Consider the following 115,343-nt stretch of genomic DNA (forward strand, 5'->3'; position numbering starts at 1 on the left):
ATTGTCGTAAAGTCTATCTTGTCGGCTGTAATAGACTTCTCTTTGATTGATTCAGCAGTAATACTGTCTTTGGCTATATTTTCGGCTCCTACAGCACCTTTTTTTAGAGAACCGTCGGTTTTATGAGATTCTAGCATTGCCTCAGCTAGGTCTTGCGCCCAGCTGGCAGTAGGACCAGCTTGAACAATATCTCCAACTAAGTTGCCATCATCTATTGCGTTATTCTGGATTTGTAAACTAATAATCTGACCAGTAGCCTTATTCGCCATACCCTTCCAGTCTCTCTGGCTACCTGGGACCACTTTACCTGTTGAGTCTACTCTGTATGTCATAAAGTGCATAGCAGTATCTTCACTCCAACCAGTTAGACTATCTACAGACAGGGTATCAGAGTTTGCAGGTCGTGGGGTAACTACTCGTGCTACGTTAGGATTGCTACCGTCTTTTACTTTTGTAATTTTGTCACTAACACTTGCCATTTTATTATTCCTCCTTTAGCTTTGGTCTTTCGTGCCAATATTTACGTATTCAAATACCACTCTCGATATGCTGTAACTTACGCCAGGGTCTGATGAACTCCAGCCGTATTGCACCCAGTGAGCGTCCTCATCTACTTCTAGTTCCACCTCTTCGCTAGCAGAGTTAAAGGTTTCAGGTACACCTCTCACTTCACTCCATCCGATAGAACTCCAACCAACGCCAGGTTCACTCCATCCAGTACGGCTTGAAGACGCTCCGAAAAATCTTGTCTCTGTAAACGTCTGTAATCCGTCTTCAGTTTTAATAGTGGCGGTAAGATTAATACGCCCCTGAGGTCTGAGTAGTACAAATACCACCTTCAATACACGCGCCCAATCCCTTCCAGTCTCTTCAAATCGTAATTGACCACTTTGTGCGCTAGTGTTAAACGGCTTTCCATCATCGACTGTAGTTGCACCCTTAGATAGCTCGACTATCTTGTTTCCTTGAACTATTAAGAAGTGAGTTATGCCTGAGTTATCGTTATACAGTGTCATCCAGTCAGCACGAATACTCCACGGTTTCATCCACGCACCTCTACGGTCAGTGTCATAAATCCATATCTGGTTGTTGTAGTCAGCGGCAACAGGTAACGCCCAATACACACGACCTTCAAATGCCAACCCTACGGCTTTTTCTATAGCTTTACTGTTTAGGTTGCTAATGGCGTCTTGAATGGTGTTAGTAATTCGTCTTGTAGATAGGACGTTCTGTAATTGTGGTAGAGTTCCTGTAGTATTAAATCCGCCACGGCTTGGATATAGTAGGTCGTTATTGTAAATGACTACAGCATCAGGGCTATCTGTACCATCAGCACCAGTATCTTCTTGTACTTGCCAGACAGTAATAGTATCTTCACCGTAAGTAATGTTTGTTGGTGTAATATAGAATCGTTTACCGGTACCGTTTGTACCGTTAGCTAGGACCGTTACTTTAGGGTCGCCTTTACCATCTCGATATGGTCGTACTGCAAATGGCACTTCCTTGGTACCATTCCCTACTGGCGTATATCCACCGCCATATCCAGGTGAGAAGTCTAGCTCATGACCATAATCACCACCACGCCATACATAGAATAGATTGTCTTTATCGCCAGTCATCCATATACGCCCATTGACTACATCGGCTCGTGTTGCTTTTGGACCAGCCGTGTTATTGTCTTTTGGTAGAGGTACTGACATGTCTAGGCTACGTGATCCATTATCTACAAATACTGTCTGATCCATTGGCAGCGCGGCAGCTAGACGATAAAGTGTAGGCTCTCCGCCGCCGTCAACACCAACACCACAGTAAATATTCCATGACTTAGCTTCTGTACTATCTGGACGCTTGATTGATAGGTTATGTTTTTCACCGTTCCACATATCTCGGTCTGTAGAGATAGCTTGAGATAATAGAGGCGATCCTGCGGTTTCACCAACAGTAGAGTTAAAGGTAACTGCATAAAACACCTTAAATCCTGTACCAGTTAGTCCTACGTTTTTATCTAGTATTGGCTTTGCTGGATCTGATATTTTCTGAAATGCTACAATCTTCTTTGTTGGTATATCCAAGTAGCTAAGAGTATCTTCTCCATTCATGACTAGAAGATTGTTGCGTATTTGCTTGAAATGACCGCGGGCGGATTCGTGATATTCTTTACCTTCTACAACTTGCCATGCTAGGTCTTCACCTTTAGCTATACATAGCTTTGTTTTGCCATTTATTCTTTGAAGACAAGCTAGCCAGTTTACGGATCCGTCTTTTGTAGTGCTACGAAATTCAGCCAATTCACCTAAGACTGTTCCTAGTGGCTGGGGACCATATTTAGCAGTACCATGTCGCACGGTAATGACAGAGTCCTGATCCAATATCATATTCTCAGATGACCTTAGGCCTCTTAGCGGTGAGCGACCGTCATCAAATGCAGTGACTACGCCGTTTGTCCAATCCTCAACCGACAGCCGCTGTATTTTTGGTGCTTTAGTATTGCTAGGGGGCTTTAGCATATGTCAGACACTCCTGGAATCATACTTAAAGGTGCATATCTAGCTTGACTAGCATTATTCTCTATCATTTTTTCCATTAGCTGGTTGGCTTCATTGATGAGATTGCCGTATTGGTTCTGCAAAAGAATATCGTTGCGAGCATATTCAGCGGCACACATCACCACTAGCCACATTGGATTGTCTACTGGGACCATATCGCTTGGGCTTGATAGCAGTGGGGCGTGTAAATATACAGGTATTGTTATTTGACCTCCAAATACTGGGTCTTCACTTCGTATAGGATCGATAAACACCAGCTTATTACCAGAGATAGTGCAACAGTCTTGCCCCTTATACATTCCCGCTTGCTCTGGTGGCACTGTAGTGTATTCTTTAATCTGATTGTCTTTTTTGACCTTTATAGTGTCGCCGTATACGTTGCTTATCTTGGCAACCTTAGTGAAGTCGATTTCATATTCCTGATTCGTTGATAGTGTTCCGATATTGTAATTAGGGTCATATAGAGACTGCCAATCGACATTAGGTTCACTTTGCCATACAGGGATATACATGTTAGCAATACCTAGTATTTTCTGGTATTTCTTGTCTGTTTCTGGTAGGTTGCGCACCTTACCAGTAGCTTTCAGCATGACTGCCGATATAAGTTGCGTAGTGTTCATGGCGTTTTTCCTAAATTAAAAACACGGAGCCGGCTTATTATTGCCAGACGCTCCGTGTTCTTTAGGTCACGCTGTTTTCTGCTTATATTATATCATAATTATCACTATTATGCTTTCTTAATGCGGATTCGCGTGTTTTTGCTGGTGCTTGCACCATTCCACTTTTTTAATGTGTTAGTTATCTGTTTTTGAGTGTTAGTCTTGCTTATTAGGTTTTGTCCGATTTGGTTTATACTTGTGTTTTTTGCGGATGATTCGTTAGCTTTTGGCGCAGAAGATGTTAGACTCATGCTCTTAGCGGTTGCAGAAGCTAATGGAGATGTGCTACCACCGCCGCTTGACCTACCACCTCTTCGTCCTCTACCTCTTCCGCTACCTGAGCGTCCAGAGCCACCTGAGGTATCTTTGGTTATCTTATTGCCGTCAGTGTCAAACTGAGTAGCATTAAGGGCGCGTGCTTCCTGTTTAGTGATGTAACCTTCTGCACGTAGCTTGTTGATTACACCATTTTTAGCAAACATTTGTCCTGTAATACTCTTTCGTCGACCATTGGCTAGTTCTTGTATTAGATCCTCGTGTGATGATTCTTGAGCCTTTTGACGCCAGTAATTGTCCATCAGACTTACTTCGTTATGAGATGTCATCGCGCCGTACTCAATTTGATCCTTTGTATATCCAGATTCTTTGTAGTAGCGCTCTTTTACCCAGTCTGGTAGGTCTTTGTATTTACCAGTCATCATATTGACGGCAGTTTTAGCTTTATCTACCTTCTCTGCGCCGTTCTGTAGCTTGTTTAACGTCGCATTAAATGAAGTGAACTCTTTTTTAATAGTTGATGTTTTATCAATGTCATACGCCTTCATCCAGTTGCGATAAGCTTCATCACCTTGTCCTTGAGATTTAGCAAGCTTTTTATATACACCTTTTTCTACGTTACCGTTCTTGTTTACCAGCAATCCGTCTTGGAATGTATAGTCGCCCTTCTTTAGTTTCTTTTTAATTGAAGCGGCTTCTTTCTTGTTTAGTCCTTGTAGGTCTATTTGATTATCTGTTGCTTGTTTTTGTTGTGGATTATTGTTGGTTGGCATGTTTATTTGCATACCATTAGACGCGTTAGCGACTAGACCGCCAGCCTTAAACATATTAACCCACGAGCTCTTTCCTTCTTCAACCTGTACTGGTATTAGCGCGTTTTTACCGAATAGAGCACCTTGGACCAGATTGAATGGATTGTCTTTTTCAAACTCAACCTTTGTCTCGCCATTACCGTCTTTTACTTCACCAGAGTGAGCTGCCGCAATACCCTGAATAGTTTTCTTTAATTGGCTACCTGCTGGTAATTGACCTAGGATGTTGTACATAGCGTCTTTGGTTTTCGCCTCTGCCTTATCGTCATCACCATCTTCACGTGCTTTAGCTGCCTCGTCCAATTTACCCTTAGTGTCAATCAATTTACGAGGTAAATCAACAACTGGTATTGTACCGTCGTAACGTCCTAAGTTGCTTTCTTTGCCGAATAGCTTCTTGCGGTCGTCTTTTGTTGTTGCAGTATTAACTACAGCTGTAGCTATAGGTACGGCTGTAACTGCCTGGCCAGCTACTTTTTGGATTGTGCGCTCCAGTTTAGCTTGTACCGAATTGTCTTTATCGTCATCATCACCACCACTTAGCCAGTCGCCTACAATCTCAATCAGTGTACCTAATGGGTCAACCCCTGGCTTATTTCCAGTTAGCGCTTCTATCGCACTATATGCAATTGCCGTATTAACAGCAAGTGCCACTCTTTGTTTATTAGTCATCTGGTTCCATACATAACGGTTCTGTTGTGTCACTTCTCGCGTGAACTGTAAGAATGAGGCAGGCAATAGTCTATTATATGCCCGTGGCGTACTTATCTGGTCGCGTAAGGTTACCGTGTCATTAATGAATCGTTCTGCGTATCTAACTGCATCTGCGTCACTTAGTCCATTATTGATTGCCTGATTGTATTTAGCTAAGAAGGTGTATTCAATAACGCCTCTTTCAACTACTTCCATAGGAATACCAGCAGTCTTCATGGTCTTTTCAAACTTGGTATCATCTGTCAGATTGTCATCTGCATATCTTAGCGCTAGAGCGTCAGACTTCTGTAATATAGCTTTACGGTTTTTTAGCTTGAATGCCTGTATTAATGCTTTCGGGTTGGTTGTAGAAAATAGAGCAGGTAGTGATGCCGTTTGAGCTACCACTGAATTCATATTGCCGACAATCTTAGATAGTGCCGCCTGCTTCATTAATGCTCTACCAGTTGCACCTAGAAACTTACTCCCAAGACTCGGTTCTGTATCGTTTACTAATCGTTGGAATGGGTCTGTCTTTCCAGCTAGTCGGTTTGCGTGTTCTTGGACAAATCCGACAAATTGAGTCAGTCCGTTTGCGCTATCAGACATCAGCTTCATAAAGTTTACGTCATTAAGCATCTTATCTAGGCTTTCAGCCATATTGTTGGTGGTTTCTTTTAGGCTATTTATATCTTTTGCGTCTAGTTTCTCTACACCAAACTTGTCAGCTTTTTTAACTAGACGACTTAGTTCTTGTATACCGTCTATTTTTCGACCAATTGCACGTTCTAATCCGTATAGTTTATTCCTTACTTGCGTTAGCTCTTCAGCATTAACATTGCCAGAAGCAGCCGAATTATATAGGGCGTCCACTCTGTCAGCTAGCTTTTGTATACCGCTAGTACCTTTACCTGCAAATTCTTGTCGTGCTTCGCTAGCTGCGCGCACCGCTACTTCCAGCGAGCGGTTCATTGTAATAGCATCTGTCATATGAATGTTGTGTAGGGCTATCTTACTGTATTCCATTAGTGGTGTAAATGGATCTGTTGGCTTTACGTCACCTACACGTTGCATAGCGAATTGATTAAACTTTTGGCTTGGCTTAAATAGTCCTGTACGACCTGCTAATTTAGCTGGTAATGATTTACGAGATTCAATAGCCACATCTCCGCCAGATAATAGATTCTTAGCACCGCCGTACATAGCCGCGATAGCTCCCTTGCCAGACTGCATTTCTCCTAGGTGCGTAATATAGTCTTTACGCTCCATAATTGGGTCTTTACCTAGCTCTACCCTCTTTTCGTTTTGGCGAGCTAGCAAGTTCTTGTATACAGCACGTAAGAAGCTGTTGTATTGATCCAGAGCTTCAGCAGCACTCTTTCCATAAACTTCTTCAAATACTTTCAAGCGTTCATCGTATGATGGTGATTTTTCGCCGCGTTTCGGACGTGATGGTTCAATTACATATACGGCGTCTTGTAGCATTTGGCGCTTTAGTGGACCGTGTTTTTTAGCTTGTTTTAGCAAGTTTTTGCGATAATCCTTTATCTGTTCACCGATAGCGTTGCCTTCTTTTACTGCGGCGGCGTTAGCTTGACGAGGTGTCTCAGACATAATATTCAGTAACGCCTCTTTGGTTTTATTGCCACCCTTCTTAAAGTAGTCAAGGCTATTGCTTCGCCTTAATGAGCCTGTTATACGGTCTATTATTCCTTCAGTAGTCCATGTTTGACCTGCACCAAAGCGCATTTCCTTAATCTTACTGAAGTCAATATCGTGCATATTCAGGTTCATCTTCTTTTTACCTGCATATATAGTTACGTTGCCATCAGGTGTCATTTCAATGTAATTACCTAGAATTTGACCAGTTTCTGCATCTACAACCCTACCAGATTCTATATAGTGCTTATCTGGATTGAATGTAACTAGTTTATCGCTTGGACGATATGCCTTTTTGTCTCCAGTTTGCATATAACCATCAAAAGCACTCACTAGTTCAGCATTTACACCCTTAGAGTTTTCTCTCCATATATACTGAATAGCTAGACCGTCATCAAATGCACGCTTAGCTTCATCATTAACTGCCTTGTCTGATCTAATATCGTCTATGAATTTCTTCTGTAGTGGTGAAGTTACTCTTGGTGCTTCGGCGCCTGTTCGTTGCCATTTACCAAAGATATTTCTGTATTCATAGAATGAATGGTATGCGCCCTTCTCATCCTTATAAATCATCTGTCGTGTATTGTGGGTAGCTGTATTTGCAGTAGTTGTAGGTGCTGGGACCGCGTGTTCCGCTCCAGGTAGTTTAATCTTTTCTTTTACTTCTGGTGCTATTTCGTCTATCGGGCGTAGTCGTCCATTTTCATCTAACATACTGCCAGCGCGTGCGTTGGTGTTCAGTAGTGCCCTTTCTCCAGTAATGTCATAGCCCTTTTGTTCAGCCAACTTAGCAAATTGTTTTGCAACGGCTTTTTCGTCAATACCAGTAGCTACACTAGCATTATGTACTATATCTGCTATTTTGTGCCTTGGACCTTCATCTAATCCTCTATTTAGTATTTCTCCTAATGCCTGCTGCTTTTCAATTCGCTCTTTTTCTGCCTTAGCCTCTTCAGCACGTCGTTCTTTTTCTGCCTTCGCTTCTTCTATTTTCTTTTGCTTCTCAGCCTCTACCTTAGCTTCTTCTGCGTGTCGCTCCGCAATCATCTTCTGAGCTTCTTGAATGACATCTGGATCCCTACGCCACTCTGCCAATAGGGCTTTTCGCTCTCTTTCTGCCCGACGTGCTTCAGCTACTCGCTTAATTTCATCGATAAACGTATCGATGTCGTCATATCCCATTTCCTGAGCTACTGTATCGATATCTCGCTTACCAGTACGGCGTTTATAGTTAGACGGTAGATCTCCAGCCAACTCCTTTCCTAGGTGGTGTCGTAGGTCGTCTACATGCAGGCGTGGGATACTCCACGTCAATCCATGACTTCCGAGGATATTTGTGTCATTATGCTCTAAGAATAGTTTTGGATCTATATTCTCATATATAAACTCGTCTATAGCCTCTCTTAATTCTCTAGTCATTCTAGGCTTAGGGTTGGCTTCCATTTCGTTAATAGTTTCTTGAAGAGGGTGCTGGAATTTATCACTATTGACATCTTGAGGATTGTTTGCTATAGTGGAGTTGTTAACATCCCCTCCCCTTAAGAGGTTCATCCTCTGAGGGGATGTTTCTTTTATGGATGATATATCGTATAGGGTTTTATTACCGTTATTCCAGTTCTCTATATTAACCCTCACCGTAAACTGTCTATCGCCAATCTTTACGGCAACATCACCGTACGTATATGAAGCAACATTGGGTTTTTGTGTCTTCTTCAAATTAGGTGCGTGTTTAATGCGTGTCATTGAACTCATCAATTCATCAATTTGATGTGCGGCGGCTGCCTTAGTTCTGTAATCCTCATAGCCCATAGTAGACTGCTGATGAGATATTTCGTTCTTGCTTCGAGCTGTAACTTTTGCTACATCTCCAGTATCACCAATTGGATAAGCATTGCCCTGGAACCTCTCCTTGATAACTTCACGCACCTTACGAGGAATATTTTTTGCAGGTATTCCTTTTAGCGGATTCCCCTCAATTTCTACTAGCCTTCCATTTGGCGTTTCATGGATTTTATAAGATGCCCCGCTATTTAGCTGGTTAGTATTCTTTGCCAACTGTTCGGGATTTCCGAACAGTTCAGTTCTGAACTTCCCCGTTTCCATTTGGGCGTAGAATTGTTTAATGGCATCTTGTTTACCAACAAGTCCCATAACAGCTTCAGTAATTCTGTCGTATATTGCTAAGACTTTTTGAGGAATACCTAATCTAGTACCTAGACGTACTTTATCTTCACCGTTTAATCTTCCGTTATAATAATCGCTGAATCCGTCGGCTAGTTGTTCTTCTGCTAGTAGGTTCAGGTCATTTCCATATTGACTGCCATATTTGTTTATTAAATAGTCATCTCCATAAGATTCACGGATAGAGTTTAATAAGTCTTGTTTGTTTTCTACACGTGTAAGTAATTTATGTCCTAATTCGTGGTTTAGAGTGTCTTCTGTAAGCTTGTTTAGGTTGATTTGGTCAGTCTTTGGATCGTAGTAGCCTAATGCTTTCCTCTGCATTTCATTTTGCCACTCATTGAATACAAGGTTCTCATCGCCCGTTAGTTGTAGGTGGCGTGCTAGTAGTTCTTTTGATTGTTGAACTTCCTGTATTTTAGCCTCTGCCTGACGCTTAAACCGCATATCTGGATTGTCTGTTGGGTTGAGATTGTTGGTATATTTAGTTTGGTTTGGGCTAAAAGTAATTGCCATATCGTCCATAATCACACCATCTTTGCCAGTGGTATCTTTGATGTCTTGAGCATATTTTTTCCATTGCCCGTTGTCAGTAATATCCCACAACAAATCCATGTCGTTATCGTACATATCATAATCTTCACGATATGCTGGCTCGCCGTTATTTACCCGTCGATGTAGGGCATCATACTGATCAAAGGAGATTGTCTTTTGTTTATCGCTAATTGGAGATGTAATATTTGCATACATCTCTTTTAGATTGACTCCGTAGCCGTTAGCCATATCTTTGTCATATGCTAAATAGTTACCCTCGCCCCACCTATTTCGTGTGCTACTTGATGAACCGGCTAATGGACTAAATTGGTCGAACTCACTATTTGTACCGTGGTATACAGTCTTCAGATTGCCATTTTCGTCTCGGATCTTAGAGTCCTTGAAGAACGTTTCTTGTTCTGGGCTTAGTTTATATTTCAATCCATTCTCATCTACTTCACCTATATGATCTCTGGCGTATATAGCCTGCTCTTGAGCTTTACGTAGGTTAATCATGGCTGGAGCATTTTCACTCATTCCTTGACCACGCAAGTATTCTTCACGTTGGCGTAAACGTGTTATATGCTCGTTATAAGCTATCACCTGGGCTTCATGCTCTGGATTGAGTTTGTATTTCATTTCTGGTCTAGCTAAGTTCTGTACGTCTTTTGTAGCTTGTTCTATCAGATAGTTTTCTAGTCTTCCTGTCGTTTGTTGACGTGTGGCAACAGCATTTACATCACCGTGCTGAATATCTGACATATTCTGGGTAACGGCTTGTTTTAGTGCTGGACTAGCGTTAGGTATAGTATTCTCTACTGCTGGGGCTACATTCACCGCCTGAATTGGGTGTAATTGATTGTTTTGGTTATTAGTTGCATTTACTTCTGCCGCTTGTTTTAGTGAGGTATTGTCTGATGATTGACGCGCTTGACGTTGAGCTATAGCCTCTTTTTCTAGTTTTCCAGTAGCTTCATTTTGATTCATTCGTGCAGTCATTGCACTTGATGGTTGATTGCCAGTCTGTCGCATAGCACCAAAATTAGCCATTCCAGCTGGACCACCAAGGACCGCACCCATAAGACCACTTTTAAGCACACCCTCTTCATATTTACGATTAGGATCGTATGTATGCTTAGCAATTGCATTCTCTGCAAATTGTTGGGCGGCTTCTTCCGAACCTTCTGCTATAGCACCTGTTATAAACTTAGTCAGACCTTTTTTGCCGATAGGCGATAAGACCTTGTCTAGTCCAACCTTCTCTATTCCCGCCTGAACTGCCGCGTTACCATACGCATATGGCAACATCTCACGCGTGCTCTTACCTTTAGCGTTTGCATTAGTAATAAAGTCCGCCGCATTTTCTACAAACTGACGTGCTACGGGTATAGTACCGCCAGTGACTACACCCGTACCTATATCTTGAGCTAGTCTTTGTGCGCTTTGACCCGCCTCGTAAGCTGTTGCAACATCTGTGTCGTTCTTCTTGAATACGCCTAGGTCTCGATCGTATTGAGCGTTACGTTGCTTACCTTGTTCTACAATATATTTTCGTATTCTGTCATATGACTCATCACCAGTAATGCCATACATGGCGTCTGCGACAGCTAGAGATAGTTTATCGCCTGAATCACCAACTGTACGGCCAGCACCGTCAATAGCACCTTTAGTGAAGCTAACCACTGAACGTGTTGGTAAAGTAGCCAGTCCTGCCATCTGTGCAATATTGCTATCACGTCTAGCTTTGTCTTCTGATAAATAAGCTCTGTTCTCTGCGTCAATACGTACTTGGCGGTTCTTGGCGATTTCTGGCTCGCTAACACCCCTTGCTCGCATAATGTTGTCTAGTTTGTCGTTGCGTGCTGCCTGATCCGCCTTATATTTGTCACTCTCTTGTTTTGCTATATCTAGGGCGCGAGTTAAGCTGTCCTGATTTTGGGTAAATAAAGGATTTCTTCCAGGATTAGGAAAACTTGGGGCTATTTGTGGTCTATTCTGTTGTTGAGGTTGAATAGCCACTGGTGCAGGTTTAGGTTGTTGCTGTTGGACCTGAGATTTAAGTATCTGAGTAGGGTTGTTTATGACATTCTGGATTTGGATCTGCTTATTTTCTTTGTTTACCCAATCTTGTTGCCCTTGAGGGGTTAGTACTTTAGGGGCGTCATTGACAGTCTTTTCTGGGATTAATGGCTTTGGCTGATTATTTTGGTTTAGCTGTTGTGTTGCTTGATTAGCCTGTTGAAGGGGATTAGGATTTACTTTTTGCTGAGCTTGGCTGAATATATTAGTACCACCACCTAACCCAGGTGTATTTACACCATATAGACCATTTAGTCTGTTAATGTTAGGTTGCTGTACTTGCTGTAATGGCTGAGGGCGTGGTTGAACTGGCGCTTGAACTTGTTGCTCTTTACGTCGACGTTCATCATCGCTTACCCAACCCTTACCGCTGAAAAAGTTGCCTACTCTCTGGAAAAAGTCCATTATCTCTAATCCCCTCCTAATTTATTTACAGGTATTGATTCTGACGTTTACGCTCGTCTTCTTGCTTTAGGCGTGTGTTGTAGATGTTTAGTGTTGGGTCATTACCTGCTGCTTGTGGATCTGAAACACCAACTGCTGTATCACCTTCTACCTTGTAGCTGTCTAGGTCTTTTGCGTTGTATTGGACCTTATTGCCGCTGTATGTACTTTGCTGACGTCCTAGGTTATCAATCTCGCTTGATAGAGCGTTTGCTCGTCCAAGGTCTGCACGTGCGGCATTAGCACCGTTAGCACCTTGTGCGGCGGCTTTCTGGCTCTTCATCTGAGCTAATTGAGTTAATAGGTTCTGACGTGTAGTTTGAGATGACTGACGTGCGGCGTTATCTTCGTTTGCTTTCCAGTCGTTGAGCTTCTTGTCTTCATCCGCGTAATCATTCTTAAACTGACCCCACGTGGTGTCGATTTGCTTTTGGTTCTGTGCGTAAGTCTGTCCTGCGCCTGTTCGTTGCTGGTTAGCTTGGTTCTGAACTGCGCGACCTGCTAATTGCATGTCTGAACCTACTGCACCCATACTTCCTAATGAACGCAATAGTCCTCGTAAGCCAACTGCTGAGCGGTCATTGATGTTATTGATGTTTGTACGTCGCTGTTGCTGATTTTGACGGGTCTGGTCGTTAAATTGACCTTCTGCCCTATTCCATGAACTCTTTAATTCATTCTTTTTGGTATTGTACTGGTTGTTAATATTGCCTAAGCGTACACCTAATTGGTTATCTATACGTCCTAGTCCATGTTCTAGCTGTCCAATACCTTGGTCATATTCTGCCAACTGAGCAGCACTGGCACGGTTACCACCGCCCATTCCGCCACCGCCACCGCCGCCTCTGCCTCCGCCGAGGTCGAGGTTGAGGTTCGCGCCACCCTGTTTTTGGCTATGTTGCCAGTTAGCATATGAGTTCATCCACCATGGATTGACTGAACGGTTGAGGGATGACGCAGTGTAGCCATTAGACTTTTGTTCTCCGATAGTTTGACCTTTATTGTTAGTGCCGTTACCCATCAGGAAGTAGCCGTTAAGTCCACCGTCATCTCCAGTAACATTAAGAAGGGCTTGAGCTTCTGCTCGTTTGGTTGCTGACGGGTGATTGTTTGCGTGATATTGAAGGTACTGACGATATGATTCATTTCCTTGCATAAGAATAACACTCCTTTTTGTAACTTGGAGTGTTATTGACAAATCTGATGATTTCAGTTATACTGTCGGCGTGAAAAAGACTAAATTTATTCTTGTCATTTTTGTTAGCATCGCAGTAGTCGTTGGCGCAGTTGCTGCCTATTTATTTGTTGCTCAACGTAATACAGAGATAACAAAGACAACTCCTGTCGTAGAATCGCCTTCGTTTCAAAATCCCAACAAATTATCTAATAGCAAAAAGATAGAACCGCCGACAGAGCTGTCAATACTGAACGCTGTCAATACTGAACGAGCCAAAGTCGGCGTTGCACCATTAAAACTGCACCCAAACTTATCTAAGACCGCTCAAATGAAAGCCGACGACATGATAGCTAGGAATTATCGCGGACACTACATGCCAGACACGAACCAACCGCTTACAGAAGAAATGAGGAGACTTCAAGTTGCCGCTTGCACAAACGCCAGCGAAAACTTGACTTGGAACGATAGCGGAACAGATACAAAGCAATCTATAGATTGGTGGCTTAGTTCACCGCCGCACAAAGCTGCCATGCTCGACCCCAAGTACACCTATACTGGTATTGGCGTCGGGGACGGCAAAGTCGTTGTACAGCATTTTTGTGTAGCACGCTAGAATAACGCTACATACAAAAGAAATATAGACACTGCAATAATACCGATAAGGGACAGGACCATCCCATAGGTATATTGCATAAAGTGGCGAATGGTAAATTCTATCCATCCCCCATTACCAGTTGCATCCTCCGCTAAGTATCCATACTTTTTGAGCCTATAAAATGCTTTTTCTGGTGCCGAATAACTATGTCCAAGTGTATATATTACTGTAGCAATAACTAAAGTAAATGGAACAGTAACAAACTCTATTGGAATACTACTTATACATTTTTGACCAAGCAAAATGAATGCTGGTATGGAAAAGGTACTGGCAGCCAACTGACGCAAAGCACTCCATGAAAACATCTTTATAGCAACATCGTTATCATCAACTCCATATGGTGACGCCAGCGTATATAGCCACATTATTTGTTTCCAGGTTATGACTGAATATACAGAAATAAATGCAGCGGTGCCATAGAAAAGCCACACGTGCCAATCACTCATACAGCCACTCGCTTACTCCACCATGATGTGAACATGCCCCTCTTCCAGTAGCATGTGATTGCCAACCGTCACGACAGATTGCTCCGACACGATAGTGTGATTGCTGCTGTACTGGTTGCGGTGCAGGTTTAGGTGTACGGACGATAACGTGGTTTACAGGTTGAGTTATAACCTCCACTTTATCTTCATACCCTGGCTTGCTTGGTTTACAAATCTTTTTGCTACCAGCTACACCTTGTTGCTTTATAGTTTCAGTGTAGCCATATTGACCTGTTTCACCTTCGTACTGTGTTTCAAACGGTATTTCTTCCGTTCTACAGTCTGAATATGTTACAGGTTGTACTACTGGCGCTATAGTCTGCTGTGGCTGACTATTATTTGCAGCTCCAGCCATACCTGCTACTGCAGCTACGCCAATAACAGCACCAATAGTGCTTTTGATGATTTTGTCCTTAGATACCATTTTAGTAAAGCCTCCCATTCACTTACTAAAGTACCTATAGTATACACACAAACCCCAAATCTCTCAACAACACTCCAAATTGTAAAAATACTATTAAATTGGATAAGAGCTATCGTCTGTTGTCTGGTCACCAAGAGGGCCTAGTTCTTCGCTCCATACTGACTTGGGCGGCTTCGTATTTGTCTCAAACGATCACCTCAGATTGCTACTTATACAACGCTGCGACGCACGCTTCCTTCTTTTTTGGATGACAACGCGCTCTCGTTTTTTAGAGTCACACTTCGTGCTTAATTGTAAGGTTATTGTATCATATATCAAGCAAAAAAACCATTTCGTTGACGTGAACGAAATGGTCTGATCCGTTTATGTTGTAGTCGCTATCTATAGCCTGCACGCCGTGAGTATTCATGTATCTCTTCGGTTATTCTCTCTACGGCGGCATCATCGTCTGCAATGTTGGCTCGGATTAGCCTACGACGTAATTCGGTGAGTTTTTTATCTTTTAGCTGGCGTAATATCTTGTTGAATGTGTCGTGGGCTAATCTGCGCTCGTGACGAGACTTAAGAGGGTCATTAAACACCTTATGTAATCTAGTTAGATCGCCCTCTCTCGTCCAGTCCATAATCTATTAAGCTCCAATCCAAGGATCAGTAACTTCAACCTCTGGGTCTTTGTCATCCCCTGATGGTACTGCTTCTTCAATGACTGCAATAACCTTCTGCATATTGTCGTCGTTTGTGTTGCCATAAAATTTCTTAGCAACCTCTAGGTGACTTAATCCGCTGTTATATGCTTCGATGATATCTTCCTTAGATACGCTACGACTTACGATTTCACCGCTAGTTGCAGTTTCTTTTGCGCTAGCGATAATCTTTTCAGCCTCTTTTTTAGCGTTGGCGATAATCTCTTCGGCTGTAAGCGCAGTTGTATTTTTCTCTGCCATTTTATCGTTTCCCTTCTTTGGTCGTAAGGGGCAGTGTTTAACCACCCCTTACTGTTATTAAATACTAGTCTTTAGCACCAGTCTTAACGTTGATAATCCACTTTGGATCAAGGATTGCTGACGCAAATGCCTCAGCCTTCCAACCAATGGTCATAAACTGGTTGAGTGGGTTAGATGTATCACCCTTGTCTGACTGCTTGATGATAATTTTCTTCAAGCCGCTACCAGCTAAGTCGACAACGCCGAATGCTTCTTGACCGTGAATGAAGTTTGAGTAGACAGTTGTTGTACTTGTCTCATCCTTCTGGTTGCTTGATGCTTCGATAAAGCGGACTTTGTGCAAGCGACCTAGTTCACCCTTGTATAGTTCTGCACGGCCAGTGTACTTCTGAGCGTCAATCCAAGCTGTATCACCAGTAATGTTGTATGCAGTATCTGGACCAACCTTACCAATGAAGAATCCGTCTGCGTATGGGATTGCGTTGTTTTTCTTCAATGTACGTACGGCCTTGCGGATTTCTGCTACCGTCAGGATATCGTCGGCAGTAATGGTGTTCAATGCAGTTTTCTTATTTGCAAACTGTACTGTAGCACCCTGATGCAATACGTCACGGACCAATGCGTCGATTGTTTCGCCTGCATTTTGACCCATAGTTTCAATCGTCTCTTTCATCTCGCGGTCGATTGAAGTGTTGTACAGCATGCTTGAGATTTTAGTCCACTTACCGTAGCCACGTAGAGTAGCAACGACTTTGTTGCTTCGGATAGCTTCGTCTTGTGGGTTTTCACCTTCTGTCAATGGCGTTGTAGCCAAGCCAAATGGTGATCGTTTTGTAAAGGTAACTGTTGTACCAGAGTTTTTTCCTAGAGTTTTCTTTTTAGCACCTTCTAGGTGAATTGTGCGGGCTTCGCTTCGCTCCAAGAATTTTTCCTCCAGGTATTGGATCATCTCGGCAGAAAGCGTTGCGGTTGTGTTTGTTGCCATGTTATTAACCTTTCTTAAATATCATGTCCTTGTCGACGGAGATATTCTTCCTTCTCTTCTGTAGTAAGCTTGGCGAATGGTTTAACGATCCTAGTGCCGCCTCCGCGGAAATCACCAGCGTCATTAATCACAGCGCGTTGCTTAGGTGTTTCACCGTCTTTGTGGAATGACTTATATAATTGATATATATCTGTACTTGAGCCAATGACTTTGCCGTTTTGGTCGTAAACAAGTACACTTTGCAGATACCCGTTTACGGCGTTATCAAGATGTTCATCGTATTGATCAGATTCTGGATCAAACTCTGGGAAATCCCTGAGCGCCATATTTGCCTTATACGACAAATCACTTCTTGATGTTTCGACTTGGGCTTTATAAGCCACTTCCTCCTGAGCTTGTTGCATATTATCTAGTCGCTGCTGCAACTGTAGGTTCTGCAATACCGCCTTAGCTTCAAATTCTGTGAAGAAGTCACCAGTCTCTGGATTCTCCATCTCCATAATCTGATCTATTGTTGGCAATTGTTGTGGCTGTGGCTGTACAGGTTGAAATGTGCTTTCGTTCTGTGCGTCAAGCTCCAATTGCTGGCGATAAGCTCTAGTTTCGTTCCGTTTAGCAACTAATTCGCGAATGACTCGGTTATCCTCCTCTAAGTCGCGTTCTAGTTGTTCACGGCGCGCCTCTTTGCCCCGTTTCGGCTTCCTGTCTTCGTCTGACTCGTCATCAGAATCAGCGTCTTTGCTTTCTTCCTTAGACTTATCGACTTTGACATGTACCACCTCGCCGCTATCTGAGATAACTGCTTTGGTTTCTGGCTCTGAAGAAGCCTCAGAGTTTTGTGTTTCAGCTGGCGTCGACTCAGCGTGGGTAGACTCTTGCTCTACCTCTGTATTAACGACTTCTTGGTTTTCTGCGTCTGACGGCACAGTACCCCTCCTTCTCATTAGATTGTTTAAGCGTCGATTGCAGGTGACGAACCTGGGTTGCGTGAGATGCGCTCCTTTGGTTAGCCAATAGCGAGGATAGCTAACCAAAGCAGAGTACCTTACTACGCCGCTTGGTCAATTACACTTTCTAAGAAGCTCCTCTCCTCTCTTAAAATCTCTACAATACGTTTGTTTGCCGATATATAAATAGCTAGCTTCTCTTTATCTGTAATTACTTCTTCTGGTATAGCGTCAGTAGACTTGTAGAAGGTAATGCGCTCGTCCCAACGGTCAAGTACCTTTTGCAACTTATTCATATCTTGCTTAATAGCATTGATCTCGGCTTGTTTAGCCTCCTCTACCCTCTTGTCTTCTTCCTCATTTGGCTGGTAATATTCTGTACTACGCGGATATAGATTTTCGTCCATTATTCACCCTCCTTTTGGATAACTCCCATAATCGATGCGATTATTTCCTCTTCTGTAAATCCTTTTTGAATCATGCTTGGTACTTCAGCAATTAGGTTTTCTGGTGTACCTATCTGTCGTAATTCATCTACAATACTTGGCTCTATATCTTCTTGTGGCTCTACTGGGACTTCAGCAACCTGAGCCTCGTCTTCTGCGGGCTGTTCCGTCTCGGCTGTAGCTGTTTCATCGGTAGCAGGGACCGCGGCTTGAGTTTGCGCCTCCTGCATTTCTTTCATTTCTTCTTCTGTAACCTTTAGCTCGTCCAATCCATCAATACCAGAGTTGGCAACAATAGCGTTCCATGCAGCTAGTTTCTTATCTACTGGTACTACTTGGTTCAGTGATTGGCTAGAATCTAGCGTCTGAATCAATGTCTTCAGAGAATCTAGCTGTGCCGCTTCGCTGTTTACTTTCGTTGTTGACGCGTCAATCTTAAACTTCAGTACGCCCTTAGCTTTTGAGAAGTCTACAGTTGCCTTATTATCGTCATCTAGGACTACACCATCTAGTACATGACCTTTTGCTTCTAGGTCTCGCAATCTCTGTGCAGTGTCTGTGTCTAGTTGGATTATTTCTACACCTTCACGCTCTGCAAAATACAAGTTAATAGCCGTTTCGCTCCACTCCTCAAAGAATGCTTCAAATCCTTTACGTAATGCGTTGTCGTCAATAGACAATTGAGCCTGTTGAGTCTTGAGCGCTTGTGGTGTTTTACCGAATCCTGGATTGCCAACCTCTGCGCTAATTGAAGTGTCTGGACTATTGACCAGGTTGAGCATCTGAGACTTCTGCAAGCCGTATAAGTTCGGATAGTCGCGGATTGCTGAAGTATCTACAGACATCGCTTCAATACGTACATTCGGGTTCTTAATTTTGTTAAGACCGTTTGGCTTGAATTCAAGGGTTCGCTCGTTTACATCGCCGTATACGTTAATAGTTGGACGCAATGCGGCGGCACGGTTGTATTGATAAGCCTGCATATCGCTATCGATCAGGTTCTGTAGAGGACCAATTAGCTCTAAGACGCTACGGCCCAGAGGATTGACCCCATCGGCGTCATAAAAATACCAGTTTAAGGGTATCTTAGCCCTTGGGTCTTTATTTTTCTTACGTCGTACAATCTTTTTAGTGGCTGGGTTGAAGGTAAAGAAGGTTGCGTTATGACCAATTTGAAAACCAGTTATAATTTCAATACCTGATGGATCAAGTGAGTACTGTTGCTCTGCTTCGCTCTGGTCTTTAGAATCTTTAGCGACAATAGCTTCTTTTATTTCTTCTAGTGCCTTCAAATCCCAAGTTGGTTCGTATAGTGCACCCTCTTTTTTGGCAGTGCGGCGTCGTTCTTTTTCGGCATCAATAAGCTTGTCTACGTCAGTCTTTTGCCACCACGTGCGTACAAATAAATAGTCGCTGTCACTAGCAGATCTTTTGCCAGGTTGAATAAATACATCACGCCATGAAACGATTAAATAGTCTGGAAGTAGCTCGTCATCGTTGTAAGCTACTGGCGTAAAGACACATTGCGACCCAAACGACTCACCATTTTCAATAGTTATCCACACTTTATGGATCAGGTCATATTCGGCGTTGGCGTTAGGTAGGATTTTTTCTAAGTAAACAAATTCAGCAATTATTGGCCATGGACTGTACTCATCAGAAGTAGAGACTACGCCAGTCGGCAATTGTTGGACGGCACGGCGTGCAGACTTAATGATAATTGAAGCTGCTGTACCGTCTGTAGTTTTAGGAAAAGCTTTAGGTATTTTAGCGTGTGGCTTATTTCTGGCAAGACGGGAATACTCCTCAAAAGGCTGCGTAAGTTTTTCTGTATAGTCTTTTGAGGCGCTACATAGATCTAAAATGTTTTCTTCTGTTAAAAAAGAGAAAGCCACTGATTACTCCAAAGATTACTGTTGTTTCAGTAAACTCTGGTTTGTTTCAGTGGTTTACGCTTGTATTATATCACATTTTTAATCAGTTGTGAAAATAATCATTTTACCTGCTTAATTTTGGTATATTCAAACACGACATCAAATGATCCTTTGTATGATATTCTAGCGCGGCCATCATAACGGATTGACGGATTGATAAGACTGTCGTCGTTTTCAATCCTTAGTGTTAGCTCATCAACCTTATCACGTGCTTCTGCCATAGATGCAACTCGAAAACGTTCTTCATAGTGTAGCTTAGTTGCTATAACAGTGTGATTTTGATAACTGTTTTCAACTACTACAGACGTCTTATCGTCTAGCTGCTGTTGCTCTTTGACTTTTCCAAATTCTGGCACAAATTTTTTCATATTCCCCCTAATTAATTCCACATTGCTGTTAAGTCGCTATCTGCTAATGATTGATTGTATGAGACTGATCCTACGTCATCTTCTGGTCGCTGAGCTAGTTGTACTTGATATGCTAGAGAGTCGCTCGCGTCGTCATTGGTTGCTTTAGGAAACATACTCAGTTCAAGCTCTAAGTCTTTGCATAAGTTAGCGTCGCCATGTCTTATATGATAAATTCCTCCGCGTTCATATCGTGGCACTAGCGCTTCAATTCTCAATGCTTTACTGTGTCCGCCATGCTTCAATAATTCAACGTCTAGATAAACTCCGCGGCGCATCATCTCTTCATCCCAAACAGACTTCAAGGCTTGAGTAAATTGGTTGTCTTCAATTCCGATCTTGTGTAGGTTGTATCTCTTCCAGTTTGTAAACATGAGGTCGACAAGGTCGGTCGCGGATAGTTTTGTGCGATAGCATATTACATTCCATTTGCCCTCTCGGTCGATAAAGTTAAGGGTTACGCCAATGTAGTCAGTGCCTTGCTTTACATCGTCTGTGCCTCTCGGGTCAATCGTCATAACGTTGTACGTGTCAAGCTGTAAGACGTTGCTGAACTCGCGATATTTGTACCATGCTTCCTTAAATTTGCGATTCTCTTCATCAATTGGGTTCTGCTGATAGAGCGCTGAGAATTCATAACTACCCATTTCTGCCCGTTTTTTTAATAGCTTCTCAAGTGAAAACTTCTCTGGCCAGAGAGCCTCGCCAGTTTTACGGTGCTCGTCGTCTTCAGTGGCGATAGCTTTATACTCGATTATCTTCCAATCATCGTATGCTTCACCTCTAGCCTTAGCTTCTCGTGAGGCTTTGAGAACTCGGCCTGCTAGGTCATCGTCGTGCCAGCGCGTAAGAATAAATACGATCATTGAATTACCTTCCTCACGTGTTGAGAAGGTTGACTTATACCAGCCGTCGCGTGCTTCGCGGATTACTGGGCTATCTGCTTCTTCACGGTTCTTGAATGGATCGTCGATAATACCAATTTTGAATCCACGACCCGTCAATGCACCGCCAACGCCAACGGCAGTGTAGCCACCGCCTTGCTTTGTAATCCAGCGACCTTTTGCTCTAGCGTCGGCTCGTAAGCGTGTAGAAAACATCTTAGTGTAAGTAGCGGATTGCATTATGTCCCTAGTTTTTTGACCAAAATCTGACGCAAGCTCTGCAGAGTAAGATGAGACTACGATTGGAATATTCGGGCTTTTTCCTAACACCCATGACGGGAATTTCTGCGTGGCTGTATCGCTTTTGCCGTGGCGCGGCGGCATAAAAATCATCAATCGGACATCTTCGCCAGCTAGCAACCGACGATATCCTTGCTCCAACTCTTTAGCAATCTCGGCATGGAACCACTCTAGTTGGTACTTTGGATCTATAGCAATGCAGTATTCGGCAAAAGAGCCGTTATCTGCAATTTCTCTAAGAATCCCGACGGTCTGCTCTGGCTTTAAGTAGTTGCTCTGCTTGTTTTGCACTTAGAGCTACTCCTATGTCATTACCGTTTGTAGTCATATCCAGCTTGTCGCCATAAACTTTTGGATTCATCTTAGACATCAGCCACTTGCGTGTGTCAATTCTTAAACGTGACCTCTGAACATTTTCGCTATTGAATATATATCCATCGCCTTCCAACTTCTCCATGTAGTCGTTAGTAGCGTTATCTGCAATTTCAATAATTTCTTCAGCTTGCGCGTATGATCGTTCTTTACATGCTTGCGCGTATTGCTCACGAAACTTATCATTTTCTCGTAACCATCGAAAAAGTGTCTGCATAGAGACTATATCTTTTTCTTTGCATATAGATCGTACTGAATAGCCTTCTGCTATTTTCTGACATATTCTATCCGCTAGCTTATCGGAATATTTCGTAGGACGCCCGTTCTTTTTAGGTGTTTTTGTAGGCGGCTTTTTAGAAGACTTAGGCTTGCTTTTGGCTGTAGTTTTGGACATAACCAACATCCTCGCTAGTCGCCTGCGTCTTGTGAGTTAATTAAATTATATCATATTAATAAAATATCAAAAATCTTTACAAAAAGTATTGACATTGTAAATACCTTTTGCTATACTGAGGACAGTTAGATAAGAAGCGGCGCAAAAATAACTAAGGCGCGACAGCACAACCCTCTAGCTACAACGGTTCAACTAAATAAAGGGAGTAAGAAAATGAAATTTATTAATCTTGCAAAAGCTGCAAAAATCTACAACGAGCCAACTTTATATTGTGCTGGTGATATTACGCGGAATATTACAGATGACTATACGAATCGTAAACTTTCCAAAAAAGGCATTTGGATTGGCGTGACAGATAATAACGAATTGAAATGTGGACGTGGTATTGTATTAGACGGCAGCAATCGGCTTCTAGACAAAATAGCTCATGATTTTGCGAATGGGAAGATCAAAGTAGAGGATTTACAATAGATGGTATAATTTTTCTATGAGTAAAGCACTAAAAACAGAGTATATACAAGTTAAGGTTTCCCCAGAAGATAAAGTTAAATTACAAAAACTTGCAGACGAGCATGGATTGACCGTTAGTGCTTATCTTCGCATAATTATTGTTAAAGAATTTAAGAAATTAAACTTGAAATAACGGTTTGGTTGGGCTATTATTAAATAGCTCCAACCTGAACCGTTGTAGCGAAAGAGATCGCGTAAAGCGGTCTCTTTTTAGCTTAATCTTCTAGGAATTATTGAGACTTTTATATAATTCTACAATCGCTCGCTTTAGATCGTAGTTACTCATATTTTCAATATCAGACCGACCACCCAACTCTATGTATATGTTTCTCAAATTTGATAGTCCTTTGACGTCAGTGACCGCCTTCATGATCTTGCGCTCATAATCTTCATCATCTAGGAATAAACACGACTTTGGCTCAGACTTACTCATCTTACGATCAGGATGTCTTAAGTCCATAATCTTGGATTTTGTATAAATTGGATCTGGGCATTTCAAGCCAACACGCGGCAGGATGTCTCTTGCGAATTCGATATGAGGACGCTGATCTTCGCCAACAATTACTCTATCGTAGCCTGCAATATCTAGAGCCATCATCACTGGATATACGTACATTAGCGCGGTCTTTTCTTTAGCCTTATATTGTGGCATGGCATTCAGTAAGTGGCTAGGTGTTACGGCTAGCAGCTTAGCTAGTAAGGCGACATCCAATTTTTGCTCAACAACTTGACTACTCAACTTGAACATTCTGAGTACGCTCAACGCTTGCTCCTCATATTCAGGTTCTGACAGTGGCGCGTGATGTTTAGCTATCAGGATATCTGCCTTGTATTCTATTGCTGGCTTTATCACGCTGACATAATGCCCTAAATGCAATCTACCTGACGGCCGAAAGCCTACTATAGTATTTTTATGCATAACTTTCTCCAAAAATATCTTTTATATATCATTATTTCTAATATACTTATGCTCTGGATTGTATAGAGCGTTAGCATAGTCATGCGCCTCACATGCTTTGCGAACCTCCTCTCGAGTACTTGCAAACATAATAGCATTTTTGAACCGCTTGTTTATTTCTCTTACATATCCGCTACATTGATGAGCAAATCCATATGCACCACGAGATTTTATGGTTCTTCCACACTTATCGCAGACTATAGTTGTAGTATCCTGTTTCATTATTTATTCCTCCTTCCAATTCCTTAAGTTTTTCAGCAACAGCTTTGGCGTATCCACCATAAGTATCCTTGCAATGCTTATCTAACAACTTAATTATTTCTTCTAGTGAATAGATGCATTTCGGATTACGCTCTTCTAGCGGACCATAGCAGCTACAATGACCTAATTCTATAAACATAAACTTACCATTTATATCTTTAAGGACTGCCGCACCTTCGCCCGACCACATATCCTGAGCATAACTACAGATAATATACTCGTAGTCTTTTTTATCTAGATATTGCAAATCATCGTCATCTATCTTGCTAGGTTCCGTGTCTGGATCATACGCTTCCTTGCGTTCTACGTTATAGATTTTCATGCTTCTCCTCTACTACAATCTCACCTTTTCCATCTTCTTTCCCTACACATTTTACAGCATCTCCAACCTTATATACTTCTTCAATTTTATATAGGATATTGTTTCTGCCTATGTAAGTAAAATTTGGAGCAGCACCTCCGAATAATCTTTGAGTAGACTGCATCAGATCGATTATGTCTGGTGGTCTATTTTCTGTTATCTTTTTCTCAAGCTCAGTAACCATGTCCGATGCAGAATTAATGCCACGGACATACTCTTTTTCTAACAGTTTCTGAATCTGCTTCTTCGCTTCAGTGATTTCACCGCCAACTTTGCGCTTCTCGCCACGTTGAACCATGGCTTCATGTTCTCGGCCGAGTTGATATTGCGCGAATAGAATGTCATCTAGTGTCATTATTTTTCTCCTTATTTTTCCGCTTAAACGCACATTGCTTCTTATATAAAGCCTTACGAGCATCGGCGTTATGCTTTACGCTATCTTTCAGTGCTTTACGAAGGTGTTTGTCATCCGTGGTTTCAAGAATAATCGATAATTGTCCTGCGACAGCGTTTAATTGTTCCTCCTCAATTAAAAGACTCAGTAGTTCACAATACCAATCTATACACTCTATTTTGGCACGATTAGAGCGTGGCTTTTCGTCAAAAGCAATAATATCCCTCACGAAATTCTTCAATACAGACCTTGCTACTGATTGGGGGAATGTGATTATTGGGATATACATTAGATTTCCTTCCCGTCAGGTAACAGATGAGCTAGTCGTTTTATCGTCTCGCTCATGATTTTATTTCTGAGTTTGCGGCAGCCAGATTCATGAGCCCCAGTTGCTAGGTGTCCGCATTCGCAGAAAAGGTCATGAGCATCTGACAACTCCTGCTCTACTTTTGCATGAGTTTTTATCCACTCACGCAAGTGATTTTCCTGTAAGTAGTCTATCTTTTCTAGTTTTTTCATATTTCTCTTCCATCCTTGTAACATTTCAAATAGCCCGTCTCGCCACCAATTGTTTTACATCGAGCCTTAGTTTCTGTTCTTTGCCTGTCTTCACTCATGTCAACTATAGTTATCCAACCAATTAATACGAAACCAACAACAATTGCTGCTATTAAAACTATTTCCAGAAACATCTCTGTTTTCGATAATTTATAGTCCATCTTCTTCATCCTTGTGTTTCTCTGATTTGCCTGTCCATTTAGATTGCCGCAATAACAATTAAACAAGCAAGAGCAATTGTAAATATAAAAATTATTCCAGAAAATAGTTCTAGTTTTGATATTTTATCATTCATCTTTGTCATCCTTACGTTTGTCGAATACAATAAACATACTCCAGTCATTACTGTTGAATAACTCTTCAACGGTCTCTTCGTATAGCAACTCTTGAGGATAACAATTGTCGCCCCCTACATGTTCACAATCGGCGAGAATAGATATGTCATCATTTTTATAATAAAACGCATCTAGACTGTACTGAAAGAACCTCACTTTCGTGTTTCTGTATTCTTTTGGGAGTTTGTTTTTGATATCGCTGCTAGCGTCTATGACTGTGATTTGTTTCATTGATTTCCTTTCTAAGGTTCAACCGCAGAACTGGTGCTGGCAACCTGTAAGGTCGACAACGTGGTACGCTAAGCGGCTGATTGCTCGCACCGCCCTCGCACCCCGAACACGTTACCAGAGTGGCTATATAAGGTGATGATTTGCCGAGTTTTAATTTCCTCGAATGTGAGGGAATTAGGTTTCGTAAAGTCACATCACAGTTACGCAACTGACTTTTCCCTATTTTACATTATGCGGCTTTTTGCTTTCATCCCAGGGGTCGTATTTTCATACGAGGCTTAGTCTAAGCTGTCAGTTAATCTTTACCTATTCCGCCACTTATATAGCCAGTTGACAACACCAATTTGTATATCATTAAGTGAGTTAATTACTTTAAGGTTTGATGTTGCCAGTTGACAACACCAGATTGAGCCGATTTCCACCTGCACTCAATTCTATAGACAAATGAAAAGTCTAGACACTGATGTTGCCAGTTGAACAGATGACTCGGGTGGGCAAAAATAGTCATCTGTCCAGTTCTACGGTTGATGTTAATGTTCGTTCAAGCACAGGTTGCTAGCGACAGAGCATTTTTCAAAGACACGATACGTATACTCGGGTTTTCCCTCTTTGTGCTCTTGCGGTGCCGTTGCAACGGTTTCTGGTTTGTCATAACCATGAAAAGGACCACCTTATCGCCAGCATTCTGTGCTTGAATTGTTAATGTTCTAAACCAATTTCGACAAGTGTCGAATATGGTTTTCAACTGGGTACGATTTATACCCGTTTTACTTTCGTTTGCTTATACGACCGCCCTTTTTACCAGCACACTTTTTTACAAAGTGAGGACCGTCAATTAGGTCGCAATCGCATTCAATATCTTGTGCGAATCCCTTATAACTTCCGTGACTTGCAAATGTAGCAGAGCCACCTTTTCGTCCGATTTCAGCATAGAAGTTAGGGTTGCTTGCTAAGTTTTTCTGAGCGGCTTTTAGTCCGCCCTGCTTGGTTCCTGACATTGTTTCCTCCTTACCCCCGTAGGATACATTTAGCTTTCATTTGTATCGGACGGGTCTCTCCACTCGTCTAAATCTATATCTTCACCATCCACTGCTATCTCACAGTCTAGGATAGATAAGTCCTTGTGTTGCTCTGGTGCGCCATTTTGGTATGCCCAGTACATGGTGTCATCGGCAATTTCATAAGCTTCATCTTGATTGCTGGCTTTCACTGATAAATAACAGTCTAAGGTTATTTTTACTGGAATACTAAACTCTTTCATTTTTCCTCCTTAATTCCAAAATAAATCTTCCAGTCTCGCTCATTTTCTTTGATAGATTTCTCAGCGTCTTCCTCTGTCGCATAGCGCACTGGTTCGCCAACATCGGTGCGACAAGCTGGCATAGAATATAATTTTCTATATAAATAGTTATAAAAAACAGCATAGCCGCCATTCCCGCTCTCAAAGTCTGGATTAAAATCTGAGGTTCGTTGTAGTCTAACTTTGGCTAATCTTCGTTCGCGTGCTAGCTCACACTCGCCTGAGGTACGATAGGTATTACCAAACTCAAAACGGCTAAGATGATATGAGTCATCTTCATCAAAATATGTAAAATTAGTATTGCCATTCTCATCAAGATACCAAATCTTATCACCTCGCTGAGGCTTCCAGTTACTACTGTTTGTCGGTTCTTTTATTTCCTCGAACCACTCTGTGAGGATATTCGGGAACTTTTCAAGCGTCGATTGGGCGTAAGCCATAACACCAAAACCGCCATCATCATAGACCAAAGCACCATATTCAGATATATAGAATAAACCTCCAGCTTTGAACGTTGGTAAATCTTTAAGTAGTTTATAACGTTTCATATCTCTCCTTAAAATAGCTCCAATTGCGTGGCGTAAATTGCACGGCTAGCTAATATCTGATTTATACGATGAATAGTGCGTTCACTTTCGTTTAAGTCGTTTAATGCACCCTCTTTCATTTCTAACAAATCTGCTGTGTCGACTTCATCTAATGACTGGTAGTCGTCCTCATAATAAGGTTTTACTTCTTTTTCCATTTTTCCTCCTTCATCCATTCTTCGTCTTGCTTAGCTATGTTGTACTCTGAGATAGCTACAAGAATAAGAATAAACATCACAAATAGTATCCAAATTAGTGTGAACATTGTGTTTTCTCAATATCTGTAATAAGTTTCTCTAGCTCGTCATCTGGTACAATACCCTCAAAGATATTCTTTACGAGTTCCTTTGATTTTTCATTGATAATTTTTCCTGATAAATCGCCTAAAGCTTCTAGTGTAGCAAGAGTAGCCTCTACATCGTCAGAGTCTATACTGACGAAAGTGTTGGCTTTGTAATGACCATTTTCACTAGATATCTTAATATTTACTTCTGCTACTGGTTTTTTCATATATCACTTCTCCTTGTAATGGATGTATTACATTGTTTTATGGGAAGAAAAGTCTGGCTGTTACTAGATTTTTGATTAAGTAGGAGACTTTATGGAGTCTAGTCATTTAACCACACACTTTACAAATTTCTACGCCAATGGTACAAACGCAGATCTGGGCACCAGACTATTTAATAATTGTCAGATAGTGCGCTAATCCACTCTTTAACTACCTTCATGTCAGACTCTAAGTCATTTATCCATTGATCAGCAGAAGGTATATCTTCTCTGTTGATTATGAGTGAGTCTACAGTATTGCTCATGGCTTTATATAGCCTCCATAGTGCAAGTACTGCTTTCTTTCTTTGAGTTATCATCTAGACGCTCCTTTTCGCTTATAACGCTTGCTACTCTTCTGATATACGACTTCATATGTATATTCAGGGTGGGCTGGTAACCACACCTTTTCTAGGATCTTACGACGCCATTTATAGTCATCAGTTTCTACGCCTTTTGCTTCGCGTAAAGTGAATGATCCGTCTAGATTATGTATTCTAAAGTCTACTTTGTGACGATATGGGAATGCTGGATTGCCGTTTTCGTCATAGACCCAACCTTCTATTCTGTATTGAGTGTCATAGTCTTTTATCTGGCCGAGATTCTTTTCGATTTCTAGCTCGGCGGCTACTTGTGCTTCAAACTTTGAATCGTATATCTTGCCATTCATCTCAGTGCGCTTAGCACCATATTTATTAGTCTTACCAAGTCTGCCTATCTCAGTACCACAATTACGACAAGTGAGTCTTCCTCTGGATATCATGAGGTGCTTAGATTTACACTCTGGACAAGTGGCTACAGACTTAATGCTATCTAAGTCAAACTTCTTGTGAGTTGCTCTTATATACATTACTGTTTGCCCTTTTGTTTACGACGCATACGATTGCGCCAATTGCGAAGACGCTTTATTAAGTAGTCTTCACTTTCTAGTCTTTCATACTCTAGCTTCACTCCAGCTAGTAAACTTTGCTTATCAGCCATTATAGATTCTCCTTATACGCCCCTGTGCGATATGTAGTCCACGCTTTATAGCCTTGAGACCGCCAAACTCGATAAGCAACTCTTACAACTGTTGCGGTGTCGTTTCTATCATCGTGAGGTTGAAAATGCAGACAGCCAACCTGCAATACACCATAGCTACCAACACATACTCCGTGATTTTCAGAGTTGGTAAGATTATGATTAAGCGGATTACAGCTTCTATTCTCAGCCTTAGCGATAGCTAGCATTAGACTAACATCCCATCCTGAATATTTTGACAGCTCCCGTCGAACCAATTCGCAGCCCGATACCGCAACTGATTTTGGTTGCGGCACGGTTGGTTCGACTTTCGGATCTGTCCTTGCAGCGCTTTTATCTATCTCGGAAATAGCTGCGGACTTCCGAGTTACTTTTTTAACTGTAGTGTTGCTTGACGGACCTTATTATCCACTTCCTCTGTCTTATTGATCTGATATTGAATACCCGCGTAAAATGCTATAGCGGCAGTAATCATGATAATTAATAAGATTGATTTAGCTTTTTCAAGCAATTGCTTCCAGTTGATATTATTCTTTTTTGATTCGTTGATATTTTTTGTATTATTTTTCATTTTATTTCTCCTTTATTGTTCGCTTAGCGACTGAGTTAGTGGGTGGCGGCTTTTCTTAAATTTATAGATACTCACGAGACGCACCCACCGACACAGCCGCTAATAGTTTATTGATGCCCTAATTGTTAAAGATCACTTTCTGACATATTTGCTTTGATTGTTCTAGCTAATCTCCGTCACTCCTATAATTCTCGCTATTGAGTCGGATTGAGCTATATCTTTCAATGCAGTCAGTGTAGTTGTTCTGTCTACAAGAGGTCATCAATTTCAGATTGCCAACCTCTTCAAACAGAAAAACCCGCTGGCTCTCTACTTCCAGCGGGTTTTGCTATACAACAAAAATCGTCCTGACAAACATCAGAACGACTTATAAGAATTTAATTTTCCAATCGTAGGAACTTGGTGAGGTGCGCCTCCCCATAACTACGACTGTCCACCACAACAGTTTTGTCTTGAACTGGCACCTCACCTATTCCTGGATGTGATAATATCATAGTTCCACCCGGTTTGAGTAGTCTCATTAACTTGGAAACTGTGGAAAACTGTGGATTGTGGTACGGCGGATCGGCAAAAATAATATCGAACTCCCCTGTTGAACTCGCACTTTCTAGCCAATTTATTATCGTTGTTTTTATTACAATAGATTTTTCTTCGACGCCCAAAATGCTTATGTTTTCAGCAATTACTCGCTGAGCGACTCGATCTCGCTCCACGAAAACCACCGACTCTGCGCCGCGACTTAATGCCTCTAGTCCAACAGCACCAGACCCCGCAAAAGCATCCAAAACCCGCGCGCCGCGTATCGATCCACCTAAAGAATTGAACATAGCTGAACGTACTCGCTCACCCATAGGATGTGTAGTTGAGCCGGACGGAGTTTTTATGAATCGCCCACCAAATTCGCCAGAGACAATCCTAACTCTCACTTTTTTCTGCCTCAAGTTTCCAAATAGACGCCAGCCAGCCCAACATCACCGACTTTATAATAATCGGCATCAGCTCGTGATTTGTCTGCCAAGCAAGGTCCGTCGTCCAACCACTCTTACTAAAATTGTCATACATTTTCATCGATGTCACGGCGTGAACTTGGCTCAAATAATACTCACGATAGCCGTGATTTTTAACTTGCAATATCTCATCGTTACTCGGAATTGCGTCCTTAAAACGTGGATATGCCACCACGCTAGCTACGCCAGCCTCAAACGCCACGTGCGTCGTCATCATACCTTTGGCGCCCCAGAATTTCCAGTTGTTCTTAATCAGTTCAATTCCATTATCGCCCTTCATGAGATTTTTCTTCAAAATTGAGGTTCGCGTCTCCAACCCTTCACCGCCGCGAAGTTCCGCCATAGCCTGCTCCAGAGGAAAATGATGAGCCGGAGTCAAACCGTCGGTAATCGCGTGTGCCATCCAAGCCGCCTCAAATGCTGCTCGCTCGGAATTATTTGTTCGCAGCGCCTCGGCTAAATTGCCAATATGCCCGTCAATCATCTCCAAAAGTGCAGTGTCATTTGGATCGTCCGGATTTATAAAGTGCCACGGTTCGTCCACGGCTGGACTTTTTCGTTTAACGCCATCAGGGCCATTCTTGCCCTCAAAATGAAGAATATTTTTAATGTCAGGAAAATCACACCAATCCGGAAGAATTGGTTCTATATTTCTCCTTGCGACTCGATCTATTTTTTGGTGGACGCCAATAAATCGACCAGAGCTATCCCTAATTGTTGTTCCTGCGTACATATTAATTTAAAACAGTTAATCGCTGATAGCGACTGACGGCGTGCGCCAGATGATTATATTGTAGCAAATCTTGCCCCTCTTTGACAAAGCGTTCAGCTTCGGCTTGAGCGCGAGCAATTAGTGCCGCATCCGCCAGTGAGGCAATTTTCAAGTTCAAATCCCCGTGTTGCATTTTGCCGTAAATCTCGCCAGGTCCACGCAATTTCAAATCAACCTCCGCCAAATAAAATCCGTCTTGCGACTTCTCAATCTCCCGAAGTCGTTGGCTCGGCTTGTCGTGACCACTCATCATCAAATAACAAAAGCTCTGACACTTCCCGCGCCCAACTCGTCCGCGCAATTGATGCAATTGACTCAATCCAAAATTGTCCGCATTCTCAATCAACATCACCGTCGCATTCGGCACGTTCACACCAACCTCAACCACAGTCGTACTGACTAGCATATCCAGCTCACCATCCGCAAATTTCTGCATCACTTCAGCTTTTTCTTCGGCAGGAAGCTTTCCATGCAACAAACCAACTCGACGATGGCTGAAAACAGTCTTAGACAATTTATTATATTCCGCCTCCACCGATTTCTTATCATTATCTGGATTATCATCAATCAACGGACAAATAACGTAAGCTTGGCGACCTTTAGCTAGTTCATTTTCAATCGATTCGTAAAGCTTCGGAGCTGATGCTGGTGACCAAATCTTAGTCTGAATCGGCTGACGACCAGAGGGCAACTCGTCCAGAATAGAAATATCCAATTCTCCATACAATGTCAGCGCCAGACTGCGCGGAATCGGCGTGGCGGTCATACTTAAAAGATGTGGCATAAAATCAGACTTTTCTAACAAAGCTTGCCGCTGCTTCACGCCAAATCGGTGCTGTTCGTCGATCACCGCAAAACCCAATTTATGATACGCAACCTTTTCCTGAATTAGAGCGTGAGTACCGACCACAACGTCAATGTTACCGCTAGCCAAATTGTCCAACAATTGACTGCGCGCCGCACCTTTCACGTGGCCCGTCAGAAGCGCAACGGACATACCAAATGGCGACAATAACTCGTCAAGCGTCTTCGCATGTTGCTGCGCCAAAATCTCCGTCGGCGCCATAATTGCCGTCTGGAAACCATCCTTCGCCACTTCCGCAGCCACCAATCCCGCAACGACAGTTTTTCCCGAGCCAACATCTCCTTGCAATAACCGATTCATCGGATGATCAGACTCCAGATCTTGCAGAATTTGCCACGCAGCTCGGCGCTGAGCATTCGTCAAGGGGAACGGTAATTGATCGACGAAACTCTTCACGACCGACTTATTAAACGGAATTTTCCAGCCTGTTAATCTAGTCTGTTCTTGCTTGTTAAATTGTGCCGCCAATATCATTTCGAACAGCTCCTCAAACGCCAGGCGCTCACGACCGCGGGAAATTTCCTCGTGAGTTTTTGGCGCGTGAAGAAATTTAACCGCCTCAGAACGACTAACCAATTTTTGGCGCCGAATAATGTTTTCCGGCAAAGTCTCGGGCAAAAAATCCATAATTGGATGAATATTTTTCATCAAATCTTGCACAGTTTTTGGGCGGAGATTTTTGATCGATTTATAAATCGGCTGAATTCCAGATGCGTTTTCTATCGTTGTCTTAGCAACTTCTTTTGCTAACTCGACGGACGGATTATTGATTTGATAGCAATTATATTGCATACCAAATTGACCAGAAAAAATAAATTCCGCATCAGATTTTAATTGCGTTTCGCGGTAAGGCTGATTAAACCAAACTGCCTTAACCTTGCCTGATTTATCCGCCAAAACCGCGGTCGTGATTCTAAGTCCTCGCCGAACAATACGCGTCGAAACCGACTCGCAGCGCGCCTTAACAGTAACTTTTCCCGGCTGAAGATCTGCGATATTAACCGCGGTCGAATAATCGTCATATGCTCGCGGCAAAAAATCCAAAGCGTCGGAAATCGTTTTAAGACCGGCCGCTGCTAAAGCCTGAGCAGTTTTCGGCCCGACGCCTTTAATTTGCTCAAGAGGAGTTGTTAGTTTCATCTACGAAACGGCGTTGATACCTTCCAGGGCGTAAGCCGTATCTTCCCAACCTCTCACGCCGATTGAATCTACGCCCATTTGCTTCACTGGAAAATCATTGCCGCCTTCTTCAATTTTGTCACCAAAGAACAGCGTCTCCTCTTTCGACCAGCCATTCAGTTTAAGCAACCTGCCAATTCCATAAGCCTTATCAATTCCCGGAAGCGTGATGTCAGTGCTAGTCGTACCACCAATTCGCACTTCAAGCCCAGGTAACTTCTCCGCAACCTTGTCGCGATATATCGGACGGACATCCTTATATTTTTCAGCCCACTCATATTTATCTTCAGGCGTAGCTTGCTGCCCCAAAGCCGACATAGTAATCTGGCTATGTCGATCTTCAATTATTTCACCCGCAGGATTCTCGCACCAAATGCCCATTTCCTTCGCAACTTCTTCCAACGCCGCAGTTATCTGAGTTTTTTGCTCGTCAGACAAATCGTTTGCATACTGAATTTTCCATTCATCATCAGCGGCGTCAAATCGATAATATCGAGTTCCGCAAGTCGGCATCGCGTGGAACTTCTGAAGTAACTCCGGAGTAACATTCAATCTATCAATCACCTGCTTCTTTATCTGCTGAAACGTGCCACCAGTAATCACGCAAACGTCATAGTTCTCAAGCAATCGACTAAGAATCTCCGCCATACGGTCGCTAATTGGCGATTTTGTAATTGCTAGCGTATCGTCCAAGTCAAAACCGATAATTTTCTTCATTATTCATCCCCTTCCATAATTAATACGAACGTGTTTTTACCCTTCTTTAATAACGACGTGTCATTGACGACTTTATTTTCGGCAAGTTTTTCTCCGTTTAGGCTAATAGCTCCAGATTTTAACAATCGCTTTGCTTCGCCATTAGAGCCAACCGCCCCAGATTCTACCAGCGCTTCAATCACATCAATGCCAGCATCAACGCAAGGAATTTCTTCAGCCAAAGCGCCTAAATCATCGTTCGACAATTTCTTAAAATCGCCGCCACCAAACAAAACTTCAGTTACGCGCTCAACAGATTCACGACGCGCGCTACCGTGGACAATGTCAGTAACTTCACGAGCCAAAACCTTCTGCGCCGAACGAGCACCAGGATTTACGGCATGATTTTCAGCAATAGCTTCAATGGTGTCGCGGTCCAACATCGTAAATATCTTCATATATTCAATCGCGCTCTCATCATCGACATTCAGCCAGAATTGATAGAATTTATAGACGCTGGTTTTATTTTCATCAAGCCAAACCGCGCCACCTTCAGATTTACCGAATTTACGACCAGTCGACTTATTGATAAGCAAAGGTGCAGTCATTGCGTAGACTTCGGTGTTTTCTTTTTTACGAATCAAATCCACGCCAGATAATAAATTACCCCATTGATCCGATCCACCAATTTGCATATTCACGCCATATTGATTAAATAGATGCCAAAAATCATAGCCCTGAAGTAAAGTGTAAGTGAACTCCGCAAAACTCAAACCTTTGCCGTTGTTAATGCGCGCCTTGAAAAATTCGCGGCTCACCAAATCCGCCATATTGAAATTTTTACCGATATCGCGAAGAAACGGCAGTAATTCCAGATCAGCCAGCCAATCAGCATTGTCAACCAAAGTAAAATCTCGTCCAGCAAAAATTCGCGAAACTTGGGATTTTAAGGCTTGCTTGTTATGCTCAATTTCCTCGTACGGAAGCAGGTTTCGCTCTTCCGTGTCGCGCATATCGCCAATCATTCCCGTGCCGCCACCGACGAGCAAAAACACTTTATGTCCGCGCTCCAAAAAATGCCGAACCATCATATAGACTGCCAAATGACCCACGTGCAAGCTGTCCGCCGAAGGATCCGTCCCCAAATAGAGCGTGAAATTCTCCGAATCGATAAGTTTGTCGTCAGTAAATGTGGTCTGGTTCCAGAATCCACGCCATTGTAATTCTTCTGATAATTTCATATCACTCCTTTTCTATATATTAGTATAGCAATTTTACAATTGAAGCGAAACATATGCGTGATATAATAGAATTGTGAAGAAAAAGACTACGATAAGCACCGCCGGACACGGCTCAAGCGATAAGAAATCTCCGTCGAAACGGATGAACTTATATGCCAATTTGGCGCAGAAACATAAGACTAAAAAAGATAAGGACGCGCGTGAACGAGCGGAATATTTGGCGACTTTGCCGAAACATCCCGTAAAGCGATTCTTTTATCGGTTACATCCGAAGCGACTAGCGAAATATTGGTTCTCCAAGCGCGGCGGACTGATGGCGCTGAAAATTCTTGGTGTCAGTATCTTGTTGATGTTGCTACTTATCGGCGGAATGTTCGCCTATTTCCGTAAAGACCTCGATAAAATTCGCCCTGGCGAGCTTGCTAAGCGCGTCCAGACGACCGTCACTAAATATTATGACCGCAATGACAATTTGCTTTGGGAAGATAAAGGCACAGGTAATTATCAATTGGTTGTTGAATCTGACCAGATTAGCGACTATTTGAAAAAAGCCACTGTCGCAATTGAGGACCGAAACTTCTATAATCACCACGGCATCAGTATTAGCGGTATGTTGCGCGCGATGCTCTCAACCGCTTCACGACGCCAAGTTCAGGGTGGGTCAACTCTGACACAGCAGCTAGTCAAGCAAGTCTTCTTCGCAGACGAGGCCGGCGACCGATCAATTAGCGGTATTCCTCGAAAGATCAAGGAAATCATCCTAGCTATTGAAGTTGAGCGAATGTACAGCAAAGACCAAATTCTGTCATTATATCTGAATGAATCTCCGTACGGCGGTCGTCGTAACGGCGCAGAGTCTGCCGCTCAGACATATTTTGGCAAGCATGCTAAAGATCTGACGCTGGCGGAAGCGGCGTTAATTGCTGGTATTCCACAGAATCCAACTTATTACAATCCGTACAACACCGCTGGAAATAAAGCTTTGATTGCCCGACAACATACAGTTCTGGATTACATGGCCGAGCAAGGCGTTATTACCAAGGATGAGGCTGAAAAAGCTAAAAAGATTGACATTTTAAGCACGCTAAAGCCGCAGACCGAGCACTTGGAGAATATTAAGGCTCCTCACTTCTTACTAATGGTTCGCAATCAGTTGAGTAAAGAGCTTGGCGAATCAGTCGTTGGACGCGGTGGATTGACGATTAAAACCACCCTCGACTGGCGAATTCAGGAGAAACTTGAAAATGAAATGAAATCGTTCTTTGCAACTGGTCGACCAGATTCTGTGCGAATTAGTAACGGCGCCGCAACAGTCGAAGACGTTCAGACTGGACAAATCGTAGCACTTGTTGGTAGCCGTGACTTTAATTACACTGGCTTCGGTCAGGACAACGCCGCAGTTTCCTATATTCAGCCAGGCTCTACGATTAAGTCGCTTGTCTTTGCTCAATTGTTCGACAAACACGACAGCAAGCAAGCATACGGTAGCGGCACCGTCTTAGCCGATGAAAATATCGATAAACTGTACGGCGCAACTCTAAGAAACTGGGACAATAAGTTTATGGGTGCCATCAATATTCGAAGAGCGCTAGCTCTATCTCGAAACGTCCCAGCCATTAAAGCCGCTTACATCGTTGGCGACGGATCCGCTAAACCAGTCGTCGAGGGAATCCGCAGGATGGGCGACACCAACTATTGCCGCCAGGAAGAAAATGCCGGCGGTTACGGACTCGGTGCAGCAATTGGCGCATGTGGAACCAAGCAGACAGAATTAGTAAATGCCTACTCAACGCTGGCGCGAATGGGAGTCCAAAAAGACATTTCAAGTGTTATCGAGGTGAAGAACAGCCAAGGTGAAACTCTGAAAAAATGGAAAGATGAAGGCAAGCAAGTTATCGACTCGCAATCAGCGTACATTGTGAACGACATCTTGTCCGACCGAACTCCTGGACTTCACGGCTGGATGGGCGTCAATGGCGTTCGAACCTCTGCAAAGACTGGTACATCCGACAAGGGTTCGCAGCCAAAAGACCTCTGGATTGTTAATTACAGCCCAGCTCTGGTTATGGGAATGTGGCTCGGAAACTCCGACACCAGCGTGATTGGTACATCAGCTTCCAACTACGGTATGCCGGTGATTAGAAGCGTTATGGAATTTGCCCACACCCAAGTTTACGCCAAAGAAGGCAAATGGAAGTCAGGTCAATGGTATGAGCGACCAAGCGGAATCCAGACTGTCAACGGTGAACTCTACCCGTCATGGTGGAATAAGAGACAAAGTCAGTCTACAGAGAAAATTACCTTCGATAAAGTCTCTAAGAAGAAGGCGACAAACTGTACTCCGGATGGCGCAAAGGAAGAAATTGAAGTGACAAAGATTATTGATCCTTTGACTAAGAAAGAATCAATCACCGTTCCTTCAGGCTACGACGCAAACGCAGAAGATGACGTTCACAAGTGCGACGACACCAAGCCACAAATTGGAGCGATATCATACACCAATAGTGGTAAGAAATATACGATAAGCGTTGATGTTACGGCAGGAACTTGGGGCTTATCGGCAATCGAAATTACCGTGGACGGAAAGAGTATTAAGAGTTCAGAAATTACTTCAAGCGGCAAGCAGACCGCCACGGTAGAACTTGATACGGTAGGAGCACACACAGTTTCTGTAACCGTAAGAGACTCTGCATATTACACCGCCACTTCAACTGGCAGCATTCAAGTTCACTAAATAAACTATTGTTTATTTACCAAATTAATCAGCTCAGCCTCGTGTTGAGCTGATGTTTTTGAGCGACCATTTGTGCGCTTTTTAGGAACGCTAGTCTTCTGCTTTACAGGTTTTTTCTGTTCAACAACAAGCTTCGCAAACATCATTTTTCCAGCGTCGGTCTGCAAACTTCGGATAATCTCAATTTTCTTCGTTTGCCCAATGTAGCGCTTGGCGTTCTCAACAACCACCATCGTTCCATCTTTCAAATAGCCAACTGCCTGATGAGAATCTTGCCCCTTCTGCGACAGCTCCAGATCCAGCTCGTCACCAGGCAAATAGCTCATTCTCAAACTTTTCGCCAGCTCATTGATATTCAAAACCTTAACGCCGTCAACTTGCGCCACCTTATTCAAATTGTAATCAAGCGTCAATACTGCCGCATCCATCTCCTTCGCCAATTTCAGTAAGCGCGAATCCACGCCTTCAGGGACGCGAATATTGTCATCGTAAAGCTCGAATGAAGACTTCAAAATATCCTTAAGCTCCTTCACGACATCCATACCGAATCGCGCTCTTTCACGCTTGTCGTGGTCTGCACCGTCGGCTAGTAATTGCAATTCTGTCAATACGCTCCTTGGCACAATAATTTTACCCAGCAGAAATCCAGTCTTAGCTAGCTCAATCACTCGTCCGTCCATAAGCACTGACGTGTCGATCAAAATCGGCGCCGCGCCTACCGACAAATTTCGTCGCGGTTTCGCCAAGAAATAGACCTCAGCCGCCAAGCCAAGCAACATTATAATTATTATCAATCCGTAAAAATCTTTCATTTTTTCCCTTTCTATTGTAAATAGTCAATCAGCGCCTGTCGCATATCGCTGACGCCTTTTATAAATTTATCTTTATGAACTTTTGGCGCAATCGCATAAGTGAAGCCCAGCTTCTTCGCCTCTTTAATTCGAGCTTGCCAATTCGTCGCCGAGCGAACCTCGCCACCCAAACCAATCTCGCCAAACACTACAGCACCTTCGTCCAGACTTCGCCCAGCACTAGCGCTAGCAATCGCCATCGCCACAGCCAAATCGGCCGCTGGATCATTTAGTTTCAGACCGCCAACCACATTGACATAAATATCTTTGTCCGCCAATTTCAACTTCGTTCGCTTCTCTAAAACCGCCACCAACAGATTCAATCGATTCAGATCAAAACCACTCGCCGTGCGCTTAGGATAGCCAAAATTCGTCGGATTGACCAGCGCCTGAATCTCTACCAAAAGCGGACGTGCGCCTTCCATAGTCGCCAGCACGATTGACCCATCCAGATTCTGACGCTCCGCCAGAAGTTCCGCCGACGGATTCTTCACGATTCTTAGCCCCTGCTCGTCCATCTCAAAAATCGCCGCTTCATTAGTTGAGCCGTATCTATTTTTCTGCGCACGAACGACTCGAAAACCGCCATATCGATCGCCCTCAAAATTCAGCACAACGTCCACCAAATGTTCTAATATCTTTGGCCCAGCAATCGAACCCTCTTTGGTAACGTGACCAACCAAAATCACCGCCGTGCCCGAAGCTTTGGCGGCACGAATAATTACATTTGACGAGTTGGTGATCTGACTAACCGACCCCGGAGCGGAGGAAATCTCGCTGAGAGAAATTGTCTGAACCGAATCGACGATCGCAAGATCATACCCGCCCTGCTGAATTGACGCCGCAATATCTTCCGCGCTATTACTGGACGCCAGCTGCATTTTTTCCGAATCAGCCGCACCCAAACGCTCCGCACGAAGCTTCACTTGAGAAACCGACTCCTCACCGCTTACATATAACACCGATTTTGTCTTGGCGATATGTGCCGCAACTTGCGCCAGCAGCGTACTTTTCCCAATTCCTGGCTGACCCGCCACCAACACCACGCCGCCAACCAAAAATCCACCACCCAAAACAGTATCCAAATCGTCAATTCCAGTGCTTAATCTTTCTAACCCAGACTCAGAGGCAGCTTCACGAATGCTAGACGTTTTCAAGACTTTACCGCGCCCGGCAGATTTATCGACAACGGACGACCCGCCAGAAGAAACGACCTGCTCGACTAGCGAATTCCATTCCCCACAATTTTCACACCTGCCAGCCCACTTTGAAAAGCTAGCCCCGCACTGCTGACAAACAAATTGACTTCTAGCTTTCGCCATTATTTCGCCCCCTCCAAACTATCCAAACTTTTATTCAATTCATCAATCTGCACACCCAACTCCCTGAGCCGCAAAACATCAGAATTGTAAGAATTGATCTCAGAATTCAAATTGACACGCCTTTCGTTCAACTCCGAAAGCTCCGCCTTCAAGGCTTGGCGTTGGCTATAAAAATCACTCTGCGACAAGAATCCGCCGCTAATGCCCGCTCGCCGATTAAAGTCCGCCACGCGACCATTATAATCCGCCAAATCAGTCGAATATTGCGATAATTCTCTGTTCAATTTTTCCTTCCGAACCTTCAACGACTCACTCAACTTCTGCGCTTCATTTTCTCTGGATTCAAATTTTTCTTGATATTGCGCGTGCAATTTCACGACTTCGGATCTATCAGTAAAATACCGCCGATAATATTCTTCCAGCTCGTCGCCCAAATTGGCAAATTCCGTCCCTAAAATTGAGTGCAACTCGTTAGCTCTCGTTCCAGGTTGCGCACGATCATAATATTCCATCCGCTCGGACAATTTCTTATTTTTCACATTATTATAAGCCTGCTCCAAAAGCTCGCTCAAATGAGATTTCTCCGACGCGCTCAACCTTTCCCAAGCAGCGTGCAGCATCTCATGCGCCGCCGTCACTTCCTTCACGCCGTCAAGCTCAGAATTGGTCACGTTGTAGATATAAATATCTCTAGACGACGGATTGTAACAACCCAAAATTGCATTTCCCTTTTCCACGCGACGACAATCTTCGTTAAATTCGTTCGCCGATTTGATTTGCGGATTAGAAACATAGAACATTTTCCTGCCAGTGTCTGACATTTTCACGCGGTCAGCAATAGCGACAATTTCTGCACTTGGTTTATATTGCCACAGCGTAATCTCGTCAATAATTTGCTGACGATTCGCCATCACAAAAACCGCAACAGAAAGTACAATTATCGGCGTGAGGACGCTGAATAGTTTACGCACGATTGACATTAATCACCACCTTATCATTATCAATTTTAGCCTCCAGCGTGTCGCCAGATTTTGCTTTATTGGACAATAAAACATCACTCAACGGATCCGCCAACTCCGACTGAATTGTTCGCCTCAAAACTCGCACGCCGCGCTGCTCGTCAAATCCCCGATCGATCAACCAACGCTTCGCCGAAGAAGTAATATCAAGCTTCATTCCATGTTGAGCGACAGCCTTGACCAAATCAGACGTGAGATTGTCAAAAATCTTTCGCACGGCAGAACGAGAGAGTGACTTAAATGTAATCACGCTATCAAACCTGCCAATCAATTCTGGACGCAAAAATTCCTCAAGCTCACGCAGAGCGGCACGCGAATTTTTCTCGTGACGATTTTCGCTAGCCGACTTTTTCTGCCCAGACGCGCCAAATCCCAGCTCCGAATCCTGAATCATTTGCTCGGCGCCAACGTTGCTCGTCAAGATGATAATCGTCTGCCGAAAACTCACCGTTCGTCCGTGAGAATCGCTTAACTTGCCGTCCTCCAAAATCTGCAAAAGCAAATTCAGAACGTCAGGATGCGCCTTTTCAATCTCATCGAACAACACCACGCTATATGGTCGACGACGAACTTTATCCGTTAATTTCCCGCCGTCCTCATAGCCAACATAACCAGCCGGCGCACCAACCAGCTGACTAGCCGTGTGGCGCTCAGAAAACTCGCTCATGTCAATTTTAATCAAGCTATCCTCGCCGCCAAAAACTTCCCGCGCCAGAATTCGTGCCAATTCCGTCTTGCCAACTCCAGTCGGACCCAGAAAGATAAACGACCCAAGCGGCCCACTCTGACGATTTAGTCCAGCTTTATTGCGACGAATCGCGCGCGCCAGTTGCTCAATCGCTTCATTCTGACCAAGAACGCTCTGGCTCAGTCGCTTCTCCAGGCGAATCAAATCCTTCATCTGATTTAACGATAATCTGTCAATCGGAATATTCGTCATTGCCGAAACCGCTTGACGCAAATATTCATCAGTCAGCACCGGCTCATCACTGGCTTCATCCTTCAGCGCTTCGGCTTGCAATTCCAATTGCCTCATTTGCATCTTAAACTCTGCGGCTTTTTCGTAATTTTCAGCCTCGACCGCCGCGTCAATTTTTCCAGCTAATCGCTTAATTTGGCGAGCCAACTTGTCCTTACGCGACAATTTTATTGGCGAGCTAGACTTCAATAAGCTCGCTGCCTCGTCAATCACGTCGATCGCTTTATCTGGCAAAAATCGCTCCGTCACGTAACGCTGGCTCAAATCCACCGCCTCAGTCAGCATTTCGTCAGGAATTTGAACTTGATGATGCTTAGTCAAATTGACACTTAAGCCGCGCATCATTTCCACTGCCTCTTCTGGTGATGGCTCATTAACCGTTACCGACTGGAAACGCCGCGACAACGCGGCATCTTTTTCGATATGTTTTCGATATTCATCAAACGTCGTCGCACCAATTAGTCGCACCTCGCCTCGCGACAACGCTGGCTTCAATACATTCGCTGCGTCCATCGAACCTTCGGCCGAACCAGCGCCAACTAACAGATGTAACTCGTCAATAAACAAAATAACTTCTTGATGTTTTTTAGCGACCGCCAGAACTTTTTGCAATCGCTCCTCAAATTGCCCGCGATATTTCGTCCCAGCAATCATCGCCGTCAAATCCAGTTGAAAAAGTCGCTTGCCCTTCAAAAATTCGGGAACTTTATTATCAGCAATCCTTTGCGCCAAACCCTCGACTACCGCAGTTTTACCGACGCCAGGTTCGCCAATCAGCGCTGGATTATTCTTACTCCGCCGACCCAAAATCGTGATCATTCGCTGAATTTCCGAGGTTCGACCAATCACCGGATCCAAAAATCCTTCGCTGGCGCGTCGCGTCAAATCGGCGCCGAATTTCTCCAAAACTCGCAAATCGCCAGAATTTTTACTTGTCGTGCTGCGCTCGCTCTGCAGAGATTCAAATTGCTGTTTATCAAACACATCTTCCAAGCTTCCACGCAGATTGTCAATGTCAACGTTCATATCTCGCAGCAATTTAGTCGCTCGCGCCTCGTGCTGTTGCAACATTCCATAAACGATGTGTTCCGTGCCAATTTTTTCCTGTCCAAATTCAACCGCCAATTGCCAAGCAATTCTTATCAATTCAACAACTTCAGCACTCAAACCCTTACTGACAATCGTAATTACCAGCGGCTTTGCGGTCAGATTCAACGCCATTTCCGCCCGGTCCAAAGTTACGCCGTTTTCCGCCAGTATCTTTGCACCCAATGACGAATTTTGCGCCAACACACCAAGCAAAATATGCTCCGTGCCAACATATTCACTCCCCTCATTATGCGCCAGAAAACCAGCCCGCCCCAAACTGGCTCGAGCCGTTTCCGTCAGCCGAGGTTCTAATTCAGAAAAATCTTCTGACATATCGCCCTCCTTTCGTTTTCGGCGATTCGCAGAAGGCAGCTTATTCCGCCACCTCCTCAACTACGCTCATCAAGCTATCCTCAATATTCTTTCGAGGTCTTGGCTCCGCCTTAACAGGAGCTTTTGCTTCGATATCTAATTCATAGCCAGTCAATCGACTTGCCAAGCGAACATTCTGTCCAGCGCGACCAATTGCTATCGACTGCTGATCTTCGCTAACGTAAACCGTCGCACGCTTCTCGTCTTCATTGACAGTCACGCTCAAAACCTCTGCCGGACTCATCGCATTAGCAATAAATCCAGCCGCATCTTCCTCGTATGGAATAATGTCAATTTTTTCCTGCTCGCCAATTTCATTCATCACAGCCTGAACGCGGGCGCCGTGACCACCAACAAACGTACCAACTGGATCAACGCCAGGTAGCGCTGAAGAAACCGCCAATTTAGTTCGGCGACCAGCTTCGCGAGCGATTGCCTTAATCTCAACTGCACCAGTTTCCATCTCTGGAACTTCTTGATTGAACAAGAATCGCACAAACTCTTCGTTGCCGCGGCTAAGAATCAATTGCGGACCGCGACCTTCGCGCTCAATGTCCTTAATATAAACCTTAATTCGACGACCAACGCCATAATATTCGCCAGGAATTTGCTCACTCTGAGGCATAATTCCGACAGCCTTGCCAAGCTCAATTCGCACAACGCGTGGCTCAACTCGCTGAACTGTACCAATAACAACCGTACCGATTTTATCCTCAAATTCCGCCAAGACAACTTCACGCTCAGCTTCACGCAGACGCTGCAAAATCACTTGCTTAGCAGTCTGAGCAGCAACTCGACCAAAAGTCGTCACGTTATGAGTTTCCATCACAACTTCACCGCCAAGTTCAGCCGCAGGATCTATTTCCTTAGCTTCCTCTAGGTCGATTTGATTGGCGTCATTCTCAACTTCTTCAACAACAGTTTTAACAACCGACACGACAGCCGTGCCGTTATTGATATTCAAGCTTGCGCGAACCAACTGATCACGCGTACCGTTATCACGACGCCAAGCCGCCGCAATCGCCTGTTCAATCACGCTCAAAACTGTTTCTTCTGGCAAGTTTTTTTCCTCAGCAATCGTACGCACTGCCAACGTCAACTGCTTAATGTTCAAGTCTTCCATTACATTCTCCTTCTTATTAATTATATCTTTTTCCGTCTCAAACTTCCATAAACGAAAAACTCCGACCTGCCGGCCGGATTAGTACTTTCCTATTGTAGCGGAAAGATTCTATTCTGTCAATCCAATTCTTTTCGCCAAACAGACAGACATTTCTTAGTGGATGGCGATATTTTGTCAAAGCCAATTCTTTGGTAAAATCCTTCAGCGGATTTCAAGGAATACAATTTGAAGGCACGCGCATCTGGATATTCACTAGCCAAAGCTTCAATAGCCGCCCTACCAATTCCTCGCTTGCGCGCAACTTCCCTAACAAAAAGGTCTTCTATGGTAATCTCGCCGCCACCATTAGAGCATACTGTCATAAGCCCAGACGACAACTCTTCGCCAGGAGTATCGATAGCAAATACATCGCTATCATAGTAATTATTCATGCCTTTTACATATTCTATTAAATCCTTTTTCGCGCCATCCGTAAACTCGCAGCCCAAAACAGACTCCGAGTGAGCTATAGCCGCCCGCTCCAAAGCTTCATCATCATTCACCGACAATTTAGTAAGACATATTTCAGAATTCATTCTATGATTCTATCACAAAAATACATTTTGTCAATATTATACTTCCACACATTTTTCCAGAATTCCCGACATCGCGCCTTTTTCAGCTTCCGTTACCCACAGGCGATATTTTCGCTTCACAGCCACTTGTCGCGTAATATATTGGCACCTAAAAGATTTATTGCTCGGCAGCCAAGTTGCCGCGTCGCCGTCGCCTTTAGCTTGATTCGCTGGACCATCAACCGCCAACAGATTTAACGGATCATTCGCCAATTTCTCTCGCTCTTCTGGAGAAATTTGCTGCGCGCCCTTTTGCCAAGCATCGCTCAAAGCCACGACGTGATCAATCTGAACCTTAGAACTGGTTTTTTCGCCGCGCTGAAATTGAATTGCTTGACCAGTGTACGGATCATTCAGCACACCCGACAAAACTCGACATTTTTCATCAATTTTCTCGTCCGTCAAATCTCGCGCCAGAATCACTTCTCGTACGGAACAGCCGTTAATTTTGCCCCAGCCATTGCCGAATTGCTTTCTGGAATAGCCAGTCTTTGGCGCGCGTCCTTTAACTTCTATTTTTTCCAATTCCGCTTTGGCGTTCGAAGCACCAAATAATTCTCGTTGCGTTGAAGTTTGAATTGTCTGAGGTTCGGGTTGCGAAATTCGCGAAGCCCAAACCGCCACGCCGACTATCAAAATTACCAGCGCAATCACCACTTGCCGACGTCGTATTTTATTCACCCTCATGACTGTATTATAATTAAACTATGACTAAAGTTCCACGCTTACTTGACACATTCACACCAAATCATTACAACCTAACTCTCGATTTAACACGCGCCGAGGAAAAAGAATTTTCTGGCACAGTTATCATTTCTGGTGATTCCACCGGCGAATCAATTTCGCTACATTCCAAAGGCTTAACAATTCAATCAGCCACAATCGATAATCAGCCCGCCGACGTTTCATTCGGCGAGTTTGATGAATTGAAATTATCCCAGCCGAACCTTAAAAACGGAAAACACACAATTCACATCAATTTTTCTGGAAATATCACCGACGCAATGCACGGATTATATCCTTGCTACTTCACTCACGACGGCGTTAAAAAACAGCTTTTCGCAACTCAATTTGAATCGCACCACGCCCGCGAAGTTTTCCCTTGTGTTGATGAGCCAGCCGCCAAAGCTGAATATGATTTGACACTGATCACCCAAACAGGAATAACGGTTCTGGGAAATATGCCCGTAAAACACGAAGAAGAAAATGGTAATTCTCTCACGACGACATTTGAGAAAACACCGCGGATGAGCAGTTATCTTCTAGCTTTCGTCATCGGTGAATTGCACAAAAAAACCGCCCGCACCAAATCTGGCGTCGAGGTCAACGTCTGGGCAACGCCAGCTCAGAATGAAAATACCTTAGATTTTGCGTTAGACATTGCCACTCGCTCAATTGATTTTTATGACGAATATTTCGGCATCAAATATCCATTGCCAAAATCCGACCACGTCGCTCTTCCCGACTTTTCCTCTGGCGCAATGGAAAACTGGGGATTGATTACTTACCGCGAAAGTTGTTTGCTTGCGGACCCAGAATTGACTCCAGAATCATCCAGGCGCTTCATTGCTACGGTTATCGCACACGAGCTCAGCCATCAATGGTTTGGCAATCTCGTTACCATGAACTGGTGGAATGATTTATGGCTCAACGAAAGCTTCGCCAATATGATGGAATACGTGGCAATTGATGCGTTACACCCCGAATGGCGCATGTGGGAAGATTTTGCCACGAATGAAGTAACGGCCGCACTCAGGCGCGACAGCTTGGACGGCGTTCAATCAGTTCAAGCCGATGTCAATCATCCAGACGAAATCAGCACTTTGTTTGACCCAGCAATTGTTTATGCCAAAGGCGGACGGCTGCTTGTTATGGTCAGAAAACTTATCGGCGAAGAGGCATTTCGCGCTGGACTTAAATCATATTTTGAAAAATTCGCGTATAAAAATACCGTCGGAAATGATTTATGGCAAGAATTGGAATCAGCAAGCGGTCAGCCAATCGTCAATCTAATGAACGCTTGGATTTCCCAACCTGGCCTTCCTGTCGTATCAGTTTCAAACAGTCACGACGCGGCGATTTTAAGCCAGGAGCGATTCTTCATCGGCGAGCACCAACCATCTGACGCATTATGGCCGATTCCATTATTCGCGAACCAACCGCTTGACGTAAAGGTTCTAAATCAAAAAGAAACCACCGTTTCTATTGAAAAGCCATTGCAATTAAACTGCGGCTTAAGCGCCCACTTCGTCACCAAATATGACGAATCCACTCGCGAATATTTATTGAAAAACATTACAGAATTGCCAACCTTGGACAAGATTTGCATCTTACAAGACGCAACAATACTCGCCCGCGCTGGATTTGAAAACTCGGCGTCACTACTTCCATTGGCATTGTCGCTAAAAACCGAAACCAACGAAAAAGTCTTCGGGATGGCGGCTGGTGCTTTAACGGAACTGCGAAAATTCGTCGATGATAATGACGCCGCCAGAGATTCATTAAAGAAAATTTCTGGAGAATTTGCGCGTGCCACATTTGAAGAGCTTGACTGGGATGAAAAAGACGGAGAATCAGACGACGACCGCGAACTACGCACCACGGCTTTGAGTTTGATGATGTATAGCGAAGATAAAGAAGTTTTGAACGAGGCAAAAACGCGTTTTGATAATAATAAATTGGAAGACTTACCGACAGAAATTCGAGCTTTAATTATCAGTGCAAACGTGAAGCATTTTGAGACGCCAGAGATGATTGAAAATCTCTTTGCCGCATATAAAAACACGCCGTCAAATGACCTGCAGAATGATATTGCAATTGGACTAACTTCCACCAAAAATCCTGAAACAGCAGAAAAAATTCTTGCCAATATTAAAGATTCCAATATTATCCGTCCACAAGACGCCAGTCGTTGGTTTGTGTATTTAATTCGGACGCGGGAAAATCGCCAGATTGCGTGGAATTGGCTGAAAGAAAACTGGGCGTGGGTCGAAGATACGTTTGGCGAAGATAAAAGCTATGATGACTTCATTCGCTATGCAGCTACGGCGTTACTAACGCCTAATGAACTTGACGATTTCCGACAATTCTTTGAGCCGATGATGGATATTCCAGCCCTCACCAGAACGATAAAATTAGGAATTACCGAAATATCCGCGCGAGTTGAGTTGATTGAGCGAGATAAGGCGGACGTGCTCTCTGCTTTGCAAACAACACTGTGATATATTATGTCACATTTTTGACAAAATCTATTGACATTTTATACTATTAGTGATATATATATTAGCTTTTGTTGACGGAACAAATGTTTTGTCCGAAAGCGCACTTTGATAAGTCCGAGAGAAGGAGGCCCATCATGGGCATCTACTACAACCCCGTCGAAGACATTACCAACGGTACAGTTGGTAAATTCATCAACACTCACAACTACGATGAAGCCATTCGCCAGCTACCGCCCAAGCATCACTTGTACGCCTTGTGTGATAGGCTTATTTTCAAGCAAGCCGCCTGCGTGGATGCCAAGGAGGAGTTCGAGGAATTCTTCCGCCAGTACAAAGAAGGGTATCTGATCAGCTTCCAGCTAATTGCGTTGCCCGAGGACGCACACAAGCGTTCTTGCTGATTCAGGTCTAAAATAGACCCACAAGCGAATATGGTGACGGGACGCTTCTTTCTCTCACTTATCATATTCGCTCCATAGATGCGTGTCTATGCTGATGAGTCGGAAACGACGAAAGCGAACAATTTATTCCAACACCACACACTCTTCAACTACAGGCGGATTTCCATCAACAGAAATTGCCAACATTTGCATATCGCAGCCTTCATACTGCGTATTTTTAGCAGTGAACATCTCTGCAGAAAAACGCATTTGCTGCTGTTTTTTATTTGTAATCGCCGCCAAGCCATCGCCGAAATTGTCATTTTTACGATATTTGACCTCTGTAAAATATAAAACATTATCTTTTTTGCTAACAATATCAATTTCACAATATCGCGTTCGCCAATTCCGTTCTATGATTTCATGACCATCAGCCACCAACCAATCCGCCGCCGCTTGCTCACCTTTATCACCAATTTGACGCGTCGTGTCTTTTTGCTGGTTTTTAGATTTTCTATCGTCAGACACATTTTGCGAATTCGACTCAACACCAGCATATTTAGCCAACGGCGCAAAACTCAGCCTATGCAGCGGAGTTACGCCCAGATTATCAATAGCCGCTCGATGCTTCGCCACTCCATAACCAACATGTGAAGAAAAATCATATCCCGGATAAATATTATCCTGCTCTGCCATGAATTTATCACGAGCCACCTTAGCAATAATCGACGCCGCCGAAACGCTCGGAATCAGACCGTCGGCTTTCGCTATAATTGTTACGTACTTTTCTAACGGTGTACCAGCCAAAAAATTGACCGTCCCATCGATAATAATCTCATCAAACGTCGAGCCGTTTTTCTGACATTTCGCTTGAATTTCTTTGACTGCGCGCCGTGTTGCCAGCTTAAGCGCCTCGCTCATCCCTATTTCGTCCAGCTCCTCAGCAGAAACCCAACCCAACGCCCAAGCCGACGCTTGCTCGCGAATTTCCTCATCAAGCAATTCACGCCGCTTTTTGGTCAATTTTTTACTATCATCAAGCCCCTCAATTTCAGCGCCACCCAAAACCACTGCACCAATCACCAACGGCCCAGCCCACGCGCCGCGCCCGACTTCATCAATTCCCAGAATCACCCGACAATCTTCCCTTTTTCGTCATAAAATCAGCAATAATCCAGCCAATCCAAATTGTTGCCGCGCCTAATGTATTCGCCAAAATATCCCAATTCGTGTCGTCCAATTTTATGCTCGCCAAACCTGCCTTGACCATAAATAATTCCGCCAACTCATTAATGCAACCCAGCGCCGAAACTAAAGCGAAGACTGAAAACGCCATCACCAGCCAATGCGCTCGCCATTTCATCGACGAAACCAAATACGCCCAGAATAGTCCTGTAAATAGCCCACCGCCCACAAAGTGCGTCGTAAAACTAGTGTCCTGCCCGTCAATTAACGGCGACGGCAAATACCAAGATATGAAAAATAACAAACACGCTACGTAAAGTATCCAGCGATATTTTTTCTCATTATCAAAGCCGTTTTTCTTCAAAACATAAGGCGTCGCCACAGCTAAAGTCGTCGGAACAAAGACGGATATATAATGAAATATTGCCATATTGAGATTATAACACGAGAAAACCGCCTCAGATTAAGAGACGGTTTTAACAACAGACCAATTGACAATTACGCGTCTTTATGGCGAGCTGCAACTTCAGCAGCCTTAGCGTCAAGTTCAGCCTGAGCGGCATCTTTTTCAGCTTGTTTTGCAGCAGCAGCCTGAGCAGCTTCTTCCTTCAAGCGTTCAGCTTCCGCTTCTGCCTTAGCGTCATGAATGTCATTAACAGCAGCGCGATCGAAATTCTTAGCCGTCAAGCGAGCTGACTTACCGCTACGCTGGCGAAGGAAGCTTAAGAACTTGCGGCGAACCTTAGCACGACGAACAATCTCAATCTTCTCAATCAGTGGGCTGTGCATCAAAAATGACTTTTCAACGCCAACACCCGAAGCGATCTTTCGAACCGTAATACGTGATGTGTGTGATTCTTTATTGTCGGTGCGGATAACAACACCCTCGAACATCTGAATACGCTCTTTGTTGCCTTCCTTAATTTTCTGGTAAACGCGAACTGTGTCACCACTGCGAGCATCGACAACTGCTTGCTTTTTTTGTGCTTGGTTGATTTTGTTGATTAGCTCAAAACTCATAATTTTTCCTATCTTCCGAACTCGCTCCGACTGGCCACGCAGTTGTACCTCTGCGGCTCCACATCAAACAAGGCTCGAATATTTAACTCTCGTACAATTACATAAGATAATAACACAAATCTGAAGAAATATCAATTAAATAAAATTAGAGTATAATATAGTTATGGATTACAATAAATTAGCACTCGAACTACACGAAAAATACAAAGGTAAAATTACGACTAGCCTCAGAGATAAAGAGGAGCTTAATCGCGACAAGCTTAGCGCCTATTACAGCCCTGGCGTCGGCGCAGTCAGTCAAGCAATTGCCGAAAATCCAGCCGATTTACCAAAGTACACTTGGACAAACAATCTAGTCGCCGTAATCTCAGACGGCTCAGCAATTTTGGGCTTGGGCAATTTGGGACCAAAAGCCGCCATGCCAGTTATGGAAGGAAAAGCTTTGCTATTTAAGCATTTTGCCGATGTTGACGCAGTGCCGATTGTATTAGATGTTCACGAGCCAGAAGAAATCATTGCCACGGTTAAAGCCATCGCGCCAAGCTTCGGAGCTATCAACCTCGAAGACATTGCCGCACCAAAATGTTTTGAGATTGAAGAGCGATTGAAGGCAGAATTAGATATTCCAGTCTTCCACGACGATCAACACGGCACGGCTGTCGTTGTATTAGCGGGCTTAATTAACGCCGCTAAATTGACAGGACGAAACCTGGCGGATTGCAAATTCGTGGTCATCGGCACAGGCGCAGCTGGCACGGCAATCATCAAATTGTTAAATCTTTACGGGGCAAAAAACATCGTAGCGGTGGATAGTCGAGGAATTGTCGGAAAATCACGCACAGATTTGAACGCTGAAAAAACCGCACTATTGGAATACGTCGACGCATCGCAATCTGGTTCAATTGAAGACGCCATCACCGACGCAGACATATTCATCGGCGTATCGCGCGCAGGACTTCTCACTCCAGAATTAGTCCAAAAAATGGCGAAAGATCCAATCGTATTCGCACTAGCAAATCCGATTCCGGAGATTATGCCAGATGTCGCCAAACAAGCCGGCGTCGCAATCATCGGTACTGGTCGTAGCGACTTCCCAAACCAGGTCAACAATTCTCTGGCCTTCCCTGGAATTTTCCGCGGCGCATTAGATCACGGAGTTAAGAAAATCACTGATCAGCACAAATTGGCGGCCACTGAAGCACTAGCTAACCTGGTCGAAAATCCAACCGTCGATAAAGTCGTCCCAACCGCGTTTGATGAGGGTGTTGTTGAAGCTGTCGCAAATGTCATTAGATAAGCCTAAACACCAGCACCGTCAGCTGCCTCAATGCGCCTAGTCCGCCCAGTAAATACTGGCAATAATTCTTCCTGGTTATTTTTGTCGCAAGCACCCAAAAGCATTAATAAATGAGTTACACCGTTCTCTTCTAGTATCTTTCTCACAGACTCATCATCCACCTTATCCATAGCGATGTGCGACACATACATCCTTAGTGCGTCAGATGTTTGAGCTTTCCAGCTAAGGATACTAAAAGGATACTTATTTTTATCTCGATATCTTAAGGTCGTCCAAGAATCACGTAATCCAGAATCTGACGTTGCAACAATTTCTGCCGCTAATTTTAATTTATTATAAAGACTGGGCAAAATACTCTTCTGCTTTTTCTTAGTCTCATAGCCAGACATTCTGTGTTCAATTCTCTTGGCTGCTTCAGTACGAGCATCGACTACTACCGTAACGCCATTACCGCTTCTCTTAATATATAAAACCTTAGCCATTTCATCATCTAACCACGGAAATGTTTCGTGACTAAGCTCTATATAATCCCCGACCTTCAAGTTAACCTCAGTAGCCTGAACATCCTGATCACTCACCTCACAATTATCCTGGCGTGATTGCTTCTTTCTCTTCTTCGCCTTATTCAAAGATTCAGTGGCGATTTTAGGTGCCACTTCATAGCTATTCAATTTCTCCGAAAGCACCCTCAGGGCGTCGTCTAAAGACTCGTTCAGATGCTCTTTAGCCATAAATTCAGCAAGGCTACGAACCACTGGACTGTTTTTCTTAATTGTCGCTTCTTTATACTGATTGGCTAGTTCCTCTTCGCTTGGCAATTTTATGGATTTTATAAACTCAAGAACACTGTTGGCAAATTTTAAATCACCCTCAGGATTAATACCATTACATTCCTCATCTTCAACCTCCTTAAGTTTCCGACGCTTAAAGTCCTCCAAGAAACTACTCAACTTCATCTTGCCATCATTACCTGGAATGTATTCAGGTCTAGTAATTGTAAAATCATCAGGTAAACCAAAAGCCCCATCCTTAGTAAGGCTCTTAGTCACAGCCTCCCTTGCCTCTGCGATAAAGCGCATATATTCACGATCTGCAAGTTCAGGACTAATTATTTTATTAGCGTGCTGCCATCGTCTTACGTCGGGAATCACATACTCTTCAGCTTGGCAAAATTCTGGAATATTCACTTCCGCCAGATTTTCGGGAAAAACTACACTAAGATTTTTCTTTATAAATTTCTCGTATGTTCCATTAAATATACTTCTTAACGATTCTTTAACTTCCTCTATATCAAAATCTATCTCTATGCAATCTGGAAGACTGTTATACTCCTTCTCAATTTGCTGAAACAACCCAAGAACCCTCTCATAAGATTCTTGATATTCACCGCGCAGCTCCTCACCTTCAACAAGAAACGGTACATGCTTAATAATAGACTCTACATCATCTATAATTTGACTTATGTAGTTTTTATTAAGATCCTCTGTATGAGATAGTTGATCTTTAACAACATAACCATCCCGTTGTCTTTCGCTCATAAACTAATATCTTATCAGTTTATGGCTATAAAGTCAATTATATTACTCTATTAACTTCTTCTAATGTAGTTTCGCCACGAAGAGCCGCCAATACACCAGCCTGAAGCAATGTCACCATGCCGTCTTCTTTTGCAGCCTTTTCAATCGCTTCCGTGTGAACATCCTCAACGTCGCCGCGCAAGAATTTCTGAATATTCTCGCTCACAACCAACTGCTCCATTACTGGAATTCGCCCCTTGTAGCCAAACGGAACGTCATCCGTCGGCACCGCACGCCAAAGCTTAAACGTACCCAAATCTGGGCAATCAACATTCTCTGGCAAATCCTTCAAAACCTCTTTCACCCACTTGCGAGTCGCCTCATCTGGCTCATATTCTTCCTTGCTATCATCCCACAATCTCCTCACTAGTCGCTGAGCAATCACCAGCCGAACCGCCGAGCTAAAAATCGGATTCTGCCCAATCATATCAATCATACGACTAAACGCCGCCGCAGTCGAATTGGCGTGAAAGCTAGACAGCACCAAGTGCCCCGTAATTGAAGCCTGAATCGCAGTCTTTGCAGTTTCATTATCACGAATCTCACCAACCATCACCACATCTGGGTCAAGACGTAAAACACTGCGCAAACCATCAGCAAACCTCTGTCCATTTGTCGTATCAATTGGAATCTGAGCAATCCCAGGAATCGTATTTTCTACAGGATCTTCCAGTGTGATAATCTTTCTATCTGGCGTATTAAGAGCGTTAAGAATGCTATATAACGTCGTGGACTTTCCCGAACCAGTCGGACCAACCATCAGTAGCATCCCGCGCGGATGAGAAATAACTTCATCAATTTGCTCACGCTCTTTCTTTGAAATACTTAAGAGATCCAAGTTCAACATTGATTCGTCGAAATTGAACAATCGAAGCACCAAATCTAAGCCATACACCGTCATCACGGCTTCCACACGCAAATTCAGCACATGCGATGCGCCGTCTCTATGAATTTCCTGCTGCATATGCCCAGATTGAGGCTCTCTGGAAGCGGTAGAAATATTCGCACGCGACGCCAAAGTCGCCATAATAACTCGATATCTATCCCTGCTAAGTTCCGCCACAGTATGCAAAGCTCCGTCAACACGCATACGAATTCGAATCGACTCACGCTGATTTTCAATGTGAATATCCGACGCACCCAACAAATCCGCTTGGTCAATCAAATAATTAAACACGTCATTCGTACCCACGGAAGCCAAAGTCTGCGTAACCTGCGCCAGAGTATCGCTATCACCCTCCTTAGCAATTTCAATATTGTCGTAAATCACCTTTTTTGGCGGGTCAAACCTGAGCATGATTGACCGAAACGCCGAACCAGAAATTAAGAAAAAGAAGATTCGCTTGCCGTTTTCAACATATTGGCTTTGCATTTTCTTCATCAACGATTCAGAAGTTTGCGACGTAACACCAAATCGATAAGATTGGTCTTCCTCATTAAAGGCTAACGGAACCAGCCTGCCTTTATACATCTCTTCTATCGTCAAAACACCCTTAAGCAAAGGTAAAGTTTCTTCAAATTCCCGCCCGTCAAGATATTGAAGTCCTAAAATTGACGCTCGACGACGAGTCGCTTCCTCATCTTGCTCACGGCGTCGCGCCTGAATTTTATCTTCGTCCATATGAAAATTATACCAAAAAGCTTACGGTTTTACGAGTGATATAATAGTAATATGAATCCAGAAATTACTCTGTTAGTCCACAATATTCGCTCGACACATAATGTTGGGGCAATTTTCCGCACGGCCGAGGGATTTGGTGTGAAGAAGATTATTCTTAGCGGCTACACGCCGTATCCAGAATTGAGTTTATGTAGCAAGGCGCCTGCTTGTGCGCTTGTCGATGGAGAAATTCGATCTGAAGACCCCCGATTGCCACACATTCGCGAAAAAATCACCAGCCAAATTCATAAAACTGCTTTGGGCGCGGAAAGTTTGGTGCCGTTTGAGTTTTACGAGGATATCAATGATTGGATTAAAGAGAATCAGCAAACAGAAAACTTGCCAATCATCGCACTGGAGCAATCAAAAGACAGCGTGATGCTATCAGAATTTCAGCCGCCTGAAAAATTTGCATTGCTACTCGGAGAAGAAGTCCACGGAATCACGCCGGAACTTTTGGACAACTGCGATTTCACTGTAGAAATCCCAATGTTCGGCCAAAAAGAATCATTCAACGTGTCGGTCGCAACAGGAATTGCACTGTTCGGACTGATTTTTCCGAGGATGAAATAATCTCAACAACACATAAATAAATCCCTCAAGCCTGATTATTGACTTTATTAAGCATATGTGTTATATTTGTATGAGCTTTCTTCGGAATCCCCCGGAGAAAGTAGTCCCTCAGAGTGAAAGGGTTTTAGAAAATGTTTGACATTTTCTTCATTCTCACGATTCTAGCAACCATGTACGTTACATGGTATGGGTATAATGCCCCTTCGGGAGCTAGCCGAGAGTTGCATGCAATAGCCGCTATCTCAGCCGTATGGCTGACTGGATTCTTCGTCTATTATATGGTAGCCGAGTCGACGATTCGACCGGCGTACCACACAGTAGCGATATGCCTATACTACTGCATGGTAGCCCTCACCTACGCTACCCTTTATGAGAAGGGTCGCAGCGAGGTGAGGAATGAACTGCGGGACAATAAGTCCCGCTGACAGGTAGTTAGCCCGCCGTAGAGCAACCAGCTCCGGCTGGGGCGCCTCTGTCAGCGGGCTAACTATCACTTTAGAACTACACACTCTTCACCCAGAGTGTTTTTTAATTGGCTTAATAGGTTATCATTAGCATCCACCTTAAACGGCAGACGCATGGCTGATTTCTCTTTCTCGCCCAGTACCAAAACCACGTCAGTCGTGCCAGCATTCTCGCCGCAAACAGACTTCATTTTCACTAACCGCGAATGGTCATTCGGGTCTTTAATATACACAAATAACTTTGAAGCGGGAGTTTCTGGCGCAACATTAACGGGCACTGAATGAGTTTTTGGCTGAGGTTTGGCGGCGTCATTCTTTACGGCAGACTTCGGAGAAGCTCCATTTTTCTGATTACGATAAGCTTCACGACGCTCTTTTTTTACAGCAGAGCTAATTTTTGGCGCATCCATTTTACGACCAGTAGACTCATAGCCATTGATATCGTTATCCGTAATCACAATAATGTCATCGGCAATTAGCTTACTTTCATTACCCAGATTTCCGTCACGATCTCGAGCTGAATTTTTACCAGAAACTCGAATCACCGCGTCCTGAACCAGCTTAGCGCCAACTTTCTCGTACAGATTTGGGAAGACAATTATTTCACCCTCGCCGAATTTGTCCTCAATTCCCACGAACGCCATTTTCGAACCGCTTTTTGTGACAATTGTGCGAACGGTGCTAATAATTCCCCCGACCGTCATCATCCGACTATCGTACTCGGGAACCAACTGCGTCAATGGTTGAGTTTGTTCGCTCAAATACGTTTCATACCTATCGAGCGGATGCGCCGAGATATACAGCCCCAACAATTCTCGCTCCCACATCAAGCGCTCTTTATCGTCGTGTTTCACAGGAGCCTTCTGGAGATGAAGAGTCGATTGGACGCTCGCTGCGTCATCGCCGCCCAGCATTCCAAACAAATTGGTCTGCCCGCTGGCGGCTTCTTTTTGGAGCTTGGACGCAAAAGAAGTGATGGAATCCAGATTGAAAAGCAAATCAGATCGATCGCCCATATCATCAAACGCACCAGACTTAATAAGCGACTCCCAGGCTTTTCTGTTGAATTTGCTGGTTGAAACGCGCCTAGCAAAATCCTCAACCGACGTAAACGGCCCATCTTCGCGCGCTCGCAGGACTTCCTCGACCGCACCAACGCCAACTCCCTTCACTGCCGACATTCCAAAACGAATTTTATTCTCATTCGGCACCACAGCAAACTCAACGAACGATTCGTTTACGTCAGGACTCAGCACACTAATTCCCATGTGCTTACATTCAGTAATTTCAATTGCCAGACGATCGGTGTCATCATGGTCGCTAGTCATAAGCGCCGCCATAAACGCGTCGGGATAATGTGCCTTCAAATAAGCCGTCCAATAAGCAATCAAACCATAACAAGCGGCGTGCGACTTATTGAAACAATAGTTGGCGAATTCTTCCAGCTGAGTCCAGAAAGTTTCCGCAATTTCCTTAGTTGCGCCACCAACTTTAACCGCACCCTCAACGAATTCAGGCTTGACCTTTTTCATCAAGTCAATTTTCTTCTTACCAACAGCCTTTCGCAACGTGTCAGCCTGACCACCAGTAAATCCACACCATTCCTTAGAAATCTGCATAAACTGCTCCTGATAGACCAAAATTCCGTAAGTATTTTTCAGCGAGTTTTTCATTCCAGAATGCAAATAAGTTATTTCTTCTTCGCCGTGTTTACGCCTAATAAAGCTGTCAATAAACTGCATCGGGCCCGGACGATAAAGAGCCACCATAGCAATAATATCTTCAAACGTAGTCGGCTTTAGTCCACGCAAATATCGCTTCATTCCCGCCGATTCCAACTGGAATACGCCAGTCGTGTCGCCGCGCTGAAATAGCTCGTAGGTCTTTTTATCATCAAGCGGCAACTCCGAAAGATTAATCTCTTTCTTGTAAGCCTTTCGGATAATCCTCATGGCGTTATTAATAATCGTAAGGTTCGAAAGCCCCAAAAAGTCCATCTTAAGAAGCCCAAGCTCTTCAACTTCGCCCATCGGGAACTGAGTTGCTACTACGCCCTTTTGCGCCATTTCAAGTGGAATGTAATTGACCAACGTATCTGGCGCAATCACTACACCACAAGCATGAACGCCGTGGCTACGAATCGTCCCTTCCAACTGAATTGCATAGTCCAAAACTTCTTTGGCGGTCGGGTTATTTTCATATTCATTCCGAAGATCTGCGTCTTCTTTAATACTCACAGACAATGGAATATGCCGCCCCTGGTTTGGTGGCGGAACTAACTTCGCCAAGCGGTCGCTCTCAGCGTACGGAACCTCCAAAACCCTGGCAACATCACGCACCGCCATACGACCAAACATCTTACCGAACGTTGCAATATTACTGACGTGATCTTCGCCATATTTTTTCGCACAATATTCAATCACCTCGTCGCGACGCGTATCCTGAATATCAACGTCGATGTCGGGCATAGAAATGCGATCAGGATTCAGGAATCGCTCAAACAGTAGTCCATATTTCAGCGGATCAAGATCTGTAATATTCAGCGCATACGCAACAATCGAGCCAGCCGCGCTACCACGCCCTGGACCAAAAACAATTCCTTGAGATTTTCCCCAGTTGATAAAATCCTGGACGATCAAGAAATAACCTTCATAGCCCATATTTCCCATCACACCAAGCTCCATTTCAGCGCGCTCACGAACTTCGTCAGACAGCTTCGGAATAATCTCGTCAGGATCCAACTTTTCAGCCTCCTCCTTCGAAGCTCCATTGTAACGTTGCAACAAACCTTGATATGTCAATCTAAGCAGATACGAATGCTCATTCTCGCCGTCTGGCAATGGATATTTTGGAATAAGAATTCGCCCAAGCTCAATCTCAACGTCGCAGCGATCAGCTATTTTTTTCGTGTTGCGAATAACTTCAGGGAATTTCTCACCCCAGTGATCGATAATATCGCGCGGATCCGTCAAGTGAAGCTCAAAATCCTTCAAGCTCATCCGCTTTTCATCACTGAGATACGAGCCCGTCCCAACACAAAGCAGAATCTCGTGCGCGTCTTGATATTCGTGCGTCAAATAGTGACCATCACAAGTCACCACCATTTCAATACCAAGCTCTTTTGAAAGCTTAATCAAGCCCTCGTTAATCTTCGCCTGCACATCCCAATGCGTATTTGATTTCGGGTGTCCGTGGTCCTGTAGCTCCAAATAATAGCGATCGCCAAAAATCGACTTATACCACTTGGCAATCTCACGAGCGCGATCATAATCATCTTCTTTCAGCGCCACGCCAATTTCACCGCTCGCACAACCACTCAGAACAATCAATCCCTCGTTCAACTCCTCCAGTAAATCATGGTCAATTCGCGGCTTATAATACATTCCCTCCAGATTGGCGCGCGTCGACAACTTCATCAAGTTGTGAAAACCCGTGTTGTTCATCGCCAGCACGGTCAAGTGAAAACGCTGCTTGTCCTTGCCCGGATCGCGGTCAAATCGAGAACGAGTCGCCACGTAAGTTTCAATTCCGATAATCGGCTTAATTCCCGCTTTTTTGGCAGTTTTGTAATAGTCCAGAATGCCGCTCATCGTGCCGTGATCGGTTACGGCGGCAGCCTCCATTCCGAGCTCCTTAACCTTATCGACCAAGTCATGAATCTTAGTCAATCCGTCCAGCACCGAATGGAAAGTGTGATTATGAAGATGCACGAAATCTGACGGCTTCAAAGCCGCCGACGATGATTGTTCGCTTGTCCCCTCAGTCATTAATAACAATTATAGCACGCTATTGACGACGTTGCATCGTCTCAATTAAGTGGTTGATAAAATCAGCCAACGGCGGGAAAATGTCGGCAAATTGCCCCAAAATCCAAATCAATATCGCAATCAATAATGTCGCGCCCAAAGCACTTCCAAGGCCAAAGAAAATTCCGCGAACAAAATTCACCCAGTAAACTTGGTGGCGAGATTTATGAAAATCAAAAAACAAATCCTCCAAAATCGCCCGACGAGCATCGTTTTCGTTATCGCGAATGACTTTTTTTGCCAACTTATTTGACTGTTCTTTGGCTGACTTTTTCACTCTTTTTTACCTTCTTCTTTGAGAAAAATTTTGAGAAAAATCCGCTCTTTGAAGCGAAGCTTTTGGCTAGTTCCACGCCAATTGAAACCGTACTTACGATTCCGTTTAAGCTAGCAATTCGCTGGCTTATCGCCTCCACGTTCTGCTGGGTTTGGCGAATTTGACGTGTTAATTTGATGATAGAAATTGTCATAGCGATCATCATGATGACAAAAATCACCATCAAAACCACTAGAATAATAAGCAATCCGTTCATGCTATTTATTATACATTATTTTAGACGATCCGTCAGATGGGCGCGCAATTTATCACCAAAGTTAGGATCGCGCAATCCAAAATCAATCACTGTTTTTAGATATTCCAATTTGTCGCCAGTATCATAATAAGTACCGTTCGTAATTTCTACGCCATAGAAATCAAATCCGTCGTCAATCATTTGCTGCATAATTGGCTGAATTGTAAATTCGCCATTGCCGTCAAATTCTTTCCTGGCTTTGTCTAGATAGCCAAAAATTTCACCTGGAAGCAAATAGCTACTAACGCTAGCTAAATCAGAAGGCGCATTCTCCTTGCCCGGCTTTTCAACGATATTCGTCATTTTTATAACGCCGTCTTTCACTACTTGACCGTTGACGACTCCATAACGATCAAACTCCGTATCATCGGTGATTTTCTTACATGACAGAACCGCTCCGTCTAAGCTTTCTGACGCCTCAATCATCTGCTTGAAACGACTTGGACTAGCCGCAATAAAGTCGTCCGCAAACGTGTAAATCACAGGCTCGTCATGATGAATCAAATGCGAAGCGCAAGCCAAAGGCGTTGCGTTGCCGTACGGACCTTTTTGGCGAATATAAATAAAGTTTGCCATCTCAGCCAAATTTTGCACCGCGTCAATGAATGGCTGTTTTTTAGGACCGCCAGCGCGCAAATTAGCCAAAAGTTCTTCATTCGGCTCGTCAAAATGGTCCTCGATTGCTCGCTTATTCGCGCTACCGATAATGATGATGTCTTTAATACCAGCCTCAACTAATTCCTCGACGACGTATTGAATAATCGGCTTATCAATCAGCGGCAACATTTCCTTTGGCATGGCTTTGGTTTGCGGCAAAAATCGCGTACCAAAACCGGCAGCAGCGATGATAGCTTTAGTTGGTTTTCTCATATTTCAGCTCCTATTCCCTATAGTTTCAGCAATTCTAAAGTTTCTCGCGAATCAGTTTCTGAGCAAGGCTTGGGTTGGCTTGACCCTTAGACTTCTTCATGACTTGCCCAACCAAATAACCAATAGCCTTATCTTTTCCAGCCTTGATATCTGCAATTGACGCCGCCGAAGCTGGATCGTTCAGAACTTCGTCAACAATTGCAGCAATCGCCGACTCGTCAGAAACCTGTAATAAATTCTTCTCCTCAGCAAGCTTACGTGGATTTTTCGCGCCAGCCAAAAGCTCATTGAATAGTTCCTTCGCATTCGTGCTGGAAACTTCAGACTTCTCTGTCATTTCAGCCAATTCTATCAAATCGTCAACTGCCACGCGTGTAGATTCATTATCCGTTTGCGCGTCACTTTCATCAGAAGTCGTCAATGCGCTCGCAAACCAATGCGCGACTCGCTTAGCGGACACCTCGCCCGACTTTTCCTGAACTTCCAATGTAATCTGAGCATAATCCTGGTTAGACAAAAGCGAATTGATAACAGATTTATCCAAGTTCAGCGCGCTCCATTTTTCCCTATATTCACCCGGAAGCATCGGCACTTTGGACTGAATTTCAGTAATCACCTCGTCAGTCAGCACAACTGGCGGAATATCTGGGTCTGGCATATAGCGATAATCCTGCGCGTCTTCCTTTGACCTCTGAGAAATAGTTATCTGCTTGTCATCATTCCAGCCTCTGGTTTCCTGAACAACTTCTTCGCCACGCTCCAAAATATCAACTTGGCGCTTGAACTCATACTCAGCGGCTCGCTCGACACTGCGGAAGGAATTGAGATTCTTAATTTCTGCGCGCTTTCCAAGCTCTGTCGCACCCTTCTTTGCTACTGAAATATTAACGTCAAATCGCATATTTCCGTGATACAAATTACCATAAGTCACACCCGCGTAAACCATCAATTTATGAAGTTCCGAAACGTAAGCTTTAGCCTCCTCGGCCGAATGCATATCTGGCTCAGAAACAATCTCAATCAGCGGCGTGCCAGCGCGGTTAAGATCGACCAACGAATAGCCGTCATGATGCGTCAATTTACCAGCATCTTCCTCCATGTGAGCATGGTCAATTCGCACGCGTTTCAAAGAACCATCTTCCAGCGGCGCACCGACATATCCAGCCAAAATAATCGGACTATACATCTGTGAAGTCTGATAGCCCTTTGGCAAATCTGGATAAAAATAATGCTTTCGATCAAATCGGCTAACGTGCGCAATCGGCGAATTCAAGGCTTTTCCAGCACGAACCGCCAACTCAACAGCGTGCTTGTTCAAAACTGGCAACATCCCCGGCAAACCAAAGTCAATCTGATGCGTCTTGCTATTCGGCTCAGCATCGCGAGCGTCATTATCGGCTGGGCTAAATAGCTTGGTTTTCGTCGCTAGCTGAACGTGACATTCGATACCAATTGTCATTTCATAATCGTCATATACACTCATTATAATGCTCCCAAATCTTTTAATGCCTGTTCAAAACTCGCCATAGCTCGACGAAAACTCTGCGCCGTTACCGTTACGTTGGTTTCGTGGGCAATTTGATTACGCAATTTATGTGCCGCCCAAAGCCCATTTTCATCGCTCCAATATCCCTTGCGAGATTTCATACGCTCGCCCATCGTCTCGCCAGCCACGCCACAGTCGCGCATAGCTTTGTCTAGCAATTTGTCCGCCTTCATTATCGCCATTTGCATACTTTCCGATTTTCTGGTTTCGACATTGCGCAAAATTTGCCGCCAAACCCTCTGATACATTTCCTTGTCAATTTGACCGCGACCACGAGAAGTCAATTGAATGAAAATCATCAGCAAGGCGCCGATAATCAACGCCGCAACAACTATCGCGACTATCAATCCGTCCATCAAATCTTCTCCACTTCCGAAACCAGCTTCAGCAAGTTCTTGTCCGACTTGTAATCGCCGATAAGCTGTACGCCAATTGGCAGCCCTTCATCGCTATTTCCAGCTGGCGCCGAAACCGCAGGAAGTCCAGCCAAACTTGCTGGCACAGTCATGATGTCCGCCAAATACATTTTTATCGGATCGCTAGCATTCTCCCCAATCTTAAACGCAGGAGTCGGCGCAACCGGCATCAATAGCGCGTCATATTCGGTAAATAACTTCTTAAATTCGTCAATCAACAACGTCCTGGCTTTTTGAGCCTGCATGTAGTAAGCGTCGAAGAATCCACTTGACAATACGAAACTTCCTATCATAATTCGTCGCTTATTCTCAGTCATGAAACCTTCATTTCGACTGCGACCATAAAGTTCCGCCAAAGTTTTCACTTCCGCCGCTCGATAGCCATATCGCACGCCGTCATATCGCGCCAAATTCGAGGACAATTCCGCCGGCACAATTATGTAATACATTGCCAGAGAATGTTGCATCATACTCAAATCTACTTCTTCAATTTCGTAACCAAGCTGCTTCAATTTCTCCGCATAATCAAGCGTTTTTTGGCGAACTTCCGCGTCCACGTCATCAGTCATACACTGCTTGACCAGACCTATCTTTTTCTTTGCAAATTCTGGTTGATTATTCCAAAAATCAGGCAAAGTCGTCATATCTTTATCATCGCGACCAGCCATAATTTCCATCACCAAGTCCACATCTTCAGCATTTGTAGCAAAACAACCAATTGTGTCCGTGCTTGACGCCATCGCCACTACGCCATAACGACTAACTGCCCCATAAGTCGGCTTAATTCCAACCACTCCGTTAAAGCTGGCTGGCTGACGAATCGAACCGCCAGTATCCGTACCAAGCGCAAACGGAACCACGTCGAGCGCCGTAACTACCGCCGATCCACCAGATGATCCACCAGCAACTCGCGTTTCATCTGCAGCGTTCTTAGTTGGACCAAATGCCGAGTTTTCCGTCGAACCGCCGTGCGCAAAAGCATCCAAATTCGCCTTACCGATGCAGATCGCACCTTCCGCTTCCAATTTCTCAACAGCCGTCGCCTGTAGTGGAGCGTTAAAGTTTTCTAACATTTTTGAAGCGGCAGTCGTTGGCGCACCAAACGCCAAAAAATTGTCCTTCACGACAAATGGCACGCCCGCCAATCGTCCAGAAATCTCGCCAGCATCAACTTTTTCTGCTCGCTCCAGCGCACGCTCTTCCGTCAAGCTAAGCAGCGCATTATACTCCTCAATTTCACGCGCTCGTCGCAATGCTTCTTTTACGTTCTCGACCGCGCTCTTGCCAATAAAATCACTAATCCTACTCATTACAATACCTGCGGAACTTTCACTTGGTTATTCTGTTTTTCTGGCGCCAAATCGAGCAATTTCTCAACGGGAATCCCCGCCTGAACTTCATCTTCGCGCCAAACATTGCTCAGTCCCGTAACTTGATAAGTCGGCTCAACACCCGACACGTCGAGCTCGCCCAACTGCTCAATATAGCCAATTATATTTTCCAAATCTTGGCGCAGTCCATCGGTTTCGTCATCAGTCAATGCCAGACTACTCAAACTCGCCAAGTGCTGAATATCGCTGGTAGAAATAGTTATCATACCAATATTATACCACTAAAAAAAGCCGCCCATCAAAGTGAGCGACTTTATTTTTCCAAGTTTTATTACATTGAGTAATCTTGGTAGTTCTTATAGCGACTGTAGTCTGATGGAATAGTCTTTACTGAACTACCCGTGTCGTGTGCCTTAACGGCGATTGTGATAGCGCCAGTCAATAGTACGACAGAAGAAGCCACAATCAACATCAAAGACAAAGCCTTTGACATGTTACGTCCCTTGACAATTTGACAAATGAAGTAAGCACCAGTAGCAACAATTGCAAGAGCTAACGCGTATGGCAAGAATTCACCCAAGTACAAACTCTTATAGAATTCGCCGCCGTCACCAACGCCGATAAATAGTAATGAGTTGATCAAAATACTTACCAATCGAGCAACCAAGTCGACAGCTGGAATGATCAAAACAGCCAAACCGCCGTAAGTTACCAATTTGTAAGCTGTTCGCTTTGTGTAGCCTTCACGCTCCGGAACAGCTTTTGATACGCGTGAAAATAGGACTAGCGACAATACAGCCAAAAGCACAGCAAACACTGACGCCGCAATAATTCCCGTTCCCTGAGTTACCATTGATGGGGCGAAAAATCCGCCAACACTTCTTAATAACATTGACGTTGAATTCGTCCACAAACCAAACACCTTGGTTATGATGTCAATCAGCAACATAATTGAAATAATCGCCGAACCCATTGCCAAAGCGTATTCCAAAGTTAGCATCTTCGCCTTGCCCTTATTCGGATCTTCGTATGCGTATTGTGGATATGCTTGGTAAGCATTTGGTTGCATCGGCATTTCTGGTTGCGCGACGTTTGTTGGCTGTGGTTGTTCTTTTGTTGCCATAATCCCTCCTAATCTAATAATATTTTTATTCTACATCGTATGACGAATTTCTGCAATTAAATCACGAAGTTCTGCCGCTTTTTCAAACTCCAAATTGGCGCTATGCAATTCCATTTGCGCCGTCAGATCTTTAATCAAAGCCGGATATTCGTCTTTTGGAATTTTCTTCAGGTTAAGCTTTGGCTTTTTATCAGATTCTTTTTGCGGAATAATTGATCGCAAACCATCGTCAATTTTCTTCTGAATAGTTTGCGGCGTAATATTATGCTCTTCGTTATATTTTTGCTGGATCGCTCGACGTCGATTCGTTTCGTCAATTGCTCGACGCATACTGTCCGTAACATTGTCGCCATACATAATAACTCGCCCATCAACGTGCCGCGCCGCTCGCCCAATCGTCTGAATTAGCGCCTGCTCACTACGCAAGAAACCTTCCTTGTCGGCGTCCATAATTGCCACCAAACTTACCTCCGGAAGGTCCAGACCTTCGCGCAATAGATTAATTCCAACCAGCACATCATACGTTCCAAGTCGCAAATCTTTCAGAATATCGCCACGCTCCAGCGTATCAATTTCGCTATGCAAATACGCCGTCTTCACGCCGTTTTCCGTCAAATAAGCGCTCAAATCCTCCGCCATTCGCTTGGTTAACGTCGTCACCAACACGCGATGACCTTTTGCAATCGTCTGGCGAATTTCCTCCATCAAATCATCGACTTGCCCATCGGTTGGTCGAACTTCAATCGGCGGATCAAGCAACCCAGTCGGCCTAATCAGCTGCTCAGCTGGCTTTGGCGAATGAGAAAGCTCATAATCTCCCGGCGTGGCGGAAACGTAAATTGCCTGATGAATATGCTGATTGAACTCGTCAAATCGAAGCGGGCGATTGTCTAGTGCGCTCGGAAGACGGAAACCATGCTCAACCAAAACTTCCTTACGGGCGCGATCACCGTTGTACATTCCCCGAACTTGCGGCAATGTCATGTGCGATTCGTCAACCAAAAGCAACCAATCGTCCGGAAAATAATCAATCAAAGTCGCAGGCTGCTCGCCAGGTTCTCGGTCGGTCAAATAGCGCGAATAATTCTCAATTCCTTTCACAAAACCAGTTTCCTTCAACATCTCCAAATCATATTTGGTGCGCTGACTTAGCCTTTGTGCCTCTAAAAACTTACCGTTATCCTCAAACCATTTCAGTCGTTGATTAAACTCATTCTCAATTCCGACAATCGCTTTTTCAATTCGCTCACGTGGCGTCGAATAGTGGCTGGACGGGAAAATTGTCAATTGATCTGGCCGATCCAAAATCTCGCCGGTCAAAGGGTCGATCTTCGTTAGTCGCTCAATTTCATCGCCAAAGAATTCCACGCGAACCGCAGTGTCTTGGCCTGCTGGAAAAATATCCACAACATCGCCGCGCACCCGAAAAGTTCCGCGCGCAAAATCGACGTCATTGCGTTTATACTGAATGTCGGTTAGTAGGCGAATAAACTTGTCCTGAATTCGGCGTTCACCAACGGTCAATTTAATAGCCATGTCAGCGTAAGTTTCTGGCGAACCAATGCCGTAAATACAACTCACGCTCGCCACGATAATTACGTCGCGGCGCGTAAGCAGCGCAGAAGTCGCAGCGTGCCTAAGCCGATCAATTTCGTCATTGATTTTCGAATCTTTCTCGATGTAAGTGTCGCTTGAAGCGATGTACGCTTCTGGCTGGTAGTAATCAAAATAGCTAACAAAATAGTGGACTTCATTGTCTGGAAAAAATTCCTTAAACTCAGAAAAAAGTTGCGCCGCCAAAGTCTTATTGTGAGCCAAAACCAGCGTCGGCACATTGCGCTTAGCAATAATATTCGCCATCGTAAACGTCTTCCCTGAACCAGTCACACCCAGCAAAGTTTGCTCGCGCTGACCTTTTTCCAAACCCTCGACCAACTGAGCAATTGCTCGCGGCTGATCGCCCGTGGGCTGATATGAAGAAGAGAGGCGAAATTTATTCACCTCTCTATTTTACTATATTTATGAAAACTAGTCTTGGCTATAAGTTTGAGACGAGCCAGAAACTTCACATTTACCGTCAACCAAGCGGCTCGGAACCGACGCCGACTTCAAGTCTGAGCACGGCATGCCACCTTGCTGTGTGCCTGCAACAATTGCAATTTCACCAGTGCCGTTCTTTGGTCCGATAATAGTATAAGCGTTTGTCAAGCCATATACTGCCGCATATTTTCCGTATGCACGGTCAATGATTGGCTCATACACAGAACCTTCACGCTCTGGAATTGGCTGACCGACCTTAGACTTCAAGAACTTTTTCAAAGAGCTATCAATATCCAATTTATCAACATCACTTGCTGAAGTTAAACGAATGCCCGTGCCGTCGCCTTTGGTTCGGAAATCTTTATACTCTTTCTTTGCCTCATTTGACGGCTCCTCGCCTTCACCGCGAGTTTTTTCCAGTGAATCAGATGAGTCTTTCTTTGCCTGACTGGTTTTTACCGAAGAATTAGAGTCACTATTTTTATGCATAGCACCAGCAATTATCCATGTCGCCATAGCTACGATAATTATACCCATAATAACCACCACAACGATCAGCCACTTGTTTGTTGTTGATTTATTTTCCATTAGAAAACCTCCATTTAGATTGTGTTTTGATTGTATATGATGAATTATTTGCCGTCAACGTATTGTAACCATAGGCATTTTATGATATAGTAATAAAGTTAAAATCATAAAATAAAAAGGATAATGATGACACCGAAAAATGTTTGTATTCCGCGCGAATTGCAACTTCAGGCTGCGATGTTCAGATTAGGAAAAGTCGATGACGAAATTCATGCCGGCTATGAAATTCTCCAAAAATATCATAAAACTGTAACTTTTTTTGGATCAGCCAGGATAACTGAAGATAACGAATATTACCAAAAAGCCAAAGATTTAGCGTTTCAGCTAGCCAAAGAAGGCTACACAATTATCACTGGCGGCGGCGGCGGAATTATGGAAGCAGCAAACCGCGGCGCTATGGAAGCTGGCGGAGAATCAGTCGGATTCAACATTCGCTTGCCACACGAACAATCATTAAACAACTACACGACAGATTCGTTCGCATTCACTCACTTCGCGCCACGAAAAATCGTTATGACGCTTCTGGCTGACGCGTACGTTTGTTTCCCCGGTGGATTCGGTACGATGGATGAAATTTGTGAGATTATCACATTGACACAAACTAAGAAAATGTCGCCAGTGCCAATTGTTCTGTTTGATAAAAAATTCTGGGGCAAATGGGATGATTTTGTTTGCGAAAATATGCTTCCAAATAAGCTAATTTCTGACGGCGATGAAAAAACCTACACAATTACCGAAGATATTCCAGAGGTAGTTAATTTGATCAAAAATCAGCGAACTTGTTGCGACCGATAATTATTTCTTAGGTTTCGGCTCAATCCAACAAATTCCACCCTGGCAAACTACTCGCTCTACGGCTGGATTATACGTGCGTGGGTGGTTTTTATATCGGCGCGTAATCTCAAACCCCAGACCTCGCTTACCATACGTTGTTTGCTGCTTTCCAAGAGGCAACTGGCAGTGATAGTTATTTATAATGTCAATCGGATTAAACGAAATCACTTGCCCATCAACGTCCAAAAGCACCCACTCGGAAGCCTTGAACGGCGCCCATTTGTCCACTTTCGGCGCAATAGCCATTAGCGATTGATAGATTTCTTCTGCCGTAGCGTTTGACGGATCCAGACCTAGAGAGCGAATAATCGAGTGCGCTCTGGCCAATATTTCCGCAATCAATCGCACATCGCTATCATCCCTAGTCATCTGCCTGAGCTCGGTTAATGCTCGACGCTTTTTCACGTCACCGCCCAACAATTTTCCCAAATTTTGCGCCATTATATTTCCCTTTCTTGAATTGGCATAGCATGAAGCACCGTGCCAGCATATAAAATTCCAGCCTTTGCCCCAATTTTCATAACCACTGAACTAGCGTTCGCACTGCCCATAATCACAGAGTTTTTCAAATTACCACTTCGCGCCCATTCACTCAAAAATCCCGACGCAAACGCATCTCCAGCGCCAGTTCTGTCAATTGACGGCCTGTCGTCGTACATTAGCGCTCGCACGATAGTTTTTCCATCGCTTGCGATTGAGCCGTTTACGCCGTCTGTCACCAAAACGACCGGAACTAATCTCAAACCTCTTCTAACCAAGGCTTCTAAATCCTCGCCAGACACCAATTGCTGCATTTCTTCTTTATTAAGCGTCAAAACGTCGACATCAGACAATAATCCCAGCAATTTATCCTTTTGCGCCAATTCTTTCTTCCCAGGATTAAAGCAGATTTTCATATCGCGACGCTTAGCTTGCTGGAATAATTTGTGAAGCATCGGCATATTTCCCGCCAAAGTCGAAACGTATAGCCAATCCGCGTCCTCTTCAGACAAATCAAAATCCGCCTCATGATAATGTGTTGAAGCGCCGCGGTATGTTAAAATTGTCCGCTCGCCATTTGAAGCTAGTAGTAAAACTGAATATCCCGTGCTATATTTTGGCGAATACCTCACCAAATGCGTGTCGATATTTTCCTTATCCAAATCCGCAATTACTGCTTGCCCCGCCGGATCATGGCCGATTGCACCCATAAAACTAGCATAATGACCTTGTCTGGAAAACGTTACTGCGGCGTTCGTAGCTCCGCCGCCAGTCGAAAAATGAATCTGATTTACGTCGGCTTTCGCACCCAAATCCAGTCGCGCAAAACAGTGTTCTGGACTTTCGCAAACTGGCGTCAGTGCGTCCGATTGGCTTAAAAATACGTCTTGAATCGCCGCACCAACGGTGATGATTTTCGCCATTAAACCACCGCCTTTCTGACGGAATTAAACGCCTTAATCTTTGACTCCACCACTTCCTGTACGGCGGCATAAACTGGCGGCATTAACTTAACGATAGCATACTCATTTGGATTTTCTCGCAAGGTTTTCTCCAAAGTCGTTCGGAAAGCGTAACGCATATCAGAATTGATATTGATTTTAGAAACGCCAATTTTCGCAGCATCCTCAAAATAATGTAGCGGCGTGCCAGACCCACCGTGCAATGAAATCTGACAATGAATCGCCTCACGAATGTCAGCCAACAAATCCAAATCCAACACTTTCGGAACTGGATATTTGCCGTGCAAATTGCCAATCGCCGCCGCAAAAGTGTCAATTCCAGTCGCCTCGACAAACGCACGCGCACCCTCTGGCGTAGAAAAAGTCTTTTTTATTTCTTCGTAATTTATATCTTCCGTATGGACATTTGAACTTCCGCCAAAATAATGCGGCTCAGATTCCACTAGCGCACCAGTAAACTTGGCATATTCAACAACTTCACGAGTTTTCGCAATAATTTCCTCGTCCGAAGCGTCGTGATTTGCCTGAGAAATATCAATATGGATAAATTCGTACCCTGCGTCAATCGCTCGCTTACAGCCCTCAACCGTCGGACCATGGTCCAGATTCAAATACATTTCAATTCCGTACTCAGCCTTATAATTGTCCACCGAATCGCGAACGTTCTCTAGACCCATAGCCTTCACTTCGGCGTCAGAAACCTCAACCAACACTGGCGATTGGAGTTTTTGCGCCGCCCGCGCCACCGCAATCAGCGTCTCTTGATTGTCAATATTAAACGCCCCAACCGCAAAGCGTTGCGCTCGTGTTCGCTGCATTAAATGACGCGCCCGCGTCGTGTTTTTCCGAATATCTGAAATCGATAATCCCATACTGCCCCCTAAAATACTTATGGTAATTATATCAATTACCGCCCGCCATGCCAAGAGAGTTGACATTATGTTATTTTGGTGATAACATAAAATAGCTTTCGCTCAAGGCTTTGTCTTAGGGCGGAAGAGCCCTTTAGCTTTGAGCTTCAGTAGAGGAGGGAACATGAACCCCGTAGTACGAGCAGTTTATTTCATGGGGAACTCGTTTTTGATTATTGTTGCACTGCTATCCGCAGTGTGGTGGGTGATTGTCACCCATCTCTACGTAGCCTACGGACTACCGGCGGCGCTGGCGTTCGCGATGGGGAGCACCATACTCCCCGCCGCGGCCATCGGCATGAAACATCACGACCACCACGACGGGTACGACCACCACGAGGGGTGCAACTCCAGGTGTGACCGTAGGTGACACACACAACCCGCCAGGACTACCGCTTTGAGGTCTTTAATTAGATCTTGGCAGTAGCTCCTGGCGGGCTTTTCATTGGAGAAAATTGACAACACTACGAACAATTGAATCGACATCCAAACCGTGCTTTTTCCACAATTCAGACATTTTACCCGACTCGCCAAATGTATCATTGACGCCAATTCGCTTCATCTTCACCGGCAAATTCTCACTAAGAACTTCTGCCACGCTTGAGCCAAATCCACCAACAATCTGCCCCTCTTCCGCCGTAATGACAGCTTGGCATTTTTGAGCCGCATCAAGCACAGCATCCTCGTCCAGCGGCTTAATCGTCGGAAAATGAATCACTTCTGCCCGAATGTCATATTCATTCGCCAGTTTTTCCGCCGCCAACAGTAATTGATAAGTCATCACGCCAGTTCCAAACAAGGCAACACCTTTGCCGCGCCTCAACGTATAACTTTTTCCAATCTCAAAAGTAGATTGACTTAAGAATAGCGGCGTTTTTTCTCTTGGCAATCTTACGTAATTCGGGCGTTTATCTCCAGCCATTGCCGCCGCGATCAGCTTGGCTTCATTAGCATCACCAGGCGCCAAAACCACCATATTAGGCAAGCTTCGCATCAGCGCAATATCTTCCAGCATTTGATGTGTTGCGCCGTCCGGACCAACATTTAACCCCGCATGAGAGCCTATCAGCTTAACTGGCTGATTGTTCAGACAAATAGTCGTGCGAATCTGTTCCCAGTTGCGACCCGGACTAAACGCCGCATAACTAGCTGCAAACGGAATATTTCCCATAGCCGCCAGCCCAGACGCCACAGTAACCAAATTCTGCTCCGCTACGCCAACTTCAATTGCCCGCGGTTTCCCGATTTCCTCATAAAACCTGCCAAAGCCAACGCTCTCCATCAAATCCGCGCTCAGCGCCACCACCAAATTATTTTTCTTCGCAATATCAACCAGGCCTTCGCCAAGGCCAACGCGAATTGCTGCAAACTCTGAATTCTGCCAATTCTCCATTAAGAAACTCATTCGCCACCTTCTTCTCTCAATTGAGCAAGTGCTCGCTTCGCTTCCTCGGCGTTTGGAGATTTTCCATGCCAACGGTAATCATATTCCATAAAATCAACGCCACGACCAGGAACTGTATGGGCAATTATCACACTCGGCTGCCGAGAATTCTTTGCCTTATCAATCGCCTGAATTATCGACGAATGATTATGTCCGTCAATCTCCTGCGCATCCCAGCCAAAACTTCGCCATTTATCAGCCAACTCACCTAGCGGCATTACCTTCTCTGTGTCGCCACCAATTTGAATATTATTTCTATCAACAATCGCAATCAAATTCGCCAGATTATATTTTTTCGCAAACATCGCAGCTTCCCAAATATTCCCTTCATCCAGCTCGCCATCGCCCAAACTACAGTAAACAAACCGCTCAGAATTGCCACCCAAATATTGTAGTGAATACGCCATACCGGCCGCCTGACTTAGACCACATCCCAGAGGACCGCTAGTCGTTTCAATTCCCGCCAGACTGCCGCGTTCTGGATGGCCTTGAAGTTTGGAGCCAAATTTTCGCAAATTAGCCAACTCTTTTTTGTCAAAAAATCCCCGCTCCGCCAGCGTGGCATACAAAAGTGGCGCATAATGACCATTGCTCATCACGAAAATATCCCGGTCTTCCCAATTAGGATTCTCAGGATCTAGTCGCATGGCATGAAAATACAAAACCGCCATAACGTCAGCAAACCCCAAGCAGCCAGCAGAATGCCCCGAACCAGCCTCAGATAGCTCACGAATAACAGATCGACGTAATTTCTGTGATATTTTCTTCAGATTAGTCGTAGTGTCAATATCCATTAAAGCACGCTCGTTTTATTAATCTCCTGCTGTAATCTGGAGAAAATAGCGCGAGGATCTGATGATTTCTGAATAACACCGCCAGCATTCAAAACATTCACACCACCCTGAACTAGGCTGTATGCATTATCTATAGACACTCCGCCGTCCCATCCGATCTCCACATTGGGATTAATAGCTTTGATGAGTCGTATTTTTTCTAGCTGCATCAAACTAGCAGTTCCGCCAAATCGCCCCAGTTCACCGCTAAAAATCATCACATGATCTGCTATTTTTATCAATTCCTCAACAGTTCGTGGCACTGTCGGCTTTAATAGCGCCAGCCCCGCCATAATTCCAGCTTGACGAATCTGCATGAGCGCGGTTTTTACGTCACCAGTAGCCTCTGCGTGAACAATAATCATATGCGGCCTTAAGGCAATCAACTTCGGAACATACTCAGTAACATCATTAACCATTGCGTGAATATCAATCATCCAACCCTCTGGCGCCCATAATTCTGGAATGCCAACAGTCAAAGTTGGAGCAAATTCACCATCAGAAATGTCAATATGTACACGCTCAACAAGCCCAGTTATTTTATTAACCTGCTCTTTATATTGTTCGGCATTTTCTGCCAAAATTGCTGGTGCGATTACAGAATTACTCATGACAATTCATCCAACTGCGCATTGCGCCTGTTAAATCGCGGAGCATTCGCATAAGGAGTGTTCAGCCACGTTTCCACAATTCCTTTCCACGCCGATTCATTATCTTCCAAAACTCGCGCCGGCAAACATAAAACATTCGAATCGTTATCTTGGCGTGTCATTTTTGCCTCGAAAGCATCCCAAATCACACTGGCACGAATTCCTTTGAATCGGTTCGCTGCCATACACATTCCTTGACCGCCGCCGCAAATTAATATCGCACGCGGATCTTTACTATCATCACCAATGACCTTCAACGCCGCCGCCTGCGCGAATTGCGGAAAATCGTCATCAGGATTTAATTCTACACCGCCAACGTCTTGAACGTCATAGCCATTCTTAACCAAATAGGCAAAAACTTTTTCCTTCAAAATAAAGCCACGATGGTCAGATCCGAGATAGATTTTCATAATTTTAGTATAAGCATTTTCGGTGATTTTTGCAAGGAAAAGTTAGGTATTTTATCAGAGGTAGGGTATAGCTATTTGACAAAAAGTATTGACATTTCGCGGCTGGTATGATATATATATCAGCTTTTCAAACCGTGAAAAGCAACTAACCGGGGAGTTCACCCCGGTTGAGGTCGCGGTTCTGAAAGGCCGCACCTCAAAATTTCTCTGAAAGGAGAAATCGTGTCTACTGCTCGTAGTACACTCATTATTCTGCTGCTTGCCGTGTTCGGGTTGACCGGGTTGACCGGATGTGCAGACGTCAGCGACGTCTGGACTCAGGACCTTGTCAAGGCGGGGTTCACCGACCCCGTCCCCATCAATGACTCGGGGGAAGCCGCAGGGGTAATCATGGCCTCGGCCGGCAGTTGTAGGATTCGGTTTGTCATCGACAGGCAAACCGACACAATATACGCGGAGGTCCCGGGCAGTGATATCTCTGACGAACCTTCGTTCGTCAGAAGCCCATCACTTGAAATCTTGAAGCAGGACGAGAGATTCTCGTCCTGCTTCGGAGAAGATTGAGGCGCCGCGCCAGCAGAAGGCGCGCTAAGATAAATATTCTGTAAAACCGCCAAATCCCGGCGTCCCCGCACTGTCATAGTGCGGGGTTATTTCCTTTTTGGAAGATGTCCTTATTCACTCTTTTTCAGATAATACGCCACATCCGCCACTAGTTCAACCAGCCGGTTCGAATAGCCCCATTCATTATCGTACCAGACCATAACCTTGATCAGATTACCACCAACTACCTTCGTCAACGGAAGATCGACAATCCCCGAATATGAATTGCCAATGAAGTCACGGCTCACCAAAGGTTCCTCAGAAACACCCAAAATGCCTTGATAGAAATTACTCTGGGCGGCTTTTTTGAACGCGTCATTTACCTGCTCGACAGTCACATCACGTCGCAGAAGCGCCGTCACGTCGCTAAGCGACACCACTGGAGTCGGTACGCGCACACTAAGTCCGTCAAATTTTCCAGTTAGCTGCGGCAAGGTTTTAGTTACAGCAATTGCGGCGCCAGTCGTAGTCGGGACAATATTTTCGGCGGCATTGCGACCTTCCCTAAGATCCTTGGATGGCGCATCCTGAAGCTTTTGACTAGCCGTATAACTATGCACCGTCGTTAGCATTGACTTTTCAACGCCAAACTCCGCGTCCAAAATCGCCATAACCGCGCCCAAAGAATTGGTCGTACAGCTAGCATTAGACACGATTGGCGTTGCGTTTTTTACCTTGTCATCATTAGTTCCCAAAACAATCGTATCGACCCCCTCAGACTTCGTCGGACCACTGATAACCACACGCTTTGCGCCAGCCGTTAAGTGCTTGCCCGCGCCATCTTTATCGGTGAAAAATCCTGTCGATTCAATCACCACATCAATTCCCAAATCTCGCCACGGCAGATTTTCTGGATCTTTCTCAGCCAGCACCTTAACCGACTTACCCTCAATAATCAGCTCGTTTTCCGTAAAATCAACTTGACGTCCGTACTCGCCGTAATTGCTATCATGCTTCAACAAATAAGCCAACGTTTTCGTGTCAGTCAAATCATTGATCGCAACAATTTCCAAGTCGCTTCGCTCGTTCGCAATCTTAAACGCATTGCGTCCGATTCGCCCGAAGCCGTTAATTGCTATTCTCGTTACAGCCATATCGCCCTCCCTGTTAGATATTTTCGCTTTAGCTTTTCTTAATTATACTACAAAGTTGTATAATATAAATATGACGCGCGAAGAGTTATTATCAATCGCTGAACAAAAATACGACGAAGTGCCAGTATTGGTTTTAACGAGCGCAATCGATTACGCTACGGAAAAGCACGCTGGACAAAAGCGCAAAAGTGGCGAACCATACATTAATCACCCATTGGCGGTGGCAGGAATTCTAATTGAATGGGGCATGGATATTGATACGGTCGTGGCGGGAGTTTTACACGACACCGTCGAAGATACCGACGCAACTTTGGACGATTTGGAAAGTTTGTTTGGACGCGATGTGGCGTTTCTGGTGGATGGCGTAACTAAAGTTTCACAAGCTCGCGCTGGAATGAGAAACCTGGATAGTTATTTGCCACACACGAAGGACAATTTGACCAAGTTGATGATTGCCGTGGGCGAAGATGTGCGCGTGATAATTATCAAGCTAGCCGACCGCCTGCACAATATGCGAACGCTACAATTTATGACACCAGAAAAGCAGAAAAAAATTGCCAGAGAGACAATTGAGGTTTTTGCGCCGCTTGCCGACCGCTTAAATATGGGGCGAGTTCGCGTTCAATTGGAAGAGCTGAGTTTTAGGTATTTGATGCCGAAAGCTTTTCAGGAAACCAAAAATTTGATGGACAGTCGACTGAAAAAATCGCAACGAAAATTGGATCACGTTCGCCGCGAAGTTGAAGCGCGACTGAAAGCGGAAAAGCTGGTTTTTCAGATGGACGGGCGTGTTAAGAGCGTTTATAGCCTGTTTAAGAAATTGGACAAAGTTGGCGATATCGATAAGATTTATGATCTGATTGCCCTAAGAATAATTGTCGACGATTTATCAACTGGATATTTGGTTCTGGGGATTTTACACGATATGTATCAGCCAATGTACGAGAGGATTAAAGATTACGTTGCCAATCCAAAGCCGAATGGATATCAAAGTCTGCACACGACCGTGCAAACTCCGAGCGGACAAATTGTCGAGTTCCAGATTCGAACCAAAGAAATGCACGAATATGCCGAGCGTGGATTAGCGGCTAGTTTCCATTACAATGAGCAAAAATTGACCGACGCCTATAAAAAAGGAAAAATCGGAACTATGCCAGCCGATTTGTCATGGATTCGCGAACTTCAGGAAGCCGCTGCTTTAATTAGCGAAGGAAAGCGATTCGACTCCAACAAATTCCGAATGAAGCTGTTTTCTGATAGGATTTTCGTGTACTCACCAAAGGGCGACATTTATGATTTGCCTCGCGGAGCATTTCCCTTGGATTATGCCTACCGAATTCACTCCGATATCGCGGCGCGCGCAAGTGGCTTTAAGATCAATGGTGTAATGAAGCCATTCAATTACAAATTACAGCACGGCGACACAATTGAAGTCTTAACAAGCAAATCCGCTCGCCCAAAACCAGATTGGCGGGACGTCATAATTACACCACACGCCAAAGATAAATTGCGCTTACAATTGTCCCGCTCAAACGGCATCTTACAACAATTAACTGGCGGCGTTTCCTCGTTCTTTCGACATAAGTAACGCTCGCCAGTCTCCCAGGTTTTAATCAATAATCAAACGCAATTTATTTTTCGTTCCAACGAGTAATTGACTCGCGGATAATTTGCTTCGCTCTTTCTGCGTCGCCGAATCCCTTGACTACTGTCGAACCAGGCCTCTTCAAATCCTTGTAGTGATTGAAGTGGTGCTCGATTTGCTTCAACAATTGCGGAGGTAGGTCTTCTAGTGAGTTGATTGCGTTGCCAGTGTTTCGGTCGTCGGCTGGCACAACGATAACCTTGTCGTCAACTTCATTATCGTCAACAAATTCCAACACGCCGATAACTTTTGCTTCCATAAAAATACCGGTCGTCAACGGTTCGTCAGTGATAATTAGCGCGTCCAATTCGTCGCCATCTTCATCCAAAGTTTGTGGAATGAAACCGTAGTTTGTTGGCTTTGCAAAAATAGCTGGCTCAACACGGTCCAACTGCATCACTGCAAGCTCACGATTCCACTCAATTTTATGACTTGATCCCTGTGGAATCTCAACAACCACATTTACGATGCCGTTTTCGACATCACCAGGTGTTAAAATTTGATTAAAATCTGCCATTTTTTACTCCTCTCTGGCTTTTTCTTGTAAATATTCACGAATCTGCAGCGCTGCCACCGCACCTTCACCAACCGCCGAAGCGATTTGCATAGTTGCCCCCGAGCGCACATCACCAGAAGCAAAAACGCCAGGAATATTAGTGTGCAGGTATTCGTCAGTAATAATGTGTCCGCCCAAATCCAACTCGACATCCGAGTTTGCTAGGAATTGTGTGTTTGGAATTAGCCCGATAAATACAAACAATCCATCAGCAGTAAACTCTTTCTGTTCGCCGTTTTGGGTCGATTTAACGCCGTAAAACTTATCGTCCTTGACAATAATTTCATCAGTCGTTGCACCGATGTGAACGGTAATTTTTCCATCATCGACATATTTCTGCAAATCTTTTTGCAAAATATCACTGGCGCGCAATTTACTGCGAACTAGCAGATCAATATGGCTAGCGTATCGCGTCAAAAATATCGCTTCCTGCACGGCAGAATTTCCACCGCCGACAACGATTAGATTTTTATCACGATAAAACGCGCCGTCGCAAGTCGCACAGTAATGCACGCCTCGACCATATAATTCGTCTTCGCCCGGAACGCCTAATTTGCGGTGGTTCGAGCCAGTCGCTAGTAAAACTGACTTCGCGCGGACAGATTGACCGTCAATTGTCAGCTCCAACTCGCCATCAACTTGCTTCAATTCCGTCACGTCGCCATACTCAATCTTCGCACCAAATCGCTCCGCTTGTTGTTGCAATTCAGACGCCAATTTCATTCCGGTAACGCCCTCAGCAAATCCAGGATAATTGTCAATTTGATCAGTAATCGCCGCCATTCCGCCGACCACGCCACGCTCATATAGCGTCGTGTAGACATCTTCGCGCGACAAGTAAATTGCCGCCGTTAACGCGCTTGGACCAGCGCCAACAATAACAACATCTTTAGACATTAAAACCTCGCGATCGATAATATTGCTTCATCACTTCTGGCATTTCTGGCTCTGGAATATCGGCTGGCTTTTCAATAGCCATCACCACAAACTTAAGCGGAGAATTTGCAGGAATTTTATCGCCCTGAGCTTTGTCGCCATAAGCCTTGTTGGCTGGAATTGTTAGTTCGCGCACACCGCCAATTTTCATACCAATCAAACCCTCTTTCCAGCCCTGAATGACCGCAGTATTCGCTGGACCGTCCATATTGAGCGGAGCTTTCAGTTTGCCGTCAGCGATTGATTGATCGAAAATCTCACCCTTAGCGTTCCAGCCAATGTAATAAACAGCCAATTTGGTGTCGTCCTTAACTTCAGCGCCTTCGCCCTCGACCAAATCTTCCTTGACAAGCTCTTTCACATCACCGGCTTCAAACGCGCCAACTCGCGAGCTAAACTCAGAAAACTTACCGTAATATTTTTGACTCAATTCATTAGCCTGAGCTTCTACTTTCTTTTTCCGTTCGTCAGTAGCCTTGGTGTATTCATCCTGAGCTTTCTTAAACGCGGCTTGATCTTTGGCTTCATTTCCAGGCGCCACCATCATAGCGACAAATCCGCCAACGGTCCCCAAAAACATCATGCCGGCAATAACCCAAATACCTATTCTCTGGCCTTTTGTAGTTGCCATATTCCTCCTTTATTTACCTTTCAATTATAGCAATTTTTATCAAGCGCAACAAATCACGTTAAACCTGAGCGGCGTCAAATTCTTCCGCAGCCATCGCGGCAATTTCCTCAATAATCGGCGCAATGTCTTTATCTTCCAGCGTCCGCTCGGCGCTCATAAACTTTACATTCAAAGTTACAGTTTTTGTCGAATCGTCATTTTTTGGCTGATATATCGCAATCGGCGTTATGCTAATTTGTAACTCACCGTGTTTTTTCGCGACTTCTTCAGCACAAGCATAAACCTTCGCATAATCAACATTCGAATCCATTTTCAATGAAATATCCCTGGCAGTCGACGGAAAACGACTTAACGGCTGGTAATTATAGCCCTGATTTTTACTCAGATTTTCCTGCAATTTTTCAATACCAATAGAAAACGCCGCGGTGTAATCTGGCAATTTGAAATTACGTCGGGCAGATGAAACCAGCTCGCCAACAATTCCCAAATTATCACCGTTCTTCGCCATAATCCAAGCGCTACGTTTCGCATCAAATGGCGCTGGGACGTCGCTGTCAGATTCCGCAATCTTCACAAAATCAACCTCAACGCTCAAATCTTTCATCAGCCTTTCGGCAATTTTTCTCACCTTGTAAAACGGCGCGCCAGTTTGAGGTTTTTTATTCGCATAAACTCCGTCAATGAAAGTCTTTTCAATCGGCAAATTATCATCGTTAAATCCTAATTTCTTATCGTGAATTTTGCCAATTTCAAACAGCATAAATTCGTCATGTTCAGATTTTATATTGGCGTGAACTTTATCCAGCAAACTCGGCAAAATGCTAATTCGGTAATATTGCAAGTCTGGACTAAGCGCATTACTCAAGCGATACGCACGGCTCGGATCTTGCTCGGAATTTTTCAAAACTCGCTCATGAACGAAACTATATGTCAAAACTTCGTTCGCTCCAGCTCGCGACAAACTTTGACGAATTCTCTGTTTCAATTCACGACGCTCATTCTTCGGCGCAGGCTTAATGCTTCGCTCTGGCAAATGGCGCGGCAATCTATCAAAGCCGTATAATCGCCCAACTTCCTCAACAATATCCTCAGGAAGCTCAATATCTGTTCGCCAAAATGGACTGTAAACCATCACGCCAGCTTCGCCATATTTATTACCATCGTCAACGATAAATTCAACATTCTTTAGTAGCGCCTCAATCTCATTCTCAGTAAAGTCAACACCCAGGCGTTCTTCGACAAACCTTTTAGGAATCAACAATCCACCGTGCCAGTGCTTACCATCGACCAACACTTGTCGCAATGAAGAATGATTCTTAAATAGAATAGGACTAGCTTGCTCACCACCAACCATACCAATTAACCATTTTAAGACAGGGTCAATTTGTGCTGGCGACTGTCCCTTATTGAAACGGGTCAGCGCATCTGTAAAAATTCCGTGGCGCATAGCCGTACGTCGCAGTGCGTACATATCAAAATTGGCACATTCAAGGACAATATTCTTCGTTTCAGCCGAAACTTCAGTATCAACTCCGCCCATAATTCCAGCTAGCCCAATCACACCTTCGCCGTCAGCAATCACAATATCGTCAGCCGTCAATTCATATTCCTTGCCATTAAGCAAACCGACTTTCTCGCCATCGCGCGCCATTCGTACGCCAAGTTTATGCCCGCGCAACTTGTCGTAATCATAAGCGTGAGTCGGCTGTGCCGTCATAAACATCACGTAGTTTGTCGCGTCAACAATATTGTTAATTGACTTTCCGCCCATCGCCACCAATTGACATTGCAGCCACAACGGACTTGGATGAATATCTACATTTTTTATAGCAATCACAGAGAATGCGGGCGCAAGCTCATTAGCTTCATTAAACACTTCAAGCTCTAAGCCATCGCTATCTGCAAATTCTTGAATAGCATTATACCAGTCAGGACTATTAAACTGCTGATGAAAAATGCCAGCAATCTCGCGCGCCACACCAAGTTGCCCAAAACAATCCGGCCTGTGCGTAAACATCTTATTCTCAATTTCCAGCACGTAATCATCCAGCCCAAAAACTTCAGCAAAACTTGCGCCAGCCTGAAGTGTAACGCCTGCCGGAATATCATGTTCATTAATCTCGATAATTCCCTCGTGATCCGTACCAATCGCCAGCTCATCAGCCGCCGCCAACATACCCTGACTTAAGATTCCACGCAGCGGTCGCGCATCCAGTACGAACGGCTCTGCGTCATCAAAACTCGCTGGGACGGTACTTTTTGGTGGCAACCAAATTGCCCACATATCAGCATGAACATTCGGCGCACCGCAAACCACTTGCACATAACCATTGTCATCCCTTGGAACATCCGCTACGCCACCATCGTCAATTTTAGTCACACTCAAACGATCCGCATTCGGATGCTTTTCACACTCAACAACCCGCACAATGCGCGCGCCACCATATTTGGCCTTCAGGTCAATCACTTCCTCAACACCACCAAGCTGCTGATTTACCCGCGACACCAATTCATCAACTGGCGGCAACTCAAAATTAATCAATTGTTTTATAAGATTTAAGCTAACTTTCATACTAATATAATTATATCATCTTACCAGCAAGTAATCGACCTTAGAAAACTACAAATAACAAAGGCAAAATTACTCTAGAGTAAAATACAGCCGTCCTTGAACAAGCGGGAGATAATCCCCAAGGACACTCCTCTCTTCAGACTTGGAGAAGGGTCATTCCCTGAATTATAATATAGCTATGAACTATGATAGATATCTAGAACTACAAACTCGCCTAGAATGGTTTTACGATTTTCATCCAGAGTTTTTTAATAATATTTCACCCGAACAGAAGAAACTGCTACAGAATACATTCCTGTACGATATGCCCGACGAACACTATCCGAAGTCATTGCGGGATTTTTATGATAAGAATATCGATAACCAGCCAACACTTCAGAACGATATGTTCTTAGCGGTAGATGCTTTATATAAAGCGGCGGGAGCTGGAAGCTTGTTTGACTATGATGAATAAAGCTTTTCTTCACACAAACACACCACCAAGCTTATAAGCTTTAGACTAACTTCCATACTGATATAATAAACTCATGATTCACAACTTGCATTCAGCATATTCTTTACCAGCAAACCACGACACATGTCACTTATTTGAGCATCTGATTATTAGGCAATTCTTAAAGGAATCGGAAAAAATTGGCGGTAACCGGGCTTTCGTTGGAAAATTGGATGGCACGACTAGTGAATCAAGCGTATTTTTTACGTCCGCACTATTCACAAGCGAGTCTAATACATTATTTGAAGAAATCATCAACGATACTACACCTTTTGAAGAGTCTCTTATTCGACAGTCCATCGCACACATAGAAGCCGAGATGCAATCCAACATTGATATAGCAGACATGACACTACTACAAGAACAGCTCGCTCTTTGTCAAAAATATTTTATCGATAGTCAAAAAACCACTCCCAGCAATTCACGCTCAAAATCTAAGATTTCTCCTCTTAAAATCAGCCATAGTCCGAAGGATTTTACAGACGTTAAGATTGCTGTAGAAATCGCCGACGCCAGCGATGAATTGACTGCCGCATTTTTCTGCACATACCCAATACTTTTAGATCTAGTGCGCGACATTTGTTTCGATAAAATCTCATCCTACCCATCCAGCCCCGGAAAGTTTATAGCGTACTATGACGGAAATTACACCAGCCAAACATACACCGTAAAAAATACAGACCTTGCTCGACTGAGCTCAAGTGAAACTATACAGACATATTTACAAAGCTTTAACATATCCTTGCACGCAACCGACCTAAGAAACCTTGCCGAAGCTTTCACGTCTGACCCATTTTATATTTCAGTGCCCATATATTTTTATCAACAAACCGCCACGCCACTATCCAGAAATGACCTAGCGAAAACTATAAACGTCGCAAATATGAACGCAATCCTAAAACAAGTAAAGGCGACGATAATCCTGGATTATTAGCTCTAGCTGATTTTCTAGTAGAGAAAGGATTCTGAAGAAGAAATATTTACGCCGCCAATACGCAAGCTTATTGACAAACTCTAAACTCAATACCAATCACTCCATAAATCTTTTGGTCTTCAATAGAATAAAATTCAGAAATTTGATTTTCTAACCATTCGACATTATCACCGCCGAACTTTCGCGGATTATTATGAGAAAATAAGTCACGAAATGTCGCGTATCTCAGCAAACCAACAACCTCAGTGGTAACAGTTTGCTCAGAATTATCTCTATTTGTAAAAATAATCCGATACCCGATCTGGATTTTCTGTCGTTTGGCGTCATATAATCGCGACTCGATAGTCTTATTGCCAGAAATAATAGCATTAAACGGCTCGGCCGCCAATTTTAATTGGTGTATGGTCATAAAATTATTTGCCTTTCTTGCTATAATTAAACCATCATATAAATAAATATTCAAATATCTACACTTTCATAAGAAAGGCTATCAAATGACTAAAGAATTACTAGAAATCGAACGCAAGCGCCAGCTAACGGGCAATATTGAAGAGCTAATCGGGCGACTGCAAAACATCGGTTTTGAATTAAAGAGTAATCTTCGCGAAATTGATACATATTATTCTCGTCCTGATGTCGACTTTATGCAAACGGTTGAATGCCTGCGGATTCGCCAGCGTGATAGTTTTGCTGAGGTAACTTATAAGCCAGCAACGACCACTGCAACACATACGGAGAATAATGTAATCATTAAGCCCGAGACGAATCTGCCAATTCAACCCGAAGATACAGCAACCGCCAAGCAGCTACTGGCAAACCTCGGTATGGTGCAACTGGTCGAGGTCAACAAATACCGTCGCTCGTTTCAGTCCTCTGATTTTCCGCAGGCAACGGTAGCCATCGACAAAATCAAAGACGCTGAGACTTTCGTGGAAGTTGAGGTTTTATCGGATGATGAAACCAGTGCGCTGATGATGATTAGTGAAATTGAAACCAAACTCGGTCTGGATTCAATGGGAATTGTGACGCGACCTTATCGAGACATTTGTATGGGCTATTAAGAACGCTGACGCCACAAAACTTCACAACTCCACTCACAACCAATATAATATACCCATGAATACTTCACGGAAAAATCGCATCATAAAAATTACTATTTGGGTAGTCTGCTCAATTGTCGTCATAACTACTTTATTGGGCGCCGCAGCTTTCTTTTGGCCAGCAGCATCCAAGCAATTGCAATCTTCAAGCTCTGAAAAATTGAGCTACAACGACGCCATCGCCGCTGCAAATCGTACTGTTAGCGAAGACACTTCAAATACCGACGTTAGACCAGAATGCCGATCGATTATTAAAACCCACGGCAAAAAAACCGCCAAAGCCGTCATGATGATTCACGGCGTAAGCGCATGCCCACAGCAATTCGCAGACTTGGGCGACACCTTTTTCAATGCCGGCTATAACGTCTATATTCCCCGAGTTCCCAGCCACGGCCTGACGGATAACAAACGACACGGAGAAATCACCATTCCAGCAATGGCACAATTTATGAATTCCAGCACCAGCATAATTAGTGGTTTGGGCGATGAAACGGGAATTGTCGGGCTTTCTGGCGGCGCAAATATGGCAACTTGGATTACGCAGTACAACAGCCAAACCATATCACGAGCGCTGCTTCTATCACCTTTTTATCAGCCTTCAGAATCGGAAACTCCTTCCTGGAAAATTCCGCTTTTACGAAATCTTTACGGACGTAATATTCTTCCAGATTCGTTCACGGGTAGCAATTTGTCATATCGCGCTCTTGGAAAATATATAATAATCGCCAAGAACTATAAATCCGATCTAAAAGCTCCAGGGCTAAAATACGTCGGGGTTGTAACAAGCGAAAACGACACCGCAATTGATAAAAATCTCGCAGTCAACATACCTAAGCAAATGGCTGCAGCTTCTGACGCCAAATTCCAATATTATTCAATTCCGACCTCATTTGGTATCGGTCACGACATTGTAGCCTTAAACCAAGACGAGGTTAAAAAGCACGCCGACAAATTATATCCGTTCTATTTGGATATGTACGAAGGAAAAAACGTAAAATTAGAGGCGAACTAGCTATTCTATTTACCCTGCACGGCTAAAATTCGCGCTTGAATTTCATCCAATTGAGCGTCGTCCATCCTTGGACCGTCAGCCGTGGTTAACCAGCCAGAATATTCCTCATAAAACGCTTGCTTGTGCGATACTGGTGAACCAATTCCCTTTGCTAAATCGCCATGAAGCGGCATCAATTTGGCGTGCACGTGTGCTACGCCCGTGCCCTCAAAAATCAGCGCCACTCGCGGGGTGTCAAATGCTTTTTCCAAAATACCAGCAATCTTTTTCACTGCCAGCATCATTTCGGAATATAAATTATCGTCCAAAGAAAATACGTAATCACCCGGATTCTGCTTCGGAATCACCACAGTAAAACCTGGCGTGTTCGGAAACGGCGTTAAAAATGCCAAAAACTTCTCATCCTCCCAAACCTTCCAAGATTTCATTTTTCCAGATACGATATCGTCAAAAATTGTGTGATTCATAATTACTCCTTTATGCAAATAAATCGTTTAATGCCTCACTCACCGTTGGATGAGTGAATATTTGGTCACGCAGCACAGTATATGGCAGGCCATTATCCATTACAGTTTTGATAATATTAATGACTTCTGGTGAGTTACGACACAATAAACTAGCACCCAAAATTTGTTCAGTGTTTGCATCAATCACCGCACGCAGCAATCCTGTTGTAGCATTATCAACATGCAGGCGTGGAATCGCCATAGCAGGCAGCTCTTTTACGATAATTTCGCACCCCGTCGCACGCGCCTCAGCCTCTGTCATACCCACCCGACCTAGCGGCGTTTGCATAAAGACCGCGTACGGCAAAGTTTTTTGTTTGGCGCGAGTGTACAGACCATCGCCCAGCAACTGGCTTCTCACAATCCGAAAATCATCCAGCGATGCATAGGTAAATTGTGGCCCACCCGTTACATCGCCCATTGCCCAAATATGCGACCGACTAGTGCGAAGTGTTTCATCAACCACAATTGCCCCGCGCTCATCCGTCGCTACACCAGCAGCTGGTAAATTCAAGCTCATCGTTGCCGGGCGACGGCCCGTAGCCATCAAAACCGCATCATAACCAGCGTAATCATCATGATTTACTGTGCGAATCGTTGCAGTAGACTCACCCTCAATCGCTGTCACATCCACACTAAACACAATCTCAATACCCTGTGCCTGCAATGCTTCAGTAGCAGCCCGAGCAATTGCTGGATCTTCACGTGCAAGCAGAGCATCGCCCCTCTCAAATACTGTTACTTTTGTACCAAGTTTGGCATAAGTTGAGGCAAACTCTAACCCAATATAACCGCCACCAATGATAGCTAGCTGTTTTGGCTGCGTCATTCTATCCAGCAATTCAGTACTGGTATACACAAACGGCTTATCAACACCTGGAATATCTGGGATGATTGATTCCGCACCGGTGTTAATAAAAATCTGTGGTGCACTAACTACTAGCTCGTCGCTACCCGCCACAACCTTCACAGTACGATCATCTACGAACGATGCCTCACCCTCAATGACGCTCACTGTTTCACGATCCGCAAGCATATGATAGTTCTTCTCATTCAACCGCGCTACCACTGTTGTCTTATGTGCCATCGCCTCATCAAAACTTTGATGATGTTCGGCTGCATTGACTAGCACCTTAGTAGGAATACAAGCAATATTAATACAGGTGCCGCCATACATCTTTGGCGACCGCTCCACTAGCGCTACCTTTTTTTCCGCATTTGCCAGCGCTACCGCCAATGTTTTGCCAGCTTTGCCAAAACCAATGATGAGTGCGTCAAATTGTTGTGTATCCATTTCACCTCCTCCTATCTTTTTTAGCGATCTCTCTCGCTGCAACAAATTCTCTATCGGCACACAGAACTACCTATTTTATTACAAGTTTTTGAGCTACTACTATTATCATGTGTAATAGCTCCTTAAAACTGTTCCAAAAAGTCCAACTTACCGCTATACGATGTTGTCAAAAATTGTGTGATTCATAATTACTCCTTTTGAAGTAATTATAGCATTTTACGAAGTTTTCAGGTCGGACAATTTAAGTTCCATTCGACGGCAAACCAGAGCCAGCCATATCGTCGCAAAAATCCCCAATAAAACTTCTACTATCACAAACCAAAACTTGCCCATTGCGTAACCTTGCGCCGCTATAATTGCCGCAAAAATCGGAAAACTGAAAGATGAGATTCGCTCACGATGAGTTAAATAACTCAAACTCGATGGCAAAATAAACATCAAAAGCACCATCAATATCACGATGCTGCGCGAGAAAACAAAATGCGCCGCGTGCATTGTATCGTTCGGGCAAAGCGCCACCCCTATCATGCAAATCGCAAACAATGAAAGTATCCAGCCAGATATTCGAGCAGAGCGAATTTGACCAAGTTTAAGATAGCCACGATTCATAAAAAACCCAATTGTCGCCATAATCAAACCAGATAAAAACACTCCCGAATTGAACGAAAACGCGGACAAACGATTCGAGGTGGTTTCGCCCAATCTGCTCAAGCTCCAGCTCGTCCACCGAGTATCATCAGAAAGCAGCATCGCCACGATCAAACCCACAGCCAAAACGACACCATTAAGAATACAGAGTGCCTGAAGGCGATTCTTGCATAAAAAATCCTTAATCTGTCGAAGTTTCATATTGCTTAAAATTGTTCCAAAAAGTCCAACTTGCCACTTTCAAAATGACGGACATCTTCGATTCCATGCTTCATCATAACCAAGCGGTCGATACCGCAACCAAAAGCAAATCCCGTATATTCATTCGGGTCAATTTGTGCCGCCCGAAGGACATTTGGATGAATCATTCCGCAGCCCAATAGCTCAATCCAGCCCTCACCAGAGCAGACTTTACAATCAGGATTTTTTCCTTCACAAAACGGACAACTTAACGCAAACTCGAAGCTAGGCTCAGTGAACGGAAAGTAAAATGGATTAACACGGACATCAAGTTTCTTGCCATAATATTCCTGCAAAAACTCTTGCAACGTAGCAATCAAATTGCCAACATTAACTCGGCGCGAAACGTACACGCCTTCGACTTGATAAAATGTATGCTCGTGGCGCGCGTCCAAATCTTCGTTACGGAAAACGCGATCAGGAACGATAGCGGCAATAGCCTCGCCTTTTTCCAAATTATCGCGATATTTCATTAGCACACGATTTTGCATAGTCGACGTATGCGCCGGCGCAATCAAACGATCGCCATTAGAATCAGTCTCTTCGGTCATAAACGTGTCGTAATCGTCGCGCGCTGGATGACCTTTTGGAAAATTCAGGCTCTCAAACATATGGAATTGATCGTCAATTTCTCTGGATTCTTCCGTGACAAAACCCATGCGATTAAAAATCTCAGAAATGCGCTCAATTTCAGCACTCAGCGGATGAATCGTGCCTTGTTCGCTCGGCAAAAGTTCAGGCTTGGGCGAATTCACATCCATCGGCGCCGTAACGTCAATCGGTTTCAAGTCAACTTTCTCCAGCTCTTCCAGCCGCACAGCAATAGCCTGTTCAATCGCCTGCTTCAGCTCGTTAATTCGCTTGCCGAACGGACCACGCTCAACTGGCGGCAATGACTTGATTTGCTCGTACAATTCCCTAAGTCGTCGATCACGTAAAAACTCACGCGGAGATTTGGATTGCGAAACCGCCAAAACTATTTCTCTTCTCAATTCGTCTAAGTCAGCCATTTTATCGTCCTTGCATTAAAAACATTACAATCACCGCACCAGCCATAATAGCAATTAAAATCCACGCCCACGCCAAAGTCGTCGTCTGTTTCGTGCCTTCCAAATATCTTATGTCGTCGACGCCGTCCATAGTTGCCTTTTCTTGCAAACTCGAAGCCTTCGCCTTCTCTCTTAATTCCGCCGCAATTCGCTCTTGCAATTCACTGCGCTGATCCTGTTGATTTACAAATAATCCCATAACTACAGTATAGCAAATTATGTTATAATAGTCGTGATATTACTTTAAGGAGGGAATATGGCTACGAAGAAAACTTCAAAGAAAGCCCCAGTTAAAGCCGCAGAAAAGAAAACCGCTGCCGCTAAGACTGAAACCAAAACGACCGTCAAGTACGTCGTTACTGAATCTACCGCTAAAAGCAAGCGTGTCGAACTAGATTCTAAATTACCAAATAACTTAATTAACATCGTTATTGCGGAAGTTATCGGCACATTCATTTTGACACTTGCCGCATTATTCGCATCAGATATTTTGTCATCGATGTATGTCGGTTTTGCATTGATGTTCATCGTTGCAATTATCGGCAACATTTCTGGTGCACACGTAAACCCAGCTGTCACGTTTGGTCTATGGACAATGCGTAAGCTAAAGACCGTACTTGTACCATTTTACTGGGGTGCACAATTCCTCGGTGCAATGGCAGCTATCGTGCTTGTTGGCTCATTAACAAACGGCGGATTTGCTCTAAGCTTCGACCAATTCACTGCGTTCTCCTGGGACATCTTCGCGATGGAATTAGTCGGTACCGCTGTATTTGTATTTGGTATTGCCGCAGTTTTGCAGCGCAAAGAAATCAGAGCAGCTGGTCAAGCTTTTGGAATTGGCTTAGCGTTGATGATTGGTCTTGTCGTATCCGGCTCAATCTCTTCATACATTAAAAGTACTGCTATTGCAAAAATCCAAAAAGATCAAAGCACTACTCAAACTGAGAAAAACGGCCGCACTTACCCACGCGAGATCTACATCTCAGGCGCAACTTTGAACCCAGCAGTTTCTTTGGCTGTTACAGAGAAAACCGACTCTCAACTACGCAGCAATGGAGTATTGCCAGCTGAAGGCGAAAAAAGCTATTCACGCTTTAGCCTGGAAGTAATTGCCGCTACCCTAATCGGTGCAGCATTAGGTGGCAACCTATTTCTACTCGTCAATTACCGAAACAAAGACGAAGAATAGATTATAGCTTCACAATAAAATATCCCGCTTAATCGGCGGGGTATTTTTTATGTCAATCTTCCTGAGTCGGCCGATCAATCAGCTCCGGCTGCGCCTGGTTATCGCCACCAGAAATTCGCACGACATCCTTATCAATCTTCCCTAGCTCCTTGTACGTATTGTTATAATGACCAACGGTCGTACTAAGGCTCTTGCCCATTTTCGTCATCAACTCGTCAAACTTTTTAATGTGAACACCCAATTGCCCAACTCGAACCTGAATGTCTTTGGCCTGCTCTTCAATTTGTAGGCTACGAAGCCCCTGAAGAACGGTCTGCAGGTATGCCAAAAAACTAGTCGGACTAACAATAATCACTCGCTTATCTCGGAATGCATATTCAATCAGGTCGCGACTCGAACCGCCCTGACCGACATTATTAATCAGAAGATCGTAATACAAAGATTCGCTAGGGATAAACATAAAAGCAAAGTCCATGGTATTTTCGCGCGGACGAATGTATTTACTAGTTTCGTCGATTCGCCCCTTAAGGTCAGCCTTCACCTTATTCAGCCACATTTCGCGCTCAGATTTTGTCTCGGCGTTAATCATGCGATTGTAATTCTCCAAAGAAAACTTACTGTCCACCGGCAGTATTTGACCCTTGTCCAGAAAAATAACCGCGTCAACAATTTCACCGTCCTTGAAACGATATTGCATTTGATATTGCTTGGCGGGCAAAACATTGTCCAGTACACTCTCCAGATAAAACTCACCAAAAACGCCACGCTGCTTTGGATTTTGTAACACGTTTTGCAAGGTTTTAAGATCAGTCGCCACATCAACCACACGCTTGTTAGTCTCATCCAATTTCGCCAATCGCTGCGTCACGTCAGCCACCAACTTCGCGCTTTCTGATAATTGTTTCTGCACGGAAGTCTGAACTTGCGCGTTACTTCGCTCCAACTTATCGCTGACGGATTCATTCAGTTTCGCAATAGTCCGACCTAATTCTACGACATCAGTTTTAATTAGCTCGACGGATGATTGATTTTTTAGTTCGCTGATTTTTGATTGCAAGACAAATAAAGTCGCGCCTAAACCAATAGTAATAACGATTAAGAGAATAATGATAATGATTTCCATACACTTAGTGTACAGTGATTACAATGCTAAGACAACTCGTGCTAAGATTGCGAATAAAGTCATAAATAAAATTGCTGCGCCATTGCCACGAATTCTATTCAGCCAGATTAACGACAAATATACCAAAACTGTCGCCAAAACTACCCATAGCAATGACAGAATCCAAGATCCGCCAGCCCATAATGTAGCACCCCACAATGACACAGTTGCCGCGATCACTACCAACAGAGGTCGCTTAATACCAAATACCGCCAGCACCGGCACCAACATAATTCCCGCCAAAACCAACGCGACGTAAGAGGCGATACTTGTGCTGTTTGCGCAAATAGAAATATGCTCAGCGTTCGCGCAAAATACGGGTGTAATCATAAATTTATCAAACGCAAGCGCCAGCAGCCAGATAGCCACGCCGCTAGCAACTAAAATCGCCAAAACCCTCAAGAAAACTCGCCTTGAAAATGGATATGTGTAATCTGATATTTCTTCACGGAAAATAGCTGACAATAATTTCATACGTAAATTGTAACGTAAACTTGTCAATATTGCAAATGTATATGCTTAAATATTATGCTTTTTCAGGAGACTCATCGGTTTATACCAAATAATCCCTACGCAAGCAATCAATAATCCGCCAACAACGTCAAGTGGCGTATGCACCAGAGCAATAACCCGACCTACACATATTAAGATCGTCATAACCAGACAAACAACAGCCAGCCGCCAACTCTTTGCTCCGAAAAATACCGCCAAAGTAATTGCCATTGTAAATAGCGCGTGATCGGACGGAAAACCCGGATTATTAAGGAATGACGCACCGGCAGATACGCCCAGAATCTCGAACGGGCGCATTTGATCTGGTTGATAAATTGACCCGATAATTTTTGCCACCACGTAAGCAGTCAAACCAGCCATCAACACCTGGCTATAAACCTGATATTTCTCTTTATTTGGAACCAATTTTATCAGCGCGTACGCACCAATTAGCACAACCGGTACCACTAGTCCGTCAGCAATTAGCTTTACGATCCATTGCAAATCCATATTACCAGTATATCGCGACAACGCTGGTCAGTAAACGCTTGCGGAAATCATTTTTCTATAGTACAATTATGTTTGCCGTTGGGATGTCGCCAAGTGGTAAGGCAGCGGGTTCTGGTCCCGCCATTCGGGGGTTCGAATCCCTCCATCCCAGCCAAGTTTGAAATTTAGCAGCCAATTATTTGGCTGTTTTTTTCGTCGATAAATTTGCGCAAATCAACAAAATCCACATCATGAATACCAGAAAAATCGCAGCCACATTATTCACATTCTTTATCGTTGCACCAAATATCACCGCCACATACCCATTCACAAACGCCAAAAAACTAATTACCGTCATAATCCCCAAACTCAAAAAACCAGCCATTCTGCTCGTCAGAGTAATTCTTTTTGGCATATCCATATCAATTAAAAATGGCAACGACACTAGCTCAACAATCACCAATATTATTGCAATCGGAAGACTTAAAGATGACGGAACCCCCGCAGAAGTAAGGACCGCAGAAAACTTCTCAAACGTAAATAATTGACATAATAATGGCACCATTATTAATAGTCCTGTAATCAATTTAACAATTTTATTCACTTTTCTAGACATAATTTCAGTATAGCTTGCGCGTCAAAAAAGCTCAAGCTTGTTGTATTTTTTACGAAAGCACTTGCACTTTTTATAAAAACGTCATAAAGTTAAATCAGCGAACGTTACAAAAATAAACACCACAAAATCGTATCTTTCGCTCTACGACAAATCCACCACAATTTAAAAAATACCCCGTCTCTATGGGGTATTTTTCTTTGTCAATATCCGTGATTGCTCGGCACGCCACTCGGCTATTTTTCCGTGGTGTCCGCTCAATAAAACATCCGGCACACGTAAACCTTTAAACTCCTCAGGTCGTGTATACTGTGGAAATTCCAACGTTTCTCCATCTGAAAAACTTTCAATTTCCGCAGACTTTTCGCCGCCCAAAACTCCAGGAATCAACCTAACAATAGAATCAATCATCATCATTGCCGCCAACTCTCCGCCCGTCAACACAAAATCGCCAATACTCCACTGCTCGTCAACCAGTTCTAAAATTCGCTCATCAACGCCCTCGTATCGCCCGCAAATAAATATCACATCCCTGTCATCATCTGCTTCTTCCTGAGCTTTAGCCTGCTTCCAGCGTTGCCCGCGCGGACTCATCAGTACCACTTTCGCCGTTTCATCCTGAGATTTCGCAAATTCTACCGCTTTCCATAACGGCTCAACCATAAGAAGCATCCCGTCGCCGCCACCATAAGGAGTATCGTCAACCTGACGACGAGGACCCAAACCAAACTCCCGCAGATTCACCGTCGTAAGCTCTACAATACCGTCTTTCTGAGCCTTCCACATCATGGAATTATTAAAAACTCCCGTCGTCATTTCTGGGAAAAGCGTAATTACTTGAAATTTTCTCATCTGTTACAGTGTAGCAAGTGTTGACTTTTTTGTCCAGGTATGATATATATATCAGCTTTTGTTCAACCGAACAGAAGTAGCCCTTAGAGAAAGAGAGAGACGTCATGTCCTATATTACCGAGATCGGCAAGCGTAAACTCGAACTTGTTGAGGAGGCGGTGGATTGGTTGTCTTATCCCGTCCGCATCTCTATTGACAAAGGAGGGGAGATTCACATTATCCTCTCCGTGGAGATGGGAGACTCCGCACACTACAGCAGACCGGAGGACCCTGACCCTGTGGCGAAATTCATCAGCACACTTATGCCTGAGCGAACCAAACTTATGTCAATGACATTCAAAAAGCCGAATGTTATTGACGAAGTGAGGGTGGAATCCAGGGATGACTGCTTGGTTATCCACAACGCGAAGGGCGCGCCTCATATCAGCATCTGCACACTCATGGAAGTGCTGGAGGTTGATAAAACCACAGCCTCCAGGACTTTCGGAAGAATCGCTCGAAGGCGGGTGGAGCAGATTTGCCTCACCCGCCCCCGCGATAAGTGGGCACTCTCACAGAGGGAGTAAGCCCGCCTGAAAATAGCTCGTTGAGACATTAAGTTTCAGCTTGAGCACGTTTTCGGCGGGCTATTTTCATGTCTTTTTATAGAAATTATCCCCCACCAAAAAACCGTCCCAGTAAGGACGGTTTTTTAGCACAAATAAGGCTCTCAATGGTTACCCATTGTCTCGCATAGAGCTGTTCTCGCATAATGTCTGTGCTTGAACTGGTTTTAATTATATATCAAGATCGTCGAGTTCCGCAAGCTCTTTTCTGGTGTTTTCTGCGTAAGATGATCCATTTTCCACAGCTTCATCTGTTGAGTTATCCACAGAAGCATTACCGTTATAATCATTTTCTTCACGCACACCAGAAAAACCATCATTGTTAACAATCTTCAAGTTATATCGAGCGTCATTCTTTGCGCCCAAAGCTCGCAGAAGCGTACGCAAACTCTGTGCCGTACTGCCGCGCTTACCAATAACTCGACCCAAATCTGCCGGATTAACTGTCAATGTTAGTAAAACGCCCTTTTCATCAATTGTTCGGTCTACTACGACATCTTCTGGATGTCCAACCAACGCCTTTACAGTATATTCTACAAACTGCTGATCTATTGTTGACATTCTGCCCCTCCTCCTGGAATTAAACTGTATTTTCATTATACACGAGCAGTTTACGCCGTGCAAACTTTAATTATTTCTCGCCAGATTCTTTATATTTAGCAATTGCAGCACGAGCAGCTTGCTGTTGAGCGACTTGCTTAGACGGACCAATGCCTCGCCCCATCATATTATCACCAACAAAAACCCCAAGAGTAAAGACTTTATCGTGATCTGGACCTTCTTCACTCAGGACTTTATATATTGGCGTTTGATTGTCAACTCGCTGAGAAATTTCCTGTAAATACGACTTCGGATCGCGCCAACTGCCAGACTCCAAAATTCCGTCCAACTTAACAATTATATGCTTGTGAATAAAATCGCGAGCATCGTCAAAGCCGCGCTCCAAATAAATCGCGCCGATTACCGCCTCAAATGCATTAGCTAAAATCTGTAAATGTGCTCGCTCCGAGCCGTTCTTCTCGCCCTTTGACATACGAATCAGCGGACCATAACCCAACTTATCGCCAGCATCGCCAATACTTTCCGTTCGCACCAAAGCTGCCCGCCAAGCAGTCAAAATTCCCTCTGGCTCAGAAAAATGCGTAAACAAATATTCTGTTACCGCCAATTCCAAAACCGCATCACCTAGAAATTCCAAGCGCTCATTGTGGTGATGAACGGATTTTCGGTGCTCATTCACATAACTACGGTGAGTCAAAGCTGTAATCAGCAAATCCAAATTTGTAAATTCAAAACCTAATTTTTCGCGCGCAAAATCTTGATATGGCGCGGTATTCATTCCGTTCATTTATAAGTTCTCCTGTCTAATTCGTTTCATCGCTAGAAGAATCAGCTTGCCAATATCTTCATATTCAACTTCATCCAGTGCCTCATGAAAACTAAACCATTTAAGGCCATTCATCCATTCCTCCTTTTGGAGTTTCTCATTAGGATCCAACGCCTTAACTAGATAAACTTGCGTTGTCATCAATACCAATTTATCGATTCGACGATAACGAAAATTCACCTTGCCCAGCCAGCCATGCAGCTCAATTTTCTTCAGTCCAGTTTCCTCGCCGATTTCCCTACGAGCCGTCACCTGAGCCGTTTCACCTGGCTCAATGTGCCCTTTCGGAATTGTCCAGCGGTCGCGAGCGTCCTGATATAGCAAAAACTCTGCCTCACCCTTTTTATTACGACGAAAAATCACGCCACCGGCAGTTGGCTCGCGCACAATTTCCTGAATCAATGGCTTCTTGCTGCCACTAAAATATTTTTTTATCTTATCAAAGTTGCTTGTTCTCACTGTCGGACTCCTCCACGAGAGTACGGAGTGCCGTGCCAAGCACGCCATTCACAAACTTACCCGAGTTATCCGAACCGAACGCTTTTGCTAATTCTACCGCTTCGTTAATCACCACTTTTGGTGGAACGGTATCTGCACAATATAGCAATTCATATAAACCAATTCTAAGTACCGCCCGATCAATTCGCGGCAACTGACTAATAGGCCATTCTGGCGCCAATGGCTGCAATTTCTCGTCCAATTGACTCTGCGTCGAAAGTACGCCGCTAATCAAATTATCGATAAATTCAATATCGTCAACCGATGATTTATATTCAGCCAAATTACGCTTTAAAATAGTCTTATAATCAACATCGCTATCACCAACCTCTTTGCGAAATTCATGTTCATAAAGTGTTTGCAGTGCGACAATTCGTCCCAAATGACGGTTTGATGCCATTATTAAGCGTCCTGTTCGTAATTATTATTTTGTTGTTTTACCGGTTTCACGCTTGGTTGTCTTCACCTTAACTGGTGAAGTTGCGTTAACGCGACGTGCCAATTTTAATACCAAGTGGCTGCGACGAAGACCAGTTTTACGTGGGCTACTCTGTTTCTTAGGTTGTGCCATAATTTATTCTCCTCTTTTAGGTTGTCATAAAACTTACGTACCATTATACCTTTTTTATTAGACAATCTCAAGAGCCTGTCTGCAAATTAGATAATAATATTGACTTTTTATGTCGTTTATGGTAATATAGCAAACATGAACACGGAACGATTTACATCACAAAACAACAATGAAGACGACAGATCTGTAATAGAAATACCAAAATCTGTAGTTAAAATCGGTGCAGTAGCATTAGCCGCGTTAGGATTGGCTGGAGCTGCAAACGCCCTAGGCTTATTTCATAGTCCTAAATCACCAGAAAAAGGACCAAGCCCTGCACACCAAGTAGCTCAAGTTGTAGAGAATTACAGCAATGGAGTCATCACGGAGCTGCCAGAAGACACAGAAATTCACACTGTCACGCTTGAAGAAGGAGAAAATCCGACTTCGGTAGCCGAAACAGCCATGAAAGAATACAACGAAGAAAATCCTGAGAATAAGATAGATCCTAATGAGGCAAGAAGCTCCATATACGAAACTGCTGTCTACATGAAAGATCTCTACAAAAACAAGACTGGCGACTCAGAGGTCCAACCAGGATCTACTGTCAACATTGCCATAGGTGACATAAACGGTGACGGAAAGCCAAGCATAGCCATAACGAAAATAGAAGACAAATCTAAATAGACCGTCTTCTAAACCACGATATTCACCAACTTACCTGGAACATAAACCATCTTTTTAGGTGGTTTATTGTTTGTGAATTTCTGGACATTTTCGTCAGCTAGAGCCGCTTCTTCAACACCCTGCTTGTCCATATCACTCGGCAGTTCAAGTTTTGCACGAAGCTTGCCGTTCACTTGAACTATAATAGTCATCGTATCGCTCTTTAGATATTTTTCATCCCACTTCGGCCAGTGACTAACATGAACCGTATCATCATGACCCATTTCACGCCACAATTCCTCTGTGATATGCGGAGCAAAAGGCGCCAAAATCTGAATCAAACTTTCTAACGCAAATCGCCACTCGTCCGACATGTCAATTCCATGCGATTCTTTTATCTTATACAGGCCATTGACCATTTCCATCATCGAAGCCACAGCCGTGTTAAACTTCTCATCTTCAATGTCGCGAGTAACTTTTTTAATTGTCGAGTGAGTTAATCGCAATAATTCTTGAGCTGTTTTTTCATTCGCGTCAAGAGAGTCGTTTGGATCCTTATCAACGAACTCCTGAACCAAATTCCATGCTCGGTTTAAGAATCGATAAGTTCCCGGAACGCCACGAGGATCCCATGGCGCATCCATATCATAAGGCGCGATGAACATTTCGTAAACTCGCAGCGCATCAGCGCCATATCCACTGTCCATAATCTCCATTGGATCAATAACGTTGCCCTTAGACTTGGACATTTTCTGACCGTCTGGTGCCATAATGTAGGCATTGTACATCATTCGCTTAAAAGGTTCTGGGGTCGGAACGAGACCAAGCTTATAGAAAAATCGCATCCAAAAACGACTGTATAACAAGTGAGCCACGGCATGGTCGGCACCATTGTAATAATCAACCGGCATCCAATGGTTAATTCTCTCAGGATTCCATGCTTCATTATCGTTGTGTGGGTCGAGATATCGTAAGAAATACCAACTAGAACAAGCATAGCCATCCAAAGTGTCAGTCTCGCGCCGACCTTCTACCCAATTGTCGCCATCAGGCTTGTTTTCTGTAATCGGCACAGTTTTTCCAGTTTCAACATCCACCCAGACTCGCACCCAATCATCAACCTGGGCCAAAACGGAAGTATTACCGCCCGTTGGCTTAAAGTTCTCCACCTCTGGCAAAATCACTGGCAAGCATTCATCAGCCACGGCAATTGGCACACGGCCGTCAACATGAACAATTGGAATCGGAGCACCCCAATAACGCTGACGAGAAATCAACCAATCGCGCATTTTATACGTGGTTTTGCTTCGCCCAGAATTCTGCTGCTCCAGCCACGCAACAATTTGCTCGCGAGCATCCTCACTCCTGGTCCCGTTAAATTGTCCGGAATTTATCAGCTCACCTTCACCAGAATAACAGCCGGCGTCGGCTGAATGCTCAGGCTTATCAATAACCTGGATAATCGGCAAGTCAAACTTCTCGGCAAACGCAAAATCGCGCTCGTCGTGCGCTGGCACCGCCATGACTGCGCCGGTTCCATAGCCACCCAAAACATAATCCGCCACCCAGATTGGCAATTTTTGACCATTGACTGGGTTTATGACATAACTGCCAGTAAATACGCCCGTTTTCTCTTTATTCTCTTGACGTTCAACATCAGATTTTTGTTGCGAAGCTTGGATATACGCTTCAACCTTTTCGCGCGTATCAGAATTGACCAACTGATAAATCAGAGGATGCTCCGGTGCCAAAGCTACATACGTCGCGCCAAATAACGTGTCGGGACGAGTTGTGAAAACTGTAATCTTGGAATCTTGACCACTAACCGCAAACTCAACTTCCGCACCAACTGATCGACCAATCCAATTCTTCTGCATGGTTTTAACCATTTCCGTCCAATCAAGCGCATCGGTTGCCTCTAAAATTTCATCTGCATACGCCGTAATTCGGAAAAACCACTGCTTGAGATTTCGCTTGGTTACAGGATTACCGCAGCGCCAACATTTACCACCTTCAACCTGTTCGTTAGCAAGCACTGTGTTATCAGTTTCGCACCACCATTGCGGCTGCTCTTTTTGATATGCCAAATCGTGCTTATATAATTGCGTAAAAATCCACTGAGTCCATTTGTAATATTCTGGATCAGCTGTAGAAATTTCTTTTGTCCAATCATAACTAAACCCAAGTCGCTTCAATTGCTCCTTAAAATGAACCTTCGCTTCATCGTGCGCTACACGTGGCGTTTTTCCGACTTTAATAGCATAATTTTCAACCGGTAAGCCAAAGCTGTCCCAGCCGATTGGATGATAGACATTATAACCCTGCTGACGCTTGAATCGCGCCTTAATGTCGGCAAATTGAAAAGTGCGACCGTGACCAATGTGAATTCCCGCCCCTGTAATCCCCGGAAGCATGCTCAAACTGTAATATTTCGGCCGAGTAGTGTCGTTAAAATCGACCGCGTAAGTACCGTCAGCCTCCCATTTGTTTTGCCATTTTTGTTCAATTTCTGTCGGATTATAGCGTCTCATATCTGTAATTATAGCAAATAATCCCGCTCATTACGAACGGGATTATTATTAGGCGATTAAGCTATTTACCTAGTCGAGGTTGATGACAATCCGCTCGAATACCCTTCCATAAAACCTTCTACAAACTCTTTCAAGCTTTCAGCGTCCGAAGGCGCCTTAATTTCCTCAGACTTGTTCATGTTAATGTCAAATGAAATTTCTACAGAAGCCTTCCTGCCATCACCTTTCAACTCCAAGGCCTTCAGTTCATGAGATGACCTATCAACCCACACCTTCAATGAAGCTGTGTCAATAGATGATGAATCACTACTCTTGTAGCTATTAGATTTTCCGCACTTACTGAGCGCCTTGCCTGCTGATGAATTTTTAAACTCATCATTAAATTTCGACAATTTACTGTTATCACCCTTTAGTTCAAAACCACGTCCACCATTACGATCGCTAATCTTTGAGTCTTTTATAGTGAAGAAGCTATTCTTTTGATAAAGTTGAACTACTTCCTTGCGGACACTTTCGTCACTTTGAATTTTCTTCAGAGCGTTAATTCCACACTTATATTCGCTACCGATTTCATCTGGAGAAACCTTCATCCACGTGTCGCTCATTTTATCTATCTCAGAGCTCATCTTTCTCAAAGTCTGATCACGGTAAGTTTCTATTTGAGACCTTGACGCCTTACCACCAGACGAAGACTCCATAACTATTTCAAGCAAAGTGCCATACAAATCCTTAAAGTTATTTATCTTCACGTATATCGTCCCGTCATCACCAAGAACCATATCACCATCTAGTGGAATACTTTTTTCGACCCCTTTGATATTAAGCTTAGCGTCAATATTCGCCTTTGACTTTCCCGAATCAGTAGCAGTCTTTACGTTTAGCTCTATTTTTCCTTGGTCGCGCATGTCAATAACTACCTTACCGTCGGCAGTCATCTTCTTTGCCATAATAGCATTAGACACAGCGTCCGTAACCATCTTTTCTGGATTCTGCCACCACAAGAAATAAACTAGCACAGCAGAAATAATAGCAATAAGAGCTATAACTCCCAGCACTATGCCAATTATCAATCCCGTTTTCTTCTTTTTTGGCTGCATCGGCACGCCGTTATATTGCGGCTGCGGTGCAGGTTGATTACCTTGATCCATCATTCCCCCTTGTTTTATATACCTTGAATTTAATATATCACATTAATCTTTAAATTGTGAGAAAAATTGGTTTTTCCTAGCAATCCACTCCGGCGTTTGCCTGACTAAGTATTTGTCGTCCTCAGTGCTATGAAGGTTGATTTTTATAGACTCCTCTAGCCATACGCCGCCACTTGAACCCTTGAATAACGCGACGCCTTCAGATTTCAATTTGTCGCGCACGAAAGACCCAGCCTCGATGGCATTCTTACATTCCTTCACCTGACAACCTCTTTGACGAGCAGCTGGCGCTAAATATTGATTAGCTTTCTCACCAACCGTCACAACCCAATCCAACAAATCCGGGCTACAATGAGAACCAAGTTCAGCATGAGCTTGCTCGAAAATTCCCTTTAAGCCATTCATGTTGCCAAGCACAGCAATGCGCTGCGGAGTCTCAATTCGATACAAAGACTGTAAAGCTGCCAAAGCAGTCAACGGCGTCGAACTATAGCTATCATCAATCAACCAAGTATTGTCCGCACCCTTCAGCAAATTCATCCTACCAGGCAGTGGGCGCAAATTTTCTATGCCCTTTTTTATATTATCCTCAGTTTCACCAAACGCATACCCAATAGCTGCCGCCACGATCGCTGGACGAATATTATGCTCGCCAATTAGCTTAACATTGACCTCTAATCCGTTAGGATTTTCTGGCGACATAATAAAGCCGTGATGTCCATCTTTCAGAGAAAAATTACGATCGTCAAAATTATACTCCGCCACTGGATCACTTCCGTACGTAGTGATATTAGGATTCGTCAAAAAGCTAGCAAAACGCCCGTCAATATCATCACGATTTATCATCGCCATTCGCGAGAAATTCGCCAGCGAAATCATCTCATTCGCCACTTCCTCCAAGGAATATTCAACCTGCATTCGACCATTTGTTACAGAAGTTACAACCGTAATATCTGGCACAACATAAGCCTTAAACCAATCGTTATAGCCAAGTTCCTTTGGATTAAATTCCTGAACAATCACCTGAACTTCCGGTTTTTCGGCCTTAATTCTCTTCTTTACGGCGCGCATCACTTTCCACCATTTGAACAAGCCTTTTTCGGGCATTTTCACGCCCATCATCTGAAGAAAAACATCAGCTTTTGTCTTCGGCTCTTCATTGCGAAGCTGAATATCAAATTGTTGTGCCAAAACCGTACCAATAGCTATTTTTGCACTAGCCTTTCCGGCGCTACCAGTTATCGCCACAAGCTTCACATCTGGATGAACAGCAAAAAATTCTCGCACCAATTTTGCTAGTTTTTCTTCCTTTTTTTTTGAAACAGTAACCATAACTATATCATACCATAAGCATTATAGAAGAGCTGCTACGCGCCCACCCGGGGCATATTTGAATGTGTGTTTGTCTTTCAATTGGCAAGCATAGGAGAATGCCCCTATGCGTACCAGCTCATGTTTAATTATGCATTATCGCCCAAAAAAACACAAGCATCATTTCTCATTTACATATTCTGGCAAAACTTTCCCAGCTAAAACTACCGCCATCAAAACTGCAAATCCACACATAATTGACGGAATTCCGATAATAGTCGATGGATCGATGATATTGACAAACGTCGTAGGCGCCATAAATAGAACATATCCCACAATCAACGAACCTAGAGAGCGCCGAATGTGTTTACTGGAGGTTTTACTCCTAACATACGCATAAGCAATTGCTGCAAATAATAGGCCGTAATAATACAAACCATACCACATTCCGATGCCCGGCTGGTTTTCAAAAATCACATAATTACCCAGGCAAGTCCCAGACTTAATTCCGTTAGCCTCCAATAGAAAATAGCTAATAAACATTGCTGCAAAAGTATAACCAAGCACAGGAATCCACCGCCTCTTATCGCCAGAAATTTTATATATCAAATGAATACCCAGAGGCGGAAGCATAGTAATTGCAATATAGCCAAGTTTAGCCCAGCCGAGATTATCCAGAAGAATCGCACCTTCACAAACGTTATATTCAGCCCATTGAAACAGCGCAAGACAAATCAACAGCATGATCACAATCTTCGTCACAGCATTCAATTTATATTTCCAAAAAGTATATATCGCCAGAATAATTTCAATTGTAAACGTCGCCAACATTACCGCTGGAGAAAAACAATAGAGTCTCGGTTTTTTAATCTTATCCATGCGTAAATTATACATTAATTCATCCCGCGTTTTCTATCATCCTCAACAACTCTTCTTCGTCAATGATTTTTGTGCCGTATTGCTCAGCTTTTTTCAATTTGCTAGCACCAACCTTACCACCAGCCACCAAATATGTCGTATCTTTAGAAACTGTGGTTTGAAAAACTCCACCGAGATTACGAATTTTATCCGCAGCAGCGTCGCGTCCCATAGATTTCAGAGTACCCGTGATGACAAAACTTTTTCCACTCAAACCGCCAGATTTTTTATTGAACTGAGGAACGACGCCTAGCTCGGTGAATTTATTGAGCAATTTTACGTTATCCTCATCAGCGAACCACGCCACCACAGATTCGGCAACAATTTCGCCCACGCCATCAACTTTCCGCAAATCATCAATCGTCGCTTTCGCCAAATTTTCCATACTCTCAAAATGATTCGTCAAATCAATCGCCGTTTGCGCGCCAATATGACGGATTCCCAAACCGTACAAAAATCGCTCTAATTCTGGACTTTTTTTATCAGCAATTGCCGAGATTAACTTTTGCGCAGAAATATCAGCAAACCGATCCAACTTCAACAAATCGTCCTTAGTAAGCGTAAAGATATCTGCCAAATCGCCGACCAAACCATTATCAATTAAAACTTCCACGTTCTTTTCGCCAAGCGTATCAATATCAAGCGCACCCTTAGACGCGAAATGCGCCAAAGCTCGCTTCAAAATCAGCGGACCGCTAGAACCCTTAACTCGATAAACGGCTTCGCCTTCCGGTCGCACAAATTCCAACTCCGGATATTGCCGTTTTAATTCTGCTTCATAATCAATTGGTTCAGAATCTGCAGGTCGCAATTCCTTCAAAACATTCTCAACTTGCGGAATAATATCGCCCGCCTTAAAAATCACTACAGTGTCGCCTCGTCGAATATCCAAACGCTCAATTTCATCGGCGTTATGCAAACTGGCGTGCTGCACCGTAGTTCCCGCCACCACCACTGGATCAAACACAGCCACTGGAGTCGCCGCGCCAGTTCGCCCAATAGAAATGACTATATCTCGAACGATCGTTGTAGCTTCTTCGGCCGCGTACTTATAAGCCACCGCCCCACGCGGATTTTTGCCCACCATCCCGAGATTGTCGTATATCTCTCGATCGTTAATCTTAATAACCAGCCCGTCCGTATTAAACGGCAAGTCATGGCGCTTGTCGCTCCATTCATCAACAAATTTCATCACGTCGGACAAATTGTCAAAAACACTGGCTTGCTGATTACGAGAAATCCCCAGCGCCGTCAAAGCCTCGTAAGCAAAACTATTCGTCGGAACTTCCGAACTATCATCGCGAATCACATCATATCCGCGAAAATGCAACGGGCGCGCCGCCACCAGCGCAGGATCTAATTGACGAATTGTCCCCGCAGCCAAATTGCGTGGATTAGCAAATGTAGGCAACCCTAGAGATTTCTGCTTTTTATTAAGCTCCTCAAAATCCCGTTTCAGCATGACAATTTCACCGCGAATCTCTGTCCGACCACGCAAAAAATTCTCAAAACCCGCCGCTTCACGCAGACGAAGCGGTACGTTTTTAATAGTCCGAACATTATTCGTTACATCTTCGCCAACAAAACTATCGCCGCGCGTCACAGCTTGGAATAGCACGCCATCAACATAAATCAACGCGCACGCCAAGCCGTCCATTTTTATATCCGTAAAAAATTCATGTCGCTGACCCGGTATCAATTTATCAGTTCGCTCAATCCACGCCTCAACTTCACTTTTATCAAAAACGTCATTCAAACTGACCATTCGGCGCACGTGCTCGACTTTTTGAAAACCGTCGAGCAGCTTATTTCCAACTCGCTGCGTAGGACTATCAATAGTAATTAGTTCCGGATGATCCGATTCAATTTTCTTCAGCTCATCCATCAGACTGTCATAAACCGCATCGCTCACACTTGGCCTATCTAAGGTGTAATATTCGTAGCTATAACGATTTAGCAAGTCTTTAATTTCGTCAATTCTTGGTTTTTTTGGTGTCACTTTCAACCACCTTTCTGTAGAACAAATAGACATACACAGAAATCATAATTATCGTTACGTAAAGTAAAATCAGACCAGTTGTCGGGACAATTGGTAGCCAATCAATACCACTAATCCACCCCTTCAGCGCGCCGTCAAGCAGAATTACCGGAATCAGAACGACCGCCCACAAAAGCACGGACAGAACAACAGCCCACACAAATCTCAGCAAAATCCTTAATCTTCGCCCCGTCACAATATCGCCCGACAAACGCAATGCGTGAAACGGATACATCCCCGGCAATGTTACGATGATCATCGCAAAAACTGTAGAAGTCGCCCAATAGACAGACATCGCCACTATTAGAATCGCCGCGCCGCCAGCCGCCATCAGAATCGGCGTTTGATTTAACATTCCCGAAGCATTGAGTGCGCTATAAATAATCACCGCCACTGCCGCCGGCACCATTTGAATCAAGAAAACCCCGATGACAATTATTAGCGCAATTATGGGCGACCCAGAACTATACAAACCGTCGCGCATTTTCGGTTTTTTACCAATTAAAATAGCTCGCGTTAGCCAAACGGACGACAACCAAGTTAATAGTCCCAGAAAGATTCCCGCCGCTTGCTGCACATTTCCACCAGCCGTTCCGCTACCAGAAATATAGCTAACCGCAACGCCAGAGAACAGGCTAATTGTTGTATAAATTCCGCCGAATCCATTTGACTCAGCCTGATTCATCACATCCTTAAGTTGCTGGTATGTATCTTGCGACATGACGCTGGCTAAAGCAAACGTCAATATTGACATAACGACGATTAACGCCAAAAAAGTCTTCTTATTTCGCCACACTAGACGGCAAGCTTCGCTAGTCAGCGACCAATATCCTGGAATTTTAAGATCTCGTTGGTAATCTCGTCGCTTAGTTAACCGAAAACTACGATGAGGTCGGCGCTGCAGAAAATTACGCCGCTGCTGATTCAATTTACTAAAGTCACGTTTGATACCAAGCCATACACCTTTTTTATGATCAGCATTTGACTTCTTAGGATTCTTGACTACTCGTTTTTTGGAGGTTTTCGTTGCCATAATTACATCTTTGTTGCGTTATTTCTCAGCCTTGCAATTCTATCTTCTAGCGGCGGATGAGTACTAAATAGCTTCGAGAAAAATCCAGGTTTCAAAGGATTATTCATGAACAAATTGGCAGTGGAAGAACTTTGTTTTTGCATTGGTCTGCCGTATTGGCGCAATTTTTCCAGCGCGCTTGCTAATCCTTCAGTATCTCGTGTCAATAATACACCCGAAGCATCCGCCAGATATTCACGCTGCCTACTGACTGCCAGCTGGGTTATCGTTGCCAAAAGCGGCGCCAATATAACCACGATTAGCCCGAGAGCATAGACAATAGGATTAACATCCCTATCACGGTCATCGCTATAAAACATCATTCTAAGCGCCAAATCCGCAAACAGTCCAATTGCACTAACCAAACCAAAAGCAATCATACTCACGCGGATGTCGTAATTTCGCACGTGACTCATTTCATGCGCCATAACCGCCTCCAGTTCACGCTTGTCCATAATATCCAAAAGCCCAGTGGTCGCACCAACAATAGCATGATTCGGGTCGCGACCAGTCGCAAAAGCATTCGGAGCTGGATCATTAATGATATAAACTTTCGGCATCGGCATACCAGAGGCGATAGACAAATTTTCCACCACTCGCCAAAGTTCAGGAGCATCATTTTTGCTAATTTCCTGAGCGCCGGTCATCATCATAGCCAACTTGCCAGCTATAAAATATTGCAACCAAGCATACAATATCGCGCATATGAAAATGATGAGTGCCAACGAATAGCTATCAGTTGCCGCTCCAATAAACAAACCGATGACTCCAATAATTATCACAAACACAGACATAATTAATATTGTGTTGCGTTTGTTTTGAGAAACTGCATTGTACATATGTTAATTATACCAAAAATCGCCCACTAAAAATAGACGAGCGATTTTCATTTCAGGATTCAATTAGAACTTTACTTCAACTGGATTTTCGATGCTTGCACGGTCCTCAACGTCGAAGAATTCCTTAGCTTGGAAGCCAAACATTCCCGCGATGATATTTGTTGGGAAAGTCTGAATCTTCGTATTCAGGTCGCGAACGCCACCGTTGTAGAATCGGCGAGCTGCTTGGATCTTATCCTCAGTGTCAACCAATTCTTGTTGCAATTGCAAGAAGTTCTGGTTTGCTTTCAATTCTGGGTAAGCCTCAGATACGGCAAACAAGCTCTTCAATGCGCCTTCCAAAGCATTTTCAGCCTTGGCGGTTTCAGCCACGCTGCCAGCATTCATGATTGCTGAACGAGCTTCTGCGACCTTCTCAAACACTTCTTTTTCATGTGTAGCGTAACCTTTTACTGAGTTGACCAAATTTGGAATCAAATCAGTTCGGCGTTTTAGCTGAACAGTAATGTCACTCCATGCCTCTTCTACGCGGTTGCGCAACACAACTAAACCATTGTACGCACCGATTACAACTCCTACGAGTACCAATAAAACTACCACTGTAACAATAAGTACAATTACCAATGGACTCATTTCTTACCTTTGTCCCTTTCCTATTCAATATTACTTTCTTTACAACTTTGGTGCGCAAGGCGGGAATCGAACCCGCACGACTTTTGGTCAAGGGATTTTAAGTCCCTCGCGTCTACCAATTCCGCCACTCGCGCTTATTTATATACAATCCAGACGCCCGCGCGCCAGACTACTTATATTATACTATATTCGCTAAGTAAATTGTACAATTTCGCAAAATAAAAAATAGCCCAATACTCAGGACTATTTATCAAAAATTGGAGGCACGTACGAGAGTCGAACTCGTCTAAAAGGTTTTGCAGACCTCTGCGTAACCGCTCCGCCAACGCGCCACCGCCTTTATTATATCAGATTTTGCAAAACATATCACAAACAATTCATCCAATAATTGCAATATGTTTGGTGCGAGCGAGAAGACTTGAACTTCCACGAGCGCAATGCTCACTAGCCCCTCAAGCTAGCGCGTCTACCAATTCCGCCACGCCCGCATAGCCACTTACCATTATACCCGATTACGGGGTTTTGTAAACGGACTTTTTCTCTGTCGCCCAATACTGAACATCGACATAACGATCGACAGGATTGACAACTTCGGTGCTTGCGTCGAGAGCTTTAACGTTCCGAATATGAATATAGTCAAACTTCGGCTGATACAAGGCAATCGCTGGAGCGTCCGCTTGCCAAGTGGCAGTAAACTTCGCGTAACGATCAGCGCGTTGCTTTGCCGAGATTTTAGATCGACCGCTTTCCAGAGCATCGTCCGCTATCGCGTTATTGTAATTGGAGAAATTTAAACCATTATTGGTTGCCTGCGAAGAATGCCAATAGGCATAAACATCGGGGTCGCCGCCCAAGGAGAGCTCATAAACCAACACATCAAAATTGCGCGGCTGCAAAACTGTCTGAAGAATATTTTGAGTGGCATCGTTCGGATCGACAACTTTAATATCCGATTCTATATTCAGTTCATCATACCAAACTTGAGCCAAATACCTGGCAACCTTTTCGTAATTGCTATTCTTCAAAACAACTACGTTGAGCTTTAACTTATCATTTCCCTTCTGACGAACATTATTCACACTCTTCCAGCCCTCAGCGTCGAGTAGAGATTTCGCTTTCTTGACGTCATAACTAGACGAGTTCGAGCTCTTTCCCAGGAATTTATTAAGCGTTGGACCAGATAATTCCTCTGTAGACAACGACAAAGATTGGCGTAGCTTGGACGTATCGACACTGAGCGACAAAGCTTGACGAACTGCTTTTGATCGCAAGAACTGACTATTGTTATTAAACAGTGCGTAAACTCCGTTATTCAAAGAATGTGCTTCTGCGGCGTACATAGATTTCACCTCGGCGGATTGATCGTTATAGATCAATTCTGGAGTTCCTGTAATTTCTCGCGTACGCAAACTTTTCGCAATATCATCCTGCGTCGGATACGCGTACAACTGGAATCGCTCCAACTTAGGCGTGCCGCCATAATAATTGCTATTCGACTGCAGATATAGCACTTTTTTACTGCCATCACTAGTTACATTCTGCAGCAACCTAAAGGCGAATGGACCGCTGGATATAGGCGATTTATTAAAATCATGTTCACGTAAATTCGACGGTTTAACGTCTTTTAATATATGCTTAGGGATAATCGGGAATGTCAAAGCGTGGACAAACGGCGAATATGACGACGGCAAGATAAACTTCACCGAATCGTCAGACACTTTCTCGAATTTTATAGATTTCCAGCCAGATATCTCAGCTCCAACTTCTGGATTCGCTAATAGTTTCAATGTAAAAATTACATCGTCCGCCGTTAGATCTTGTCCGTCCGACCACTTCAAGCCCTTCTTCAGCTTAACCGTATATTCAGTTTCTTTATCGTTTACGCTGATACTATCCGCCATGTCAGCCTTTATATTGCCTGTTGAGTCATATCGATACAAACTTGAAAATAGCAACTTCGCGGCGGATTTTTCAGCATTGGTTTTTGCGAAAATAGGATTTAAGTTTTCCAAAGGACCCAGCACACCCTCAGAATATGATCCGCCAGAAGTGTACGCCATTGTCGTGAAAGAATTGCGAGAAATATGCCACTGCACCGCACTGGCGCCAATCATAACCAATACTAGAATAATCCAGACAGAAACCCGACGTCGCACATTAGATAAGCGATCCAGCCTGGATGTCACGAATTTATGCGCATGGCGCAAGCTGCCCTTTTCAATCTTACGCAGACGCTTATTAACATCTTTACTGGAAACTTTTAGCCGCGCAAAACGATTCCATGACGAATTATCCGAACTCAAATCTATTCTCCTATTTTTGTAATCCCGGCAAAATCATACTTGCCAAAATCGATAGCACAAAAATCACCGCAAAAACAATAGTTACGTCAAACAAGTTTTTATCAAATCCGCGACGAGTAGTGAATAATTCCCCAGACGAGCCGAATCCTGCGCCCAAACTTGCGCCTCGTTGTTGCAACAAAATTGCGATAATCATCAGTACGGCAGATCCAAGCGTCACGTACGGTAAAATTGTATCAATTGACATATTACTCCTTTTCTTCCCGCTGCAAAACCAGCGCGCTACTTATAATATAGTTTACCAAACTCAATATAATCCCGGCAATAATTGAATGTGCAAAAGTCATAGAAATTCCTGGCGCCAAAGCGAGCGAGATATAAACCATAAAGCCATTTACGATTAAGGTAAACAGCCCTAATGTCAATAGGATTGCCGGCAGGGCTAGAATTGTAACAATTGGTTTCAATACGCTATTCACTACCGAAAATATCAGCCCAGCCATCATAAACGTCCACGCAGAAGTTGCGCCCGGAGTTTCATTTCCAAGCAGCCGCACTGCAACCCAAATACCTACCGAGTTAAGAATTAGCCGAATCAAAAACGTTGCAAATTGTCTTTTCATTAGTCTTATTATATATAATTTATGCTTTATTGTCGATTGGTCGCCCAAACTTAAGACAAGCGTTTAATCAAATTCGCCTTTTTCGTGCCAACTTCCGCCTGCAATTCCGTATAATCCGCCTCGATAATTTTTTTCACACTACCAAACTTCCTCAACAATTTCGCGCGCGTCTTTGGGCCAATCCCCGGAATTTCCTCCAGTTGATTTTTCGTCTGATTTTGACGCTTCAACGCCGTATGATAGCTCACAGCAAATCGGTGTGACTCATCACGAATCCGTTGGAAAAGCTTGACAATATCTGTCGTCGCAATAGAACTTTTTGTAAAATTGTCCCGGCTGGAACCGTCATCAATAGCAGAGCCTCGTAGATTCTTTGAATGCGAGCCGGCGTTGCGCTGAGCGGGATGCAAATTTACCACATACACATCATTGTCTTCGTGAATAGCGATGTCCTGATGAATAGATTTTTGCAACTCCTCAATGCGCGTTACGTCAATTTGTGAGCCAGTTTTATGAATAATAATTTCTTCCTCGCGCTTAGCGATACTAATAATCGGCAATTTTATTCCACGCTCATCCCTCGCCTTAATCGCCGCCGAAAGTTGACCTTTTCCGCCGTCAATCAATAACAAATCCGGACAGCCCCAGCTTTTGATATTTCGCTCACCAAGCCGCCTAAAAATCACCTCGTACATATTTCCAGTATCGTCGTTTTTTTCGCTCACCTTAAATTTGCGATATTCCGCACGATCGCTCGCACCATTCGTAAAGACCACCATACTCGCCACAACTTGACGTCCGCTCATATGAGAAATATCATAGCCCTCAATTCGCACTGGAATATTTTTTAAGCCAAGTAGTTTTGCTAAATCAGCCAGCGCCTTATCTTTTGAAATATCCAAAAATTCCTTATCGCCAAACATAACGCGTCGCTGAAGCTCTTGCATGGCGCGCAACTTATTCCTCAGACTTGCCGCCCGCTCAAAATCATGAAGCCCCGCAGCCGTTTTCATATCACGCTCCAACTCCACAGCAATAGCTTTGCGATTTCCCTTAATGTAACTTATCAATTTGCGCAAACTAGCTTTATACGCGTCCGAACCATCACTTATCTTCGGACTTAAACCTAAATCCTCATCCAACTTTGATTGCCCAGGGCGTCTTTGGTGAGTAAGATATGGAAAAATTCGCCTCAAATAACGCAATGCCTTTTTTAACGCAAAACCATTATAGAATGGACCAAAATAATCTGCACCATCATCGGCAGGATTCCGCGTAAAACTGACCGTCGGCCAATCGCTTTTCATATCAATCCGAACGTACATCTGAGACTTGTCGTCGCGCAGCAGAACGTTGTATCGCGGCATATATCGCTTGATCATCTCGCTTTCCAAAAACAGCGCATCAACCTCGCTCTCAGTTTCAATCCAATCAGTATCAAAAATCTCCGCCACCAGCACCATAGTTTTATTATCTCGCCCGCGCGAATCTTGAAAATACTGACGTACGCGATTTTTAAGAACCGCCGCCTTGCCAACATAAATTACCTCGCCGCTCGCCGACTTATGAAAATAAACGCCGGGCGTTCGCGGCAAAGTTTTCAGCTTGGCTTGCAATGCTTGATTCATTAAATATATTACAATCTAAACACACCAATTATGCAAGCATTCTTTTAGTGATCAGCTCAATTTTCCAGCCACTTTTTGAGAACTATCGCTTGATTATGTTCCGCATCTTTGGCTCCATATAACAGCGTAACTGCAGATTGTTTACTCCAATTATTCTTCGCCTCGGCAGCCGCAGGATTACCATCCAACTCCTTCACATAACGACGAGAAAATTCCGGGAATTTTTCTGGATCGTGATTAAACCATTTACGTAATTCATCGGTCGGGGCAATTTCTTTATTCCACTCGTCCAATGCAGCTCGTTCTTTGCTAATTCCTCGCGGCCACAATCGATCGACCAACACACGATAACTATCGTCCGACGCGGTCGACCCATAAATCCGTTCAATTTTATACCTTGTCATAATTTCATATAACTACAAATTATTGATCAGATCAATAAAAAGCGAAAGCTAACCATTCTTCAATATTTAATCAACACTACGTAAATATTCCTCCAAAAACCCACTCCAGTCGGACGCATTCTTCTCGCGGAAATAGGCGCGAAGAAAATCA

General features: G+C 44.0%; 123 protein-coding genes and 4 tRNA genes (1 of these 127 running past the window's edge). 19 read left to right on the plus strand and 108 right to left on the minus strand.

All coding sequences use genetic code 11. From position 1 onward, the window contains the following. The 5 genes from LRM47_RS00635 to LRM47_RS00655 all read right to left on the minus strand — a co-directional run. Positions 1–479 (minus strand): hypothetical protein (locus LRM47_RS00635; RefSeq protein ID WP_243822406.1); only part of this gene is annotated, 479 nt, incomplete at its 3' end. Positions 480–494: 15 nt separating this feature from the next. Next, positions 495–2,507: a hypothetical protein gene (locus tag LRM47_RS00640; RefSeq protein WP_243822407.1), complete on the minus strand. Its 2,013-nt coding sequence runs from the start codon at positions 2,505–2,507 to the stop codon at positions 495–497. Next, positions 2,501–3,166: a hypothetical protein gene (locus LRM47_RS00645; protein ID WP_243822408.1), complete on the minus strand. Its 666-nt coding sequence runs from the start codon at positions 3,164–3,166 to the stop codon at positions 2,501–2,503. Before LRM47_RS00645 ends, LRM47_RS00640 begins: the two co-directional genes overlap by 7 nt. A 107-nt stretch (positions 3,167–3,273) precedes the next feature. After that, the gene (locus LRM47_RS00650) at positions 3,274–11,844 is read right to left on the minus strand and encodes an ADP-ribosyltransferase-containing protein (RefSeq protein WP_243822409.1); all 8,571 of its coding nucleotides are present in this window, start codon (positions 11,842–11,844) and stop codon (positions 3,274–3,276) included. Positions 11,845–11,869: 25 nt separating this feature from the next. Then, complete coding sequence (locus LRM47_RS00655; protein ID WP_243822410.1) at positions 11,870–13,039, minus strand: hypothetical protein; 1,170 nt, start codon at positions 13,037–13,039, stop codon at positions 11,870–11,872. A gap of 70 nt (positions 13,040–13,109) precedes the next feature. On the opposite strand from LRM47_RS00655, the gene LRM47_RS04160 reads away from it, so the two are divergent. Next, positions 13,110–13,673: a CAP domain-containing protein gene (locus tag LRM47_RS04160; protein ID WP_243822411.1), complete on the plus strand. Its 564-nt coding sequence runs from the start codon at positions 13,110–13,112 to the stop codon at positions 13,671–13,673. Here the strand turns inward: LRM47_RS04160 and LRM47_RS00665 are convergent. From LRM47_RS00665 to LRM47_RS00715, 11 genes are all read right to left on the minus strand, one after another. Next, positions 13,670–14,161 (minus strand): hypothetical protein, encoded by a 492-nt coding sequence (locus tag LRM47_RS00665; protein WP_243822412.1) that lies wholly within the window; start codon positions 14,159–14,161, stop codon positions 13,670–13,672. The genes LRM47_RS04160 and LRM47_RS00665 overlap by 4 nt on opposite strands. Next, positions 14,154–14,624 (minus strand): DUF3761 domain-containing protein, encoded by a 471-nt coding sequence (locus LRM47_RS00670; RefSeq protein WP_243822413.1) that lies wholly within the window; start codon positions 14,622–14,624, stop codon positions 14,154–14,156. The genes LRM47_RS00665 and LRM47_RS00670 overlap by 8 nt, the downstream gene beginning before the upstream one ends. 377 nt (positions 14,625–15,001) lie before the next feature. After that, positions 15,002–15,247: a hypothetical protein gene (locus tag LRM47_RS00675; RefSeq protein ID WP_243822414.1), complete on the minus strand. Its 246-nt coding sequence runs from the start codon at positions 15,245–15,247 to the stop codon at positions 15,002–15,004. Positions 15,248–15,253: 6 nt separating this feature from the next. After that, the gene (locus LRM47_RS00680) at positions 15,254–15,568 is read right to left on the minus strand and encodes a hypothetical protein (protein WP_243822415.1); all 315 of its coding nucleotides are present in this window, start codon (positions 15,566–15,568) and stop codon (positions 15,254–15,256) included. 64 nt (positions 15,569–15,632) lie between these two features. Next, positions 15,633–16,553, minus strand: a complete 921-nt coding sequence (locus LRM47_RS00685) for a N4-gp56 family major capsid protein (protein WP_243822416.1) — start codon at positions 16,551–16,553, stop codon at positions 15,633–15,635. A 14-nt stretch (positions 16,554–16,567) separates the two neighbouring features. Then, a complete protein-coding gene (locus LRM47_RS00690) occupies positions 16,568–17,479 on the minus strand; it encodes a hypothetical protein (RefSeq protein ID WP_243822417.1) in 912 nt (303 codons plus the stop codon). Between the two features lie 122 nt (positions 17,480–17,601). Continuing rightward, positions 17,602–17,907 (minus strand): hypothetical protein, encoded by a 306-nt coding sequence (locus tag LRM47_RS00695; RefSeq protein ID WP_243822418.1) that lies wholly within the window; start codon positions 17,905–17,907, stop codon positions 17,602–17,604. Further along, positions 17,907–19,841 carry a hypothetical protein gene (locus LRM47_RS00700; protein ID WP_243822419.1) on the minus strand — a complete coding sequence of 645 codons (1,935 nt, stop codon included), beginning with the start codon at positions 19,839–19,841 and terminating at the stop codon, positions 17,907–17,909. The genes LRM47_RS00695 and LRM47_RS00700 overlap by 1 nt, the downstream gene beginning before the upstream one ends. A 98-nt stretch (positions 19,842–19,939) precedes the next feature. Continuing rightward, positions 19,940–20,248: a hypothetical protein gene (locus LRM47_RS00705; RefSeq protein WP_243822420.1), complete on the minus strand. Its 309-nt coding sequence runs from the start codon at positions 20,246–20,248 to the stop codon at positions 19,940–19,942. Between the two features lie 11 nt (positions 20,249–20,259). Beyond that, positions 20,260–21,762 (minus strand): terminase large subunit domain-containing protein, encoded by a 1,503-nt coding sequence (locus LRM47_RS00710; protein ID WP_243822421.1) that lies wholly within the window; start codon positions 21,760–21,762, stop codon positions 20,260–20,262. Further along, positions 21,707–22,237, minus strand: a complete 531-nt coding sequence (locus LRM47_RS00715; RefSeq protein ID WP_243822422.1) for a terminase small subunit-like protein — start codon at positions 22,235–22,237, stop codon at positions 21,707–21,709. Before LRM47_RS00715 ends, LRM47_RS00710 begins: the two co-directional genes overlap by 56 nt. 213 nt (positions 22,238–22,450) lie before the next feature. Here LRM47_RS00715 and LRM47_RS00720 point away from each other — a divergent pair, with 213 nt between their 5' ends. Both LRM47_RS00720 and LRM47_RS00725 read left to right on the plus strand, forming a co-directional pair. Continuing rightward, entirely contained in the window at positions 22,451–22,708 is a 258-nt protein-coding gene (locus LRM47_RS00720; RefSeq protein WP_243822423.1) for a hypothetical protein, read from the plus strand. Positions 22,709–22,724: 16 nt separating this feature from the next. Further along, positions 22,725–22,880, plus strand: a complete 156-nt coding sequence (locus LRM47_RS00725; protein WP_243822424.1) for a plasmid mobilization protein — start codon at positions 22,725–22,727, stop codon at positions 22,878–22,880. Between the two features lie 90 nt (positions 22,881–22,970). Here the strand turns inward: LRM47_RS00725 and LRM47_RS00730 are convergent, their stop codons facing one another. The 24 genes from LRM47_RS00730 to tyrS all read right to left on the minus strand — a co-directional run bounded on the left by LRM47_RS00730 (position 22,971) and on the right by tyrS (position 35,629). Next, positions 22,971–23,666 carry a nucleotidyl transferase family protein gene (locus tag LRM47_RS00730; protein ID WP_243822425.1) on the minus strand — a complete coding sequence of 232 codons (696 nt, stop codon included), beginning with the start codon at positions 23,664–23,666 and terminating at the stop codon, positions 22,971–22,973. Positions 23,667–23,687: 21 nt separating this feature from the next. After that, the gene (locus LRM47_RS00735) at positions 23,688–23,927 is read right to left on the minus strand and encodes a hypothetical protein (RefSeq protein WP_243822426.1); all 240 of its coding nucleotides are present in this window, start codon (positions 23,925–23,927) and stop codon (positions 23,688–23,690) included. Beyond that, positions 23,893–24,288 (minus strand): hypothetical protein, encoded by a 396-nt coding sequence (locus tag LRM47_RS00740; protein ID WP_243822427.1) that lies wholly within the window; start codon positions 24,286–24,288, stop codon positions 23,893–23,895. Before LRM47_RS00740 ends, LRM47_RS00735 begins: the two co-directional genes overlap by 35 nt. After that, a complete protein-coding gene (locus LRM47_RS00745; protein WP_243822428.1) occupies positions 24,275–24,682 on the minus strand; it encodes a hypothetical protein in 408 nt (135 codons plus the stop codon). The genes LRM47_RS00740 and LRM47_RS00745 overlap by 14 nt, the downstream gene beginning before the upstream one ends. Further along, entirely contained in the window at positions 24,669–25,010 is a 342-nt protein-coding gene (locus LRM47_RS00750; RefSeq protein ID WP_243822429.1) for a hypothetical protein, read from the minus strand. Before LRM47_RS00750 ends, LRM47_RS00745 begins: the two co-directional genes overlap by 14 nt. Next, on the minus strand, positions 25,010–25,240 hold the full coding sequence (locus LRM47_RS00755) for a hypothetical protein (RefSeq protein WP_243822430.1): 231 nt from the start codon (positions 25,238–25,240) through the stop codon (positions 25,010–25,012). Before LRM47_RS00755 ends, LRM47_RS00750 begins: the two co-directional genes overlap by 1 nt. Then, positions 25,237–25,449 (minus strand): hypothetical protein, encoded by a 213-nt coding sequence (locus LRM47_RS00760; protein WP_243822431.1) that lies wholly within the window; start codon positions 25,447–25,449, stop codon positions 25,237–25,239. The genes LRM47_RS00755 and LRM47_RS00760 overlap by 4 nt, the downstream gene beginning before the upstream one ends. A 117-nt stretch (positions 25,450–25,566) precedes the next feature. Next, entirely contained in the window at positions 25,567–25,845 is a 279-nt protein-coding gene (locus LRM47_RS00765) for a hypothetical protein (protein ID WP_243822432.1), read from the minus strand. A 767-nt stretch (positions 25,846–26,612) separates the two neighbouring features. Further along, a complete protein-coding gene (locus LRM47_RS00770; protein ID WP_243822433.1) occupies positions 26,613–26,843 on the minus strand; it encodes a con-10 family general stress protein in 231 nt (76 codons plus the stop codon). Between the two features lie 29 nt (positions 26,844–26,872). Then, the gene (locus LRM47_RS00775; RefSeq protein ID WP_243822434.1) at positions 26,873–27,106 is read right to left on the minus strand and encodes a hypothetical protein; all 234 of its coding nucleotides are present in this window, start codon (positions 27,104–27,106) and stop codon (positions 26,873–26,875) included. Further along, complete coding sequence (locus tag LRM47_RS00780) at positions 27,103–27,693, minus strand: hypothetical protein (RefSeq protein WP_243822435.1); 591 nt, start codon at positions 27,691–27,693, stop codon at positions 27,103–27,105. Before LRM47_RS00780 ends, LRM47_RS00775 begins: the two co-directional genes overlap by 4 nt. 8 nt (positions 27,694–27,701) lie before the next feature. After that, positions 27,702–27,890, minus strand: coding sequence for a hypothetical protein (locus LRM47_RS00785; RefSeq protein ID WP_243822436.1), 189 nt, complete (start codon positions 27,888–27,890; stop codon positions 27,702–27,704). Then, positions 27,875–27,997: a hypothetical protein gene (locus LRM47_RS04130; RefSeq protein ID WP_275973390.1), complete on the minus strand. Its 123-nt coding sequence runs from the start codon at positions 27,995–27,997 to the stop codon at positions 27,875–27,877. Before LRM47_RS04130 ends, LRM47_RS00785 begins: the two co-directional genes overlap by 16 nt. Further along, positions 27,985–28,242, minus strand: coding sequence for a hypothetical protein (locus tag LRM47_RS00790; protein WP_243822437.1), 258 nt, complete (start codon positions 28,240–28,242; stop codon positions 27,985–27,987). The genes LRM47_RS04130 and LRM47_RS00790 overlap by 13 nt, the downstream gene beginning before the upstream one ends. A gap of 170 nt (positions 28,243–28,412) precedes the next feature. Further along, positions 28,413–28,544 (minus strand): hypothetical protein, encoded by a 132-nt coding sequence (locus LRM47_RS04135; protein ID WP_275973391.1) that lies wholly within the window; start codon positions 28,542–28,544, stop codon positions 28,413–28,415. A gap of 50 nt (positions 28,545–28,594) precedes the next feature. Then, positions 28,595–29,128 (minus strand): DUF1064 domain-containing protein, encoded by a 534-nt coding sequence (locus LRM47_RS00795; protein ID WP_243822438.1) that lies wholly within the window; start codon positions 29,126–29,128, stop codon positions 28,595–28,597. Next, positions 29,128–29,259, minus strand: a complete 132-nt coding sequence (locus LRM47_RS04140; protein WP_275973392.1) for a hypothetical protein — start codon at positions 29,257–29,259, stop codon at positions 29,128–29,130. The genes LRM47_RS00795 and LRM47_RS04140 overlap by 1 nt, the downstream gene beginning before the upstream one ends. Then, positions 29,259–29,594 carry a hypothetical protein gene (locus LRM47_RS00800; RefSeq protein WP_243822439.1) on the minus strand — a complete coding sequence of 112 codons (336 nt, stop codon included), beginning with the start codon at positions 29,592–29,594 and terminating at the stop codon, positions 29,259–29,261. Before LRM47_RS00800 ends, LRM47_RS04140 begins: the two co-directional genes overlap by 1 nt. 71 nt (positions 29,595–29,665) lie before the next feature. Beyond that, positions 29,666–29,869, minus strand: a complete 204-nt coding sequence (locus LRM47_RS00805) for a hypothetical protein (protein ID WP_243822440.1) — start codon at positions 29,867–29,869, stop codon at positions 29,666–29,668. A 377-nt stretch (positions 29,870–30,246) separates the two neighbouring features. Further along, entirely contained in the window at positions 30,247–30,795 is a 549-nt protein-coding gene (gene rsmD, locus LRM47_RS00810) for a 16S rRNA (guanine(966)-N(2))-methyltransferase RsmD (protein WP_243822441.1), read from the minus strand. After that, positions 30,785–31,609 carry a phospholipase C/P1 nuclease family protein gene (locus LRM47_RS00815; protein WP_243822442.1) on the minus strand — a complete coding sequence of 275 codons (825 nt, stop codon included), beginning with the start codon at positions 31,607–31,609 and terminating at the stop codon, positions 30,785–30,787. The genes rsmD and LRM47_RS00815 overlap by 11 nt, the downstream gene beginning before the upstream one ends. 1 nt (position 31,610) lies before the next feature. After that, entirely contained in the window at positions 31,611–33,653 is a 2,043-nt protein-coding gene (recG, locus tag LRM47_RS00820) for an ATP-dependent DNA helicase RecG (RefSeq protein WP_243822443.1), read from the minus strand. Continuing rightward, entirely contained in the window at positions 33,654–34,409 is a 756-nt protein-coding gene (locus tag LRM47_RS00825) for an HAD-IIB family hydrolase (RefSeq protein ID WP_243822444.1), read from the minus strand. After that, entirely contained in the window at positions 34,409–35,629 is a 1,221-nt protein-coding gene (gene tyrS, locus LRM47_RS00830) for a tyrosine--tRNA ligase (protein WP_243822445.1), read from the minus strand. The genes LRM47_RS00825 and tyrS overlap by 1 nt, the downstream gene beginning before the upstream one ends. A 73-nt stretch (positions 35,630–35,702) precedes the next feature. Here tyrS and LRM47_RS00835 point away from each other — a divergent pair, with 73 nt between their 5' ends. Further along, positions 35,703–38,363, plus strand: coding sequence for a transglycosylase domain-containing protein (locus LRM47_RS00835; protein WP_243822446.1), 2,661 nt, complete (start codon positions 35,703–35,705; stop codon positions 38,361–38,363). Between the two features lie 5 nt (positions 38,364–38,368). On the opposite strand, the gene LRM47_RS00840 is transcribed toward LRM47_RS00835, so the two are convergent. The 7 genes from LRM47_RS00840 to LRM47_RS00870 form a co-directional block, all read right to left on the minus strand. Further along, the gene (locus LRM47_RS00840; protein WP_243822447.1) at positions 38,369–39,175 is read right to left on the minus strand and encodes a PIN/TRAM domain-containing protein; all 807 of its coding nucleotides are present in this window, start codon (positions 39,173–39,175) and stop codon (positions 38,369–38,371) included. Positions 39,176–39,186: 11 nt separating this feature from the next. Continuing rightward, on the minus strand, positions 39,187–40,536 hold the full coding sequence (radA, locus tag LRM47_RS00845) for a DNA repair protein RadA (RefSeq protein ID WP_146475565.1): 1,350 nt from the start codon (positions 40,534–40,536) through the stop codon (positions 39,187–39,189). Then, complete coding sequence (locus tag LRM47_RS00850) at positions 40,536–41,516, minus strand: GumC domain-containing protein (RefSeq protein ID WP_243822448.1); 981 nt, start codon at positions 41,514–41,516, stop codon at positions 40,536–40,538. The genes radA and LRM47_RS00850 overlap by 1 nt, the downstream gene beginning before the upstream one ends. Then, positions 41,500–43,956 carry an ATP-dependent Clp protease ATP-binding subunit gene (locus LRM47_RS00855; RefSeq protein WP_243822449.1) on the minus strand — a complete coding sequence of 819 codons (2,457 nt, stop codon included), beginning with the start codon at positions 43,954–43,956 and terminating at the stop codon, positions 41,500–41,502. Before LRM47_RS00855 ends, LRM47_RS00850 begins: the two co-directional genes overlap by 17 nt. 40 nt (positions 43,957–43,996) lie before the next feature. Then, complete coding sequence (nusA, locus tag LRM47_RS00860) at positions 43,997–45,118, minus strand: transcription termination factor NusA (protein ID WP_243822450.1); 1,122 nt, start codon at positions 45,116–45,118, stop codon at positions 43,997–43,999. A 116-nt stretch (positions 45,119–45,234) separates the two neighbouring features. Further along, positions 45,235–45,693, minus strand: a complete 459-nt coding sequence (locus LRM47_RS00865; protein WP_243822451.1) for a GNAT family N-acetyltransferase — start codon at positions 45,691–45,693, stop codon at positions 45,235–45,237. A gap of 36 nt (positions 45,694–45,729) precedes the next feature. Continuing rightward, positions 45,730–46,419 carry an HNH endonuclease family protein gene (locus LRM47_RS00870; RefSeq protein ID WP_243822452.1) on the minus strand — a complete coding sequence of 230 codons (690 nt, stop codon included), beginning with the start codon at positions 46,417–46,419 and terminating at the stop codon, positions 45,730–45,732. Positions 46,420–46,439: 20 nt separating this feature from the next. On the opposite strand from LRM47_RS00870, the gene LRM47_RS00875 reads away from it, so the two are divergent. Further along, the gene (locus LRM47_RS00875; RefSeq protein ID WP_243822453.1) at positions 46,440–48,953 is read left to right on the plus strand and encodes a M1 family metallopeptidase; all 2,514 of its coding nucleotides are present in this window, start codon (positions 46,440–46,442) and stop codon (positions 48,951–48,953) included. Positions 48,954–49,087: 134 nt separating this feature from the next. Then, positions 49,088–49,354 carry a hypothetical protein gene (locus LRM47_RS00880; protein ID WP_243822454.1) on the plus strand — a complete coding sequence of 89 codons (267 nt, stop codon included), beginning with the start codon at positions 49,088–49,090 and terminating at the stop codon, positions 49,352–49,354. A gap of 123 nt (positions 49,355–49,477) precedes the next feature. On the opposite strand, the gene rnhB is transcribed toward LRM47_RS00880, so the two are convergent. The 3 genes from rnhB to rplS all read right to left on the minus strand — a co-directional run bounded on the left by rnhB (position 49,478) and on the right by rplS (position 51,538). Further along, entirely contained in the window at positions 49,478–50,467 is a 990-nt protein-coding gene (gene rnhB / locus LRM47_RS00885) for a ribonuclease HII (RefSeq protein WP_243822455.1), read from the minus strand. Next, a complete protein-coding gene (locus LRM47_RS00890; RefSeq protein ID WP_243822456.1) occupies positions 50,451–50,948 on the minus strand; it encodes a hypothetical protein in 498 nt (165 codons plus the stop codon). Before LRM47_RS00890 ends, rnhB begins: the two co-directional genes overlap by 17 nt. Positions 50,949–51,016: 68 nt before the next feature. Continuing rightward, positions 51,017–51,538, minus strand: a complete 522-nt coding sequence (gene rplS, locus LRM47_RS04180) for a 50S ribosomal protein L19 (protein ID WP_129744836.1) — start codon at positions 51,536–51,538, stop codon at positions 51,017–51,019. Positions 51,539–51,701: 163 nt separating this feature from the next. On the opposite strand from rplS, the gene LRM47_RS00900 reads away from it, so the two are divergent. Next, on the plus strand, positions 51,702–52,835 hold the full coding sequence (locus LRM47_RS00900) for an NAD(P)-dependent malic enzyme (protein ID WP_243822457.1): 1,134 nt from the start codon (positions 51,702–51,704) through the stop codon (positions 52,833–52,835). 2 nt (positions 52,836–52,837) lie between these two features. Here LRM47_RS00900 and LRM47_RS00905 read toward each other — a convergent pair whose 3' ends face one another. Beyond that, positions 52,838–54,373: a hypothetical protein gene (locus tag LRM47_RS00905; RefSeq protein ID WP_243822458.1), complete on the minus strand. Its 1,536-nt coding sequence runs from the start codon at positions 54,371–54,373 to the stop codon at positions 52,838–52,840. A gap of 37 nt (positions 54,374–54,410) precedes the next feature. Continuing rightward, positions 54,411–56,033, minus strand: a complete 1,623-nt coding sequence (locus tag LRM47_RS00910) for a GspE/PulE family protein (RefSeq protein WP_243822459.1) — start codon at positions 56,031–56,033, stop codon at positions 54,411–54,413. A 51-nt stretch (positions 56,034–56,084) separates the two neighbouring features. On the opposite strand from LRM47_RS00910, the gene LRM47_RS00915 reads away from it, so the two are divergent. Beyond that, positions 56,085–56,645 carry a TrmH family RNA methyltransferase gene (locus LRM47_RS00915; RefSeq protein ID WP_178142977.1) on the plus strand — a complete coding sequence of 187 codons (561 nt, stop codon included), beginning with the start codon at positions 56,085–56,087 and terminating at the stop codon, positions 56,643–56,645. A gap of 490 nt (positions 56,646–57,135) precedes the next feature. On the opposite strand, the gene dnaE is transcribed toward LRM47_RS00915, so the two are convergent. The 11 genes from dnaE to LRM47_RS00970 all read right to left on the minus strand — a co-directional run bounded on the left by dnaE (position 57,136) and on the right by LRM47_RS00970 (position 69,401). After that, the gene (gene dnaE / locus LRM47_RS00920) at positions 57,136–60,876 is read right to left on the minus strand and encodes a DNA polymerase III subunit alpha (protein WP_243822460.1); all 3,741 of its coding nucleotides are present in this window, start codon (positions 60,874–60,876) and stop codon (positions 57,136–57,138) included. 19 nt (positions 60,877–60,895) lie between these two features. Beyond that, on the minus strand, positions 60,896–61,192 hold the full coding sequence (locus LRM47_RS04145; RefSeq protein WP_243822461.1) for a DUF5665 domain-containing protein: 297 nt from the start codon (positions 61,190–61,192) through the stop codon (positions 60,896–60,898). Further along, positions 61,161–61,448: a hypothetical protein gene (locus tag LRM47_RS00930; RefSeq protein WP_243822462.1), complete on the minus strand. Its 288-nt coding sequence runs from the start codon at positions 61,446–61,448 to the stop codon at positions 61,161–61,163. The genes LRM47_RS04145 and LRM47_RS00930 overlap by 32 nt, the downstream gene beginning before the upstream one ends. A gap of 15 nt (positions 61,449–61,463) precedes the next feature. Next, positions 61,464–62,357: a UTP--glucose-1-phosphate uridylyltransferase gene (locus LRM47_RS00935; RefSeq protein ID WP_243822463.1), complete on the minus strand. Its 894-nt coding sequence runs from the start codon at positions 62,355–62,357 to the stop codon at positions 61,464–61,466. A 34-nt stretch (positions 62,358–62,391) separates the two neighbouring features. Further along, positions 62,392–63,840, minus strand: a complete 1,449-nt coding sequence (gene gatB / locus LRM47_RS00940; RefSeq protein ID WP_243822464.1) for an Asp-tRNA(Asn)/Glu-tRNA(Gln) amidotransferase subunit GatB — start codon at positions 63,838–63,840, stop codon at positions 62,392–62,394. Then, entirely contained in the window at positions 63,840–64,259 is a 420-nt protein-coding gene (locus LRM47_RS00945; RefSeq protein ID WP_129637596.1) for a hypothetical protein, read from the minus strand. Before LRM47_RS00945 ends, gatB begins: the two co-directional genes overlap by 1 nt. Continuing rightward, entirely contained in the window at positions 64,259–65,629 is a 1,371-nt protein-coding gene (gene gatA, locus LRM47_RS00950; protein ID WP_243822465.1) for an Asp-tRNA(Asn)/Glu-tRNA(Gln) amidotransferase subunit GatA, read from the minus strand. Before gatA ends, LRM47_RS00945 begins: the two co-directional genes overlap by 1 nt. Continuing rightward, positions 65,629–65,916: an Asp-tRNA(Asn)/Glu-tRNA(Gln) amidotransferase subunit GatC gene (gene gatC, locus LRM47_RS00955; RefSeq protein WP_129631181.1), complete on the minus strand. Its 288-nt coding sequence runs from the start codon at positions 65,914–65,916 to the stop codon at positions 65,629–65,631. Before gatC ends, gatA begins: the two co-directional genes overlap by 1 nt. A 65-nt stretch (positions 65,917–65,981) precedes the next feature. Further along, a complete protein-coding gene (locus tag LRM47_RS00960; RefSeq protein ID WP_243822466.1) occupies positions 65,982–66,773 on the minus strand; it encodes a hypothetical protein in 792 nt (263 codons plus the stop codon). A 30-nt stretch (positions 66,774–66,803) separates the two neighbouring features. Then, complete coding sequence (gene uvrB, locus LRM47_RS00965; protein WP_243822467.1) at positions 66,804–68,774, minus strand: excinuclease ABC subunit UvrB; 1,971 nt, start codon at positions 68,772–68,774, stop codon at positions 66,804–66,806. Between the two features lie 27 nt (positions 68,775–68,801). Beyond that, complete coding sequence (locus LRM47_RS00970) at positions 68,802–69,401, minus strand: hypothetical protein (protein ID WP_243822468.1); 600 nt, start codon at positions 69,399–69,401, stop codon at positions 68,802–68,804. Between the two features lie 123 nt (positions 69,402–69,524). Here LRM47_RS00970 and LRM47_RS00975 point away from each other — a divergent pair, with 123 nt between their 5' ends. After that, positions 69,525–70,196: an LOG family protein gene (locus tag LRM47_RS00975; protein ID WP_243822469.1), complete on the plus strand. Its 672-nt coding sequence runs from the start codon at positions 69,525–69,527 to the stop codon at positions 70,194–70,196. Here LRM47_RS00975 and LRM47_RS00980 read toward each other — a convergent pair whose 3' ends face one another. The 3 genes from LRM47_RS00980 to LRM47_RS00990 are packed head-to-tail and all read right to left on the minus strand — an operon-like array spanning position 70,197 to position 72,549. Then, positions 70,197–70,676: a hypothetical protein gene (locus LRM47_RS00980; protein WP_243822470.1), complete on the minus strand. Its 480-nt coding sequence runs from the start codon at positions 70,674–70,676 to the stop codon at positions 70,197–70,199. It abuts the gene before it with no gap. Next, positions 70,676–71,638: a carbohydrate kinase family protein gene (locus LRM47_RS00985; RefSeq protein ID WP_129631199.1), complete on the minus strand. Its 963-nt coding sequence runs from the start codon at positions 71,636–71,638 to the stop codon at positions 70,676–70,678. The genes LRM47_RS00980 and LRM47_RS00985 overlap by 1 nt, the downstream gene beginning before the upstream one ends. Continuing rightward, complete coding sequence (locus LRM47_RS00990) at positions 71,638–72,549, minus strand: class II fructose-bisphosphate aldolase (protein WP_243822471.1); 912 nt, start codon at positions 72,547–72,549, stop codon at positions 71,638–71,640. The genes LRM47_RS00985 and LRM47_RS00990 overlap by 1 nt, the downstream gene beginning before the upstream one ends. A gap of 163 nt (positions 72,550–72,712) precedes the next feature. Between LRM47_RS00990 and LRM47_RS00995 the strand changes: the two genes are divergently transcribed. Beyond that, positions 72,713–72,958 (plus strand): hypothetical protein, encoded by a 246-nt coding sequence (locus LRM47_RS00995; protein ID WP_243822472.1) that lies wholly within the window; start codon positions 72,713–72,715, stop codon positions 72,956–72,958. Between the two features lie 72 nt (positions 72,959–73,030). On the opposite strand, the gene LRM47_RS01000 is transcribed toward LRM47_RS00995, so the two are convergent. The 5 genes from LRM47_RS01000 to gap form a co-directional block, all read right to left on the minus strand. Further along, positions 73,031–73,993, minus strand: a complete 963-nt coding sequence (locus tag LRM47_RS01000; protein WP_243822473.1) for a transketolase family protein — start codon at positions 73,991–73,993, stop codon at positions 73,031–73,033. Next, positions 73,990–74,826, minus strand: a complete 837-nt coding sequence (locus LRM47_RS01005) for a transketolase (RefSeq protein ID WP_243822474.1) — start codon at positions 74,824–74,826, stop codon at positions 73,990–73,992. The genes LRM47_RS01000 and LRM47_RS01005 overlap by 4 nt, the downstream gene beginning before the upstream one ends. Then, on the minus strand, positions 74,826–75,476 hold the full coding sequence (locus LRM47_RS01010) for a ribulose-phosphate 3-epimerase (protein ID WP_243822475.1): 651 nt from the start codon (positions 75,474–75,476) through the stop codon (positions 74,826–74,828). The genes LRM47_RS01005 and LRM47_RS01010 overlap by 1 nt, the downstream gene beginning before the upstream one ends. Beyond that, complete coding sequence (locus LRM47_RS01015) at positions 75,473–75,925, minus strand: RpiB/LacA/LacB family sugar-phosphate isomerase (protein ID WP_243813060.1); 453 nt, start codon at positions 75,923–75,925, stop codon at positions 75,473–75,475. Before LRM47_RS01015 ends, LRM47_RS01010 begins: the two co-directional genes overlap by 4 nt. A 674-nt stretch (positions 75,926–76,599) precedes the next feature. Further along, positions 76,600–77,622: a type I glyceraldehyde-3-phosphate dehydrogenase gene (gene gap, locus LRM47_RS01020; RefSeq protein ID WP_243813061.1), complete on the minus strand. Its 1,023-nt coding sequence runs from the start codon at positions 77,620–77,622 to the stop codon at positions 76,600–76,602. A 70-nt stretch (positions 77,623–77,692) separates the two neighbouring features. Between gap and LRM47_RS01025 the strand changes: the two genes are divergently transcribed. Continuing rightward, the gene (locus tag LRM47_RS01025) at positions 77,693–79,210 is read left to right on the plus strand and encodes a RelA/SpoT family protein (RefSeq protein ID WP_243822476.1); all 1,518 of its coding nucleotides are present in this window, start codon (positions 77,693–77,695) and stop codon (positions 79,208–79,210) included. Between the two features lie 43 nt (positions 79,211–79,253). On the opposite strand, the gene LRM47_RS01030 is transcribed toward LRM47_RS01025, so the two are convergent. Genes LRM47_RS01030 through pheT form a run of 4 tightly spaced genes read right to left on the minus strand, consistent with a single transcriptional unit; the run spans position 79,254 to position 83,962 of the window. Continuing rightward, on the minus strand, positions 79,254–79,784 hold the full coding sequence (locus LRM47_RS01030) for an inorganic diphosphatase (protein WP_243822477.1): 531 nt from the start codon (positions 79,782–79,784) through the stop codon (positions 79,254–79,256). 3 nt (positions 79,785–79,787) lie between these two features. Next, a complete protein-coding gene (locus LRM47_RS01035) occupies positions 79,788–80,720 on the minus strand; it encodes an NAD(P)/FAD-dependent oxidoreductase (RefSeq protein WP_243822478.1) in 933 nt (310 codons plus the stop codon). Next, positions 80,713–81,390 (minus strand): FKBP-type peptidyl-prolyl cis-trans isomerase, encoded by a 678-nt coding sequence (locus LRM47_RS01040; protein WP_129631231.1) that lies wholly within the window; start codon positions 81,388–81,390, stop codon positions 80,713–80,715. Before LRM47_RS01040 ends, LRM47_RS01035 begins: the two co-directional genes overlap by 8 nt. A gap of 58 nt (positions 81,391–81,448) precedes the next feature. Next, complete coding sequence (gene pheT / locus LRM47_RS01045) at positions 81,449–83,962, minus strand: phenylalanine--tRNA ligase subunit beta (RefSeq protein ID WP_243822479.1); 2,514 nt, start codon at positions 83,960–83,962, stop codon at positions 81,449–81,451. Between the two features lie 178 nt (positions 83,963–84,140). On the opposite strand from pheT, the gene LRM47_RS01050 reads away from it, so the two are divergent. Continuing rightward, entirely contained in the window at positions 84,141–84,416 is a 276-nt protein-coding gene (locus LRM47_RS01050) for a hypothetical protein (protein WP_243822480.1), read from the plus strand. A gap of 73 nt (positions 84,417–84,489) precedes the next feature. Further along, complete coding sequence (locus LRM47_RS01055) at positions 84,490–85,389, plus strand: hypothetical protein (protein ID WP_243822481.1); 900 nt, start codon at positions 84,490–84,492, stop codon at positions 85,387–85,389. 67 nt (positions 85,390–85,456) lie between these two features. On the opposite strand, the gene LRM47_RS01060 is transcribed toward LRM47_RS01055, so the two are convergent. Then, complete coding sequence (locus LRM47_RS01060; protein WP_243822482.1) at positions 85,457–85,798, minus strand: ASCH domain-containing protein; 342 nt, start codon at positions 85,796–85,798, stop codon at positions 85,457–85,459. An 85-nt stretch (positions 85,799–85,883) separates the two neighbouring features. Here LRM47_RS01060 and cyaB point away from each other — a divergent pair, with 85 nt between their 5' ends. Continuing rightward, on the plus strand, positions 85,884–86,450 hold the full coding sequence (gene cyaB / locus LRM47_RS01065; protein ID WP_243822483.1) for a class IV adenylate cyclase: 567 nt from the start codon (positions 85,884–85,886) through the stop codon (positions 86,448–86,450). Positions 86,451–86,505: 55 nt separating this feature from the next. Beyond that, on the plus strand, positions 86,506–87,501 hold the full coding sequence (locus LRM47_RS01070; RefSeq protein WP_243822484.1) for a serine aminopeptidase domain-containing protein: 996 nt from the start codon (positions 86,506–86,508) through the stop codon (positions 87,499–87,501). A 5-nt stretch (positions 87,502–87,506) separates the two neighbouring features. Here the strand turns inward: LRM47_RS01070 and LRM47_RS01075 are convergent, their stop codons facing one another. From LRM47_RS01075 to LRM47_RS01095, 5 genes are all read right to left on the minus strand, one after another. Further along, positions 87,507–87,968: an HIT family protein gene (locus LRM47_RS01075; protein WP_232272725.1), complete on the minus strand. Its 462-nt coding sequence runs from the start codon at positions 87,966–87,968 to the stop codon at positions 87,507–87,509. A 10-nt stretch (positions 87,969–87,978) separates the two neighbouring features. Further along, positions 87,979–89,301 (minus strand): FAD-dependent oxidoreductase, encoded by a 1,323-nt coding sequence (locus LRM47_RS01080; protein WP_243822485.1) that lies wholly within the window; start codon positions 89,299–89,301, stop codon positions 87,979–87,981. A gap of 216 nt (positions 89,302–89,517) precedes the next feature. Further along, positions 89,518–90,150 (minus strand): DUF998 domain-containing protein, encoded by a 633-nt coding sequence (locus LRM47_RS01085; protein WP_243822486.1) that lies wholly within the window; start codon positions 90,148–90,150, stop codon positions 89,518–89,520. 5 nt (positions 90,151–90,155) lie between these two features. Further along, positions 90,156–91,199: a phenylalanine--tRNA ligase subunit alpha gene (pheS, locus tag LRM47_RS01090; protein ID WP_243822487.1), complete on the minus strand. Its 1,044-nt coding sequence runs from the start codon at positions 91,197–91,199 to the stop codon at positions 90,156–90,158. 1 nt (position 91,200) lies between these two features. Then, a complete protein-coding gene (locus tag LRM47_RS01095; RefSeq protein ID WP_129631287.1) occupies positions 91,201–91,437 on the minus strand; it encodes a hypothetical protein in 237 nt (78 codons plus the stop codon). Positions 91,438–91,494: 57 nt separating this feature from the next. On the opposite strand from LRM47_RS01095, the gene LRM47_RS01100 reads away from it, so the two are divergent. After that, entirely contained in the window at positions 91,495–92,430 is a 936-nt protein-coding gene (locus LRM47_RS01100) for an MIP/aquaporin family protein (RefSeq protein ID WP_243822488.1), read from the plus strand. Positions 92,431–92,482: 52 nt separating this feature from the next. Here LRM47_RS01100 and LRM47_RS01105 read toward each other — a convergent pair whose 3' ends face one another. From LRM47_RS01105 to LRM47_RS01115, 3 genes are read right to left on the minus strand one after another with little or no spacing between them, the layout of a single operon-like run. Then, complete coding sequence (locus LRM47_RS01105; protein ID WP_129635359.1) at positions 92,483–93,553, minus strand: DNA recombination protein RmuC; 1,071 nt, start codon at positions 93,551–93,553, stop codon at positions 92,483–92,485. An 18-nt stretch (positions 93,554–93,571) separates the two neighbouring features. After that, positions 93,572–94,066 (minus strand): hypothetical protein, encoded by a 495-nt coding sequence (locus LRM47_RS01110; RefSeq protein ID WP_243822489.1) that lies wholly within the window; start codon positions 94,064–94,066, stop codon positions 93,572–93,574. Positions 94,067–94,111: 45 nt separating this feature from the next. Further along, positions 94,112–94,594: a phosphatase PAP2 family protein gene (locus LRM47_RS01115; protein ID WP_243822490.1), complete on the minus strand. Its 483-nt coding sequence runs from the start codon at positions 94,592–94,594 to the stop codon at positions 94,112–94,114. A gap of 79 nt (positions 94,595–94,673) precedes the next feature. Here LRM47_RS01115 and LRM47_RS01120 point away from each other — a divergent pair. Continuing rightward, a tRNA-Gln gene (locus LRM47_RS01120) sits at positions 94,674–94,748 on the plus strand. A gap of 21 nt (positions 94,749–94,769) precedes the next feature. Here LRM47_RS01120 and LRM47_RS01125 read toward each other — a convergent pair. Together LRM47_RS01125 and trmD are read right to left on the minus strand one after the other, a co-directional pair. After that, a complete protein-coding gene (locus LRM47_RS01125) occupies positions 94,770–95,189 on the minus strand; it encodes a hypothetical protein (RefSeq protein WP_243822491.1) in 420 nt (139 codons plus the stop codon). 180 nt (positions 95,190–95,369) lie between these two features. Beyond that, a complete protein-coding gene (gene trmD, locus LRM47_RS01130; protein WP_243822492.1) occupies positions 95,370–96,038 on the minus strand; it encodes a tRNA (guanosine(37)-N1)-methyltransferase TrmD in 669 nt (222 codons plus the stop codon). 104 nt (positions 96,039–96,142) lie between these two features. Between trmD and LRM47_RS01135 the strand changes: the two genes are divergently transcribed. Beyond that, entirely contained in the window at positions 96,143–96,604 is a 462-nt protein-coding gene (locus tag LRM47_RS01135) for a hypothetical protein (protein WP_243822493.1), read from the plus strand. A 210-nt stretch (positions 96,605–96,814) separates the two neighbouring features. On the opposite strand, the gene LRM47_RS01140 is transcribed toward LRM47_RS01135, so the two are convergent. From LRM47_RS01140 to LRM47_RS01160, 5 genes are all read right to left on the minus strand, one after another. Next, on the minus strand, positions 96,815–97,204 hold the full coding sequence (locus tag LRM47_RS01140) for a KH domain-containing protein (protein ID WP_243822494.1): 390 nt from the start codon (positions 97,202–97,204) through the stop codon (positions 96,815–96,817). 70 nt (positions 97,205–97,274) lie between these two features. After that, positions 97,275–97,991: a ribonuclease III gene (gene rnc, locus LRM47_RS01145; RefSeq protein WP_129743666.1), complete on the minus strand. Its 717-nt coding sequence runs from the start codon at positions 97,989–97,991 to the stop codon at positions 97,275–97,277. Continuing rightward, a complete protein-coding gene (locus LRM47_RS01150) occupies positions 97,992–98,489 on the minus strand; it encodes an NUDIX hydrolase (RefSeq protein ID WP_164999844.1) in 498 nt (165 codons plus the stop codon). Next, on the minus strand, positions 98,470–98,928 hold the full coding sequence (nusB, locus tag LRM47_RS01155) for a transcription antitermination factor NusB (protein WP_129631319.1): 459 nt from the start codon (positions 98,926–98,928) through the stop codon (positions 98,470–98,472). The genes LRM47_RS01150 and nusB overlap by 20 nt, the downstream gene beginning before the upstream one ends. Positions 98,929–98,952: 24 nt before the next feature. Continuing rightward, a complete protein-coding gene (locus LRM47_RS01160; protein ID WP_164999843.1) occupies positions 98,953–99,099 on the minus strand; it encodes a hypothetical protein in 147 nt (48 codons plus the stop codon). Positions 99,100–99,234: 135 nt separating this feature from the next. On the opposite strand from LRM47_RS01160, the gene LRM47_RS01165 reads away from it, so the two are divergent. Next, positions 99,235–99,765 carry a hypothetical protein gene (locus LRM47_RS01165; protein ID WP_243803752.1) on the plus strand — a complete coding sequence of 177 codons (531 nt, stop codon included), beginning with the start codon at positions 99,235–99,237 and terminating at the stop codon, positions 99,763–99,765. Positions 99,766–99,773: 8 nt separating this feature from the next. Here the strand turns inward: LRM47_RS01165 and leuS are convergent, their stop codons facing one another. The 17 genes from leuS to LRM47_RS01250 form a co-directional block, all read right to left on the minus strand. After that, a complete protein-coding gene (leuS, locus tag LRM47_RS01170; RefSeq protein WP_243822495.1) occupies positions 99,774–102,275 on the minus strand; it encodes a leucine--tRNA ligase in 2,502 nt (833 codons plus the stop codon). A 65-nt stretch (positions 102,276–102,340) separates the two neighbouring features. Then, positions 102,341–103,426 (minus strand): hypothetical protein, encoded by a 1,086-nt coding sequence (locus LRM47_RS01175; protein WP_243822496.1) that lies wholly within the window; start codon positions 103,424–103,426, stop codon positions 102,341–102,343. A 39-nt stretch (positions 103,427–103,465) separates the two neighbouring features. Beyond that, positions 103,466–104,755, minus strand: a complete 1,290-nt coding sequence (locus tag LRM47_RS01180) for a glutamate ligase domain-containing protein (protein ID WP_243822497.1) — start codon at positions 104,753–104,755, stop codon at positions 103,466–103,468. A gap of 159 nt (positions 104,756–104,914) precedes the next feature. Beyond that, positions 104,915–105,613, minus strand: a complete 699-nt coding sequence (locus tag LRM47_RS01185) for a histidine kinase N-terminal 7TM domain-containing protein (protein ID WP_243822498.1) — start codon at positions 105,611–105,613, stop codon at positions 104,915–104,917. A gap of 19 nt (positions 105,614–105,632) precedes the next feature. After that, complete coding sequence (ligA, locus tag LRM47_RS01190) at positions 105,633–107,651, minus strand: NAD-dependent DNA ligase LigA (protein WP_243822499.1); 2,019 nt, start codon at positions 107,649–107,651, stop codon at positions 105,633–105,635. Next, positions 107,626–108,723, minus strand: coding sequence for a hypothetical protein (locus tag LRM47_RS01195; RefSeq protein ID WP_243822500.1), 1,098 nt, complete (start codon positions 108,721–108,723; stop codon positions 107,626–107,628). The genes ligA and LRM47_RS01195 overlap by 26 nt, the downstream gene beginning before the upstream one ends. A gap of 2 nt (positions 108,724–108,725) precedes the next feature. Then, positions 108,726–109,601 (minus strand): M48 family metalloprotease, encoded by an 876-nt coding sequence (locus LRM47_RS01200; RefSeq protein ID WP_243822501.1) that lies wholly within the window; start codon positions 109,599–109,601, stop codon positions 108,726–108,728. A gap of 63 nt (positions 109,602–109,664) precedes the next feature. After that, positions 109,665–110,234 carry a LemA family protein gene (locus LRM47_RS01205; RefSeq protein WP_243803760.1) on the minus strand — a complete coding sequence of 190 codons (570 nt, stop codon included), beginning with the start codon at positions 110,232–110,234 and terminating at the stop codon, positions 109,665–109,667. Between the two features lie 48 nt (positions 110,235–110,282). Then, positions 110,283–110,368, minus strand: a tRNA-Leu gene (locus tag LRM47_RS01210). Between the two features lie 124 nt (positions 110,369–110,492). Then, positions 110,493–110,566 (minus strand) — tRNA-Cys (locus LRM47_RS01215). 68 nt (positions 110,567–110,634) lie between these two features. After that, positions 110,635–110,722: transfer RNA gene (locus tag LRM47_RS01220), tRNA-Leu, on the minus strand. A gap of 24 nt (positions 110,723–110,746) precedes the next feature. Further along, positions 110,747–112,537, minus strand: coding sequence for a peptide ABC transporter substrate-binding protein (locus LRM47_RS01225; protein WP_243822502.1), 1,791 nt, complete (start codon positions 112,535–112,537; stop codon positions 110,747–110,749). A gap of 10 nt (positions 112,538–112,547) precedes the next feature. Further along, positions 112,548–112,784, minus strand: a complete 237-nt coding sequence (gene secG, locus LRM47_RS01230; RefSeq protein ID WP_129631344.1) for a preprotein translocase subunit SecG — start codon at positions 112,782–112,784, stop codon at positions 112,548–112,550. 1 nt (position 112,785) lies between these two features. Next, positions 112,786–113,160: a phage holin family protein gene (locus LRM47_RS01235; RefSeq protein WP_129634579.1), complete on the minus strand. Its 375-nt coding sequence runs from the start codon at positions 113,158–113,160 to the stop codon at positions 112,786–112,788. A gap of 50 nt (positions 113,161–113,210) precedes the next feature. Next, positions 113,211–114,788 (minus strand): helix-hairpin-helix domain-containing protein, encoded by a 1,578-nt coding sequence (locus tag LRM47_RS01240; protein WP_243822503.1) that lies wholly within the window; start codon positions 114,786–114,788, stop codon positions 113,211–113,213. 56 nt (positions 114,789–114,844) lie between these two features. Beyond that, positions 114,845–115,192: a DUF488 domain-containing protein gene (locus tag LRM47_RS01245; RefSeq protein WP_243822504.1), complete on the minus strand. Its 348-nt coding sequence runs from the start codon at positions 115,190–115,192 to the stop codon at positions 114,845–114,847. Between the two features lie 66 nt (positions 115,193–115,258). Next, on the minus strand, positions 115,259–115,343 hold the 3' portion of the coding sequence (locus tag LRM47_RS01250; RefSeq protein ID WP_243822505.1) for an HD domain-containing protein. Its footprint extends 635 nt past the window's final position; the window shows 85 of its 720 coding nt (coding positions 636–720); its start codon lies beyond the right edge, outside the window; its stop codon occupies positions 115,259–115,261.

The organism is Candidatus Nanosynbacter sp. TM7-076 (assembly GCF_022828325.1).
GTDB lineage: Bacteria > Patescibacteriota > Saccharimonadia > Saccharimonadales > Saccharimonadaceae > Nanosynbacter.

Coding starts and splice junctions, on each gene's coding strand:
- LRM47_RS00640 (WP_243822407.1), bottom strand. CDS start 2,507: ATGCTAAAGCCCCCTAGCAATACTAAAGCACCAAAAATACAGCGGCTG.
- LRM47_RS00645 (WP_243822408.1), bottom strand. CDS start 3,166: ATGAACACTACGCAACTTATATCGGCAGTCATGCTGAAAGCTACTGGT.
- LRM47_RS00650 (WP_243822409.1), bottom strand. CDS start 11,844: ATGGACTTTTTCCAGAGAGTAGGCAACTTTTTCAGCGGTAAGGGTTGG.
- LRM47_RS00655 (WP_243822410.1), bottom strand. CDS start 13,039: ATGCAAGGAAATGAATCATATCGTCAGTACCTTCAATATCACGCAAAC.
- LRM47_RS00665 (WP_243822412.1), bottom strand. CDS start 14,161: ATGAGTGATTGGCACGTGTGGCTTTTCTATGGCACCGCTGCATTTATT.
- LRM47_RS00670 (WP_243822413.1), bottom strand. CDS start 14,624: ATGGTATCTAAGGACAAAATCATCAAAAGCACTATTGGTGCTGTTATT.
- LRM47_RS00675 (WP_243822414.1), bottom strand. CDS start 15,247: ATGGACTGGACGAGAGAGGGCGATCTAACTAGATTACATAAGGTGTTT.
- LRM47_RS00680 (WP_243822415.1), bottom strand. CDS start 15,568: ATGGCAGAGAAAAATACAACTGCGCTTACAGCCGAAGAGATTATCGCC.
- LRM47_RS00685 (WP_243822416.1), bottom strand. CDS start 16,553: ATGGCAACAAACACAACCGCAACGCTTTCTGCCGAGATGATCCAATAC.
- LRM47_RS00695 (WP_243822418.1), bottom strand. CDS start 17,907: ATGGACGAAAATCTATATCCGCGTAGTACAGAATATTACCAGCCAAAT.
- LRM47_RS00705 (WP_243822420.1), bottom strand. CDS start 20,248: ATGAAAAAATTTGTGCCAGAATTTGGAAAAGTCAAAGAGCAACAGCAG.
- LRM47_RS00715 (WP_243822422.1), bottom strand. CDS start 22,237: ATGTCCAAAACTACAGCCAAAAGCAAGCCTAAGTCTTCTAAAAAGCCG.
- LRM47_RS00720 (WP_243822423.1), top strand. CDS start 22,451: ATGAAATTTATTAATCTTGCAAAAGCTGCAAAAATCTACAACGAGCCA.
- LRM47_RS00725 (WP_243822424.1), top strand. CDS start 22,725: ATGAGTAAAGCACTAAAAACAGAGTATATACAAGTTAAGGTTTCCCCA.
- LRM47_RS00730 (WP_243822425.1), bottom strand. CDS start 23,666: ATGCATAAAAATACTATAGTAGGCTTTCGGCCGTCAGGTAGATTGCAT.
- LRM47_RS00735 (WP_243822426.1), bottom strand. CDS start 23,927: ATGAAACAGGATACTACAACTATAGTCTGCGATAAGTGTGGAAGAACC.
- LRM47_RS00740 (WP_243822427.1), bottom strand. CDS start 24,288: ATGAAAATCTATAACGTAGAACGCAAGGAAGCGTATGATCCAGACACG.
- LRM47_RS00745 (WP_243822428.1), bottom strand. CDS start 24,682: ATGACACTAGATGACATTCTATTCGCGCAATATCAACTCGGCCGAGAA.
- LRM47_RS00750 (WP_243822429.1), bottom strand. CDS start 25,010: ATGTATATCCCAATAATCACATTCCCCCAATCAGTAGCAAGGTCTGTA.
- LRM47_RS00755 (WP_243822430.1), bottom strand. CDS start 25,240: ATGAAAAAACTAGAAAAGATAGACTACTTACAGGAAAATCACTTGCGT.
- LRM47_RS00760 (WP_243822431.1), bottom strand. CDS start 25,449: ATGAAGAAGATGGACTATAAATTATCGAAAACAGAGATGTTTCTGGAA.
- LRM47_RS00765 (WP_243822432.1), bottom strand. CDS start 25,845: ATGAAACAAATCACAGTCATAGACGCTAGCAGCGATATCAAAAACAAA.
- LRM47_RS00770 (WP_243822433.1), bottom strand. CDS start 26,843: ATGTCAGGAACCAAGCAGGGCGGACTAAAAGCCGCTCAGAAAAACTTA.
- LRM47_RS00775 (WP_243822434.1), bottom strand. CDS start 27,106: ATGAAAGAGTTTAGTATTCCAGTAAAAATAACCTTAGACTGTTATTTA.
- LRM47_RS00780 (WP_243822435.1), bottom strand. CDS start 27,693: ATGAAACGTTATAAACTACTTAAAGATTTACCAACGTTCAAAGCTGGA.
- LRM47_RS00785 (WP_243822436.1), bottom strand. CDS start 27,890: ATGGAAAAAGAAGTAAAACCTTATTATGAGGACGACTACCAGTCATTA.
- LRM47_RS04130 (WP_275973390.1), bottom strand. CDS start 27,997: ATGTTCACACTAATTTGGATACTATTTGTGATGTTTATTCTTATTCTT.
- LRM47_RS00790 (WP_243822437.1), bottom strand. CDS start 28,242: ATGAAAAAACCAGTAGCAGAAGTAAATATTAAGATATCTAGTGAAAAT.
- LRM47_RS04135 (WP_275973391.1), bottom strand. CDS start 28,544: ATGAGCAATACTGTAGACTCACTCATAATCAACAGAGAAGATATACCT.
- LRM47_RS00795 (WP_243822438.1), bottom strand. CDS start 29,128: ATGTATATAAGAGCAACTCACAAGAAGTTTGACTTAGATAGCATTAAG.
- LRM47_RS04140 (WP_275973392.1), bottom strand. CDS start 29,259: ATGGCTGATAAGCAAAGTTTACTAGCTGGAGTGAAGCTAGAGTATGAA.
- LRM47_RS00805 (WP_243822440.1), bottom strand. CDS start 29,869: ATGAAAAATAATACAAAAAATATCAACGAATCAAAAAAGAATAATATC.
- LRM47_RS00815 (WP_243822442.1), bottom strand. CDS start 31,609: ATGTACGCAGGAACAACAATTAGGGATAGCTCTGGTCGATTTATTGGC.
- recG (WP_243822443.1), bottom strand. CDS start 33,653: ATGAAACTAACAACTCCTCTTGAGCAAATTAAAGGCGTCGGGCCGAAA.
- LRM47_RS00825 (WP_243822444.1), bottom strand. CDS start 34,409: ATGAAGAAAATTATCGGTTTTGACTTGGACGATACGCTAGCAATTACA.
- tyrS (WP_243822445.1), bottom strand. CDS start 35,629: ATGAAATTATCAGAAGAATTACAATGGCGTGGATTCTGGAACCAGACC.
- LRM47_RS00840 (WP_243822447.1), bottom strand. CDS start 39,175: ATGAAAGATTTTTACGGATTGATAATAATTATAATGTTGCTTGGCTTG.
- radA (WP_146475565.1), bottom strand. CDS start 40,536: ATGGCGAAAGCTAGAAGTCAATTTGTTTGTCAGCAGTGCGGGGCTAGC.
- LRM47_RS00850 (WP_243822448.1), bottom strand. CDS start 41,516: ATGTCAATCGTGCGTAAACTATTCAGCGTCCTCACGCCGATAATTGTA.
- LRM47_RS00855 (WP_243822449.1), bottom strand. CDS start 43,956: ATGTCAGAAGATTTTTCTGAATTAGAACCTCGGCTGACGGAAACGGCT.
- nusA (WP_243822450.1), bottom strand. CDS start 45,118: ATGGAAGACTTGAACATTAAGCAGTTGACGTTGGCAGTGCGTACGATT.
- LRM47_RS00865 (WP_243822451.1), bottom strand. CDS start 45,693: ATGAATTCTGAAATATGTCTTACTAAATTGTCGGTGAATGATGATGAA.
- LRM47_RS00870 (WP_243822452.1), bottom strand. CDS start 46,419: ATGAGGGTGAATAAAATACGACGTCGGCAAGTGGTGATTGCGCTGGTA.
- LRM47_RS00875 (WP_243822453.1), top strand. CDS start 46,440: ATGACTAAAGTTCCACGCTTACTTGACACATTCACACCAAATCATTAC.
- LRM47_RS00880 (WP_243822454.1), top strand. CDS start 49,088: ATGGGCATCTACTACAACCCCGTCGAAGACATTACCAACGGTACAGTT.
- LRM47_RS00890 (WP_243822456.1), bottom strand. CDS start 50,948: ATGGCAATATTTCATTATATATCCGTCTTTGTTCCGACGACTTTAGCT.
- rplS (WP_129744836.1), bottom strand. CDS start 51,538: ATGAGTTTTGAGCTAATCAACAAAATCAACCAAGCACAAAAAAAGCAA.
- LRM47_RS00900 (WP_243822457.1), top strand. CDS start 51,702: ATGGATTACAATAAATTAGCACTCGAACTACACGAAAAATACAAAGGT.
- LRM47_RS00905 (WP_243822458.1), bottom strand. CDS start 54,373: ATGAGCGAAAGACAACGGGATGGTTATGTTGTTAAAGATCAACTATCT.
- LRM47_RS00910 (WP_243822459.1), bottom strand. CDS start 56,033: ATGGACGAAGATAAAATTCAGGCGCGACGCCGTGAGCAAGATGAGGAA.
- LRM47_RS00915 (WP_178142977.1), top strand. CDS start 56,085: ATGAATCCAGAAATTACTCTGTTAGTCCACAATATTCGCTCGACACAT.
- dnaE (WP_243822460.1), bottom strand. CDS start 60,876: ATGACTGAGGGGACAAGCGAACAATCATCGTCGGCGGCTTTGAAGCCG.
- LRM47_RS00930 (WP_243822462.1), bottom strand. CDS start 61,448: ATGAACGGATTGCTTATTATTCTAGTGGTTTTGATGGTGATTTTTGTC.
- LRM47_RS00935 (WP_243822463.1), bottom strand. CDS start 62,357: ATGAGAAAACCAACTAAAGCTATCATCGCTGCTGCCGGTTTTGGTACG.
- gatB (WP_243822464.1), bottom strand. CDS start 63,840: ATGAGTGTATATGACGATTATGAAATGACAATTGGTATCGAATGTCAC.
- LRM47_RS00945 (WP_129637596.1), bottom strand. CDS start 64,259: ATGGACGGATTGATAGTCGCGATAGTTGTTGCGGCGTTGATTATCGGC.
- gatA (WP_243822465.1), bottom strand. CDS start 65,629: ATGAGTAGGATTAGTGATTTTATTGGCAAGAGCGCGGTCGAGAACGTA.
- gatC (WP_129631181.1), bottom strand. CDS start 65,916: ATGATAACTATTTCTACCAGCGATATTCAGCACTTGGCGAGTTTGAGT.
- LRM47_RS00960 (WP_243822466.1), bottom strand. CDS start 66,773: ATGGCAACAAAAGAACAACCACAGCCAACAAACGTCGCGCAACCAGAA.
- LRM47_RS00970 (WP_243822468.1), bottom strand. CDS start 69,401: ATGGAAAATAAATCAACAACAAACAAGTGGCTGATCGTTGTGGTGGTT.
- LRM47_RS00975 (WP_243822469.1), top strand. CDS start 69,525: ATGATGACACCGAAAAATGTTTGTATTCCGCGCGAATTGCAACTTCAG.
- LRM47_RS00980 (WP_243822470.1), bottom strand. CDS start 70,676: ATGGCGCAAAATTTGGGAAAATTGTTGGGCGGTGACGTGAAAAAGCGT.
- LRM47_RS00985 (WP_129631199.1), bottom strand. CDS start 71,638: ATGGCGAAAATCATCACCGTTGGTGCGGCGATTCAAGACGTATTTTTA.
- LRM47_RS00990 (WP_243822471.1), bottom strand. CDS start 72,549: ATGGGATTATCGATTTCAGATATTCGGAAAAACACGACGCGGGCGCGT.
- LRM47_RS00995 (WP_243822472.1), top strand. CDS start 72,713: ATGAACCCCGTAGTACGAGCAGTTTATTTCATGGGGAACTCGTTTTTG.
- LRM47_RS01000 (WP_243822473.1), bottom strand. CDS start 73,993: ATGAGTTTCTTAATGGAGAATTGGCAGAATTCAGAGTTTGCAGCAATT.
- LRM47_RS01005 (WP_243822474.1), bottom strand. CDS start 74,826: ATGGATATTGACACTACGACTAATCTGAAGAAAATATCACAGAAATTA.
- LRM47_RS01010 (WP_243822475.1), bottom strand. CDS start 75,476: ATGAGTAATTCTGTAATCGCACCAGCAATTTTGGCAGAAAATGCCGAA.
- LRM47_RS01015 (WP_243813060.1), bottom strand. CDS start 75,925: ATGAAAATCTATCTCGGATCTGACCATCGTGGCTTTATTTTGAAGGAA.
- gap (WP_243813061.1), bottom strand. CDS start 77,622: ATGGCTGTAACGAGAATAGCAATTAACGGCTTCGGGCGAATCGGACGC.
- LRM47_RS01025 (WP_243822476.1), top strand. CDS start 77,693: ATGACGCGCGAAGAGTTATTATCAATCGCTGAACAAAAATACGACGAA.
- LRM47_RS01030 (WP_243822477.1), bottom strand. CDS start 79,784: ATGGCAGATTTTAATCAAATTTTAACACCTGGTGATGTCGAAAACGGC.
- LRM47_RS01035 (WP_243822478.1), bottom strand. CDS start 80,720: ATGTCTAAAGATGTTGTTATTGTTGGCGCTGGTCCAAGCGCGTTAACG.
- LRM47_RS01040 (WP_129631231.1), bottom strand. CDS start 81,390: ATGGCAACTACAAAAGGCCAGAGAATAGGTATTTGGGTTATTGCCGGC.
- pheT (WP_243822479.1), bottom strand. CDS start 83,962: ATGAAAGTTAGCTTAAATCTTATAAAACAATTGATTAATTTTGAGTTG.
- LRM47_RS01050 (WP_243822480.1), top strand. CDS start 84,141: ATGAACTATGATAGATATCTAGAACTACAAACTCGCCTAGAATGGTTT.
- LRM47_RS01055 (WP_243822481.1), top strand. CDS start 84,490: ATGATTCACAACTTGCATTCAGCATATTCTTTACCAGCAAACCACGAC.
- LRM47_RS01060 (WP_243822482.1), bottom strand. CDS start 85,798: ATGACCATACACCAATTAAAATTGGCGGCCGAGCCGTTTAATGCTATT.
- cyaB (WP_243822483.1), top strand. CDS start 85,884: ATGACTAAAGAATTACTAGAAATCGAACGCAAGCGCCAGCTAACGGGC.
- LRM47_RS01070 (WP_243822484.1), top strand. CDS start 86,506: ATGAATACTTCACGGAAAAATCGCATCATAAAAATTACTATTTGGGTA.
- LRM47_RS01075 (WP_232272725.1), bottom strand. CDS start 87,968: ATGAATCACACAATTTTTGACGATATCGTATCTGGAAAAATGAAATCT.
- LRM47_RS01080 (WP_243822485.1), bottom strand. CDS start 89,301: ATGGATACACAACAATTTGACGCACTCATCATTGGTTTTGGCAAAGCT.
- LRM47_RS01085 (WP_243822486.1), bottom strand. CDS start 90,150: ATGAAACTTCGACAGATTAAGGATTTTTTATGCAAGAATCGCCTTCAG.
- pheS (WP_243822487.1), bottom strand. CDS start 91,199: ATGGCTGACTTAGACGAATTGAGAAGAGAAATAGTTTTGGCGGTTTCG.
- LRM47_RS01095 (WP_129631287.1), bottom strand. CDS start 91,437: ATGGGATTATTTGTAAATCAACAGGATCAGCGCAGTGAATTGCAAGAG.
- LRM47_RS01100 (WP_243822488.1), top strand. CDS start 91,495: ATGGCTACGAAGAAAACTTCAAAGAAAGCCCCAGTTAAAGCCGCAGAA.
- LRM47_RS01105 (WP_129635359.1), bottom strand. CDS start 93,553: ATGGAAATCATTATCATTATTCTCTTAATCGTTATTACTATTGGTTTA.
- LRM47_RS01110 (WP_243822489.1), bottom strand. CDS start 94,066: ATGAAATTATTGTCAGCTATTTTCCGTGAAGAAATATCAGATTACACA.
- LRM47_RS01115 (WP_243822490.1), bottom strand. CDS start 94,594: ATGGATTTGCAATGGATCGTAAAGCTAATTGCTGACGGACTAGTGGTA.
- LRM47_RS01125 (WP_243822491.1), bottom strand. CDS start 95,189: ATGTCTAGAAAAGTGAATAAAATTGTTAAATTGATTACAGGACTATTA.
- trmD (WP_243822492.1), bottom strand. CDS start 96,038: ATGAGAAAATTTCAAGTAATTACGCTTTTCCCAGAAATGACGACGGGA.
- LRM47_RS01135 (WP_243822493.1), top strand. CDS start 96,143: ATGTCCTATATTACCGAGATCGGCAAGCGTAAACTCGAACTTGTTGAG.
- LRM47_RS01140 (WP_243822494.1), bottom strand. CDS start 97,204: ATGTCAACAATAGATCAGCAGTTTGTAGAATATACTGTAAAGGCGTTG.
- rnc (WP_129743666.1), bottom strand. CDS start 97,991: ATGAACGGAATGAATACCGCGCCATATCAAGATTTTGCGCGCGAAAAA.
- nusB (WP_129631319.1), bottom strand. CDS start 98,928: ATGGCATCAAACCGTCATTTGGGACGAATTGTCGCACTGCAAACACTT.
- LRM47_RS01160 (WP_164999843.1), bottom strand. CDS start 99,099: ATGGCACAACCTAAGAAACAGAGTAGCCCACGTAAAACTGGTCTTCGT.
- LRM47_RS01165 (WP_243803752.1), top strand. CDS start 99,235: ATGAACACGGAACGATTTACATCACAAAACAACAATGAAGACGACAGA.
- leuS (WP_243822495.1), bottom strand. CDS start 102,275: ATGAGACGCTATAATCCGACAGAAATTGAACAAAAATGGCAAAACAAA.
- LRM47_RS01175 (WP_243822496.1), bottom strand. CDS start 103,426: ATGATGGATCAAGGTAATCAACCTGCACCGCAGCCGCAATATAACGGC.
- LRM47_RS01180 (WP_243822497.1), bottom strand. CDS start 104,755: ATGGTTACTGTTTCAAAAAAAAAGGAAGAAAAACTAGCAAAATTGGTG.
- LRM47_RS01185 (WP_243822498.1), bottom strand. CDS start 105,613: ATGGATAAGATTAAAAAACCGAGACTCTATTGTTTTTCTCCAGCGGTA.
- LRM47_RS01195 (WP_243822500.1), bottom strand. CDS start 108,723: ATGGCAACGAAAACCTCCAAAAAACGAGTAGTCAAGAATCCTAAGAAG.
- LRM47_RS01200 (WP_243822501.1), bottom strand. CDS start 109,601: ATGTACAATGCAGTTTCTCAAAACAAACGCAACACAATATTAATTATG.
- LRM47_RS01205 (WP_243803760.1), bottom strand. CDS start 110,234: ATGAGTCCATTGGTAATTGTACTTATTGTTACAGTGGTAGTTTTATTG.
- secG (WP_129631344.1), bottom strand. CDS start 112,784: ATGTCAATTGATACAATTTTACCGTACGTGACGCTTGGATCTGCCGTA.
- LRM47_RS01235 (WP_129634579.1), bottom strand. CDS start 113,160: ATGAAAAGACAATTTGCAACGTTTTTGATTCGGCTAATTCTTAACTCG.
- LRM47_RS01240 (WP_243822503.1), bottom strand. CDS start 114,788: ATGAATCAAGCATTGCAAGCCAAGCTGAAAACTTTGCCGCGAACGCCC.
- LRM47_RS01245 (WP_243822504.1), bottom strand. CDS start 115,192: ATGACAAGGTATAAAATTGAACGGATTTATGGGTCGACCGCGTCGGAC.